Genomic DNA, 112,044 nt, shown 5'->3' with positions numbered 1-112,044 from the left:
CCGGTGCTCGTCCCCGAAGAGGAGACGCCGGGAACGGATGCCGCGCCGTCGCACCCGTCCACCGGTGCCTCCGACGTCGATCCGCCCCAGCGCTAGGTCCCATCTCCCTCAGCGCTTCCTGACGTGCCGGCGAGAATCGGCGCGTCTTCGTCGCGCCCGAGCTTCGCCTCGTCGCCCGCGTCGTAAGGGCCGCCCCGGTCCGATTCTTCGCATCGCCGACAGATTTCGCCCTCTCGTACGTCGTCATTAGGGGGGCATCCGTACATCCGGGGCCCCGTCGTGCGCGTTCACGCGCAGAGGGAGCAGGGAGAACTGATGTCGAGCGAGAGCGTTTCGTCCACCGCCACCAGAGGGCGCCGTCGATCGGCGCGCGCATGGGGGGCCGCGCTTCTCGCGTTCGTGGTGACCGCCGGCTCGTTCGTCGTGGCCGCCGCACCTGCCGCCGCCGCCGTGCCCGCACCGACGTCGACGACATCCGTGATCACCGTGAAGGTGGGGGGAGACCGTATCGGACAGGGCGTGACCGACAGCGGCGCCACGATCGCCACGCCGTTGCCGGGGGTGCAGCTGGGGCTGTACACGTCGCTGACCTCGACCAGCCCGATCAATACCACCTGGGCCCGGTGCACGTCGGATGCCGAGGGTGATTGCTCCTTCATCGTGCCGAACACGCAGGTCGGCGGCGTCAATCGCGACCAGCGCTACTACGTCCGCGAGGTCTCCGTGCCCGCGGGGTGGTACAGCAACCCGACCCTCCGCACGGGGACAGCGAGCTTCCCGCCGTCGACGGCATCCGTCTACGGGTTCCAGACGGGCGTCCAGCTGCGTGCCAACACGACCTATCGTTCCTCTGCCGACTTCATGTTCGTCTCCCAGACCGCGTCGACATCGAACGTGCTGGCTTCCGGCGGTGTCTGGACGCCCTCGCGTAACAACCCGCCGCTCGCGCAGTCGTGCGGCCTCGACGTCGCGCTCATCCTCGACCTCTCGACTTCGATGACGCTGACGCCGGGGGGAGCCGTTCGCGACCGCGAACGCGATCGTCGACGCCTTCGTGGGCACGCCGACGCGCATGGCCGTCTTCAGCTACGGTCAGGGCTCGCCGGCCACCAACGGCGCCAACCATCCGAACCTCCTGCCCGTCTCCACCGTCGCGGGGGCGACGGCGTTCAAGAATCAGTGGTCGAACTGGGGGGTCTTCGGCGGAACGAACTGGGACGCCGGCCTCTACCAGACGGCCGCCGCCGCGCCGCACTATGACCTCGCGATCCACATCACCGATGGACAGCCGAGCCTCTACGGATCGCCTCTTCCGACGCCGAACAACTCCTCCTGGAACCGCATCAAGGACACGGAGTACGCCATCCTGTCGGCGAACCTTCTCAAGTCGGAGGGCACGAGGATTCTCGGTGTGGGCGCCGGCGCCAGCTTCGCCAACAGCGGCTCCCTCAACCTCCGAGCGACGAGCGGCCCCGTCGGCTTCAACGGGAGCAACGCCGCATCGGCCGACTACATCGCCGCAGCTGACTTCGCGGCGGCGATCACTGCTGCAAAGCAGATCGCGCAGGCCCGTTGCGTCGGCACGATCAGCGTCGTGAAGCAGATCGTGCCGTCGACGAACACCGGCGAGAACGTCACGGGCTCCACGGTCGCCCCCGCGGGCTGGCAGTTCGACGCCACCACCGCGACCGCCGGGATCGGCGGCCTGCCGGCCACGAAGACCACGATCTCCGACGGCACCGGCGCCGTGAACTTCCCGCTGACGTTCACGGGCGGCACGACCTCGGGAGCCATCACGGTCGCCGAGACCCAGCAGACCGGGTACGAACTCGTCACGCAGGGCGGCAAGAACGCGGTGTGCGTCGACACCGTCACCGGCGCGCCCGTCTCGGTCACCAACGCCGGCAACCCGGCCAATCCCGGGTTCACCCTGACGGCGACTGCGCCGGCGGCCATCTCGTGCACGGTGTACAACCGCGAGGTGCCCGAGTTGCCGGCCGATGTGACGGTCGAGAAGGTCTGGGAGGTCGACGGGCAGACCTTCGACGAGGGCGACCAGCCGGCGGGGCTCGACGCACAGCTGCAGCTCACCGGACCGGGTGCCGCGGGCGCCACCGACCAGGACTGGGGCGCGACGCGCACGGGCTACGTCCGCGACGACGTGGCTACCGTGACCGAAGACGCCACGCTGAGCGGCGACTACGCGCACTGCACGGTCGAGGGAGAGGTCACCGACATCAACGGCGATCCCCAGTCGACCGCGCTGGATGCCAACGGCGTCGATGTCACCCTGACCCAAGAGCACAACACGGTGGAGATCACCAACACGGTCACGTGCGAGCAGACGCTCTCCCTCGTCAAGGAGGTGGGTTACGGCGACGAGCCCACATCGTCGTGGACCCTGTCCGCTTCCGGCCCGGGCTCAGCCCTTCCCGGCCCCTCGGGAACCTATACGGCGACCACGCCGGTGTCGGCCCCGGTAACGGGCGGGGCGACCTACGGGCTCGAGGAGACCGGCGGTCCGCTGACGTACGTCGGCGCCGGTTGGGAGTGCGTCCTGGATGAAGACGGCACGGCCGTCACGGTGACCGACGAGTACATGACCATGCCGCGTGGTCAAGACGTCACGTGCACGATCGTCAACTCCACGGCATCCCTCACGATCCTCAAGCACGTGATCGACCCGCAGCCGGGGTTCGAGGCGGACGCGTGGGAGCTGACCGCCACACCCGACTCCCTTGCGGATGGCCCCCTGCCGACGGCCACGCTCACCGGCGCCGAGACCGATGTGGCGGGTGCCAACACGGTCGAGGTGCGTCCCGGGCACGGCTACACGCTCACGGAGGAGTCGACCTCCGACACGCTCGCCTACCGACAGGTCGCGCTGCAACGTCTCGAGGGGTCCACGTGGGTAGACGTCGACTCGGCGGAGATCGTCGCGCCCGGCCCCGGCGACACCGCGGTGTACCGCTTCGTCAACGAGCGGATCCCCAGCGTCGCGCTGCCGCTCACGGGCGGGGCGAGCGCCGACGCGTTCCTCATCGGGGGCAGTGCGACCATCGCGCTCGCCGTGTTCGCCGGCCTCTGGCTGATGGTTCGCCGGCGTCGCGTGGCGTGAGTCGCTCAGCTCGCCGGTAGCGCGGTGAACCGGTCCCAGGCCGCGGAGCACGCCTCGCACCCACCCAGGTGTTCGAACCCGGGTGCGGTGCGGGCGTGTCCGCGGTCGAGGGGGAAGATGTCGGGAAGCGCGTCGGCGAACGCTCGGCACTCCGGTGACCGCTCGCCCTCACCGAGCAGCTGGCGGAGGACGGCCCGACGCAGCCCCAGCTTCGCCCGGTAGACGAGCGAAGAGATCGACGACGCGGGCCGCGCGAACTCGGCGACGAGGTCGCGCGGCCTCTCCTCGTTGACCACGACGAGCATCAGTGCCCGCTGCTGCTCGAGCGGAAGACTGTGCAGCGCCCGCCGGATCAGTGCGCGCTCACGGAACAGGTCCGCCGAGCGGAACGCCTCCTCATCGGCGCACACGTCGTCCTCCACGAGCGCGATGACTCGCGAGCGCGGCGAACGCCGCTCGTCGTGGACGCGATTGCGCATCGTCGTGAACAGATAGGCGCCGACCGCCGCGATCCGCTGCCCGCGCGCGATCTGGGCGACAGCGGATGCCACGGCATCCGCAACGAGATCCTGCGGGTCGATGACGCCACCGGCGATCTTGCGAGCGAACGACAGCAGCATCGCGCGGTTCTCGGCGAAGTAGACCGTGAGCTCCTCGTGCGAGTCGCGCGATGCGCGCGCCGCCGGCGCCTCGGCCAAAACAGTGACGACGGACATGGCGACACCCCCCAGCGGCTGATCGACGATGACGATCAGCGCGCCGACGAGCCGGTGCCCGTCGGGTGCCGCTCAGCGCTGGCGTCCCCCGTGGGGAGACCGTAGGGAGGGTGAGCGTCGATTCTGCAGCGTTCGGGGCGAAATCCCGCGGAGATGAGGGACGTGGGCGACGGGCGCCGCCGACGTCAGCCCTCAGTGGTGAGGGGTCGCTCGTATCAGCCGAGTTCGTCCACGAGACGGTCGGCGAGGCCCGTGTACGTGGCCGGCGTGAGCGCCAGCAGGCGCTCCTTCGCGGCGTCGCCCACATCGAGGCCGCGCACGAACTCCGCCAGCTCCGTCCCGCCGACGCGGCGGCCCCGGGTGAGCTCCTTCAGGAGCGCGTAGGGGTCGGTGATCTCCGAACGGCCGGCGACGATCTCAGCGCGAACGACCGTCTGGATCGCCTCGGCGAGCACTTCCCAGTTGGCGTCGAGGTCGGCCAGCAGGACATCGCGCGACAGCGAGATCTCGGTGAGGCCGCGCTGCAGGTTGTCGAGCGCGAGCAGCGAGTGGCCGAACGCGACGCCGATGTTGCGCTGGGTCGTCGAGTCGGTGAGGTCGCGCTGCATGCGAGAGGTCACGAGGGTCGAGGCGAGCGTGGTGAACAGTCCTCCCGCGATCTCGAGGTTCGCCTCCGCGTTCTCGAAGCGGATCGGGTTGATCTTGTGCGGCATCGTCGACGATCCCGTGGCGCCGGCGACGGGGATCTGGGCGAAGAAGCCCATCGCGATGTAGGTCCAGATGTCGGTGGCGAGGTTGTGCAGGATGCCGCCCGCGTGCCGCACCCGGTCGTACAGCTCGACCTGCCAGTCGTGCGACTCGATCTGCGTCGTCAGCACGTTGAAGTCGATCCCGAGGCTCTCGATGAACGCTCGCGACACCTCGGGCCAGTCCGCGTCGGGCGCGGCGGCGAGGTGGGCCGACCATGTGCCGGTCGCGCCGGAGAACTTCGCGAGGTACTCGCCCCCCTCGATCTGCCGCGCGACGCGCTCGAGGCGCCACGCGAACACGGCCAGCTCCTTGCCCATCGTCGACGGGGTGGCCGGCTGGCCGTGCGTGCGCGAGAGCATCGCGGCATCCCGGTGCTCGCGTGCGAGGTCGCCGATCGCGGAGATGACGGCACGCAGCTTCGGCAGCCACACGAGCTCGACGGCCCGCTTGACCGTCAGCGCGTACGACGCCGAGTTGATGTCCTCGCTCGTGCACGCGAAGTGGGCGAGTTCGGCGACGGCATCCAGCCCGAGGGATGCCAGGCGGTCGCGCACGAGGTACTCGACGGCCTTCACGTCGTGCCGGGTGACGGCCTCCTTCTCGGCGAGCCAGTCGATCTCCGCCTGGCCGAAGTCGCGGTAGAGGCCGCGGAGGCTCTCGCGCTGGTCGTCCGTCAACGGTGCGGAGCCGAACAGCGAGCGGTCGGAGAGAGCGAGGATCCACTCCACCTCGACCTCGACGCGGGCGCGGTTGAGCCCCGCCTCGGACAGGTAGTCGCTCAGGCCGGCCACGGCGGTGCGATACCGGCCGTCGAGCGGGCTCAGGGGCTGGGGCGGGAGGGCGGACGCAGAAGTCACAGGAGGGGCTCCGATCGGGGAGGATCGGGCGCTCAGGACGTCGGGCGGATAGCGGGCTCGAGCTGCCGGAAGAGCGCCCGGCTCGCACTCTCGATCATACCGAGCACCTCGTCGAACATCGCCGGGCCTGCGTAGTACGGGTCGGGGACGTCGAGGTTGCCGTCCGCGGCCGGGTCGAACGCGAGCAGGAGCGCGAGCTTGTCGGTGTCGGCAGGGGTGCGCGCCCAGCCCGCGAGGATGCGTTCGTGCGAGCGGTCGAGCGCGACGATCAGGTCGTGACGGTCGAAGTCGGCGACGGTGAACTGACGCGCGCGATGGCGTGAGCCGTCGTAGCCTCGGCCGGTGAGAGCGTCGAGCGTGCGGGCGTCGGCGCGTTCGCCCACGTGCCAGTCGCCCGTGCCGGCGCTCGCCGACCTCACGCGGTCGCCCAGTCCCGCCTGGTCGGCGAACCACCGGAACACGACCTCGGCCATCGGCGAGCGACAGATGTTGCCGGTGCAGACGAACACCACCCGGAAGGGGTCGTCTCGTGTAGCCACGCCCCCCATTGTGCGGGATTCGGCGCGTCCTGCACAGGTTGTCGTATCGGAACGCCTCTCGAACTCACTCGCCGTTGTAGATGAGCGTGTTGCCGCTGCCCGTGTCGGAGCCGCCCTGCGCGCCGGAATCCCAGTTCACCGTGTTGTCGTCGCCGGAGACAGCCAGCGTCTCGATGAGAGTGGCGATCACGGTGCCGCGCGTCCCGTCGAGGTTGACGGATCCCATCTCCGATCCGTTCACGTTGTTCCCCTCCCCGTTCATGGTCAGCGTGTCCACGCGGCGGTTGGCGATGACGGTCACGTCATTCCCGTCGATGACGAGTGACGTCGCGGCGTCGAGGTTGATCGTCACGTCGTCGGCATCGATGACGACGTCGCCGCACTCTCCGTCGAGTGCGAGCTGCGCGCCGTCCTCGGACACGGTGAAGGACCGTCCGGAGCAGGGGCCGTTGGTGACTTCGAGCGACCCGGTCCCCGGGGCGGAGCCGACGCAGCCGGCAAGAGAGAGGGCGACGCCGAGCATGACCGCCGCGAGAGCGGTCCGCCGGGCCGACGACGGAGTGCGGTGCGCAAGAGCCATGGTTCGACCGTAGAGGACAGCCCCGACACGGTGTCTCCTTCACAGTGCTCTCTCCACAGGGAGGCCGTCGCAGATGTTGGTCACGGATCGCGATGCGCGCGCTGGCGGACGGTTCGCGGGGCGGGATGCTCGCAGTGCGGGGAAGGGAAAGGGGGACAAGGCATGGCGGACGAGAGCGCGCTCGCCGAGGCGCGGGAGCTGCTGGTGCGCGCGCACGGCGCCCTCGCGACGCTGCACGCCCGCGCACCCGCCGTGGCGGCCGCGGTGAGCTGGCGGTCGCCGTCGGCCGCGGAGTTCGCCGACGCGTTCGCCGAGTGGGTCGCGCTGCTCGCACGTATCGACGAGGAGGTCACGCGGTGGGATGCCGTGCTCGCGGCGCGAGCGGGAGCGGCACCGTGACCGACGACGATGCCCTCGACATCCGGTCGGGAGGTCTGATCGCGGTCGACACCGAGTCGTTGCGGCACGCGGCGGGGCTCCTCGATCGCCTCGCCGACGAGTGCGACGACGTCGGTGCGATCCTCCGGCACGCCGATCTCGCCTCGCGAAGAGCTGGCCTGTGGGAACCGCTGCCGGCCGGGCGGGCGGATGAGGCGCGCGACCGTGCGACCGACATCGCCCTCGCACTCCGGCACCGGGCCGAGGTGTACGAGCTGATCGAGTCGCACGCGATCGCTGTCTCGCGCGGGCTCGAACTCGCCACGGGTGGCGACGTGGACACCCCGGCCGGCACCACGGGCGAAGCGATGCGCATGTGGGAGCACTGGCGAGGAGGGCGCCAGCAGGTGATCGATGCGCAGCTCAGCGGCGCGGCAGGGCCGTGGATCACGGCGGCATTCGTGCTCGGGTCGGCGACGGCTGCGATACGCGCGGTCGGTGCCGGCACGCTCCCTCCCGATGCCCCGCCGCTGCGTCCGGTGACGCGTCCCGCCGTCGTCCACGAGGTGTCGCGCGCCGAGGTGGCGCCGCCGCGCACACTCGAAGAGATCGCCGCACGGATGCCGGGCGGCGGCGAGGGCAGAGTCCGCGTCGAGTCGTATGCGACGGCCGCCGGAGAGCGCGAGTACGTCGTCTACATCGCCGGAACGCAGAATCTCGGGGCACCCTACGCGGAGCCGTGGGACATGGCATCCAACCTCGAGCTCTATCTCGGACAGGGGTCGTCGTCGTACGACGCGACACGACGAGCGCTCGCCGCGGCGGGGGCGGAGTCGGGCGACCGCGTGCACATCGCGGGGCACTCGCAAGGGGGGATGATCGGAGTGCGGCTCGCGCGCGAGGGCGGCTACGACGTCGGCACTGTGGTCACCTTCGCCACTCCCGTCGAGGCCGATCTCGACGACGACGTGCTGGTCGTCACCGTCCGTCACCCCGACGATCCGATCGTCGCGTTGACAGGGGGCGGGCTTCCGACGAGCGCGGGCTCGCCCGAGAGCTTCGTCGCGGAGCGGGTCGTCGATCCGTCGATCCGGTGGGGCGATGTGGGCATCGGCGTGCACCAGATGGACGAGTATCGCGAGACGGCCGCGCTCGTCGATCGGTCCGACGATCCCCGCGTGAAGGCTCTGCACGTCCAGCTGGCGACACTCGGCACCGCCGTCGGGACGGCCGTCGTCTACGGCGCTCGACGAGACTTCGGTGCCCGAGATCCCGGTGCGCGCGGTCCGGGGGCAACGGGGCGGGGCGCGGAGGTGCCGCCGCGGCGTGGGTGAGTCAGCGTCGCTTCAGCTGCGGGCGCAGGATGATGCCGAAGATCCAGTTGATCAGCGAGATCACGAGAGCGGCCAGCACGCCGAGCCAGAAGTCCTCGACCCGCAGACCCCACGACCACCAGTGGGTGGCCCACGCCGTGATCCACAGCAGGAGCCCATTGACGATGAGGGAGATCAGGCCCAGCGTCAGGATGTAGAGGGGGAACGCCACGATCTTGATGAGCGTGCCGATGACCGTGTTGACGATGGCGAACACCGCCGCCACCGCGAGGAGCGTCAGGACGAGCTGCAGCGTCTCGCCGGGCGCGAAGGCGATGACATCGACTTCGAGCGGCTGAATCAGGGTGACGACCCAGATGGCGAACGCATTCACGATGACGCGGATGAGGAATCTCATGGTGCCGTCATTGTGCCACGGACCGCCCACGCGGGGCAGCAGCGATCTGCGCCGATACGCACGCGCTCCGTAGACTCGACGGGTGACCGACCTGCCCGTCCGCCTCCGCCCCGAGATCGCCGCGCTCCCCGCCTACCGGCAGGGCAAGCAGGCCGGCGCCGACGCGTTCAAGCTCTCCAGCAATGAGAACCCGTTCGAGCCGCTGCCATCGGTGGTCGAGGCGATCCGATCCGCGACGGGGATCAACCGGTACCCCGACGCGTCGGCATCGCGGTTGCGCGCGCGGCTCGCGGAGCGGTTCGACGTGGCATCCGATCGGGTCCATGTCGCGGCCGGGTCGGTCTCGATCCTCTACCAGCTGACGCAGGCCACGAGCGGGCATGGCGACGAGGTGCTGTTCTCGTGGCGGTCGTTCGAGGCGTACCCGGGGCTGGCGGTCGTGGCGGGAGCGACGGCGGTGACGGTGCCGAACACGGCCGACGGCCGGCACGACCTCGCGGCGATGGCGGCAGCCGTGACCGACCGTACCCGCATCGCCATCGTGTGCAGCCCGAACAACCCGACGGGTCCCGTCGTCACGCAGGCCGAGTTCGACGCGTTCCTCGGCGCCGTGCCGAGCGACCTCCTGGTGGTGCTCGACGAGGCGTACGCCGAGTTCGTCACCGACCCGGATGCCGTCGACGGCCGCCGCGTGCTGGCATCCGGCCGCGAGAACGTCGTCGTGCTGCGCACCTTCTCCAAGGCCTACGGCCTGGCGGGGCTTCGCGTGGGCTACGCGATCGGTCACCCGCGCATCCTCGACGCGGCGCGCGCCACCGGCATCCCGCTGTCGGTCACGGCGGCCGCCGAGGCGGCCGCGCTGGCGAGCCTCGACGCGGAGGAGGAGCTGCTCGACCGCGTGCGGACGATCACCGCCCGCCGTGACGACCTCGTCGCCCGGCTGCGCGAGACCGGGTGGGACGTCCCGCAGGCGCAGGGCAACTTCGTGTGGCTGCCGGCCGGTGAGCGGACCGTGGAGATCGCGGCGGCGTTCGAGGCGGCGGGGCTGATCGTGCGCGCTTTCGCCGGCGACGGCATCCGCATCTCCGTCGGCGAAGCGGAGTCGATCGACCGCGTCGTGGCCGTCGCGTCCGACTTCGCCTGACCCCGCCGTCGCCTGAGCCCGCGTCGCCTGACCCCGCGCCGTCGCCTGACCCCGCGCCTGAACCCTCGGCCACGGCCCCGGAAGCCTCCGGCAATTTGACCGGCAGTTTCCTCGACTGCTCTTGTGAACTGCGCATGCATGCCATACCGTTCCTGCACATCAGCGCGGCCCACCGGCCGTGGCGGATGGCGACCAGCAGACAGGAGAGCGCTGTGGCGGCGAGACGCAACGACGGATTCGAGACGGCAGGACTGAGCCTGCTCGTCGTGGGCGGGCTCATCTGGGCGGTAGCCCTCGTCTCCGCTATCACCGTCGGAGCCCCACCGCTGACGATCCTCGTCGCCGTGGCTCCCGTGCTCATCGGTGGGTTCGTGCTGCTCGCCGCCGACAGACTTCTCGCGCGATCGGACGACCGCTAGGTCGCGTCGCTCGGCCCGGTAGCGGCGACGCCGCACGACGCCGCGGCGCTCCCACCCTCCGGACGGGCCGCGGCTCCATCGGGTACGGTGACGCGGTGGAACCCATGCCCGCATCACCGTCGCTGCTCACCCTCCGCGATCGCCTCGACCGCGTCGTCCTGTACCAGGCCTACCCGCAGAGCTTCGCTGACGGCGACGGCGATGGCATGGGCGACCTCGACGGCGTCGCCGCTCGGCTGGACTACCTGGCCTGGCTGGGAGTGGATGCCGTCTGGCTCAATCCCTGCTTCGTCTCTCCGATGCGGGATGCCGGGTACGACGCCGCCGACTTCGACCACATCGACGCGCGCTACGGCGGCGATGCGGCCCTGGACCGGCTCGTCGCGGCGGCCGACGCGCGGGGGATCGCCGTCGTGCTCGATCTCGTCGCGGGACACACGTCCGACCGGCATCCCTGGTTCGTCGCCTCCGCAGACGTCCCCGGCGACTCGCGCTACGTGTGGAGCCCCACTCCGGCCGAGGGATTCGTCGCCGGACCGGGCTCGCGGGGCGAGTTCTACAAGCCGAACTTCTTCGACTTCCAGCCGGCGCTGAACTTCGGGTACGCCCGCCCCGACGATGCCGAGCCGTGGCGGCAGTCGGTCGACGCCGAGGGTCCCCGACGCAACCGCGACGCGCTCGTCGAGATCATCTCCCGCTGGTACGACCGCGGCGTGCAGGGCTTCCGCGTCGACATGGCGGCGTCGCTCGTGAAGGACGATCCGGGACACGTCGAGACGGGGCGCCTCTGGGCGGAGGTGCGCGCGCGTCTGGACGCCCGGCATCCGGGGAACATCCTCATCTCCGAGTGGGGAGACCCGGCACGGGCGGTGCCGGCCGGTTTCGATGTCGACTTCTTCCTCCAGTTCGGCGGCGACGACGACGGCGCCGCGCTGAAGTCGCTCTGGAACAACGGCGCGGGCACCGTGCATGAGGCGTGGGCGGAGCCGAACGCGTGGGCGGATGCCGCGGGCACCGGTGATGCCGCGTACTTCGTCGACGCATGGCGGCGGGCGGTCGACGCGATCGAGGCCGCGGGGGCCACCGGCATCCCGGGGCTCCCGACCGCCAACCACGACTTCACGCGCCTGGTCTCGGGAAGCCGGGATGCCGTGCAGGCGCGCAGTGCGCTACTGCTCGCGCTCACGTGGCCCGCCCTGCCGTCGATCTATTACGGCGACGAGATCGGCATGCGGTACGTGCCGGGCCTCGCGTCGCTGGAGGGGTCTTCCCTGGGACCGGCCTACGAGCGTGCCGGCTCGCGCACCCCGATGCAGTGGGGCGATCTCCCGCCGACGACCGCCGTCGGGGCGGCGCCGGCGTTCGAGTCGCGCTACCTTCCGCAAGACCCCGACCCCCTGCGGCCGACCGTGGCCGATCAGCTCGACGATCCGGGATCGCTGCTGCGGTTCGTGCGGGCGGCGATCGCGCTGCGCCGATCCGATGCGCGCCTCGGCGCGCGCGAACCGGTCGAGGTCGTGCAGACCGGCTATCCCTTCGTGTTCCGGCGCGGCAGTCTGCTCGTCGCCCTCAACCCCTCGGACAGCCCGCACGCGGTCGACCTGGGATCCTCGGGCGGAGCGGCGCCGGTGTTCGCGGTGTCGTTCCGCGCCGACCTCGCTGGCCGCAGCCTGCGCCTCGCGCCGTTCGGCTGCGCCGTCGTCGACCTCGCGGGTACCCCGACAAAGCTGCCTCCCGGGGCCTAGTCGTCCCCCGATGGCGGCTCCCGCCGGTCGAGGGTGTCGCGATCGAGCCACGCGGCACCGAGATAGAGCAGGATGGCGAGCAGCAACACGCCGACGAGCGCGATTAGCCACTCAGGAATGAACGGCCCTGCCCACCATGCTGCGAGCGCATAGGCGACCAGCGCTCCGCACACCGTCAGCCTGCGGGGCGTCGTGGCGGACAGCGCGCGCCATGCATGCCGATTGACGTACCGTCTCATCTGAATCCCTACTTGCAGTACTTGTCTTTGTACTCGACACCGCCGAGAACGCCAGGTCCTATGAGACGTGGGAGATCGATTGGGTACTCGTATCGCGCGGGAGCGTCGGGTCCTGCGATCGTCGTGAGGAGCTGCAAACCCGCTTCCGATGCGATCACCGAATTGCTGAAGTCCTTGCTCGGATACGTGACGGTCCCGTCATCGAGGCTGACGCCGCGGGCCGCGTTGCTGGCGCCGGGGAGATCAATCGTCAAGCCGATGCCTGCGCTCTCAACGTTCAGTCCGTTCGCGGAAACCGAAGGAATCTCGACGGTTCCGTGACCGAGGTCGACTGTGCCGACGCGTGCGGCAGCCGCTGGAGCGAGCAGGAGGTCACGGTCAACGCCCGCCAGCGCCGATATCGTGTCGCCTGCCGACACATAGTCACCTTCTTCTACCGCGTACGCCGCGACGCCGCCGTTGGTCGCACACAGCAGGGATAGCTCCCGCAAGTATGGCTCGCATATGTTCTCCTCCGTCTAGGTGTAGTTCCCTGGGACATTGTGAACGCTCGTGAGGAGCGATTCTTGAGCGTCGTGTCACACTTCGTGGAGTGCCGGGCATTCCCTCTGTGACAGCGGAAGTGCCGCGGTCGTAGACGGATTGGGTAGCCGTGAGCAAGCGCACTGTTGATGAGGTCCTGTCGGGCAGCAGCCCAACTTTCGTTCCTTCGGTCGCGACCGAGGCGGCGCTTGACGCGCTTGTTCTGGAGTCGCGGAACGCGGGGGCAGATCGAGGACAGAGGCATCGGAAGCGCCTTCTGTGGCTGGTGCCGGGAGCGGTCGTCGCGGTGGGTGCTCTTACGGCCGGCGCTGTCGTGGCCGACCAGATGACACGGCTGGATGTCCCCATTGCGGTCGAGTACACGACCGACACAGGTGTGACGGTCTCGTGCACCGCGCACATTGCGAGCTCCCTCTTCTCGCCGCGCCTGGCGGAAGTCACCGAGTACTACAAGACGCACGAGTTCGCCGCCGACGGGATCGGTCAGCGAATCTACAACTACGCACTCGTCCTCACCGGCGAGAGGACGGGCACACCCGCGGACCTCCCTAACTCTGTCGGATGGCTCCCCGGCGACGGGAGCAGTCCCGAATGGGAGCCCCAGTCGGCCCGTAGCGCGCTCACGGAGTCGATGCTCGACTTCATCGTGCTCGACGTCGAGAACGAGCTCGGTCTTGCCGCGGGTCGCGGTGGGGCGGCCGAGATGCAGACTGACTGCACGGGACAACTGCATTGACCGTCGCAGTGACACGGTCCACTCCCGCGCCCGCGAGCGCGGATCTGGCTGATGCGTTCCGGCGCGAGGCGGGCGGGTTGCTTGGCTTCTTCGTAAAGCGTGACGTTCCCGTCGAGGACGCCGCCGACCTGGTGAGCGACACATTCCTCGCAGCCTGGCAATCCAGCCGGACGAGCAAGGTCGAGCCGGATCTGCTTCGAGCCTGGCTGTTCGGCATCGCCCGCAAGATGTTGTCGCGATATCGTCGCGGACGCAGCCGCCGATCCGCATTGAGCGACAGGCTTCGGGTGACACTCGCCGCAGATATCGTCACCCAGCAGACCGCAGCCGCGGGCGATGACGAACTAGACGAGCACGTCCGCTCCCTCATCGCCTGCCTCCCCGAAATCGACCAGGAGATCGTGCGCCTGGTCTACTGGGACGGGTTCACCCAGGAAGAAGTCGCAACGATTCTCGGCAAGCCAGCTACCGCGGTCCGCGCCCGACTGTCCCGCGCGCGAAAGGTGTTGCGAGATCAGCTGGCGGAAAGCGGTGACGTCGAGTGACGCACCCCAACGCGCCGTTGACACCTGAAGGTCGACGGCGCGTTGCGTCGTTGATCGTCGACGGCGGATGGAGCGTCCGGCGGGCAGCTGAGCGCTTCCAGTGCGCGCCGTCGACGGCATCAAAGTGGGCACGCCGATACCGGAACGGTCAACCACTCACGGATCGCAGTTCCCGGCCGCTCTCTTCCCCGTCGCGGGTCCCGCGTCGCCTCGAGCACCGCATCGTCGCTTTGCGGTTCACCCGTCAATGGGGACCGCACCGGATCAGCTATCACCTCGGCATCCCACGATCCACTGTTGGCCGTGTGCTCGACCGTTACCGGATGCCGCGACTGGCGCACCTCGACCGCAGCACCGGACTACCCATCCGCGCCTCGAAGCCGAGCAGGTACGAAGCGGAACGCCCCGGCGACCTCGTGCACGTCGACATCAAGAAACTCGGACGAATCCCCAACGGCGGCGGCCACCGAGTGCTGGGGCGGCAGGCAGGCGCGCGCAACAAGAAGAGCAAGGGCCGCGGCTACGCCTATCTGCACCACGCGGTAGACGACCACTCACGCATCGCCTACTCCGAGATCCTTAACGACGAGCGAAAGGAGACCGCCGCAGCGTTCTGGCAACGCGCGGAAGCCTTCTTCGCCGGCAGCGGAATACAGGTGTCGGCCGTCATGACCGACAACGGCTCCTGCTACCGCTCACACGTTTTCGCAACTGCTCTGAACGGGGTCAAGCACCGACGAACCAGGCCCTACCGGCCGCAGACCAACGGCAAGGTCGAGCGCTTCAACCGAACCCTCGCCGCGGAATGGGCATACGCGACCTCATACGAGACCGATGAAGCGCGCGCCGATGACTACCCACGCTGGCTACACCACTACAACCACCACCGCCCGCACTCCGGCATCAACGGTGCTGTTCCCGCCTCACGTGTTCGCAACCTCCCGGGGAAGTACATCTAGGTTGAACGTCGACGAGGGCCGGACGACCGTCTCTCGGGGGGAAGTTGATTGGCAGTCGGCAGGGCGGCTGCGCCGACCGGCGTCCCGCGACAGGAGCGAGCCTCGCGAGATGAATTGGCCCTCGCAGATGGCGCCCGTCAGTGCAAGCGGTCAGGCGAGTCTGCCAAAGCTCATGCGAGCCGTCAGACTGCTGCGTGGCTCTTGCGAACGACAAGTCGCGGTTACTACCTGCAGGAAAGCTGGCGGATGACTGGCCAGCTGCCTGACGACCTTCGATGTTCGCCGACACGCGATACCCACAGAATCGCGGGAGAAGGTTGAGGCGTGAGCAGCGATCGCTGCCGGCGTCGTCGGCTGGGTTAAGTGGGCGGGAGTCAAGCGAATCTTCCCTGGGTGGGGGGTCGACGTTGCTAGCGTGAGGTGACCTCAGTCATGCGAGAAGTTCCGCCCAGATTGCCGGCCGCGTTGCCGCTCGGCCCGCGCTGCCTCAGCCGTCACGCTGTCAGCGCTCTCGGTCGTGCGACGCTGAACACACACCGGGGCATCGACCGATTTGTTCCGGCCGGGTTGTCCGGCGCGCACCGCGGATCGCGGCATCCATTGTCGAACTCATGCAGTCCTCCGCATGCGGGGAGCGTTAGCGTGGGTACATGACCCCGCCTGACGATCCGGCACTCGTGCGCGTTCTGGCGGCGGACGGGACGTTCGCCCCCACCCCCGAAGCCGAGCGCTATCTGCCGCTCATCGACGCTCTCCCCGACACCGACCTCGAGACGTTCTACCGCGACATGGTCACGGTGCGCGCGTTCGACCGGCAGGCGACGAACCTGCAGCGCCAGGGCCAATTGGCGCTCTGGCCGCCGTCGTTCGGGCAGGAGGCGGCGCAGGTCGGCTCGGCCCGCGCGGCCCGCCCCCAGGACCACCTCTTCCCGTCGTACCGCGAGCACGTGGTCTGCACGATCCGCGGGGTCGACCCGATCGACATCATCCGGCTCATGCGCGGTCTCACGCACGGCGGATGGGATCCGACCGATCCCAAGAACGGCAACACGCGCATCTACACGCTCGTGCTCGGCTCCCAGACGCTGCACTCGGCGGGCTTCGGCATGGGACTCGTGTTCGACGGTCGCACCGGCACGGGCGACCCCGAGAAGGACGAAGCGGTCATCGTCTACTACGGCGACGGCTCGTCGAGCCAGGGCGACGTGCACGAGGCGATGGTCTTCGCCGCGAGCTACCGCACCCCGCAGGTCTTCTTCCTACAGAACAACCACTGGGCGATCTCGGTGCCCGTGAGTACCCAGTCGCGCACGCCGCTCTTCCAGCGCGCCGCCGGGTACGGGATGCCGTCGATCCAGGTCGACGGCAACGACGTGCTCGCCAGCTACGCCGTCACGAAGACCGCCCTCGACGAGGCTCGCGCCGGTGAGGGCCCGCGCGCCATCGAAGCGCTCACCTACCGCATGGGCGCCCACACGACGAGCGACGACCCGACGAAGTACCGCACGTCGGAAGAGGAGCAGTCGTGGGCGCGGCGCGACCCGATCGCCCGCATGCGCGCGTACCTCCAGGGCCGCGGTGCCTCCGACGCGTTCTTCGAGGGCGTGGATGCCGAGGCCGCCGCCTACGCCGACGACGTGCGGGTCCGCACGAACGCGCTGGGCGACCTCGACCGCGAAGTGATGTTCGGCCACGTCTACAGCGAACCCCACCCGCTCGTCGACGAGCAGCGCCGCTGGCTCGCCGACTACGAGGCGTCGTTCGCGTCGACCGAGGGAGGCCACGCATGAGCGTCGTGGAGCAGGGGACGGATGCCGTGGCATCCTCTGTCGTGACGATGCCGTTCGCGAAAGCCGTCAACGCGGGACTGCGCGCCGCGCTCGCCGCCGACGACCACGTGCTGCTGATGGGGGAGGACATCGGTCCCCTCGGCGGAGTGTTCCGCGTCACCGAAGGACTGCAGGCCGAGTTCGGCGACAAGCGCGTGCTCGACACGCCGCTGGCCGAATCGGGCATCGTCGGCACCGCGATCGGACTCGCGATGGCCGGCTTCCGGCCCGTGTGCGAGATCCAGTTCGACGGTTTCGTCTTCCCCGCCTTCGACCAGATCACCTCGCAGCTGGCCAAGCTCACCAACCGTCACGAGGGCGTACTGCCGTTCCCCGTCGTCATCCGCATTCCGTACGGCGGTCACATCGGGGCTGTCGAACACCACCAGGAGAGCCCCGAGGCGTACTTCGCGCACACTCCCGGGCTGAGGGTCGTATCGCCCTCGACGCCGAACGACGCGTACTGGATGATCCAGGATGCGATCGCCTCGAACGATCCGGTGATCTTCCTCGAGCCCAAGGCGAAGTACTGGATGAAGGGCGAGGTCGACACCGCCGCCCGTGCGCTGCCGCTCCACGCGTCGCGCGTCGTCCGCCGCGGCACCGACGTGACCCTCGTCGGCCACGGCGCCATGGTCACGACGATGCTGCAGGCCGCCGCGCTCGCCGAGGGCGAGGGTACGTCGTGCGAGGTCATCGACCTGCGGTCGCTCTCGCCGATCGACTACGGCCCCATCCTCGACTCGGTGCGCCGCACCGGCCGCATGGTCTACGCGCAGGAGGCGTCGGGGTTCACGTCCGTGGGCTCGGAGGTCGCCGCGACGGTCATGGAGAAGGCGTTCTTCGCGCTCGAGGCTCCCGTGCTGCGCGTCTCGGGGTTCGACGTCCCCTTCCCGCCGGCCAAGCTCGAGGGACTGTTCCTCCCCGACGCCGACCGCATCCTCGAGGCCGTCGACCGCGCCCTCGCCTACTGACATGTCGTACTCTCGGTCCACGACCGAGGCCTGACGAAGGAGCCGCCATGAGCACCCAGACCTTCCACCTGCCGGACGTCGGCGAAGGCCTCACCGAAGCCGAGATCGTCCAGTGGCGTGTCGGCCCGGGCGACACGATCGCCGTCAACGACGTGATCGTCGAGATCGAGACCGCCAAGTCGCTCGTCGAGCTGCCGTCGCCCTTCGAGGGCGTGATCGGCGAGCTCCTCGCGGCCGAAGGCGACACCGTGACCGTCGGCGCCCCGATCATCACGATCGCCGGCGGCGAGGTCGACGCCTCGGCCGGGCTCAGCGAACACGGCGAGAAGCCGGCCGAAGCGGATGCCGGTGGCGCCGTGCTCGTCGGGTACGGCACCGGTGGTGCCGTGACCTCGCGTCGGAGCAAGCCGGCCCCCCGCGACGAGGCCGTCCGCGCGTCGGCGGGCGTCGTGGCCAAGCCGCCGGTGCGCAAGCTCGCCCGCGACCTCGGCGTGGACCTCGCGCAGGTCACGGCATCCGGACCTGCCGGCGAAGTGACGCGCGACGACGTCGTCCGGCACGCCGACCAGGCGTCGGTGTTCCGCAACATCGCCACCCCCGATCGTCCCGCCGAGCGGGAGCAGACCATCCCCGTGCCGGTGGCCGCGGCATCCGTCACTGCGCCGGCGCTCGTCGAGGGTCGCGAGGAGGCGATCCCCGTCAAGGGCGTGCGCAAGGCGACGTCGTCGGCCATGGTGCGCTCGGCCTACACCGCCCCGCACGTCTCGGTGTGGACCGACGTCGACGCGACGCGGACCATGGAACTCGTCAAGCGGTTGAAGGCATCCCCCGACTTCGCGGACATCAAGGTGTCGCCGCTGCTGATCATGGCGCGCGCCGTCATCTGGGCCGTGCGTCGCACGCCTCTCGTGGGTGCCGCATGGATCGACCGCGAGGACGGCACGGCCGAGATCCGCGTACGCAACTACGTGAACCTCGGGATCGCGGCCGCCACGCCCCGCGGCCTGCTCGTGCCCAACATCAAGGACGCGCAGGACATGAACATGCGCGAGCTCGCGAAGGCGCTCGAGAAGCTGACTCTCACCGCCCGCGACGGGAAGACGAGCCCCGCCGACCAGCAGGGCGGCACGATCACCATCACGAACATCGGCGTGTTCGGGATGGATGCCGGAACGCCCATCATCAACCCGGGCGAGTCGGGCATCGTCGCGATGGGGACGATCCGTCAGAAGCCGTGGGTCGTGGACGGCGAGGTGCGCCCCCGCTTCGTGACGACCGTGTCGGGCTCGTTCGACCACCGCGTCATCGACGGCGACGGCATGAGCCGCTTCATCGCCGACATCGCCTCGATCCTCGAGGAGCCCGCGCTGCTGCTCGACTGAGCCACGGCATCCGGGGTTCGCTTCGCCAGTACTCGGGACCGGCCTCGGCTCGGCCCCGACGTGCTGCCTCGACGAGACGACTCAGGACAGGATGCCGCGGGCGCGGAAGCTGGTCACCTCGACCCCGGCATCCTCGAGGAGCCGGCGCGCGACCGGAGACGTGACGAGCTCGAGGTCGCGCGCGCGGATGATCGAGTAGCTGCTGAGCTCGAGAATCTCGGCATCCACGTACCCGGGGTGCACGATCAGAAGGCTCACCTCGTGCGCGAGGATCTCGGGGAGCAGCCGCTCGATGGCGCCGACGGCATCCGCTCGCACCTGATCCTCCAGCGGGAAGGGCTTGGCGTACCAGTCGTTGGGCAGGAGCGGCAGACCGCCCGTGCGGTAGAGGTCGTCGACGAACGGCGCTCCGATCTCCGCGGCGGCCTGCCGCAAGACCTCGTCGCTCACCGGGGAGACGAGCGAGTGGTGGTGCACGTAGTCCGGGGCGCGACCCATCAGCTCGATGAAGCGCTGTATCTGCGCGTGCGCCTCGGCCATCGTCTGCTCTGCGTCGAAAGGATCGGTCTCGAACCGGGTGTAGACCATGTCGCCACCGGTCGCGGGGTAGTCGGCGCGGATCTCGCCCGACGAACGGAACCGCCCGCCGTCGGTGACCAGCCCCGGTACTTCGCGGGGCGGCAACACGGGCGAACCGGTGACGAAGTTGAGATCTATGCCGACGTCGACGCCCGGCAGGTCCCGCAGTCGCGCGGCGGCGAACTCCGCGTCGGGACAGTTGGTGAACATACCGGTCGCACGGACGATCCCGGAGGAGATGGCGTCGAGGATGCCGAGGGTGGTGCCGTGGGTGATGGCGATGTCGTCGGCCTGCACGATGAGGGCGCTCATGACGGGTGGGATCCTTCGGTCGAATCGTTCGAGGGGGCGGTGGGGTCTGACGCACGCTCACGGCGCTGCTCGTCGCGCAGCGTAATGAGGTGCAGGAGGAGGTAGATCTTCTCCTCGTCGGTCACTCCGGCATCGAACGACGCGTCGAGGTAGGTGCCGATGCGTTCGGCGCACGCGTACAGGTCGGCGTTCTCGGCGATGAGGGCCGTGTAGTACTCGTCTGCGGCGCCGTGATGCACCCGGTGGCGGGTGAGGCGCTGCACGACGAACTTGATGTGGGTGAGGAAGCGGGCGCTCGCCGTGGTGGAGCCGTCGACGTCGATGCCGAGGTCGTCCCGGACGATCTCGATGATCGAGCGGATGGTGGTGCCGAGGGTCATCGCCCGTCCCGGGTCGCCGACCAGGCCCGCGTTGACGAGGTGGAGCGTGATGAATCCCGCTTCGTCGAGGGGGAGTTTGCGGCCGAGTTCGGCGTGGATGACGTCGAGCGCGTGCAGGGCGATGGCGAACTCGCTGGGGTACGTCATCTTCGTCTCCCACAGCATCGAGTTGTACAGCGGGATGCCGTCGTCCATCCGCCGGATCGACTGCGCGAGATGGTCGGCCAGCCCCACTTCGACGTTGGAGGGCAGCTGGATGCCGTAGGTCCTCGCGAGCAGCTCCGAGACTCTCGACGTCGCCCGCAGCACCGGGTAGGGCACTTCGAGCAGCACGCGGAACGCGCCGCTCTTGCCGACCCCGGTGAGGTGGAACTCCCGCTCCACCCGCGACTCGTCGACCGGCCTGCCCTTACTGGTGAGGTACCCGACGCCGGCGCCGACGAGGATGACGTCTTCGCCGTCGGCATCCACGGCGTTGACGATGTTGTTGTTGAAGATCTTGGTGATGGTGCGCATGGGGACTCCCGTTCCCGGGTGAGGCGGGGCGGCCGCAGGGCCGGGGTGGCCCTCGAGCGAGACCCGGTGGGCCGCCCCGCCTCGCCGGCAGGTCAGCCGGTCGGGTGGATGGTGAAGAGGGGTTCGCCCTCGGCGACGGGGCCGTCGGCGTGCAGGTCGACGCGCTGGTCGCCGCCGAGGTTGGTGACCACGACCGGCGTCACGAGCGAGTATCCCGCCGCAGCGATCGCGTCGGCGTCGAACTCCACGAGGAGGTCGCCCGCCGACACGCGCTGCCCTTGGGCCACGCGGGTCGTGAAGTGCCGACCGTCGAGGCGGACGGTGTCGATGCCGACGTGGATGAGGAGTTCCACACCGTCGTCCGTGCGCACCCCCACCGCGTGCCCGGTCGCGGGAGCCGCGACGACCGTCCCGTCGACGGGGGCCACGACGCGGCCGCTGGTCGGTTCGATCGCGACGCCGGGCCCGATCAGCCCGCCCGAGAAGATCGGGTCGGGAGTCTGCCCCAGCGGCACGACGGTGCCCGCGAGCGGCGAACGGACAGCGACGGTGGCGGTGCGGGCGGCGCCGTCGACGAGGCCGCGGAAACCGGCCGAGGTGCCGGTCGACGAGGGCGATGCCACGGCATCGCCGTCATCCGTCTCGGCCTCGGCGCCCTTCTTCTGGTAGCCCCAGACCTGGAGCAGCACGATGGGCACGGCCAGGCCGACGATGAGGGCGATGACCGCGCCGACGACCGGCTCGAGCAGGGGGAGCGCGAGCAGGGGCGCGGGGCTGAAGCCGATGCCGTAGACACCGAAGAGGCCGAGGACGAGGCCCGACGCCGCCGCCGAGATCATCTGAATGACGAGCACCCGACGGTACGGCAGCACGAGACCGTAGAGCGTCGGTTCGGTGATCCCGCCGATGCCGACGGAGATGGTCGCGGCCGTCGCCGTGTCGCGGAGCTTGCGATTGCGATCGCGAGCGGTGCGGATCAGCATCCCCAGCGCGACGCCGAAGATCGCGTACTGGTAGCCGAAGGCGGCGCCGATGATGACACTGCTGCCGCTGGCGAGCTCCACGAGCGCGATGGAGATGAGCGCCCAGTGGATGCCCATGGCGACGAGGAAGATCCAGAGCGCGGCGACGACGACGTAGAACACGAGGGGGGCACTGGTGCTGAGCCACGAGAGCCCTTCGCCGATGCCCTGTCCGACGACGACGCCGACCGGGCCGAACACGAGTGCCGTCAGCGGCACGAGCAGGAGGAGCTCGAGCGTCGGCACGAACACCTGCTGCAGTGCTCGGGGCAGCACGCGCTTGAGCAGGCGGTCGAGGCCCGCGAGTGCCAGCGCCATGAGGAGCGCCGGGAACATGGAGCTCGCGTACGAGTACACGAACAGCGGCAGACCGAACGCCTGCGACACCGAGCCCTGCTCGCCGATGGCCGTGAAGGCGGGGTGCAGGAGGGCGGCGGCGATCGAGGCGCCGACGAAGGGGTTGGCTCCGAGCTTGCGCGACGCCGTGAATCCGACGAAGACGGGCAGGAAGAAGAACACCGCGTTGCCGGTGGCCGTGAGGACGGCCGCGGTGGGGCTGTCGGCGGGCAGGACGTTGAACTGCGTCAGCAGCAGCGCGAGCACCTGGACGAGGGCGGCGCCGGTGATCGCGGGGATGAGCGGCTGGAAGGTCGCCCCGAGGAAGTCGAAGACGGCATCCATGGGTCGGCGTTTGCCGCCCGCGGCGGCGCTGTCGTCGAGGCGACCCCAGCCGGGGAGCCCGACGAGTCGATCGCGTACACGGTCGACGTGCGTGCCGATGACGACCTGCACTTGTCCGCCGGCGCGTACGGCCTGCAGCACCCCGGGGGTGTCGTTGAGTCGGTCGAAGTCGACTTTGCTGTCGTCGCGTACGACGAAGCGCAGGCGCGTCGTGCAGTTGTGTACCGATGCGACGTTCTCGGGACCGCCGACGAGTCCGCCGATCGTACGCGCGAGATTCACATCCGTGTCCGTGGTGACCACGGTTCCTCCTTCATTGGATGGGCTGCGGAAGTCTCGCCTGCGGGCAAGAAAAAAGACCTCCCATCACGAATGATCGCGATGGAGGTCTCGCCTGCCGAGCAGTAGCAATCCTCACAGGGACGGTTCGTCCCGAGGAGCATTATCCCCAGGCGCGGAGGGCGCGTCAAGCCGCGGCGCGCGCAGAGCCGAAGGCGGCGCCGGCGCGGTCAGGCGATCGAGGAGCGGATGACGGCGGGCATCTCGATCAGCGTTTCGCCGTGCGACTCGGACGACAGCAGGATCTCCACGGCGCGGCGACCCATGGCCTCGTGCGGCAGGGCGACGGTGGTGAGTCCCGGCCGGAGGTAGGCGGCGAGCTCGTCGTTGTCGAACGAGACGAGGGAGATGTCGTCGGGGATCGACCGGCCCGATTCGAGGATGGCCTGGTACGCGCCGAAGGCGAGTCGGTCGTTCATGCACAGGATGGCGCCGATGTCGGGATGCCGGGCGAGCAGCTCGACGGTCGCGTGGTACCCCTCGTCGGGTTCCCACAGCCAGATGGACACCTCGTCCACGAACGACAACCCGCGTGCGGCCATCCCCTCGCGGATACCGGCCACGCGCCGGGCGACGGTGGCGGAGCGGAAGAGGTCGCGCTCGACGTCGTCGTTCTGGCCGAGGAGTGCGATCGAGCGGTGCCCGCGGTCGGCGAGCAGGTCGACGGCGCGCCGGCCGCCGCCGTGCTCGTCGGGGAGGACGGCGGCGGGGTGCTTGGTGTTTGTCGCGTTGAGCATCACGACCCCGGTCGACGGCGGCAGGTCGGGGACGAAGAACTCCCGTGCGCGCATGCTGGCGAAGATGATGCCGTCGACCTGCCGGTCGAGCACGGCCTCGACGGCCTCGCTCTCTCGCCCGGGGTCTCCGCCGGTCTCCAGCACCAGCATCACGTGGTTGGCCTGCTCGGCCGCGGCGAGGGCACCGCGGATGAGGCCGCTCGCGAACCGCGTGGTCGCGACGACGTCGGAGATGAACGCGATCGTCAGCGTCTTGTCGGTGCGCAGGCCCCGCGCCGCGACGTTGGGACGGTAGCCGAGCGCCTGGGCGGCGGCGAAGACGCGGTCATGGGCGTCTTGCGAGAGGCGCGTGCCGGGACGGCCGTTGAGGATCATGGATGCCGACGTCGGCGACAGTCCGGCCAGACGAGCCACGTCGGCGAGCGTCGCGCGCTTGCTGGACATCGACTCTCTCCTCACGGCGCACGGCGGACCGGTGTCGCTTGACATCCGGCGCAGCGCGCGGAACCATTCTAGCTAAACCCATTTAGCGGGAACTGTCGAGACTGCCGACGATGGCAGCCGCACCCGCGACTCTACGGGGTGACGGCGTGCGACGCTCATTCCGTCGCCGGTCAGGATCGACACGATGACGTTCGCACGAGAAGACCACTGGGTGTGGGACTTCTGGATCGCCGACGACGGCGACCGCTACCACCTGTTCTATCTGCACGCCCCGACCTCGCTCGGCGACGAACGGCTCCGCCACCGGAACGCCCGCATCGGACACGCCGTCTCGCGCGACCTGCGCGAATGGGTCGATCTGGGAACGGTGCTCGTGCCCGGCCGGCCCGGCGAGTTCGACGCGACCGCGGTGTGGACCGGCTGTGTCGTCCGGGGCGGCGACGGGTTGTGGCGCATGTTCTACACCGGCTCGCGGTTCCTCGGCGAGGAGTCGATCGCGAACATCGAGTCGGTCGGCGTGGCCACCTCGCGCAACCTGCACACGTGGGAGCCGTCGCGGCATCCCGTGGTCACCGCCGACCCGCGCTGGTACGAGACCCTCGCCGACGGCACGTGGCGGGAGGAGGCCTGGCGCGACCCGTGGGTCTTCCCCGACCCCGACGGCGACGGCTGGCACATGCTCGTGACGGCTCGCGCGGGAAGCCGCCACGCAGGCGACGACGACCTGGGCGACGACCGCGGCGTCATCGGCCATGCCGTCTCCGCCGATCTGGAGCACTGGGAGGTTCAACCTCCCCTGAGTGCACCGGGGGCGGGCTTCACGCACCTCGAGGTGCCGCAGCTCGTGCGGGTGAGCGGGGTCGACGTCCTGCTCTTCTCGTGCGACGCGCGGGCTCTCGCCGGAGCCCGCTCCGGAGGGCGCGGCGGAGTGTGGCAGCTGCCCGTCGAGGCGGTCACCGGACCGTTCGATCCGTCGCGCTCCCGGCTGCTCGTCGACGACGGACTGTACGCCGGTCGCATCGTCCACGATCGCGCGGGCGATCCCGTCCTGCTCGCGTTCGAGAACGGGAGCGGGTCGGATTTCGTCGGACGCATCAGCGATCCCGTCCCGCTGCGCTGGGATGCCGAGCGGGGCTGCGTCGCGGTCGCCGCGGAGTCACGCGCATGAGCGCCGTGATCCAGGGAACCGTGGATGCCGGCTACGAGCCGGTGGCGGATGCCTTCCGCGACGTGTTCGACGATCCCTCGAGCACGGGAGCCGCACTGGCGATCGTCCACGAGGGCCGGCTCGTCGTCGACGTCTGGGGTGGAGTCGCGGATGCGCGGACCGGTCGCCCCTGGGATCGCGACACCTTGAGCGTCGTGTTCTCGTGCACCAAGGGGCTCATGTCCATCCTCGCGGCGCGGCTCGTGCAGGAGGGGCTGCTCGACTACGAGGCGCCCGTGACGGCGCACTGGCCGGAGTTCGAGGCGGAGGGCAAGGGCGAGACGACGGTGGGCGACCTGCTTGCGCATCGCGCGGGGCTCCCCGCGCCGCGGGCGCCGATCCCGCGGGAGATGCTCTCGGACGGCGAACTGATCGCCGATCGGCTGGCGTGGCAGGCGCCGCTGTGGACACCCGGTAAGGCGCACGCGTATCACCCGATCACGCACGGCTGGCTCATCGGCGAAGTGATCCGCCGGATCACGGGCGTGAGCCCCGGGGCGGCCTTCCGGCGGTACGTGGCGGACCCCGTGGATGCCGAGTGCTGGATCGGCTTGCCCGAAGAGCACCTGCCGCGGGTCGCTCACATGTCGGTGGGCTCGTCGCTGGCGGCGCTGACGGCGCAGCAGGAGGCCGACGCCCGCGCGGCGGGCGGCACTGACTGGCCCGGCGTTGCGATGACGCTGGGCGGCGCGTTGCCGCGCGAGCTCGTGGGCGACGACCCCGCGGCGCCCGCGGGCGAGGGCTTCAACGATCCCGTCGTGCAGCGCGCCGAGATCCCCGGGGCCGGAGGCATCGCCACGGCACGCGCCCTCGCGTCGGTGTGGGCGGCGACCCTCCCCACGGCGAACGGCGACGGACTGCTCGCACCGGAGACCCTCGGCATCGCGACGGCGCTCCGGTCGGCCGGCGAACCGTTCTTCCCCGCGCCACCGCCGTGGCCGCGGTGGGGCGCAGGCTTCCAGCTCGACAGCGGCGCGCGACGGTACCTGACCCGGCGCGGCTTCGGCCACGACGGCGCGGGCGGGCAGGTCGCGTTCGCCGATCCCGACGCGTCGGTGGGTTTCGCGTTCCTCACGAACCGGATGGAGGCGGGGGAGGATGTTCGCGCCACCCGCATCGTCGACGCGCTTCGCGAGATCGTCGTCGGAACCGTTGACAGCGGCGACGGCATCCCTCATGATGAGGGTGCTAAGTCGATTTAGCACCGCGGATTGCACTCCCCGCGGACCCGAGTCCTTTTGACGAAGGGAGACATTGGTGTCTCAATCACGTTCCCACAGGTCCATTCCGGCAGCAGGGGCTTTGCTCGCCGTGGCCGCGCTCGGCCTCACCGCCTGCGCCCCTCCCGGCTCCGGCACCCCGGCGCCGACGTCCTCGGCGCCCGCCGCGGGTGCGGAGGCGACGTGCGGCACGGACGACGTCGTGCTGAGCGCCTACATCGAGACGGGCTTCCCCCTCCCGAAGGCGCTGTTCGACGAGTTCACGGCCCAGTACCCCAACGTCACCTTCGACGTGCGGGAGGACCAGTTCGCCGTCCTCACGCAGAACGCTCCGCGCGTGCTGCAGGACAACCCGCCCGACCTCATGCGCTTGCCGCAGATGTCCGAGCTCGCCTCGGGCGGTCTTCTGCTCGACCTCGACCCGTACGCCGAGCAGTTCGGCTGGACCGAGTGGCCGGAGTCGCAGCTCGCCCAGCTGCGCGTCGACGACGAGGGCCGCCGAGGCAACGGCCCGCTGTACGCCATGGGACTCAACTTCTCGATGACGGGCGTCTTCTACAACAAGGACCTCGCCGCCGAGATCGGCATGAGCGAGGCCCCCAAGACGATCGATGAGCTCGACGCCGCGCTCGAGGCCGCCAAGCAGGCCGGGATCACGCCGATCGCGCAGTTCAACGGCGGCGCGACCGGCGGACTCATGTTCCCGCTGCAGGCGCTCATGGCCTCCTACGGACCGACCCAGCCGCTCAACGACTGGATCTTCCACACCGAGGGCGCCACGATCGACACCCCCGAGAACCTGGCCGCCGCGGAGCACCTGCAGAAGTGGGTCGAAGCGGGCTACTTCGCCGACGACGTCAACTCGATGGACTACTCGCAGATGATGAGCCGCTTCATCGGCGGCGACAGCCTGTTCATCTTCAACGGCGACTGGGAGTCGGGCAACCTCGACACCCAGATGGCCGGCAAGGCGGGCTTCTTCCTCATGCCGCCGCTCGAGGAGGGCGGCACGCAGTTCGGCGCCATGTCCGCACCGCTCACCTACGGCATCGCAGCGGGCGCGAAGAACCCCGACTGCGCGGCGTTCTTCCTCGATTGGGTCGCCACCGACGAGAAGGCGCGCACGATCACCGTCGAGGTGGGTGGTTCGCACCCGATGGGTCCGGCCGACGCGTTCATGCCCGAGGTCGACGCCGACTCGGTGACGGCCGCGACGCTCGCCGCCGGCACGCAGGTCAACGAGGTGAACGGTGCGATGGACTTCCTGGCGAACGCCACCGGATCGATCTACGCCCAGAGCTGGACGCCCAACATCCAGCAGCTGGTCGCCGGCAAGCAGGATGCCGCGGGCCTGCTGAGCGCGGTCGAGGCGGACTACCAGGCAGAGGTCGGCGGCTGACCCGATGAGCCGTCTGCCCGAGGGTGCTGCGCCGGTGAAGGCCGGCGCAGCACCCTCACCTTCCTCCCCCCGCCCGGCGGCGGCCCGGCGCTCGCCGCGCCGCCGCCGGTTGCTCCGGTCGCTGCCGGTGTACCTCCTGGTGCTGCCCGCCGCGCTCTTCTACGGCGTCTTCGTGCTGCGACCGATCGTCCTGACGGCGCAGTACTCGCTCTACGACTGGAACGGCATCCAGCCCGCGACATGGGCCGGCCTCGCCAACTATGTCGAGGTGTTCACGAACCCGAAGCTCGTCGGCTCGATCCTCAATGCGTTCGAGCTGATCATCTACTTCAGCATCGTCCCCGTGATCCTGGCCCTCTTCGCGGCCAACGTGATCCGAGGGATCGCGACGAGCCGGCTCTCGGGCATCGCGCGCACGGTGCTCTTCCTTCCTCAGGTGATCCCGTTGGTCGCCGCGGGCATCATGTGGAGCTGGCAGTTCTCCAGCAACGGCATGGTCAACGAGGTCTTGCGCGCGGTGGGCCTCGGCGCGTTCGCGCGGGCGTGGCTCGGCGACTTCGACACGGCGCTCCCGGCCGTCGGCGTGATCGGCGCCTGGGTGGCGGTGGGCCTGTGCCTCATCCTGCTGCTGGCCGGAATGTCGAAGATCGACCAGAGCCTCTACGAGGCCGCGCGCATCGACGGCGCCGGGCCCATCCGCGAGTTCGTGTCGATCACGCTGCCCGGCGTGCGGCAGGAGCTGGCCGTGTGCGTCATCATCACGGTGATCGCGGCGCTCGCGAGCTTCGACATCATCTACATCTCCACGCAGGGAGGCCCCGGCAACAGCACGCTGGTGCCGGGTCTGCAGGTCTACTACCTCGCGTTCTTCGACCGCGAGATCGGCACGGCATCCGCGCTGGCCCTCACTCTGATGGCGCTCGTCCTGCTGGTCGTGCTGCCGCTGCAGCGCCTGCTGCGGGGGAAGGAATCATGATCGTCGCGGCGAGGGAACGCTGGCTGGGAGTGGTCCTGCTCATCATCCTGATGGCGGTGACGATCGTCCCCTTCGTGAGCCTGTTCATCACGGCGCTTCACCCGCAGGGCACGTATCCGCCGGGACTGACCTGGCCGGAGACGCCGCACTGGGAGAACTTCGCGCTGGCGTTCCAGTCGGCCGACATGCTGAAGCTGCTCTGGTCGAGTGTGCTGATCGAGCTGGCGGTGGTGCCGGTGGCGATCCTCATCGCGACGCTCGCGGGCTTCGCGCTCGGACACCTGCGGCCCGTGGGCGGACGCGCGGTGTTCATCGTGTTCCTGCTTGGCCTGACGCTGCCGCTCGAGGGCATCATCGTGCCGCTGTACTACCAGATCCGCGACATGGGGCTCCTCAACACCCGGTGGGCGCTCATCCTGCCGCTCATCGGTCTGTTCATGCCGTTCGCGGTCGTGTGGATGCGGGCGCACTTCATCAACATGCCGACCGAGCTCTCGGAGGCGGCGCGGGTCGACGGCGCGACGACGTGGCAGCTCTTCTGGCGCATCCACGTACCGCTGTCGAGGCCCGCGATCAGCTCGCTCGCGATCCTGCTCTTCCTGTGGACGTGGAACCAGTTCCTGCTCGCGGTGGTGCTGGTGAGCGACCCGACCCAGCGCACGATGGCTGGCGCGCTCGGGGCGTTCCAGGGGCAGTGGGGCACCGACATCCCGCTCCTGTGCGCCGGATCGCTGCTCATCCTCACCCCGACGCTCATCGTCTTCCTCGTGTTCCAGCGCCAGTTCGTCTCCGCTCTGCTGCAGGGGTCGCTGAAGGGCTGAGGCGGACGGATGCCACCCGGCATCCGCTTGCTCGGGATTTGAGAATGATTATCAGTAGTGCATAGGATCGGGGCATGGCCCGGAAGATCCACACCCCCTCGAAGACCCTCACCCTGCGGAAGACGCTCATTCCCGGCGCGCTGCTCGGCGGGGCCGCCCTCGTCCTCGCCGGCTGCGCGTCGACGCCGACCGACGCGTCGGATGACGGGGCCGTGCAGGTCGTCGCCTCGACGAGCGTCTACGGCGACATCGTGCGCGCGATCGCGGGGGATGCCGTCGAGGTGACGTCGATCATCAGCTCGACGAGCCAGGACCCGCACTCGTACGAGGCATCCGCGAGCGACCAGCTCACCGTCTCCCGCGCCGACCTCATCATCGAGAACGGCGGCGGCTACGACGCCTTCATCGACGGTCTCATCGATGCGTCCGGCTCGACCGCGCACGTCATCACCGCCGCCGAGTACTCGCACGACTGGCCCGAGAACGAAGGCCACGACCACGCCGAGGGCGACGACCACGGCGACGACCACGACGACACGGCGACCGACGACACGGCGACCGAGGATGCCGCGACCGACGACCACGCCGAGGGCGACGATCACGCGGGCCACGACCACGTCGAGGGCTTCAACGAGCACGTCTGGTACGACCCGCACACCATCGAGCACGTCGCGGAGGCCATCGCGGAGGAGCTCACCGAGCTGGTCCCGGGCGAGAAGGCGACGTTCGACAGCGGCCTGGCGGACTTCGTCGCGGGCATCGGCGACCTGGAGACGTCGCTCGCCGACGTCGCCGCCGCCCACGAGGGCGACAAGATCTTCGTGACCGAACCGGTGCCCCTCTACCTGACGGCCGCCGCCGGACTCGAGAACGTGACGCCGGAAGCCTTCAGCGAGGCGGTCGAAGAAGGCCAGGACGTTCCGCCCGCGACGCTCCTCGAGGCCACGCGGCTGATCGACGCCGGCGACGTGCGCGCCGTCATCGTGAACGCGCAGACCGGTGGCGCCGAGACGACGCAGGTGATCCAGACGGCGGAGGCCGCCGGCATCCCCGTCGTGGAGTTCTCGGAGATCCTCCCCGACGGGCAGTCCTACCTCACGTGGATGGCGCAGAACATCGACGATCTCGAGGCGGCGCTGGCGTCCTGATCGGGGTCGGCCTCCTGATCGGGGTCGGCCTCCTGATCGGGGTCGGCCTCCTGATCAGGAGCGCAGAGACGCTCAGTCGGCCGGCGCGGCAGGATCGCGCCGGCCGTTCAGCGCGCGCTGGAGCGCGTCCTGCGTGGCGGCGGGCGACTGCACGGCGGCCCGGTTCTCGGACTCGACGGCCGCGACGATCTCGGCGCGCTGGATGCGGGTCTCGCGCGGAGCCTGGATGCCGAGCCGCACGCTGTCGCCCTTGATCTCGACGATCGTGAGCTCGATGTCGTCGCCGATGAGCACGCGCTCACCGATCCGCCTCGTCAGAACCAGCACTCGTTCACACTACTTTCTTCAGCCCGCTTCGATCGCGTGCGGTTCGGAGACGGTGTCGCGGACGACGCCGATCGTGTCGATCGCGAGGCCGCCGGCGGTCGCCTCGGTGTACGACAGGACGGGCAGTCCGTCGGTCTGCGTCGAGACCAGGCGCCGCACCGCGGTCCGCAGCGACGGCGCGCACACGAGCACGGGTTCGGGTCCCGGCCCCGAGGCGGCCACCGCGGCCTTCGTCGAGGCGATGACCGCCTCCAGCCGTCGCGGATCGAGCGCGAGGTGCACGCCGTCCTCGCTCGTGCGCAGCGACTCGAGCATCGACTGTTCCAGAAGCGGATCGATCATGACGATCCGCAGGCGTCCGTTCTCGGCGAAGCGGGATGCCACGGCCGGCCCGAGCGCGTGGCGCGCCGCCTCGATGAGACCCTCGGGGTCGGCGGAGGTCTTCGCACGCAGCGCCAGCGCCTCGTAGATGCGCACGAGGTCGTTGATCGCGACCCGCTCGGCGAGAAGGCCCTGCAGCACCCGCTGGATCTCGGCGAGAGAGAGGAGCGCGGGAGTGAGCTCCTCGACGGCGGACGGACTGATCTGTCGCAGTCCCTCCGTGAGCTGGCGCACGTCTTCGCGGCTGAGCAGCCGCGACGCGTGCGCCTGGATGACGCTGGACAGGTGCGTGATGATGACGCTCGCGCGATCGACGACGGTGGCGCCGGCCAGCTCCGCGCTGTGCCGCAGCTGCGACGGCACCCACTTGCCGTCGATCCCGAACACCGGGTCGGGCGCCGACGTGCCCGGGAGGGCGTCGAGTCCCGTGCCGAGGGCCAGCATCGAGCCCCGGGGGGCGACGCCCCGGCCCGCCTCGACCCCGGCGACGCGGATGACATACGTCGACGTCGGCAACTCGATGCTGTCGCGGGTGCGCACCGGCGGCACGATAAGCCCCATCTCGAGCGCCGTCTTCCGCCGGAGCGACTTCACCCGTCCGAGCAGGTCGTCGGGTCCGCCCGTGACGAGGTCGACGATGTCCGGCGCGAGCAGGATCTCGAGCGTGTGCACCCGCATGCGCTCCGCGAGCTCCTCCGGGGCGTCGGTGGGACGTTCGTCGACGGCGGGGGCGTCGTCGACGGCCTTCGCCTCGGCCGCTCCCACGCGCTGGGCGATGAGGAGGAGGAGGCCGCCGATCGCGAGGAAGGCGAGCATCGGCATCCCGGGGATGAACGACATCGCGATCGCGGCCCCGCCGGCGATGAGGAGCGCCGTGCGCGACTGGGTCAGCTGGCCCGTCGCCGAGGTGCCCATGTCCGCGTCCGCATTGGAGCGGGTGACGATCATGCCCGTCGCGACGGCCATCAGCAGGGCGGGGATCTGAGTGACGAGGCCGTCGCCGATCGTGAGGATCGCGTAGGTGCTGAGCGCCTCGTCGATCTCCATGCCGTGAGACATCAGCCCGATCGCGATGCCGCCCACCAGGTTGATGACGATGATGACGAGGCCCGCGATCGCGTCGCCCTTCACGAACTTCGAGGCGCCGTCCATCGCCCCGTAGAAGTCGGCCTCGGCGGCGATCTCCGCCCGGCGGGAGCGGGCCTCGGCATCCGTGATGAGTCCCGCGTTCAGGTCGGCGTCGATCGCCATCTGCTTGCCGGGCATCGCGTCGAGGGTGAACCGGGCGCCGACCTCGGCGACGCGCTCGGCACCCTTCGTCACGACGACGAACTGGATGACGATGAGGATGAGGAAGACGACGATGCCGATGACGAGCGAACCGCCCACGGCGATCGCGCCGAACGCGTCGATCACCTGCCCCGCGTGCGCCTCGCCCAGCACGAGCTTCGTCGAGGCGACGTTGAGCCCGAGGCGGAAGAGGGTCGCGACGAGCAGCAGCGACGGGAACACGGAGAAGTCCAGCGGTTTTCGCACGAACATCGTCGTCAGGAGGATGAGCAGCGCGAACAGGATGTTCGTGATGATGAGCACGTCGAGCAGCGCGGGCGGCACCGGCACGATGAGCAGCAGGATGATGCCGACGACCGCGACCGGGATGGCGGACTTCTTCAGCAGGCCGTTCAGGCCGGTGGTGCGGTTCATGGCCGGGGGGCCTTCCTCTCGGGGACGGTGTGCACGCCGCGGGCGGAGCCGCGCCGCTTGAGACCGTCGACGAACACGAGCACGCGGGCGACCGCGGTGTACAGGTCGGCCGGGATCTCCTGGCCGAGGTCGCACGCGCCGTGCAGGGCGCGGGCGAGCGGGATATCGCGCACGAGGGGGACACCCGCCTCCGCGGCGCGCTCCCGGATGCGTTCGGCGACGACGCCCTTGCCCTTCGCGACCACGCGGGGGGCGGACTTGCCGGGCTCGTAGCGGAGCGCGACCGCGACGTGCGTCGGGTTGACGAGCACCACGTCGGCGTCGCCGACGGCGGCGATCATCCGGTTGCGGCTCATCGCCATCTGGCGCGCGCGCCGCTGGCTGCGGATGAGCGGGTCGCCCTCGGAGTTCTTGTGCTCGTCGCGCGCCTGCTTCTTGGTCATACGGGTGTGCTTGCGGTTGCGGCGGGCGACGACGAGGACGTCGGCGAGCGCGAGGGCGACGCCCACCGCCACGGCCGTGGCCAGCAGACTCGCGATGCCCGACGACGCCACCTCGAGGAGCCGCTGCACGGGCGACGCGCCGCTCGTGATGAGGAGCGGCATGAGCCCCGCGACGACGACGTACAGGGCCAGGCCGATCGCCGCGGTCTTCAGCAGCGCCTTCGCGCCCTCCCACAGCGCCTGGAGGCCGAAGAGGCGACGCACGCCGGAGACGAGGTTGAACTGCTCGAAGCGCGCGGGAACCCCGCGCAGGTGCACCCCGCCCTGCACGACCGAGATGATCAGCACGACGACCGACACCGTCACGAGCGTCGTGCCCATGATCGACGGGATGTCGGCCAGCGCGGTCGACAGCGCGGTGAGAGCGCCGTCGACGTCGGGATGCCGGATGACGGAGACGATGCCGACGAACTGCTCGGTGCCGGCGTTCGCCCCGGCGCCGATGAGGGTCGGCAGCATGACGCAGAAGGCTCCGATCGCGACCCACGCGGACATGTCCTGACTGCGAGTGATGCGGCCCTTGCGGTAGGCCTCGCGGAGCTGGCGCCGCGAGGCCATCTCGGTGCGCTCGCCGGAGTCGGCATCGCTCATCGCACACCCCCGATCAGCAGCTCGACGGCATCCTGGGTCAGCGCGCCCACGACGCTCGGGAGCGCGAGCACGACGGTGCCGGCGAGGACGAGGGTCAGCATGATCTTCACGGGGAAGCCCATCGCGAACGCGTTGAGGGCCGGGGCGACACGACTCACGAGCCCGAGACCGATGTCGGCGAGGAACAGCACGAGCAGCAGCGGCCCGGCGATCTGCACGGCGGAGAGCATGAGCTGCCCGGCTATATCGACGAGGAGCTCCACGGGACGGTCGAGTGCGATCATCCCGTCGACGGGGACGGCGGAGAAGCTGCGCGCGAGGCCCGCGAGGATGAGCGCGTACCCGTTGGAGGAGATGAGGAGGGCGAGCGCCGTCATCTGGAACAGCCGGGTGAACTGCGCGCCGTTGACGTTCATCTGCGGATCGAAGGCCTGGGCCAGTTGGAAGCCCCCGAAGAGGTCGACGAGGCTTCCCGCCGACTGCACCGCCGAGAAGCACACCGTCACGAGGAATCCGAGGAGCGCGCCCGTCACGAGCTGCGCGAGGAGCGCGAGGAAGAAGGCGCCCGTGGCGAGCGGTTCGTAGCCGGGGGCGACGGCGCCACTCAACGCGATGGCGATCCCCACGCCCAGCGCCGCCTTGATGCGCGACGGGAACCCGCGGTAGGAGAACGGGGGCGCGAGGAACAGGAACGCGGTCGTGCGTACGGCCGCGAGCCCCGTGGCCTCCAGCCAGGCGAAGTCGATCGGGATGTTCACGGCATCCGCCCCATCGCCGTCCTCAGCCGCCGCTCAACAGCTGGGGGATGCGGTCGAACAGCGCGTGGGTGAAGGTGACCGCCTCGGTGATCATCCAGTTGCCGCAGACGACGAGCGCGACGCCGACGGCGATCGCCTTCGGCACGAACGAGAGGGTGACCTCCTGGATCTGGGTGATCGACTGCAGGAGCGAGATGGCGAAGCCGACGACGAGTGCGGTCACCAGGAGCGGCGCGGCGAGCTTCGCGGTGATGAGCACGCCTTCGAGGGCGATGTCGAGGACCGATTCCGGGTTCATCCCGACCCCGCGTAACTCTGCACGAGCGTGCGGAGGATGAGCCCCCACCCGTCGACGAGCAGGAAGAGAAGGATCTTGAACGGCAGGGAGATCATGACGGGAGGGAGCATCATCATGCCCATCGACATGAGGGCGGCCGCGACGACGAGGTCGATCACGAGGAACGGCACGAAGATGACGAACCCGATGATGAACGCGGCGCGCAGCTCCGAGATCATGAACGCGGGGATGAGCGTGATGAGCGGTGTGCTGGCGGGGTCGTCGGGGTTGTCGGCGCCGGAGAACCGCGTCATGAGCGCGAGATCCTCCTCCCGGGTGAACTGCAGCATCCAGGTGCGGAGGGGGTCGGACGCCGCGCCCACGGCATCCGTGAAGGTCAGGCCGCCGTCGGTATAGGGCTGGACGGCGACCGTGTGGATCTCGGTGAGCACCGGCCACATGATGAACAGCGTCAGGAACAGCGACAGGCCCGCCAGCACCTGGTTCGGGGGGATCGTCGGCAGCGACAGCGCGTTTCTGGTCATCGCGAGCACGACGAAGATCTTCGTGAACGACGACATCATGAGCAGGAGCGCGGGGGCGACCGACAGCAGCGTGATCCCGATGAGGGTCAGGATGGATGCCGAGGGCGTTCCATCGATGCCGTTGATGTCGACCGTCACGCCGCTCGGCGGCGGCGTCGCGGGAAGCGTCGGGTCGACCGTGTCGGCGAAGGCCGGAGTCGCGGAGAGCACGTGCACCGCGAGGAGGATGCCGAGGACGATGACGGTCCGCAGCGCCCGGCGCGGGGTGCGGCGCGGCGGCTCGATGTTGCGCGGGGACGCTGTGTTACGCGGCGGCGCGGTGTTGTTGCGCGGCGGCGCGGTGCGATCCGTCACGAGGGTGCTCCGTCAGGCGCCGATGGCGCGGCGCAGGGCCTGGGAGGCCTCGCGGGAGAGCGCCGCCCCGAAGGTCGGGCGGGCCTCGCGCTGGGCTTCCCGGTGGGCTTCCCGGTGGGCTTCTCGGTGGGCGCGACGCAGCGGCAACGAGCCGGCGGTGGCGGTGGATGCGGCGGTGGCGGTGGTGACGTCGGATGTGGCGGTCGTCCCGGGGATCGGCACGGCGGTCGTCTCGGGGGTGGTGGCGGTCGCGGCGCTCGGCATCGCGGTCGGCAGAGCGCTCCGCAGCGCATGCACGGGCGCGAGGCGCGGGGCGGATGCCGGCACGTCGGGGGCGGCCGTGCCGTCGGTCGGGCGGCTGTCGATCACCGACACCCCGCCTTCGCCGACGCCGAGCACGTAGCGCACGTCGTCGATCTCGACGACGACGAGCTGCGTCTTGGGGGCGAGGCTCCGCTTGGCGACGACGGTGACGGCGTCGCGGGCGCGGTCCTTCTTCGACTTCTTCGAGACGCCGCCGCGGGCGAGACGTCGCTGCAGCAGCCAGACGACGCCGAGGACGGCGGCGAGCGAGACGACGACGCGGGCGGCGAGGAGCAGATCGTCCAGGTCAGACCTCCGCGTTCTCGATGATGCGCGTGATGCGCACCGCGTAGTCCTGGTCGACGACGACGATCTCGCCGTGGGCGATGAGGCGACCGTTGAGTTTGACGTCGGCGGGCGCGCCGGCGGACCGGTCGAGTTCGATGATGCGGCCCGGTTCCAGGTCGAGCACGTCGCGCACCGTCATCCGGGTGCGGCCGACCTCGACCGTGAGGTCCATCTCGACACCGGCGATGCGCTGCAGTCGCCGGGGCGAGGCGGCGCGCGTCTGCGAGATGCGCACGGCGAGGCGGCCGATGGTGCGGCCGGTCTCGTCGGCGAGTTCGAAGACCTGCGCGTTCGGGTGCGAGAACAGGGCGGAGGCGTCGCCGATCGTCGGCTCGCCGAGCACGCTCGGTCCGAACGCGGCGGCCGCGGCATCCAGGGCGTCGCGCAGCCGGTCGGCGAGCGGCGTCTCCGCGTCGCCGAGGAGCGCGGACTCGTCGAAGATGACGACGGCCAGCGCCGCGCTGGTGTCTCCCACCGACGAGACCATCACGGCGTCGCCGGTCTCGCCCGACCCGCTCGCGGGGTGGGCGGTGGTGCGAGTGGCGGTGGGGAGCCGGTCGGCGAAGGCTGCGGCGGCGGCGGCTTCGTGGGTCATGGTGCTAGTCATGCGGTCTCCTCGGCGAGGGTGCGGGGAAGGTCGGACGAGGTGACGACGCACGCGAGCCGCGCGCCGTTGGCTCCCACGGCGGCGGATGCCACGACGTGCTCGCCGACCGCGAGGTCGAGCGGACGGTCTTCGCCGTGGGGGAGCGAGAGGATGTCGCCGACGGCGAGATCGAGCACTTCGTCGGGGCGCATGCTGCGCGTCGCGAGGCGCAGCACGAGTTCGACGGGCGTCTCCTCGACGTGGCGGCGGACGACATCCGGGTCGGGTGCGGCGTGCGGAGTCGACGTGGTGTCGGTGAGCCGTTCGAGGAGCACGGCGGCGGGCAGCGCGATGCTCGCCGCCTCCGTGCGGTCGCCGAGGCGCATCGAGAAGCGGGCGACGACGACGAGATCCTGCGCCGAGACGATCTGCGCGAACGCCGCGTTGTACTGGACGGCGCTGACGCCCAGTTTCTCGGAGAGGAGACCGCCGAGCGATCCGCGCAGGTGACCGAGGGTCTCGTCCATGAGCGACCGCAGCAGCGCGAACTCGATCGGGGTGAGCGCGCGGGTGTCGAGCGTGTGGGCGGCGTCGCCGCCGAGCATCCGCACGATCCACTGCAGGGCGGTCGACACGGGGAACTCGATGATGGCGCGGTCCTCGGAGCCGTCGTCGGTGCAGAGGATGAGGGTCGTCGTGGTGGGCACCGTCGACACGTACTCGTCGTAGGTCTCGAGGGTGACGCGGTCGACCGTGATGTGCGACCGCAGCCGAGCCTTCGAGGTCAGCTGCATCGCCCAGAGGCGCGCGAAAGCGTCGAACGCGGCGGCGAGGGCGCGCGTGTGCTCGCGGGACAGCGCGGCCGGACGACCGAAGTCGTGGCGCTCGGGCGCCGTCGGGGACGCTGCGGCGTCGCCGACCCGCACGGTGTCCTCGATCTGCACGGCATCCCTCGCTCTGTGCAGGGTCTTCGACCTGCACGGGCGGGACTATCGGACGCGTGCGCGGGGCCGTTAGTCGCGCGTGGATGGGGGATGCCGCGGTGCGGTTCGTGCGGCGCGGTCACGCGTGCGGTGTGGTGCGGTTCGGTCAGGGGCCTCCCGCAGCGAGCGCGTCGAGGCGGGGGAGCTCGGCGCGTACGTCGTCCTCGGCCGCCGACAGCACGACGATGTCGACGCGGCGGTTCTGGGCGAGTGCGGCGGCGCTCGTCCCTTCGGCGAGGGGCCGGGAGGATCCGTAGCCGACGGAGCTGATCCGGTCGTGCGCCACATCGCCCTCGTTCGCGAGGTAGCGCAGCACGCCGGTCGCGCGGGCGGAGGACAGTTCCCAGTTGTCGCGGAACGGCGGCGAGGGGCGACGGAAGTCGGCATGCCCCTCGACGGAGATGTCGTGGGTGTCGTCGGCGAGGACGGTGGCGGCCGCGTCGAGCACGGCGCGCGCCTTCGCGCTGAGGGCGGTGCTGTTGGTCGCGAAGAAGGTCTCGGCGCTCTTGAGGCCCATGGTGAGGCCGCGCTCGTCGATCGTGAAGGTCGCCGCCTCTTCGAGCCCCTCCTCCTCGAGCGCCTGCTCGAGCCGCTCGCGCAGCAGCGCGAACGAGTCGTACTCCTCTTCCGCGGCGTTCGGGGGCAGCTGGGGCAGTTCGAAGAACGACTCGCCCTCGTCGTCGACGAGATCGGGCGGGACGACGACGCCGGTCGAGACGTCGATGGCATCCGTCTGCTCCGCACCGAAGCCCGTGGCCAGCGATGCGCGGAGCGCCTCGAACTTCTCCTGGTCGACGTTGGACATCGCGAACATCACGATGAACATGCACATGAGCACGGTGATCATGTCGAGGTAGGACGCCATCCACCGTTCGTCGGGACCGTGCCCGGCGTCGGCGTGGGCGGGGATGCGGCGGCGACGGGAGACGCTCATGCGGACTCCTCCGCGGGTTCGGTGGCGGCCTTGTCGCCTGGCTTCTCGCGGCGACGTTTGCCGCCGGCGTCGGGCGCGAGAGCGCGCAGGCGCTCCTCGACGAGGTGGTGAGGGCTTCCGGCCTGGACGGCGAGCATGCCCTCCGTGAGGAGCGTCATCCGGTCGACTTCGATCTCGGCGAGCCGCTGCAGGCGTGCGCCGATCGGCAGCCAGATGAAGTTCGCCGACAGGAGGCCCCAGAGGGTGGCGACGAACGCGGCGGCGATGAGCGGGCCCAGCGTCGAGGGCTCGTCGAGCTTCTCGAGCACGTGCGTGAGGGAGACGACCGTGCCGACGATGCCGACGGTCGGGGCGTATCCGCCGAGGGTCGTGTAGAAGCGCGCGGCCGTGCGACGGACCGACGCCGTGGTGGCGACCTGGTCTTCCATCAGGATGCGGAGGTCTTCCGCGTCGGTGCCGTCGGCGATGTTCTGCAGGGCCTGTCGCAGGAACGGGTCCTTCTCCTCGGCGACGGCGTCCTCCAGCGCGAGCAGCCCCTCGGACCGGGCCTTCTCGGCGTAGCCGACGACCGTGACGATGAGATCTTCCGAGGAGCCCTTGAGCCCTCGGAGCGCGCGGGGCAGTGCGCGGACGGCTTCCTTCGCGTCGCGCACGGTGCCGCCCGCAAGACCGATGGCGATCGTCGCGCCGAACACGAGGATCATCGGTGCCGGGAGCAGGAGCGCTTCGACGTGCGCGCCTTCGAGCGTGATCATCGCGTACAGGCCGGCGAAGGCGATCAGGATGCCGATGATGAGCATCAGTCGTCACCGCCTTCGGTGGCGGTGGTGGCGTCGGTGGTGGCGTCGGCGGCGTCGGCGGTGGCGTCGGCGGCGGTGGTGGCGGCGGCGTGCGTGTCGGCGACGGGTGCGGGGGTGTCGGTGACCGGCGCGTGGGTGTCGGCGGGTGTCGCGGCCGTGGCGGCGGAGGTCGTGTGGTCGCCGTGGAGGGCGGAGGTCAGCACGCGGGAGCGGAATGCGACGACGGCGTCGATGACGGCATCCATCGTTTCGGCGACGACGAACGTCGCGCCATCGACCATGACGAGCGTCGTGTCAGGGGTCGCCTGGATGCGCTCGATGAGGTCGGGATTCACCGCGAAACGGGTGCGGTTCAGTCGCGTGAGGACGATCACGAGCACCCCTTCCCTGGTTGATGGTCGGCGAACGCTGGGCGACGCCGGCGGGCCTGCGACATCGTGTCTTCGGCTCGTGGGGGGACTGTCGGCCGGCGCGGGTGATCCGTTAGTTCGGTCGTGATCGCGAGGTGGTCGTGGTCGTCGCGGTGGTGAACACGAGGGTGCGGGCGGGGTGGTCGGGGTAGGTGCGTCCGGTGGGGCTGGTCCAGTGGAGGATGCCGTCGGGTGTCTGCCGGACTCGCCAGGCGGAGTGGTGTTTCAACGTGTGGTGACGTCGGCAGAGGTGGGCGAGGTTCGTCAGTTCGGTCGCGCCGTCGTGTTCGCGGGCGATGGTGTGGTCGATGTCGGACCGGCCGGTGGGGGTGCGGCAGCCGGGGAAGCGGCAGTGTTCGTCTCTGACGCGGAGGGTGCGTTTGAGGTGGTCGTTGGGTCGGTACCGGTCGGTGGCGAGGACGGTGCCGGTGGCGGGGTGGGTGAGGACCCGGTCCCATCCGGTGGCGGTTCCGGCGAGGCGGAGGGCGGTGGCCGTGTCGATGGGGCCTTTCCCGATGAGTTCGGCGGGCGCGTCGTCGTGTCCGACCGCGGTGAGCACCGGGACGGTGACCTGCACGCGGGCGATGATCGCCTCCCCGGCGGGGATCGCGTCGTTGGTGGTCTCGGGGGTGGCGTGTCCGGTGAGGACGAGGTCGGCGAACACGTCAGCACGGACCTCGCTGACCCGACGCGTGTCGGCGGGGCGGGTGTCGGTGGGCTGGGTGTCGATGGGCTGGGTGTCGGTGGGGCGGGTGGTGTCGGGGTGGGGAAGGAGTGCACCGTCGGCGGTCGCGTCAGGCGCAGGGGCCGCGCTTGCGCCCCCACTCCGCGCTTCGACGACCCGTCTTGCGTACTGATCGACGCGGTCGCGGATGCCGTGGGCGATCGCCGCGGGGAGGATCGCGATCAACTCCGCCATGCCGTCGTCGAGGTCACGCACCCACACCTCTCGCTTGGCTGCGGCCACGGTGTGCCGCTCCTGCAAGGGGACCGGGTGCAATCGTGCGGCAAGGATCCGCGCGGCGGGCTTGAGCCGTCCCGGTGTCTCCCGCCGCGCGACCTCCAACGCCGCGTCTTCGTAGACGGCCCGCGCCGCGTCGTCCTCGAGCGCAGCCCCGGCATCGACCACCACTCGCACATGCCCGTGTGACACGTCCCCGGCAGCCCACGCGGCGAACGTCGCGGGGAACTTCTCCACCAAGACCACGGCATCGGACATGTGCTTCTGCAACGTCCGGTCCGAAACGCGCGCGGCGGCGCCGATCTGCGCGGCGAGGGAACGGATCGGGATGTCGGCGACGGACGTGGGCTCACCGGCATCCTGTGCCATCGCCTGCGCGATCTCGACTGCCTCGGCCAGCAGCGCGGCCTCGCGGGCTTGGGCTGCGGCGGCGTCGCGCCGGGCGTCGGCGAGCGCGTGCAGCAGCGTTTCGATGCGCTGTTGCCATGCGGTGCCGGTGTTGCCTGTCATGCTCCGATTCTTCTCGGGGGCACCGACATTCCCGGCGACAAAACCCAGATCAAAGGTGCTTACTGTGGACAACTTCCGACACGCCGGGGGTGTGGAGGAGGGGGCGGCGTTTCGTCTCGCTGCGCTCGCTCAACGACCGGGGGTGACGCGATGATCCGGTCGTTGAGCGAGGAGCGCAGCGACGAGACGAAACGTCGATACAGGCGGGTGCCGCGTTTCGTCTCGCTGCGCTCGCTCAACGACCGGGGGAACGACCGCTCGAGCGGCGCCGTTTCGTCTCGCTGTGCTCGCTCAACGACCGGGGCCGACGATCGTGCCGGCGTTCTCGCCGATCCACGCCATGAGCGGCATCATCCGCTCCATCAGCTCGTCGCCGAGCGGAGTCAGGGCGTACTCGACGCGGGGCGGCACCTCGGGGTGCGCCGTGCGTGCGACGAGGCCGTCCTTCTCGAGCGTGCGGAGCGTCGACGCGAGCATCTTCTCGCTGATGCCCTCGACCGTGCGTCGCAGCTCGCCCCAGCGGATCGTGCCGTCGGTGAGGGCGAGCAGCACGAGCACGCCCCACTTGCTCATGACATGATCGAGGACGACGCGCGAGGGGCACGCCTCTTCGTACACGCCCGGCAGTTCGGCCCGGATCTCCGCAAGACTCACCATCATGTGTGTACCTTACCAAAAGGTGGGTACCCCCTCCGGGGAATGTGAACAACGCGCCCCCGCGTTCGTTCGGGTGAGCGCGGATGCCGTGCTCCTCCCGTGAAAGGACACCCCATGACCATTCTCGTCACCGCCGCCGGCGGCCAGCTCGGACACCTCGTCGTCGATGCGCTCCTGCGCCGCGGCGTCGCCCCGGAGCAGATCGTCGCCGGCGCCCGCACCGTCTCGAAGGTCGTCGACCTCGCCGACCGCGGCGTGCGCGTCGTGCCCCTCGACTACGACGTCCCCGAGTCGATCGTGGCCGCCCTCGACGGCGTCGACTCCGTGCTGTTGATCTCCGGTTCGGAGGCGGGCGCCCGCTTCGAGGGTCACCGCCGCGTCATCGAGGCGGCGAAGGAGGCGGGCACCGCGAAGCTCGTCTACACGAGCCTCGCGCACGCCGACACGATCGACTTCGTGCTCGCGCCCGAGCACGAGCAGACCGAGGAGGTGCTCGCCGCCAGCGGTGTGCCTGCCGTGGTCCTGCGCAACAACTGGTACGCCGAGAACTACGTCGCCGACGTTCTCCGTGCCGCCGACACCGGCGTGATCGCCGCGTCCGTCGGTGAGGCGACCGTCGCTGCCGCTAGCCGCGCGGACTACGCGGAGGCTGCCGCCGTCGTGCTCATCGAAGACGGTCACCTCGGCCACACCTACGAGCTCTCCGGCGACCACGCCGTGTCGTACGCCGACATCGCCGCCGCCGCGACCACCGTGCTCGGTCGCGACGTGGCCTACGTCCCGCTCACGAGCGACCAGCTGCAGGCCGGGCTCGCGGACGCGGGACTGGATGCCGGCACGATCGGCTTCGTCTCGGCGATGGAGGACGGCATCGCCCGCGGCGTGCTCTCGCCCGTGCACGAGGACCTCGCCCGCCTGATCGGCCGCCCGACGACGCCCCTCGTCGACGCGCTCGGCGAGGCCGTCAGCGCGGCGCGCGTCGCCGGCTGACGCAGGCGGAGACCCGTCGCGGCCGGCCGACGCCCATGGCATCCGTCTGCGCCCGACGGCGTCGGCACCGCCGACCCCCTCCGACGGATGAGAATGGCGAGCCGACACGATCGCTCCGACGTGGTCGTGTCGGTTCGCGGCGTGTCGGCTCGCGGGGATCCCCCTGCAGGATCTGGGGGAGATCCGAGGGATCCGGCCGGGACCTGGGGGGATCCCGGGATCGATCGCCATGCCGCGGGCTGCGGCTTCATGGCACGTTTCCGGGCCGCGCATCTCGCCCACGGGGGGTGAGGGAAGCGAGGCTCGAGGGCGACTATCGGCAGGTCGGCCCCACGCGTTAGGCGGCCGCGTGCACGAGTTCGCGGCGGAGACTACGCGGTGGCGAGCAGGGCCGACACGCGCAGGAGCGAGCCCGGGACGAGGCGGTAGTACGCCCAGGTGCCGCGCTTGGAGCGAGAGAGGAAGCCGGCCTCGGTGAGCACCTTCAGGTGGTGGGAGACGGTCGGCTGGGAGAGGCCGATCGGCTCGATCAGATCGCAAACGCACGCCTCCTCGCCCTCGGATGACGCAACGATCGAGAGGAGCCGGAGGCGGGCGGGATCCGCGAGCGCCTTGAGGGTCGCGGCGAGGTGCTCGGCATCGGACTGGCCGAGGGGCTCCTGCACCAGCGGGGCGCAGCACGCCGGGGCAGGGGTGGCGTCCGTGAGCTCGAGCATCGTGACCATACATCGACCATAGTCGATATTGACAGTCATCGATACATATGGCGATACTGAACATCGACGACCGTCGATCTTTCGAAGGGTCCTCATGACGCTGCTCGACCTCACCCCTCGCCCCGTGACCACCGATCGCCTCGCCGCGCTGCCGGTGCTGATCATCGGCGCCGGTCCGGTCGGACTCGCCGCCGCCGCGCACCTCGTGGAGCGGGGCATCCAGTTCACCGTGCTCGAAGCCGGTGACGCCGTGGCATCCTCCGTCCGCCGCTGGGGGCACACGCGGCTGTTCTCGCCGTGGCGGCACCTCATCGATCCCGCCTCCCGTCGCCTGCTCGAGAGGGCGGGTTGGACCGCGCCGACCGACGAGGGTGCGCCGCCCACGGGCGGGGGGCTCGTCGACGACTACCTCGCTCCGCTCGCAGCTCTGCCCGAGATCGCCTCTCGCATCCGGTTCGGCGTGCGCGTCGTCGCCGTGAGCCGCGAGGGAATGGACCGCACCCGCTCCGCCGGTCGTGTCGCGACGCCGTTCCTGTTGCGCCTCCACACCGCCGACGGCGACGTCGAGGAGATCACCGGACGCGCGGTGATCGACGCGTCCGGCACGTACACGACGCCCAACCCGCTCGGCTCGACCGGCCTGGACCCGCTCGGTGTGGATGCCGTGAGCGCGCGGGTCATGCACGCGCTGCCCGACGTCCGGGGCGTCGACCGGGCGCGCTTCGAGGGAGCGCACACGGTCGTGGTGGGCGCCGGCCACTCGGCGGCGAACACGCTGATCGCGCTCGCCGAACTCGCGGCGGACAGCCCGGCGACGCGAGTGACGTGGCTGATCCGGCATCCGTCCGCCGTCCGGGTGTCGTCGTCGGCCGACGACGAACTCTCCGATCGCGCCGAGCTCGGCTCGCGCGTGGACCGGCTCGTCCGCTCCGGCCGGGTGGAGCTCGTGGACTCGTTCGAGATCTCCCGTCTGAGCCTCCACGATGAGGCGGTGCGCATCATCGGAAAGCGGCGCGGAGAGGACGCGTTCCTCGACGCGGACGTCATCGTCAACGCCACCGGCTTCCGGCCCGACCTGTCGATGCTCCGCGAGATGCGGCTCGAGCTGGAAGAGGTCGTCGAGGCGCCGAAGCGCCTGGCGCCGCTGATCGACCCGAATCTGCACTCCTGCGGCACCGTCGCCCCTCACGGGTTCACGGAGCTGCGGCATCCCGAGGAGGGCTTCTTCGTCGTCGGGATGAAGTCCTACGGGCGCGCGCCGACGTTCCTGCTGGCCACCGGCTACGAGCAGGTGCGTTCCGTCACGGCGTGGCTCGCCGACGATCTCGCCGCCGCCACGCAGGTGCAGCTCACACTCCCCGCCACGGGCGTCTGCTCGACCGACGTCGGCGGCTCGGGCGCGTGCTGCGCATGACCGCTGTGCGCGCCATGACCCCCGCGGACTGGCCGCAGGTCGAGGTCATCTTCGCGGCGGGCATCGCCGGAGGTGAAGCCACGTTCGAGACCGCGACGCCCGCGTGGGAAGCGTTCGACGCCGGCAAGCTCGCGCAGTCGCGGCTCGTGGCCGTCGGCGACGACGGAGCGGTGCGGGGGTGGGTCGCGGCGTCGCGCGTGTCGACGCGGGAGGCCTACCACGGGGTGATCGAACACTCCGTGTACGTGCACCCCGATCATCGCGGTGAGGGCATCGGACGGCTCCTGCTCGACGCGTTCATCGCTGCCTCCGAGGATGCCGGGGTGTGGACGATCCAGTCGAGCGTCTTCCCCGAGAACACAGCCAGCCTGCGACTGCACGAGGCGGCCGGATTCCGTGTCGTCGGGCGCCGAGAGCGCATCGCCCGCAGCGCGCTGGGGCCGCACGCCGGATCGTGGCGCGACACGGTCCTGATCGAGCGCCGCTCGGCCCGCAACGGCGGCTGAGCGGCCCGCGTCCGCGGCTGAGCGACCCGCGCCACCCGATCCACCCGCCGATAGACTGCCGTCTATGAATACGGTGGGGGACGCTCCGGCGCTGGCGGTGCTCGCCGACCCCACACGCGCCCGCATCGTCCGGCTCATCCGCGAGGCCGACGGCGGCCGGGCGATGGTCAGCCGGCTCGCCGAGCAGCTCGGCCTGCGCCAGCCCACCGTGAGTCATCACATGGCCGCGCTGCACGCGGAGGGCCTCGTGGTTCGCGAACCCGAGGGGCGCCGCGTCTGGTACTCGATCCACCCCGACGAAGCCGAACGCGTCGCCGCGCTCCTCGGCACGCCCGCGGCCTCGGCGGAGGAGCCGGATTGGGAGCGGATGGTCGACGATCTCGCCGCCCGCTATCGGGGTGTGTTCAGTCGCGAGACCGTCGCGGGATGCCTCGACGACTCGCGCGCCCTGCTCGCTGCCCGCGGTCACGCGCCGCTGTTCGCCTCGCGCGTGGCGGCGTTCACGGCATCCCGCCTGGACGACCTGCACCGCATCGAGGAGCACGGGGCCGGGCAGCACGGGGTCGAGCCGGGCGGCGAGGAAACCGGGGCCGAGCCGCGTGGCGAGAGCACGAGGTCGGCCGAGAGCCCGACGGTGCTGTTCGTGTGCGTGCAGAACGCCGGACGGTCGCAGCTCGCCGCCGGCATCCTGCGCCAACTCGCCGGGGACAGGGTCGTCGTCCGCACCGCGGGGTCGGCCCCCGCCGCCGAGGTGCGCTCCGCGATCGTGACGGCGCTGGACGAGATCGGTGTGCCGCTGGGCGGCGAGTTCCCCAAGCCCCTCACCGACGAGGCCGTTCGGGCGGCCGACGTCGTCGTGACGATGGGATGCGGCGACGCGTGCCCCGTCTATCCCGGGCGTCGCTACCTCGACTGGGATCTCGCCGATCCGGTCGGCCAGCCCCTCGGGACGGTCCGCGCGATCCGCGACGACATCGCGGGGCGCGTCCGCGCGCTGCTGGCCGAGATTCTTCCCGCCCCGACTTCCTAATCCATAGATAGCGGTCTATGCTTTCCCGTGAGAGAGAGAGCGAGACCTGCCATGACCGGGAAGCCCACCGTCCTTTTCGTCTGCGTCCACAACGCCGGCCGTTCGCAGATGGCCGCCGGCTACCTGCAGCACCTCGCTGGCGATCGCGTCGAGGTGCTGTCAGCGGGTTCGGCGCCCAAAGACCAGATCAATCCGGTCGCCGTCGACGCGATGGCCGAAGAAGGGATCGACATCGCGGGGGGCACGCCGAAGCTCCTCACCGTCGACGCCGTCAAGGAGTCCGACGTCGTCATCACGATGGGGTGCGGCGACGCGTGCCCGATCTTCCCCGGGAAGCGCTACGAGGACTGGCAGCTCGACGACCCGGCGGGCCAGGGGATCGATGCCGTCCGTCCCATCCGCGACGAGATCCGCTCCCGCATCGAAGGCCTCATCGCCGAGCTGCTCCCCGCGGGCGACGCGGCATGAGCACCCGACGCGGCCAGGACGGACTGCTGTCCGCTGATTCGGTGCTCCACCGCGCGACCGACCGGCTCGCACAGCAGTTCGCCGGAATGGTCGGCGAGGAGACCGTCGAGCGCGTCGTGTTCGAGTCGTATGCAGCGCTCGCACGCACCGCATCCGTGACCACACACCTGCCGACCGTGGCAGAGAGGTTCGCTCGCGATCGGCTGACCGCCCTCGCACAGTCGCGTGGACTGATCGCCAAGCCGGTGCCGGAGATCCTCTACGTGTGCGTGCAGAACTCGGGACGATCCCAGATGGCGGCCGCGATCACCCGGCACCTCGCCGGCGACCGTGTCCACGTCCGGTCCGCCGGCTCCCAGCCGGCCGAAGGCCTCCTTCCCGGTGTGGTCACCGTGCTCGCGGAAGCCGGGATCGACGTCGCGGAGGAGTTCCCAAAGCCTCTCACCGACGACGTCGTCCGCGCGGCGGACGCCGTCATCACGATGGGCTGCGGGGATGCCTGCCCGCTGTACCCGGGGAAGCGCTACCTCGACTGGGTGCTGGACGACCCCGCCGACCTCGACCTCGACGGCATCCGCGCCGTCCGCGACGAGATCCGCTCCCGCATCGAAGGCCTCATCGCCGAGCTGCTCCCCGCGGGCGACGCGGCACACCGATCGTGACGCCGCTTCCGCTCTGGCGGCGCGGCATCGCCGAGTTCGTGGGCACCGGACTGCTGGTGGCCGTCGTCGTCGGCTCGGGTATCGCCGCGCAGCGGCTCTCCACCGACGTCGGCCTGCAGCTGCTCGAGAACTCCCTCGCCACCGCCCTGGGCCTCGGGGTGCTCATCGTCCTGCTCGCCCCCGTCTCGGGTGCGCACTTCAACCCCATCGTCTCCCTCGCCGACGTCGTGCTGCGTCGCCGCGACGGACTGCCCGCGCGTGAGCTCGCGGTCTATCTCCCCGCGCAGATCGTCGGCGGTATCGGCGGTGCGGTGCTGGCGGGCGCGATGTTCGCCGCGCCGATCACGATCTCGCGCACCGACCGCGCCGACGCGGCGACCTTCCTCGCGGAGGTCGTCGCGACGGCGGGACTCGTCCTGCTCATCATGGGACTCGTCCGCGCCGGTCGGTCCGCCGCCGTGATCGCGTGCGCCGTCGGTGCGTACATCGGGGCGGCCTACTGGTTCACGAGCTCGACGTCGTTCGCGAACCCGGCCGTGACGATCGCCCGGATCTTCACCGACACGTTCGCCGGCATCGCCCCGGCATCCGTGCTCCCCTTCCTCGCTGCACAGCTGCTGGGCGCCGCGGTCGGGGTGCTGCTGACGGTCGTGCTCTTCCCGCGCACCGCACCGGCGGATCCGTCGACGCCGGCGCCCTGAGCCACGCGCGCGGGATGCCGTGGCATCCGTCTCGCGGGCTGGGGTGACCGAATTGCGGAGATGTGCAGGACCGCGGATGCCGTGGGGCCACCTGCTCCGAAATCGTGCACATCTCCGCAATCCTGCACGCGAGAGCGGCCGCAGGAGCACACGCACCCCCCGCGCTACCTCTTCAGGTTGGTGAGCTCCTGCAGCACCTCGTCGCTCGTGGTGATGATGCGCGCGTTCGCCTGGAAACCGCGCTGGGCGACGATGAGGTTGGTGAACTCCTGCGACAGGTCGACGTTCGACATCTCCAGCGCGCCGCTGACGAGTTCGCCGAGCCCGTCGCTGCCGGCGACTCCCACCTGGGCCGCGCCGGAGTTGGCGCCCACGCGGTACTGCGACGAGCCCGCCTTCTCGAGGCCCTCCGGGTTGTCGAAGGATGCGAGGGCGATCTGCGCGAGCACCTGACTCGCCCCGTTGCTGAACGAGCCGACGAGGCTGCCGTCGGCGGTGAGCGTGTACGACACGAGGGCACCGGAGGCGCGTCCGTCCTGATCGGTGAGGGCGACGGTGCGGAGGTTCGCGAAGCCGGTCACGCCGGACAGGTCGACCGTCACCCCGCCGGAGACGAGGGATGCCGGTCCCGTGAGGGCGCCGTCGGTGAACGCGAGCGGAGTGGTGGCGGTGCCGTCGCTGGCATCCCATCCGGTGGCCGTGCGCGTGAAGGTGAGCGTGAGCTGACGGGCGGTGCCCTCGCCGTCGTAGACCGTGATGTCGCGGACGATCTCGGTGCCGACGGCGGCATCGGCGGGAAGGTTGCCGGTGACGGTGGCGCCTTCCGTGGCCACGGCGGGGGAGGTCGCTCCGACGGGGAGTTCGACGGTGCCGATGGGGGTGCCGGTGGCGATGACGCCGTTGGCGGCGGTCCACCCCTGCACGAGGGCGCCGTCGGCGGTCGTGAGGCGACCCGCGGCGTCGAACGAGAAGCCGCCGTTGCGGGTGTAGAGCGTCTCGGCGCCCTTGCGCACGACGAAGAAGCCGTCGCCGGCGACCATGAGGTCGGTGGGCACGCCGGTGGTCTGCGCGGAGCCCTGCGCGAAGTTCGTGCGGATCGCGGCGATCTGCGTACCGAGGCCGACCTGGGCGGCGTTCGAGCCGCCGGCGCCGTCCTGCGCGGCGCGGGAGTTCTGGACGATCTGCGACAGCGTGTCCTGGAACTGCACCGAGCCGGCCTTGAAGCCGATGGTGTTGACGTTGGCGATGTTGTTGCCGGTGACATCGAGCATCGTCTGGTGGGAGCGGAGGCCGGAGATGCCGGCGTAGAGCGAACGGAGCATGGTGGGGGTGCCCTTCTGGTGGGGGTCAGGAAGCGGAGATGCCCGACACGGCGTCGAGCGGGACGGTGGCGTCGCCGATGGTGACGAGGGGAACGCTGTTCTCGAAGGAGACCTTCGTGACGAGGCCCGTGCGGGTGACGCCGTCGGCGTCGACATAGGAGGCCTGCGTGCCGACGAGACCGGCGGCGGTCTGGCGCATGCTGAGCGCGAAGCTCTCGGTGAACGTGTCGGCCAGGGCGGTGAGCTGCTCCATCATGGCGAGCTGCGTGGTCTGCGCCATCATCTCGTTCGTGTCGAGCGGGGAGCTGGGGTCCTGGTTCTTCATCTGTGCGACGAGCAGCTGCAGGAACACCTCCGCGTCGAGCGCCTTCTTCGGTGGCGTGGCAGGGGTGGTCGCGCCCGTACCGGCGGTGGCGGTGGGGGCGGAGACGGCGGCGACGGGCGGCATGGGGGTCCTCTCGGGTCAGGCGTACAGGTCGACGCCGGTGCCGGCGGTCGAGGTCGGGTCGGGTGTGGCGGAGACGGATGCCGCGAGAGCGACGGGCGCCTCGGCATCCCTCGAGGTGGTGCGGTCGGAGCCGCTGTGGCCGGATCCGCTCTGACCGGACCCGTTCTGGCCGGGACCGCTCTGACCGGGACCGGGGCCGGTGCTCCCGCCGCCCGCGCCCGCGAGGGTGCCGGATGCGGCGCCGAGCGTGCCGCTCAGCGAGGTACCGTCGCGGCCGGCATCCGCGGCCGTCACGGCGATCGAGGAGTGCGGCACGAGAACGGCGAGGTCGCGGCGGAGGTCGACGAGCAGCGCCCGGATGGCGTCGCGGCCGGCGGCGGTGCCCGAAGCGAGTTCGACTGAGATGCTGCCTCCCGAGATGCGGGCCTTCACGGTCACGGGCCCGAGATCGTCGGGGGAGACACGGAGCGTCAGGGTGTGCTGGCCGTCACCGCCGCGGACGAGGGATGCCACGGGCGCCGCGAGCTGCTGCGTGAGCGGGGGCGCGGGGGCGGCCGGAGCGGCGGCCGCGGCCGGCGCCGACACCGTCGCGGCGGCGGAGGGAGCGGCCGTTCCGGCGAGGGCCGGGTTCGTGAGGCCCGGGAGGAGGTCGGCGCCGCCCGTGCCGGTGGTGCCGAGCTCGCGCAGCGCGACGGCGGCAAGCGAGGCGACGCCCGCCGCGGCACCGCCGGTACCGGCACCGCCCGAGCCGCCGCCGGAGGTGAGGAGCGGAGCGACCGACGCGAGCAGCTGCGACGCGGCCGCCTGCGTGACCGATCCCGACGACGAGCCGGAGGCCGCGGCGACAGCGGAGAGCGTCGCGGCGAGCGTCGGGGCACCGGAGGGTGTGACCGCCGCTGCTACCGCCTGGATGCTCGCCGCCTGCCCGCTCGCCGACTGCCCGCTCACCGACTGCCCGGGCGGCGGCACGACGCGACGGATGGTGGCGAGGTCGGCATCCTTCAGCCAGTTGTTGCGATACTCGACGACCTTGCCCGGGCTCGGCGCGTGGATGACCATGCCGTCGCCCGCGTAGATGACGATGTGTCCCTCGCCCTTCGTGACGAGGAGGTCGCCGGGCTGGGCGTCGGCCAGCGACGGCACTTCGACGCCGATGTCGGCCTGGTCCTGCACGACGCGCGGCGCGTCGATCCCGAGATCGGCGAGCACGCGCTGCACGAGCCCCGAGCAGTCCATGCCCGAGCGGTCCTCGCCGCCGAAGACGTACGGCACCCCCAGGTACGACTTCGCCTGCGCGACGATGTCGCCGCCGTCGACAGGTCCCGAGGGGAGGGTCGGCACGTCGCCGACGGCTCCGGCATCCTTCACCGCCGTGGCGAACGCGGCGGCCGTCGGGCTCGTCGCGCTCGCCGCCTCGCCGGCCGTCGCCGGCGCGGCCGCGTCGACGGAGAGCGTGCGGATGCGCTGCTGGATGTCGTCGATGCGACCCAGCGCAGACGCGAGGGTGGGGGCGACGGGAGTCATGCGTGCTCCTCCGGGGACGGTGCGGCGGATGCGGGTCGGCCCACCGCGATCTCATCGAGCGCGGCCTGTTCCGCGCGCAGCGTGCGCTGCTGCTCACGGCGGTCGTGCGCCTCGGCGAGGCGTTCGAGGCCGTGCTCGTCGATGCGGGCGGCGGCGTGCGCGGCGCGGGCGGTCTCGACTTCGGCCGCCTGTGCGTCGCGCAGCACATGCAGGTCGGAGAGCAGACTGCGGGCGGCGACACGACTGGCGGCCAACGCCGCCAGTGTGCGGACGTCTTCGGGCGCGTCGACGTCGGTCGTCAGCGACGCCCGCAGATGCCGGTCGCGCGCTTCCGTGTGCGCGTGCTCCAAGGCCGCGCGCGACAGACGCTCGGCGGCGGCGCGCTCCTGCACGCCGCGCACGCGGAGCAGACCGGCGAGGGGGAAGCCGCGGCTCATGAGAGGTCTCCGAACGAGGCGACGAGGTCGTCGAGTCGGCGCCAGGACTGCTCCGGGGTCGACCGCTCGTCGAGGGACTGGGTGAGGAACGCCGTGATGTCGCGTTCGTGGGCGATCGCCGCGTCGACCCGCGGGTCGGCCCCCGCCCGGTAGGCGCCGATACCGATGAGGTCGCGGGCGTCCTGACGTGCGGCGAGGACCGTGCGCAGGCGCGCGGCGAGGGCGCGCTGGTGCGGGGCGGCGACCTTGCCCTCCAGGCGCGAGACCGAGCCCAGCACGTCGATCGCGGGGTGGTGGCCCGTCACAGCGAGGGATCGGTCGAGCACGACGTGGCCGTCGAGGATCGAGCGGACCGTGTCCGCCACGGGCTCGTTGTGGTCGTCACCCTCCACGAGCACCGTGTACACGCCCGTGATCGACCCCTGCCGGTCGGTGCCGGCCCGCTCCAGGAGCCGCGCGAGCACCGGGAACGTGGACGGCGGATAGCCGCGCGTCGCGGGGGGTTCGCCCGCCGCCAGGCCGATCTCGCGCTGCGCCATCGCCACCCGTGTGAGCGAATCCATCATCAGCATGACGTGGCCCCCGGCATCCCGGAACGCCTCCGCGATGCGCGTAGCGGTCGACGCGGCGCGCAGCCGTGCGAGCGCCGGCTGATCCGAGGTCGACACCACGACGACCGACCGAGCCAGGCCCTCGGGGCCGAGGTCGTCCTCGATGAACTCGCGCACCTCGCGGCCGCGCTCGCCGACCAGGGCGATCACGTTCGCGTCGGCGCCCGACCCGCGGGCGATCATCGACAGCAGCGACGACTTGCCCACGCCGGAACCGGCGAACAGCCCCATGCGCTGGCCGCGGCCGATCGGGGTGAGCGTGTCGATCGCACGCACGCCCGTCGCGAGCGGCTCGGCGATCCGCACCCGCTCCATGACGGGTGGCGGCTCGTGGTCCAGCCCCACGCGCGGCGCCGTGAGGGGCCCGAGGTCGTCGATCGGTCGACCCAGGCCGTCGATGATGCGGCCGAGCACGCCCGCGCCCACGGGCACACGCACCCGGCCCGCCTGCGATCGTGCGCGCTCGCCGACCCGGATGCCGTCGCTCACCGTCAGCGGCATGCACCGCAGCGCTCCCCGCTCGGCGGCGACCACCTCGGCTGTCACGTCGTCGCCGATCGTGACGAGGTCGCCGACGGCGCCCGTGAGGCCGCGCACCTCGACGCCCAGCCCGACGACGCGCGATACAGTGCCCGTCCGCTCGGGGCGGGCGGCGTCGAGGATCGCACCCCAGCCGCTCACGTCGTCTCCTCCGCCAGGGCGGCCCGTGCCCGGGCGAGCGCCTCCGCGACGCGCAGGTCGATGTCGCCGTCCGACACGCGCACGACCGCGTCGCCCGACGCGAGCGCGGGCGAGGATTCGATCGCGACGCCCTCGGGCACCTCGCCGAGTCGCTCCAGGGTGGCGAGGTCGTCCGCGCTGAGCACGACGACGGCATCCGCGGATTCGCCGACCGCACGCTCGGCGCGGGACACCGCGACGCGGGCGGCGTGCACAGGGTGCGACAGCTCCCGCGCGAGGATCGCCTCGGCCACGTCGAGCGCGAGGGTCCAGATCTTCTCCTCGGCGAGCCCGGCGATCATGTCGAGTCGATCGCGGAGGGATGCCGCGGCCTTCTCGAGCCCGGCCCGTGCCTCGGCGGCGGCCGCCGCGTCGGTCGCCCGCGCGCTGCGGCGTTCGGCATCCGCGCGCTCCGCCGCCTCGGCGGCTTCGGCGGTGGCGATCCGCAGACCCTCCGCGTACCCGAGGGCGTGTCCCTGCGCGCGGGCGCGTTCGCGTTCCCGGTCGCTGCCGGCGGGGGTCAGTCGGGGGATCTCCCGACGCACGAAGGGGATCGGGGCGGCGGGTTCAGGCGACATACTCGTCCTCGTCGCCGCGTCGCACGCGGATGTCGCCGTCGGCGGCGAGGCTGCGGATGGTGCGGACGATCTCGGCCCGCGCCTCCTCCACCTGCGACACCCGCACCGAACCGAGCACGCGCGACTCCTCGTCGAGCGTCTCGCGGTTGCGTTCGGTCATGTTCCGACGGATGACGGCGGCGACCTCCTGCGGGGCGCCCTTCAGCGCGAGCGCCAGCACACGGATCTCGATGCCGCGGAGCACCCGCTGCGCGTCACGGTCGTCGAGCACGACGAGGTCGGCGAACGTGAACATGCGGGAGCGGATGTCTTCGGCCAGGCTGCTGTCGCGCGCCTCGAGGTTGGACAGCAGCGCTTTCTCCACCGTCGCATCGGAGCGGTTGATGATGTCCACGAGCGGCTGCACCCCGCCGAGCGTCTCGCGGGAGTCGCGCGTCGCGAACACCCCCGACCGGGCACGGAGGGCACCCGCGACGATCGACACGGCATCCTGTGACGCCGTGCCCATCGTCGCGATCGCGTGGGCGACGTCGGTGCGCGCCGGGTCGGACAGCTCCGCGAGCACAGCGGCGGCGCGGTCGACCGGCAGGTGGGCGAGCACGAGGGCGATCGTCTGCGGCAGTTCGCTCTCGACGACCGAGGCGATCTGGGCCGGCTCGATCGCCGTGAGGAAGTCGAACGACGAGCCGGTCATCGCCGACGACACCTTCGTCAGCACGCCGGCCGCCCGCTCCGAGCCGAACGACGCCTCCAGCAGTCCCGTAGCGAGATCGCGACCGCCCCGTGCCGGCGGGAGGTGGCCCTGTGCGACGCGGTGGAAGTCGGTGAGGGCCGCATTGGTCGTCTCGGCGTCGAGATCGCGCAGGCGGATGATCTCCGCCGCGATCGCCTCGGCCTCGTCGTCGCCGAGATGCTTCATGACCTCGACGGCGAGACTGCGGTCGAGGTTCATCATCACGACCGCGGCCGTCTGGGCTCCCGTCAGTGCACTCATGCGTCCTGCCGATCGCGGACGAGCTGGCGGAGCAGGTCGGCGGCCTTCGCCGGGTCGCGGCGCGCAAAGTCGCCGATCTCGGCGCGGCGGCGATCGAGGGTCACCTGGCTGAGCTCCGGCTCCGGGTCGGGCTCGAGGGCGGCCGTCGCGAGGAGATCGGGCGTGATCGGGTCGAGCTGCGGCGTCGGCAGCCCCTGCGTCATGGCGTCGAATGCGTCGAGCGGTTCGCTGACCGGCGTGAGCGTCAGCACGCGCGACTCCGCCGCCCGGCGGCGCCGGCGGTTCACCACGACGAGCGTGACGATGCCCACGACGACCGCGAACAGCACCGCCCCGGCGATGACCGCGATGCGGGTCGTCTCGGCCGCGCGCTCGGCGGCCTCCGCCTCGCGTGCCGCCTCCAGCGCCGCCTGCGCGTCGGTGGCGGCCGCCGCGCTGAACGGCACGACCTCGACGGTCACGGCATCCCCGCGGTCGGGATCGATGCCGGCGGCGGTGGTGACCAGCGCAGTCAGCTGGTCGACGTCGAGGCCTTCCGCGGCGGCCGCATCGACGGCGACCGCGACGGTCTGGCGGGTGAGCGCCCCGGCGGGCGTCGTCGTGCTCTCGACCGACTTGTTGATGACGTTCGTGCGGGTCGCTTGCGTGGACTCGTAGGTTCCGCCGTCGCCGGCCCCCGCCGCGACCTCCGCGCCCAGCACGCCGGGGTCGGCTCCGGTGCCCGTGTAGGTCTCGGACGAGGTCTCCTCGGTGGCGGGCGGGGCGCCTTCGACGGGCACGTAGGTCTCGTCGATGCGTTCGCTCGTCGCGTGCTCCATGACGGCCGAGACCGAGACGGTCGCGTGGCCCGCGCCGACGACCGTGTCGAGCAGGTCCTGCACGTTCGCCGCCGTGCGCACCTCGTAGGCGCCCGCCTGCTGATCCGTCCCGCGGGTGAGGTCGCCCCCGACGGCGGACAGTGTGCGTCCCGTGCTGTCGATGACGGCGACGTCTTCGGGCTTCATGCCGCTGACCGCGGCCGACGTCAGGTGCACGATCGCCTCGACCTGCTCGGTCGACAGCGTCGTGCTGTTCGCGGTCTCGATGAACACGGATGCCGTCGGGTCGACCTTCTCGGAGACGAACACGCTCTCCTCGGGGATCGCGAGCTGCACCGACGCCGTCGTGACGTTGTCGAGCGCCCCGATCGTGCGCGCCAACTCGCCCTCGATCGCCCGCTTGTACGTGACCGACTGCTGGAACTCGGAGCTCGTCACCCCCATCGTGTCGAACAGGGAGTACCCATCGGTGCGGGCGCGGGGCAGCCCCGACGCCGCGGCCGCGAGCCGCTGCTCGTACACGTCGGCCTCGGCGACGAGCACCGTCGAGCCGCCGTCGGCGAGCTCGTAGGGCACGGATGCCGCGCGCAGCTGCTCGACGACGGCGCTCGCGTCTTCCGCGCCGAGGCCGGAGAAGAGGGGCGACATCGCGGGGCGCGACAGCCAGCTGGACAACGCGACAGCGCCCATCACGAGTACGGCGATCCCGATGATCGCGATGGTGCGCTGGGCGAGGGAGAAAGAGGAGACGGCGGCGCGCAGGCGGCCGAAGGCGGACGTGACGGCGGCGGGCATCAGGCTTGCATCCGCATGATCTCGTTGAACGCCTCGACGCCCTTGTTGCGCACGGCCGCGACCAGCTCGAGGGTGACCGACGCCCGGGTCGACGCGATCATCGCGGAATGGATGTCGTCGAGGTCACCGGTGACGGCTGCGACGCTCAGTGCGTTCGACGTGGACTGGAGGCTGCGCAGATCGTCGATCGCACCCGTGATGCTCTCGCCGAAGGAGGCGTCCGCGTCGGTGGGCGAGGACGTGAGCGAGGGGAGGGGCAGCGACGATGCGTCGATCCCCGAGATCCCGGACAGCGGCGGCATCAGCGCCTCCCGATCTGCAGCGCTGCCTCGTACGAGGTCTTGGCGCGGTCGACGACGGCGGCGTTGGCCTGGTAGCCGCGCTGGGCGAGGATGAGATAGCTCATCTGCTCGCCCAGATCGATGTCGGGGTAGCGCACGTACCCGGCCTCGTTGGCGAGCGGGTTGGTCGGTTCGTAGACGAGGCGGCCCTCGCCGCTGCCCCAGACGACTCCCGCGACGTCGACACCGCCACGCGCATCGTCGGCCTGCACGGCGACGTACCGCTGACGGAACGCCTCCTCGTCGCCGGAGACGGCCGTGTTCATGTTGGAGATGTTGTCGCTGAGGGCGTCCAGCCACACGCGATGCGCGGTCATGCCGGAGCCCGCGATGCCGATGGCGTCGAACGTCATGATGTCCTCAGCGCCGTCTGCACCGACGAGAACGCCCCGCCGACCGCCTGCGAGGCGAACTGGAACCGCAGCACGGTGTCGATGTTGGCGAGGGTCTCGGTGTCCAGCTCGACGTTGTTGCCGTTGAGCCTGGTCGCGGCCGTCGACTCCGACACGGACGCGGCGACGTGGCCGTCACCCCGTGCGACGGATGCCGCGAGCTCCCGCTCGAACGACACGATCTTCGCGTGGTAGCCGGCGGTGTTGACGTTGGCGATGTTGTCGGCGATGGCGCGTTGGCGCTGCGACAGCCCGTCGAGTGCGCTCGTGAGCGCGGCGGTGGTCACTGATTCGAGCACGAAACTGCTTTCGTCTTCGGATGAGTGGCCGATCCGTGGCCGGGGACGAGCGATCCGTGCTCATCACCCTCTATCGGCCGCGCCGCGGCGTGCGTTAGCCGACGGCATCCGTTCGACTTCTTGCGGGGCGGCCGCGCGTCAGCCGTCGCGTTCGACGTAGGCGGCGGCGTCGGTGCGGCGACCGGGGATGAGGCGCGCGGCGTCCAACTGTGCACGGGTGGAGGCGAGCTCGCCGCGCAACTGCGCCGTGCGCTCCAACTGGCGCGCCGCGATGCTGCGTGCCCGGTCGAGCAGGTGGGCGGGGAGCGGACCGAGCGTGGGGTCGGGATGCCACGGCGTCGCGTCCGGGCACTCCAGATCGCGTTCGAACCGGTCGAGCTGCGCGGTCCAGGCGTCGGTGTTCACACGACCGCCAGGGCATCCGCGGCCGCATGCCACGCGTCGCGCAGCGGCAGGAGGAGCTCGAGGCACTCACGCGTGCGGACGGCATCCCGCCCGATGTTCGCGCCGATGAGGGTGCGGGTGAGGTAGCCGTAGACGGCGCGGAGGTCGGCGCTGCCCGCCCAGTCGTCCGACAGTGAGCCCGCCAGTTCGACGACGATCTGCTGCGCGTGCTGCAGCTCGGTGTTGGCCGTGTCCCAGTCGCCGCGCAGCTGCGCCGCCTCACCGCGTTCGACGTCGAGCACCAGCCGGTCGTAGAGCATCGTGAGCAGTCGCTGCGGGCTCGCCGACAGGATGGCCTCCTCGCGGTAGCGCTGCTGCGCCCGCAGGGCCGGGTTCACGAGTCGCTCCCGGAGGAGAGGCCGTCGATCTGCGACGTGAGGTACGACGACTGCGACTGCAGCCGCGAGAGCATCGTCTCCATCGCGGCGTACGTGCGCTCCAGCGTCGCGCGACGCTGTTCGAGGCGCACGTCCCACCGGTCGAGCTGCTCGGTGATCCGCTTCACCTCGTCCTGCTGCCCCGTGATGCGGGCGGTGAGCAGCCCGTCGTACTTGTCGGAGTACTGCTCGGTCACCTCCTGTACGCGGGTCGCGATGCCGGAGAACACCGCCTCGACGGCGGCCGGGTCTTTCGCCAGTGCGTCGGCGAAGGCGTCGGCGTCGAAGGTGAGCGTTCCCGTCCGGTCGATCGAGATGCCGATCGTCGACGGCGACTGGCCGTCCACCGGATACTGCACGGCGTTGGCGAGCGCCTGCCGCAGGGCCCGCACCGTGCTGTCGCCCGTGAAGACGCCCAGCGTCGTGTTCTCGCCCGCGGTCGTGGCGGGAGTCGCGCTCGACCCCTTCGCGATCGTCGCGAGCACGGCCGCGATCTGCGTCACGAACGCGGAGGCTGCTTTCGTGCGCGCCTCCGGGTCGGCGCTGACGGTGATCGTGACGGGCGACGCGGTCACGGTCGACACCGACACGTCGATCCCCGGGAAGAGGTCGGTGAAGGTGTTGCTCGCCGACGTCACGGTCTGCTCGGCCGCCGTCCCCGCCCACAGGCGCACCTGCGCGTCGGCACCGGCGGTGACGACGGCGGCGCCCGGCTGCTCGGCCAGGTCGACGGCGGTGCCGCCCGCGACGGCCGCGGCATCCCCGAGGTGCACGCGGAACGCGCCCGCCGCACCGGTCGTGGTCGCCGTCAGCTGCAGCCGGAAGAGCGGGTTCCCGTCGCCGTCGGTGCCGGCGGCGACCGCGGATGCCGTCACCCCGGCGCCGGCGGCGGTCAACGCGCGGGCGACATCGGCGGGCGACCCCGACGTCGGGTGCACCTCCACGAGCTCCCCGTCGGAGGTCTCGATCGTGAGGACGGGCGGACTCCCCGGGATGCCGGTGACGGCAGCGCTCACGACGCTGTGCGCCGTGGCGACCCGGTCGACGACGAGCTGGGTCGAGAGGGAGGCGACGCCGGCGCTGGGCGTCACGGTCACCGAGGTGTCGGACGACGTCGCCGACACCTGCGCGAGCGCCGTCGCACCGGCGGCGGCCTTCGCGCGCGTGAAAAGGTCTTGCAGCGAGGTGTTGAGCGACTGCAGGTGGGAGATGACGACCTTGCGGTCGTCGGACTTCGCGCTCAGCAGGGTGCGCGGGATCTTCTCGACGTCCATGAGGGCGTTGATGATCGCCGTCGTGTCCAGTTTCGACGCGAGGCCGTCCAGCGAGATGGCCACCGACACCCCCGAACGTCCGGATGCCGAGGGCTCTCCCCGGCATCCCGACCTATCGGCCGGGTCGGCGCTCGCGTTAGAGATTCACAACTCCGGAGATCCGGCGGGTCGAAACCGTGGATCGGCTCGATCGGCCGGATGCCGTGGCAGATTTCCGGAGTTGTGAACGCGGCGCAGCGCGCAGCGGGCGGGGTGTCAGGCGGTCGCGGCGGTCGCCGACGGGGTGTTGAGGGAGCGGCGGCGCGGATCGAGGGCGTCGATGCGGGCGAAGTAGGCGTCGCGCGCGTCGAGGGACACGCGGGAGACGGGCGTCATGTCGGCGCCCTCGGTGTCGCGCTCGAGGGCGTCGTGGAGCAGTCGCACCGCTTCGGCACGCTGCTGCGAGACGGCGGAGTGGGAGACACCGAGCTCTTCGGCGATCTCCTTCACGGGTCGTTCGTCGACGTAGACGGCGTGGACGATGCGCCGCATCCGCTCGGGCAGGGCCTGGACGGCGCGGGCCAGGGCCTCGCGCCGCTCCTTCACGACGACCGATTCGTCGGGGAGGATCATGCCGGCCGGCACCTCGTGGACGGTCGAGTCGTCAAGGCTCGTCACGGTGCGGGCCGCGTCGTCGAGCGCCTCGACGACCGTCTCCCGGGGGAGTCCCATCGTCGCGGCGATCTCGTCGGCCGTGGCGGCGCGGCCGAGGCTCGCCGTGAGCGTGTCGCGCACCGCGGTGGTCTCCTTGATGCGCTTCCGGATGCCGCGGGAGGCCCAGTCCATCGAGCGCATCTCGTCGGCGAACGCGCCGAGGATGCGCCGGCGTGCGTACGCGCCGAAGGGCACGCCGAGGCTCGGGTCGAAGGCGTCGGCGGCCGTCACGAGAGCGAGCGCGCCGACGGAGGCGAGGTCCTCGAGCGGCACGTGGGTGGCGCGCGAGTGGAGTTCTCGAGCGAGATATCCCACGAGCGGGAGGTTCTCTTCGATCAGGGAATTGCGTTGGGTACTGCCAGGCATCGGGGGATGTCTGCCTTTCGTCCATCGAGCAGGGGGGTACTCGGACTTCGGCCTGGCGGGGGGATCCGGGCCGATGCACATCAGACTATGAGAAAACTCTCATAAAACTGAAGTACTTCCGGTTTCTAGCTCGTTACGTATCGTCGAATCGAGCCGATAGACAGGCATGAGCCCCGCTCCGGGTGCTGCGCGAATTGGGGTCGCGCAGTCCGGAGCACATCGGGGAACCACTGGGGAGGAAGAACTATGGGAGCCAACGAGTTGTCGATGCAGCTGTGGCGAGAGCGCGAGTTGCTGGAGATGCTCATCTTCAAACTCGAGGAACAGCGACTGCTGCTCGAGTCGGGTGGGATGAGGTGGATCCACTTCTCGACGCGCGAGATCGAGCAGGTGCTCGAGCGCCTGCGCGAGTCCGGGCTCGGCCGCGACGTCGAGGTCGCCGCGCTCGCCCGGGAGTGGGGGGTCGCCGAACCGGCCACCCTCAACCAGCTGCTGGATGCCGCGCCCACCGAGTCGTGGCGGGAGATCTTCAGCGACCACCGCGTCGCACTCACCTCGCTCATGAGCGAGGTCGCGCAGCTCAAGGGATCGAACGAGGTGCACCTGCGCGCCGCCGGTCGCGTCGTCGAGGAGACGCTCGCGGGACTGGACTCGAGTGCGGGCGTGTACGACACGCACGGCGGACGGGCGCGCGAGGACCAGGCGCGCATCGTGGACAGAGAGATGTGAGGAACCGATGTCGACATTCAGCGGACTGAGCACGGCCGCGAGCGCCCTCACGGCGGCTCGCCGCGGGATGGACCTCGTCGGTCAGAACATCGCGAACCAGACGACGGCGGGATACACGCGCCAGCGGCTGGAGACGTCGTCGGTCGCGGCGGTCGCCGTGTCGGGGCGCTTCTCCACCGGAGCGCAACCGGGAGGAGGCGTCTCGATCGACGGGATCGCGCGCCTCGGGGATGCCGTGCTCGACGCCCGCGTGCGCGACACCCTCGCCGCCTCCGGCTACTGGTCGACGCGGGCCACGGCATCCTCGGCTGCCGAGGTGAGCCTCCGGGAGCCGACCGCCGACGGGATCGCCCACCAGCTCACCGAGTTCTGGGCGTCGTGGCAGGACCTCGCCAACTCGCCCGACTCGACCGCCGCCGCCGCCACCGTCCTCACGCACGCGCAGACCCTCGCCGCCCGCATCGCCGACGGATACCGCACGGTCGCCGGCCAGTGGGCCGACGCCCGCTCCTCGGCCGACATGACGGTGTCGCGGATCAACGCCGCCGCCACCGAGATCGCCGACCTGAACGCCACCATCCGCGACGCCGTCGCCGCCGGCGGCGCACCCAACGAGCTCATCGACCGGCGGAACCTCCTCGCCCAGAACGTCGCCCGTCTGTCGGGGGCCACGGCATCCGTCGAGTCCGACGGCACGCTCACGATGCGCATCGACGGGAACGCGCTCGTCTCGGGTGCGCACGCTCGGGCTCTCACGCTGTCCGGTCCGCCGTCGATCGAGTCGACCGACCCGCTGACGCTCTCGTGGGTGTCCGACGGCGACCTCGTCGTATCCTCCGCCGGGGGCGAGCTCGGCGGACTCCTCTCGGTGCTCGCGCCCGCCGGCGAGGGCGGCGTCCTCGCCGGTCTCGCGGACGACATCAACGCGCTCGCGACCGCCCTCGCGGATGCCGTCAACACGCAGCACCGGGCAGGCGTCACCGCCACGGGCGTGCCCGGTGGCGACTTCTTCTCGCTCGCCGCCGGCATCCCCGCGGCCCTGGGCCTCGGCGTCATCCCCACCGGGCGCGCCGACCTCGCCCTCGCCGCGCCGGGGGCGGGGCCGCTGGACGGATCGAACGCCGACGCGCTCTCCGGAGTCGGCGGACTGGCGGGCGGACCCGACGACCTGTGGGGCGACGTCGTCGCCCGCCTCGCCGTGGGCACGGCCGCTGACGCGGGTCGCGCCGGACGGGCCGACGCGGCTGCGACTGCCGCCGTCATCGCGCAGCAGTCGGTCGCCGGGGTCGACAACGACGAGGAGACGGTGAGCCTCCTCACGTTCCAGACCGCGTACCAGGCCGCCGCGCGCGTGCTGACGGCCGTCGACGAAGCGCTCGACGTGCTCATCAACCGCACGGGACTCGTCGGCCGCTGACCGCCGCCGCGACGCCGCCGCCGACCACCGACCCGCCGACCACCGACCTCCAGGGAGCGCCATGATCACCCGAGTCACCACGCAGGCGATGACGCAGACCGCCCTGCGCAACCTGCAGTCCGGGCTCGACACGCTGTCGCGGCTGCAGGACCAGGCGACCTCGCAGCGGGCATTCGCGGTGCCGTCCGACGATCCCGCCGCCGCAGCCCGCACCCTCGACCTCCATGCCGCCCAGCGCCGCACCGCGCAGTACACGCGCAACATCGACGACGGCCTCGCCTGGCTCACCACCGTCGACAATGTGCTGACGGCATCCACGGGTCTCCTCTCGCGGGCGCGCGACCTCACGGCGCAGGGCGCGAACTCGGGAGCCCTGGATGCCACGGCTCTCGAAGCGATCGCCGTTGAGCTGGAGGGCATCCGCGCGGAACTGCTCGCCCAGGCCAACACGAAGGTGCTGGGCCGTTCGGTGTTCGCCGGCACCGCCGACGGACCCGCCTTCGCGGCCGACTACTCCTTCTCGGGCGTCGCCGGCGGCGAAGTGCACCGTCGCATCTCCGACGGCGAGACGGTCCGTGTCGACGCGAACGGGGCGGAGGCGTTCGGCGAGGGCGCCGACTCGGTGTTCGCCGTCATCGACGCGGTCGTCGCCGACCTCCGCTCGGGCCAGAACGTGGGCGCCCGCCTCGCCGAGATCGACGCCCACCGGAACACTATGCTCGGGGTGCAGGGCACCGTCGGCGCCCGTCAGAACCAGGTGCTGCGAGCGAAGGAGGCCGTCATGGATGCCACCGTGTCGCTCGAAGCGCAACGCGCCGCCGTCGAGGACGTCGACACCGTCGAGGTGCTCGTGCAGCTGCGTGCGCAGGAGCTGGTGTATCAATCCGCGCTGTCGGTGACGGCCCGCGTGCTGCAGCCGACCCTGCTGGACTTCCTCGCATGAGTCCGCTCTCCTTCCTCGCCCCGCCGCCCGGACTCGCCCCGCACGTGGCGTTCGCGCTCGAGCCCGTCGAGGCCGCCGAGGGTCTATTCACGCTCACGGCCGTCGCCGACCCGGAGGTGCGGCTGTTCGCGGTCGACCCGGCCACGGTGATGCCCGACTACGCACCCGTGCTGAGCGACGAGCAGGCCGAGAGCCTCGCGCTGGAGTCGCCCGACGATGCGACGCTCTTCGTGGTGGCCCAGCTCACCGACGAGGGCATCGGCGTGAACCTGCTCGCCCCGGTTGTGGTCAATCACCGCACGGGGAGCGCCGCGCAGGTCATCCTCGAAGGTCAGGACCTCCCGGTCCGCGCCCTGCTGCGCTGAGCGTTCGCTTCCGCTTCGGCTCCCGGTTCCGGTTCCGCTTCCGGTTCCGCTTCCGGTTCCGCTTCCCCGGGCGGTGCGCCCTGGAGCATGTCCCAATTTGTGCTGGTTTGGTGCGCCCGGAGCGACCGAAAGTGGGACATGCCCGACCAGATGTGGGACATGCCCGGCGGCGCGTGGCCTCTGGGGCGGTGCGCCCGGGAGCATGTCCCAATTTGTGCTGGTTTGGTGCGCCCGGAGCGACCGAAAGTGGGACATGCCCGACCAGATGTGGGACATGCCCGGCGGCGCGTGGCCTCTGGGGCGGTGCGCCCGGGAGCATGTCCCAATTTGTGCTGGTTCGGGGTACCTGCAACGACCGAGAGTGGGACATGCCCCGACCGAAAGTGGGACATCCCCCGACCGAAAGTGGGACATGCCCCATCGAACCCACCGGATGCCGCGCCGCAGGGGCGCGTCGGCCGACTCAGGCGGCGACGGGCTCCAGCGCGGACCCGACCGACCCGCCCGACCCGCCCGACCCAACCGACCCGACCGACCCGACCGACCCGCCCGCGAGCGGAGCGGCGGCGGTGATCGCGGCGAGATAGCGGTCACGATGACCGGTGCGGATGCCGGTGGCGCTCGGCTTGTTCTCGTAGACCCCCGCAGCCCAGTTGCCCTCGACGAGCACGGGCCCGTCGGGCGTGACGGCGACGTCCCAGCCCACGTAGCGCACCTCGGGGACGACGCGCGCCGCCCGGTCCACCAGGTCGATCACCTCGTCGAACATCGGCAGCCGGAAGTCGGCGATCCGCACCGCGGTCTCGGGGTGGGCGATGTGCACACTGCCGCACGAGTCGTAGCCGGCCCCGGTGGCCCGTCCCTGCTCGTCGAGCATCGCGTAGAAGCCCCCGAACGCGTTCTGGTCGCTCACGGCGCCGCGGCCGAACTTCTGGGCGACGGCGAGGATGTGGGTGCGCTGGCCGTCGAAGAACGCGGTGACGCGCGTCGTGTTGACGGTGCCGGCGCAGAGGGCCGACAACTCGTCGTGCTGGCGGATGACCTCTTCCACGAGCGTCTCGCCGCGGGCCAGCAGACCGCGGTGGAAGGCGGTCCAGTCGATGACGTCGGCCGCGTGGTAGCGGTGCACGCCGAGGCCGGCGCGGCCCAGCGGCTCCTTCGTGATGATCGTCCCGTGACGCTCTGCGAACGCGCGCACCTCGTCGGCGTTGCCCTCCGCCACGACCATCCACTCTCGCCGCAGGAACGCATCGAACGTGCCGTTGAAGGCGATCTTGTCGTGGAACAGGTGCCGGTAGGCGGGATCGTCGAACTGCATCGCGAGGCGGTCCGACAGCGGGCTCGTCATGTACGTGGCGCGTTCGGCGGCCGTGAGGATGGCGAAGTCGTAATCGATGTAGTCCTGGAAACCCACCGCGCGGAAGGCGGCCTGCCACAGCATGTCCACGACGACGGCCGGCGTCCACCGGCCGTGACGCCGCGCCGCCTGGCGTGCGCGGGCGACGAGGGCCGAGGCGTCGAAACGGCGAAAACGCCGCGCGAGGTAGCGAAGGCGCGGCGTGATGACGGTGGCGGATGACATCGTGCTCCTGGCGGTTCTCGGGGGAATGGGCGGAGCGTCCCCGAATCGACGGTGAGTCCCGTAGCCGGATGCCACGGGACCCACCGTCCAGTTGGTCATGCAGGAGCTGTGCGTCAGCGCAGCAGCTGCAGGACGCCCTGGTTCGACTGGTTGGCCTGCGCGAGCATGGCGGTGCCCGCCTGCGACAGGATGTTGGACGCGGTGTACTTGACCATCTCGGAGGCCATGTCGGTGTCGCGGATGCGGCTGTTGGCCGCCGACAGGTTCTCCGCCGACACGTTGAGGCTGTTGATGGTCGATTCGAAGCGGTTCTGGAGCGCACCGTAGCTGGCGCGTGCCGTGGAGACCGCCGTGATCTGCGTGTCGATCGCCGTGATGGTGGTCAGCGCGTTCGCCGACGTGTCGACCGTGAGCGCGCCCACGGTCGCGCCGAGGGTGGCGAAGTCGGTGAGGGAGATCGCGATCTGGTCCTCCGCGGCGGTGGCGCCGGCGCCGACCTGGAAGGTCAGCGTGGAGCCGCCCGACAGCAGCTTGATGCCGTTGAAGTTCGTGCTCGAGGCGAGACGCGTGAGCTCGGAGCCCAGCGCGTCGATCTCGGTCTTGATGGCGGAGCGCGAGTCGGCGTTGTTGGAGTCGTTGCCGGCCTGGACCGCGAGGTCGCGCACGCGCTGCAGGATCGAGTGCACCTCGGTCAGGGCGCCTTCCGCGGTCTGGATGACCGAGATGCCGTCCTGGGCGTTGCGGGCGGCGACGTTCAGTCCACCGATCTGGGACTTGAGTCCCTCGGAGATCGCGAGACCGGCGGCGTCGTCCGCGGCGCGGTTGATCCGCAGGCCGCTCGAGAGCTTCTCGAGCGACTTCGACAGGTCGTTCTGCGTGTTCGACAGGTTGCGGTAGGCGTTGAGCGCCGACACGTTGGTGTTGATCTGCATACCCATGGTGTGTTCCTCCGTGACTGGGGTCAGCGGGAGCCCTTCCTGGACTCCGGGAGTCCATCCGTGGACTCCGTGATGTGCCTTATCGGCGCACCCGGCGATCGCGTTAGGCCCGCAGTCGGATTCGGTCGCAGGCGCCGCTCCCGCCGGCTCGCGCGCCGATAGTCTGGAGCGGTGAGCGTGCTCGAGATCCGCGGCGCCGCCCTGCGTCGGGGGGAGCGCGAGCTGTGGAGCGGCCTCGACCTCGACGTCGAACCCGGCGAGCTGGTCGCCGTGCTCGGCCCCTCGGGCTCCGGCAAGACGACGCTCCTGCGGGCGATCCTCGGTCTGGAGCCCCTCAGCGAGGGAACCATCACGGCCCTCGGCGAGCGCGTGCAGCACCGCGGCAACCGCCGCATCGGCTACCTGCCGCAAGCCCGTCCGCTGAGTGAGACGACCCTGCGCGGGCGCGACCTCGTCGCCCTCGGCGTCGACGGCCACCGTTTCGGCCTGCCGTTCCCGCGCCGCGGCGACCGCGCGCGCATCGACGCCCTCATCGAGTCCGTCGGGGCCTCCGCGTTCGCCGACGAGCCGGTCGGCGTGCTGTCCGGCGGAGAGCAGCAGCGCCTCCGCGTGGGTCAGGCACTCGCCGACGACCCGCGCCTCCTCCTCTGCGACGAACCCCTCACGAGCCTCGATCTCGCCAATCAGCAGGCGGTCGTGCGACTCATCGACGACCACCGCAAGACGGGTGCGGCGGTGCTCCTCGTCACCCACGACGTCAACCCGATCCTCGGCAAGGTCGACCGCATCCTCTACATCGCCCACGGCCGCTTCACGCTCGGCAAGCCGCAGGAGGTCCTCACCTCGCCCGTGCTCACCGATCTGTACGGCGCCCCCGTCTTCGTGCTGCGCGCGGGCGACCGGCTCGTCGTGGTCGGCGCACCCGACGCCGAGGAGTCGCACCACCATCACGAGGGGGACCACGCGTGAACTGGTCCGACATCGGGGATGCCATGTTCGGCGGTCTCGCCGACTACGGTGCGATCCTCGCCCTCGTGTCGAACTCGCTGTGGGCGGGGGCGATCCTCGGCCTCGTCGGCGGCCTGATCGGGGTCTTCGTGATGCAGCGCGACATGGCGTTCGCCGTGCACGGCATCAGCGAGCTGTCCTTCGCCGGCGCCGCCGCCGCGCTCCTCATCGGCGTCGACGTCGTCTCGGGCTCGGTCGTCGGGTCGCTCATCGCCGCCGGTCTGATCGGTTGGCTCGGAGCCCGCGCCCGCGACCGCAACTCGATCATCGGTGTGCTCATGCCGTTCGGCCTCGGCCTCGGCATCCTGTTCCTGTCGCTCTACGACGGCCGTAGCGCCAACCGCTTCAGCCTGCTCACGGGGCAGATCGTGTCGGTGCAGAACGCGCAGCTGGGCTGGCTCGTCGCGATCTCGGCGTTCGTGCTGATCGCCCTGCTGCTGATGTGGCGGCCGCTGCGCTTCGACTCCCTCGACCCGCAGTCCGCTGCCGCTCGCGGCGTGCCGACGACGATCGTGTCACTGGGCTTCATGCTGCTGCTCGGTCTCGTCGTGGCCGTCGCGGTGCACATCATCGGCGCGCTCCTGGTCATGGCGCTCCTCGTCACGCCGGCGGCGGCGGCGATGCGCGTCGCCAGCGGACCGGTCGCGGTGCCCGTACTGTCGGCCGTGTTCGGCGTGGCGGCGGCGGTCGGCGGCATCCTTCTCGCGGTCATGGGCACGCTCCCCGTGAGCCCCTACATCACGACGATCTCGTTCCTCATCTACCTCGTCTGCCGCCTCGTCGGCTCCCGCCGGGGCCGCGTCGTCCGCGCCCGCGCCGCCTGATCGCCCGCGGCGGCCGCGGCTAACTCCTCCAGATCGGGCGACGCACCCGCCGCAACCGGCCGGGAGGAGGCTCCACGCGACGGATCGAAGGAGTTACCCACGCCTGGCCCGGGGCCCCGCCTCCCAGCCGCCTCTGAAACGGCGGCGGTAGACTCGCCGGCATGGCCCAGCGCAACACCTGGCAGCGCGACCGCGTCCGCGCGGCGCTCTCCGACACCCAGGGGTTCGTGAGCGCACAGGACCTCCACGCGGCGCTCCGCGACGACAACACGGGTATCGGCCTGGCGACGGTCTACCGGGCCCTCGCGACGCTCGCCGCCAGCGGCGAAGCCGACCAGCTGCAAAGTCCCGAGGGCGAAGCCATCTATCGCGCCTGCTCGAGCGACGGCCACCATCACCACCTGATCTGCCGCAACTGCGGCACGACGGTCGAGATCCAGGCCACCGACGTCGAGGAATGGGCGCAGCGCACGGCTGCCGCGAACGGCTTCACCCGCGCGGAGCACGTCGTCGACATCTTCGGACTCTGCGCCGACTGCACCGCCGCGGCGGGACGTGACCGCTGACACCCGCACCGCGCCGCTGCGCACAGCGGGCGCGGTCGCCGTGGGGGTGGGGGTCGTCGGGGCGATCCTGGCGCTCGCGCTCCTCGCGCCCGGCCCGGAGCTGCCCACGCGGGCGCAGGACGGGCTGACCCTCGCCCTCAGCGTGCTCATCGAGTCGCTGCCGTTCGTCGTGCTCGGCGTCATGCTGTCGATCGTCGTGCAGGTGTGGGTACCGCCGGGGGCGATAGAACGATGGATGCCACGCAACCCCTGGGGACGCCGCGCCGTCCTGTCGCTGCTGGGCATGCTCGTCCCGGTGTGCGAATGCGGCAACGTGCCGTTCGCGCGCGGCCTTCTGATGCGCGGCTTCACGGTGCCCGAGTCACTCACCTTCCTCATCGCCGCACCCATCGTCAACCCGATCGTCATCATCACGACGCACCAGGCGTTCGGGTTCGACGACGGCATCCTCATCGCGCGGCTCGTCGGCGGGTATGTCGTCGCCAACCTCATCGGCTGGCTCTACAGCCGCCACCCCGACCCCGACGGGCTGCTCACCGACCGCTTCCGTGCGACGTGCGAGATCGCCGAGACCGAGAGCGGCGGGCGCGGACGTCGCAGCCTCGCGCAGTTCGTCGTGGAGCTCCGCGCCGTCATGCCGGCGCTCGTCATCGGTTCGGCGCTCGCCGGTGCGGTGCAGGTGATCGTGCCGCGCGAGGCGCTGCTGGCGATCGGTTCGAACCCCGTGCTGTCGATCGTCGCGATGATCGCGCTCGCGATGATCGTCTCGATCTGCTCGAACGTCGACTCCTTCGTGGCGCTGTCGTTCGCCTCGACGTTCACTCCCGGGTCGATCGTCGCGTTCCTGCTGGTCGGCCCGCTCATCGATGTGAAGATGCTGGCGCTGCTGCGCACGACCTTCCGCACGAAGGTGCTCGCCGGGCTCGTGGTCGTCATCGTGCTCTTCGCGATCGCCGTCGGAGGGGTGGTGAACCTCCTTGTCTGAGTTCCTCGGCCGCTTCGGCACCCGCCTGCTCGGCGTCGGTTTGGCGTCGGGCCTCGCCGCCGTGACGATCGCGCTCGCCGTCACCGACCAGCTCGCGCTCTACATCAACCCGTCGTCGAACTGGTTCGCGGTGTCGATGTCGGTGCTCGTGCTGCTGGGGTCGGTCGTGAGCTTCGCCCTGCCGCTGGGCGCCGAGGCCGACCACGGCCACGACCACGGCGATGCGGGCGCCCACGCCCACCACACGCACGACACCCACGACACCGACCACGGCTACGCCCACGACGGTCACGCGCACGACACCCGCCGACCGCTCCGCCCCGCGGCGGTGCTCGGCGGCGCGGCGATCGGCGCGGGCGGCGTGCTCGCGACGGGCATCGTCGCCGCCATCGTGCTCGTCCCGCCCGCGACGCTGTCGGCCGAGCTCGCCATGTCGCGCGACACGGGAGCCCCGCCCCTCTTCCAGGGCGCCGACACCGTCGCCCTCGCCGCGACCGGAGACACGGCGTCGTTCGGGGTCGGCGAATGGGCGAGCGTGTTCGCGACGGCCACCAACCCCGAAGCCTTCGACGGCGACGAAGTCACCCTCACGGGCTTCGTCACCCCCTCCGACGCCGGGTTCGGGCTCACCCGTCTCGTCATCACGCACTGCGTGATCGACGCCCAGCCGGCGAGCGTGCCGATCACGGACGCCGCGGCATCCGCTGCGCCCGCCGATCTCCCGACGGGGCAGTGGGTGACCGTGACGGGGACCATCCGCGACATCGACGGCCGGCTGCAGGTGCAGGCGACCTCCGTCGACACGATCGACGAGCCCCGCGACCCCTACGAGTACTGACCGTGACGACCGACGCCCGTCCGCGCACCCCCGACGCCACCCGCCGCGCCCGCACCCGCCGTCGCCGCGGGCGGGCGTTCGCGGTCGCGTTCGCGGTGGTCGTCGGCATCCTCGCGGCGGTGGCGCTGGGCGGGGCGGCGCTGACGACGGCGCAGGGGCCGCGGGTCACGTCGGTCGAGTTCGATCCGACCGCAGCGGTCACGGCATCCGGTTCGCGCGTCATCTTCACGACGAGTCAGTCGCTCGAGGAGATCGACCCGTCGCAGGTCACCGTCACCCCGGCGGCGGACTTCACCGTCGACACGTCCGGCCGCAGCGTCGGACTGCGTTTCGCTCTGCCGCTGTGGGACGACACCGAGTACACCGTGCGCATCGACGGCGTCACGGGCCTCGGCGGCGGCCCTGTCGTGACGATCGAGGAGACTCTCTCGACGCCGCCGCTGCAGGTGTACATCCTGCAGCGGGCCGAGAGCGGCGATACGGTCTTCCGCACCGACCTCGCCGGCGACGCCGCCGTGCCCGTCTTCACCGACCCCCACATCGAGGACTTCCGCGCGACCGCGGGGCACCTCGTCATGTCCACCGTCGACGACGCGGGTCTGTCCCACCTCGTCGTCACCGACCTCGAGGGCGAGGGGCGGCGCGAGCTCCCCCTGCCCGGCGACGGCACCGTCACCGACCTGCAGAGCGCCGACCGCGGCAACCTCATCGGCTACCTGTTCACGGATGCCGGTATCGATGCGGAGTCGGGGCGGGAGGCGGCGCTCTTCACGGCATCCCTGTCGGCGTCGCGCGGCGACGAGGCCCCCACGCTCGTGGAGCGCGAGGGGGGCGACTCGCGCGTGGACGACTGGCGGTTCGTGCCCGGCACCGACAGCCTCCTCATGCTCACGTTCGACGGCGCGCTGACCCTCGTCACCCCGGGCGGCGCGCCCGTGTCGTTCGGCAATGCGATCGCGATCGACGGCATCGCGCGCGGCTCGGCGACGGCCATCGTGGAGCGGGTCGACGGCCTCGTCGCGATCGACCTCGCGACGGCGGAGGAGCGGGACCTCCCGCCCACCGATCCCGCCCTCGGCCAGGCGTGGTCGGTGATCGGACTCCCGGACGGGTCGGGCGGTACCGTGCGCGTGCTGTCGAAGCTCGACGACGCGGGGATCAGCGTCGAGTCCACCTCGGTCGCCGTCGTGAACGCCGACGGTGAGGCCCGCACGGTCTTCGACGTCGCCGCCGACGCGACGCTCATGCAGGCGTGCGTTTCGCCGAGCGGGCGGTACGCCGCCTTCCTGGTGGCACCGGAGATCGTGGACAACCCGTACGACGGCTACCAGCTGCCGCTGCCCGAGCGGCTGCAGACGCACGTCGTCTCGCTCGCCGACGGAAAGGAGGTCGTCGCCCTGCGCGGCTTCGACGTCTCCTGGTGCCAGTCGGCCCCGCGTCCATGACCACCGCACTCGTGCCCGCGACGCGGGAGGCGCTCCAGGGGCTTCCGCTCGAGGTGGCGCCTCGGCTGCTCGGCGGACTCCTGCGGACGACCGTCGACGGTGCGACCGTCGCGGTGCGGATCACGGAGGTCGAGGCGTATCACGGCCAGGGCACCGGCCCCGTGGCCGATCCCGGTTCTCACGCCCGCATGGGCCCGACCGCCCGCAACGCCACGATGTGGGGCGAGCCCGGCCACCTGTACGTCTACCTCAGCCACGGCATCCATTCCTGCGTCAACGTCGTGAGTGGTCCCGAGGGCGTCGCGGGCGGAATCCTGCTGCGCGGCGGCGAGGTCGTCGAGGGACAGGATGCCGCGGCGGTGCGGCGTCCGGCGGCGCGTGCGCCCCGTGACCTCGCGCGCGGGCCGGGGCGGCTGGGCGACGCCGTCGGCCTCCGGCATCCACGTCACGACGGCATCGACGCCGTCACGGGCGCACCGCAGGACGGAGCGGTCGCCAGGTTGCACCTCCCGTCGGCTCCCCTCGCCGACATCTCCACGGGACCTCGCGTGGGAGTGGCCGGGATCGCCGGCACGGATGCCTTCCCCTGGCGGTTCTGGATCCCGGGGGATGCCACGGTGTCCGCGTTCCGGTGGGGGCGCGGTGCCGCCCCCGGTCGTTGAGCGAGCGTCCCCCCCGGTCGTTGAGCGAGCGGACCCCCCGGTCGTTGAGCGAGCGGAGCGAGACGAAACGGGCGACACTGTCCCCCCGGTCGTTGGGCGAGCGGACCCCCCGGTCGTTGAGCGAGCGGAGCGAGACGAAACGGCCGACACGCCCCCCGTGCTAGACTGACTCTTCGTCTGCGCGCACTCCAGCACGCAGTTCGCGTTTCGACTCGCTTCTCGCTCAACGACCGGTACATCCGGGCGGGGTTCGGCTGCGTGCGAAATGCAGACAAGGGATCTTGGGTGGGGCCGTCCGGCCTCACGGTACTAAGGAGACATCACTATGGCAGCAGTGTGCCAGGTGACTGGAGCAGTTCCCGGCTTCGGTCACAACATCTCGCACTCGCACCGCCGGACGAAGCGCCGCTTCGACCCGAACGTGCAGAAGAAGACCTATTACGTTCCTTCGCTTGGTCGCAACATCAAGCTGAACGTCTCGGCTAAGGGCATCAAGGTCATCGACGCCCGCGGCATCGAGTCGGTCGTGAAGGACCTCCTCGCGAAGGGTGTGAAGCTCTAATGGCGAAGAAGGCTCAGGACGTCCGTCCGATCATCAAGCTGCGTTCGACCGCCGGCACGGGGTACACCTACGTGACGCGCAAGAACCGCCGCAACAACCCCGACCGCATCGTGCTGAAGAAGTACGACCCGGTGATCCGCAAGCACGTCGAATTCCGAGAGGAGCGCTGATCTCATGGCCAAGAAGAGCAAGATCGCGCGCAACAACCAGCGCGAGGAGGTCGTCGCCCGTTACGCCGAGAAGCGTGCCGAGCTGAAGAAGACCCTCGTCGACCCGAACGCGACCGACGAGGCCCGCGAGGCGGCCCGTGTCGGCCTGCAGAAGCTGCCGCGCAACGCGTCGCCGGTGCGTCTTCGCAACCGCGACGCCATCGACGGTCGCCCCCGTGGCCACCTCTCGAAGTTCGGCATCTCGCGTGTCCGCTTCCGCGACATGGCGCACCGTGGCGAGCTGCCCGGCGTGACCAAGTCCAGCTGGTAAGCACCCGCACAGCACACGAAGGCCGGAACCCTCTCGGGGGTTCCGGCCTTCGGCGTTCCCGCCGGCTAGGGTCTCGACGCGGGGGACGTGACGGATGCCGTCAGGCGGCGGCGTGGGTGGTCGCCCACTCGAGCGCGAAGTCGGCGACCTCTTCCCAGCCGTCCTGGCTGACGATGCGGTGGCTGCGTCCGGGGTATTCGCGGTAGTCGACCACGGCGGGGCTGCCGGTCGCACGATACTTCTTCACGATCGCCCGGGCGATGGCGGGCGGCACGACGTGGTCGATCTCGCCCGCGATGACGAGCAGAGGGGCCCGGTCGGTGCGGCCGTAGTCGACGTGCGAGACGCCGCCCTTCTCGTTGAAGGCGCCGGCGACGCCCTCGAAGAACACACGGTTGTACGAGTTGACCGCGAACTCCTCCCACAGGGCGTCGGAGGCGGCGCGGTCGAGGTCGTTGCCGAACGTGAAGTGGAAGTGCCGCTTCGAGAGCGGCTTGGCGCCGTTCTTGTCGAAGGGGTTGGAGAGGATCGGCGTGCCCGTCCACAGGGTCGACAAGGGGAGCGTCGTGATGCCGGCGGGCTGGCCGGGGGTGACGCCCACGTAGGCGACGCCGAGGCCGCGGTCGGCGAGCATTTGGGTGAAGAGGCCGCCGAAGGAGTGGCCCATGATGATGGGCTTCTCGGGCAGGGCGCGGATGATGCGCTCGTAGTGGTCGACGATGTCGCGGATGCCGATGCCCTTCAGGGCGTCGGGGTGGCGGCGGATGTCGTCGACGGTGCGGTCGTCGATGCCGGGCCATCCGGGGACGATGACGTCGTGACCGGCGGCGCGGAAGCGGTCGGCCCAGGTGTCCCAGCTCTTCGGGGTCATCCAGAGGCCGTGGATGAGGACGATGGGGGTCTTGGTCGAGGTGGTCATGTCGTGCTCCTTGGTCGAGTGGTGCGTGTCGGTGTGGTGCGGGGAGCCGGTCGTTCCCGGCTGATGTATCCTGATGGTAGACCGAACGTTCTATCTACGCAAGGATATTCCCCAGATGACCGAGAATGTGACGATGAGCTCCGCACCCGTCGCCGTCGGCGACATCGCCGCCTCCGGCCTGCCCGCCCGCGAGCGGCTCCTCGCGGCCGCGACCGCGCTCTTCTACCGGGAGGGCATCCACTCCGTCGGCGTCGACCGCGTGATCGAGGTCGCCGGGGTCACGCGCGCGACCCTGTACAAGCAGTTCTCCGGCAAAGAGAACCTCGTGCTGGCCTATCTCGAGGGAGAGGATGCCGGGCTGCGCGCCCTCTTCGCCGAAGCCGCCGCCTCGGGCGCCGCGCCCGACGGGCTGCTCGATCTCGTCGTCGCCGGCATCCAGGCCGACATCGCCCACCGGCACACGCGCGGCTGCCCGTTCATCAACGCGGCGGCCGAGTACCCCGACGACGGACCCGTGCGCTCGCTCATCGCGACCCATCGCGACTGGTTCCGCACGACCCTGCGCGACCTCGCCGCCGCGGCGGACCTCCGCGACCCGGAAGAGGTCGCGGGCGCGCTCGTGCTGCTGCGCGACGCCGCGCTCGTCGGGGGCTATCTCGACGGCACCGACGTCGTCGCGCCGGTCTTCGCGCAGTCGGCACGCACGGTGATCGACGCGCACCGCCGCTGACGGCATCCCCTCCCACGGGCGTCGAAAGCTTCGCAAATCGTCACTTTCGGCCCGAATCGGGGCGACACGCCGCCCAAACTGCCGGTTCAGGGGCGGAAATCCGCGGAATCACGCGCATCGTAGGTATATTCGGGGGCGGTCCAACCGACCAGCCGACGGCGCAAGCCGCTCGGTCCGAAGTAACTGAAGGCGGCCCCTCGCCGTCTGGAGGACAACCCCATGGCCATCACCAAGACCGAGCTCGTCGCCAGCATCGCTTCCGCGACGGGCCAGAGCCAGTCCGCCGTCTCGGGCGTGCTCGACGCGCTGTTCTCGACCGTCTCCGAGGCCGTCGCCAAGGGTGACAAGGTCACCATCCCCGGCTGGATCGCGTTCGAGCAGGTCGAGACCTCGGCTCGCACGGGCCGCAACCCGCAGACCGGTGCGGAGATCAAGATCCCCGCGGGCAAGCGCGTCAAGGTGACCGCGGGCTCGAAGCTCAAGGCTGCCGTCAAGTAAGACTGCTGCCGCTGCAGGAAACCTGCACAGAAGGGGGATGCCATCCGGCATCCCCCTTCGTCGTTCCCGCGCGAGGTGAGCGGGGTGAGCGGTCGGGGGGCCGCCCGCACCGAACTACGCTGGACGAGTGAACTCCCGCGCGCTCCGGCTGGCCGGGCCGGTGATCCTGGCCGCGGCGGCGCTCGTGACCCTGCTGCTCGGGCTGGCGTACGGCGGCGGGGCCGCGCCGCTCGTCGTGGGAGATCCCGGGCCCATCGTGCGGTGGGGGCTTCCCGCCGTCAAGCTGGTCGTGAACCTGACGGCGGCCGGGATGATCGGCTCGCTCGTCCTCGCGCTGTTCGCCCTTCGCGCGGGGGAGCGCCCCTTCGACGCGGCGCTCGACACGGCATCCGTCTCCGCCGCGGGCTTCACGATCGGTGCGGCGATCACGGCCTTCCTCACGTTCCTGAGCGTCTACAACCAGGCCCCCAGCGCCGACGCGCAGTTCGGGCAGCAGCTGGGACGCTTCCTCGTCGACACGGAACTCGGCCGTGCCTGGCTGTTGACGACGATCGCCGGCGCGGTGCTCACCGTGCTCACGTTCGCCGTGCGCGGCTGGACGACCACGCTGATCGTCGGCGTCCTCGCCGTGGCCGCCCTCATCCCTATGGCCTCGCAGGGCCACTCGGGCGAAGAGGCGAACCACAACACCGCCGTCATGGCGCTCGCGCTGCACGTCATCGGCGCCGCCGTCTGGCTCGGGGGGCTGCTGCTGCTCATCGTCGTACGTCCCCTCCTCGACCGTCGCGGCGTTGCGGCGGTGCTCGGTCGCTACTCCAGCATCGCCCTCGCGGCGTTCGTCGTCGTCGCGGTGTCGGGTACCCTCCGCGCGGTGGCCGGCGGCGTGGGGATCGCGCAGCTCGCCACCCCGTACGGGGCACTGCTGCTCGTGAAGATCGTGGCCCTGCTGTCGATCGGCGTGCTCGGCGCCTGGTACCGGCGACGGCTGATCGCTCGCATCGCGGAGGATGCCGCATCCCGCGTGTTCTGGGGTCTCATCGCGCTGGAGCTGGCGTTCATGGGCATCGCGAGCGGCGCCGCGGCCGCCTTGGCCCGCACGCCGCCCGCCGTGGACACCTCGCTGCCCGACGTGCAGACGCCCGCCGAGGTGCTAACGGGGGCTCCGCTGCCTCCGGAGCTCACGATCGACCGCTGGTTCACGTCGTGGGATGTCGATCCCCTGTGGGCGTTCGCCGTCGGGTTCGGGCTGTTCTTCTACCTGGCGGGCGTGTGGCGCCTGCAGCGCCGCGGCGACCGGTGGCCCCTGCACCGCACGGTGCTGTGGATCGTCGGGCTCCTGCTGCTGGGCTGGGTCACGTGCGGGCCGATCAACGCCTATCAGGACTACCTGTTCAGCATGCACATGGTGGGTCACATGCTGCTGTCCATGGCGATCCCGATGTGTCTCGTCTTCGGCGCTCCCGTCACCCTCCTTGCTCGCGCCGTGCGCAAGCGCGACGACGGCACGCGCGGAGCGCGCGAGTGGGTGCTGTGGGCCGTGCATACCCCGTTCGCCCGTGTCGTGACGCACCCGCTGTTCGCCGCCGCGATGTTCATCGGATCGCTCTGGGTGTTCTACTACAGCGAGCTCTTCCGCTGGTCGCTGTACGACCACCTCGGCCACGAGTGGATGATCGCCCACTTCCTCATCTCGGGCTACCTGTTCGTGCAGTCGCTCGTCGGCATCGACCCGGTGCCGTACCGCCTGCCCCACGCGTTCCGGTTGGTGCTCCTGATCGGCGTCATGGCGATGCACGCGTTCTTCGGCATCGCGATCATGATGGCATCCGGCCTCTTCGTCGCCGAGTGGTTCGGTGCGATGGGTCGCACGTGGGGCGCGTCGCCCCTGGCCGACCAGTACACCGGCGGCGGCATCGCGTGGTCGGTCGGGGAGATCCCGACGCTCATCCTCGCGATCGTGGTGGCGGTGCAGTGGAGCCGATCCGACGAGAGGGCGCAGCGCAGCGCGGACCGTCAGGCCGAGCGCACGGGCGATGCCGAGCTGGAGGACTACAACCGGCGGCTCGCGGAGCTCGCCGAGCGCGACGCCCGCCGCTGAGCGCCGGCCGTCGGGGTGATCGGGCCGGAGGGCGCGGGCCAGGTCAGTCCGTCGCGTCGTCGCCCGTCACGCGACGCCGGTAGGCTCCCACGACGCGCGTGAGGTAGTCGGTGATGACCTGCTGCTCGTCGTCGGTGAAGTGGTCGATCTCGGCGTCGATCGCGAGGATCATCGGCATCAGGAGCGACATCGCCTCGCGGCGGGAGTCCTCGGTGGGCACGACGAGCACGCGACGCCGATCCGTGGGATGGGGTTCGCGGGTGACGTGCCCGAGCGCTTCGAGGCGATCGATCGCCGTCGTCATGGATGCCGTGGAGATCGCGAGTCGCTCGGACAGCTCCGACGGGGGCAGCGGCCCCGAGGCGATCAGGTTCTCCATCATTTCGAGGTCTGTCGCGTTGACCTTCAGCTCTCGCCTCATGATGCGTTCGAACGCTTCGCTGACCTCCAGGAAGTCGCGCAGGAGCATCGTCGCCGGCCGGAGGGGGAATCCCCCCGGCTGGGTGATCCGCTCCGAATCGTCGTCAGAGGGACGCGGTCGAAATTCCGCCATCTTTTGATTGTAGGGATCGATACGCTAGCTTGTCATGTAGCTAGAGAATCTAGCGAGATTCGTTCACCGCGAAAGAGTGCTCATGTCGTCTTTCCTCCGCCTCATCACGTCCGCGCGCACGTCGTGGATCATCCTCGTCCTGGCTGTCGCAGCCGTCGGCGCCCTCTTCGCCTGGGGCTCCGCCGAGGAGGCCGAGACCGCCCCCGCCGTCGGGCTGCCCGACTCGGCGGAGTCCGTCCAGGTGGAGAAGCTGCTGGAGGACTTCCCCGGCGCCGACAGCACGTCCGCTCTCGTCGTGTTCGCGGCCGACGACGGTCCGCTCAGCGATGACCAGCGCGCCGCGATCGACGCGAAGGCTTTCGGTGATCTCGTCGACCTCACTCCCGACGGGTTCATCCCGCCCGCACAGGTCTCCGACAACGGCGAGGTCGCCTTGCTGGTCGTACCGCTGGACCCCGAGCCCGACGTCGAGAAGCAGGCCGAGCGCGCGCAGGAGATCCGCGATCTCGCCGCCGACGACCTCGACGGCGTGCAGGTCTACCTCACCGGTGCCGAAGGCTTCGAGGTCGACGTCGCCGCCGTGTTCGCGGGAGCCGACTTCACGCTCCTCCTCACGACTGTCATCGTCGTGGCCATCCTCCTTCTCATCACCTATCGGAGCCCCTGGCTGTGGCTCGTTCCGCTCGTCGTGATCGGCGTCGCGGACGCCTCGGCGGGCATCGTCGCGCGTCGCGTCGCCGCCGCTGCCGGTGTGCAGCTCGACGCGTCGGTCACCGGCATCCTCTCGGTGCTGGTCTTCGGCGCCGGCACCAACTACGCCCTCCTCCTCATCGCGCGCTACCGCGACGAACTGCGGCTCCACGAGGATCGACGCGAGGCCATGCGCCGCGCGGTGCGGGGAGCCGGTCCCGCGATCCTCGCCAGCGGCTCGACCGTCGCCCTGGCCCTCGCGACCCTGCTCCTCGGCGAGCTCGCCGGCAACCGCGCGCTGGGACTCGCGTGCGCCGTGGGGATCATCGTGGCGATGGCGTTCGCGCTCATCGTGCTCCCCGCCGCCCTCGTCCTCTTCGGGCGTGGCCTGTTCTGGCCCTATGTCCCGCGGTTCGGCTCCCCGGATGCCATCTCGCGCAGCCCGTGGGGCAAGCTCGGCGTCGCGGTCTCGCGCCGCCCGGGCTGGGTCGCCGCCGCCGGCTTCGTCGTGCTCGCGGCCCTCGCCAGTGGCATGTTCTTCGTGCAGACCGGACTCTCGCAGAACGACCGGTTCCTGCAGAAGCCGGAAGCGGTGCGCGGCCAGGAGATCCTGGCGGAGGCGTTCTCCGCGGGGACGACCTCGCCGGCCGTCGTCGTGGCCCCCCGTGAGGAGGCGGCCGAGACCGTCGACGCGCTGCAGGGACTCACCGGGGTCGACACCGCCGTCGCCGGCGACGAGTCCGGTGACCTCGTGCGCATCGACGTGACGCTCAACGCCGACGCCGAGACCGCCGAGGCCTTCGACGCCGTGCGGGAGATGCGCTCTCAGCTCGACGACGTCGGCTCGGGGACGGCGCTGGTCGGCGGGCTCGACGCGCGCGCCCTGGACGTCGCCGACGCGCAGGCCCGGGATCAGGCGCTCATCATCCCGCTGATCCTCGTGCTCGTGCTCGTCGTCCTCATCGTGCTCCTGCGCGCACTCGTCGCCCCGCTCCTGCTGCTCCTGGCCGTCGTGGCGAGCTTCTTCTCGGCGGTGGGTGCCAGCTGGTGGCTGTTCCAGACGCCGCTGTTCGGGTTCCCCGCCATCGACGTCAACGTGCTGCTGTTCAGCTTCCTCTTCCTCGTGGCGCTGGGCGTGGACTACAGCATCTTCCTCGTCACCCGAGCGCAGGAGGAGTCCCGAACGCTCGGCACGACGCGCGGCATGATCCGGGCGCTGGCTGCGACCGGTGCCGTCATCACGAGTGCCGGCATCCTGCTCGCCGCGGTGTTCGCCGTGCTCGGGGTGCTGCCCCTCATCACCCTGACGCAGATCGGCATCATCGTCTGCATCGGTGTGCTGATCGACACGCTGCTCGTGCGGACGGTCATCGTCCCGGCGCTCGCGTTCCTCACCGGCGACCGCTTCTGGTGGCCCCGGCGACCGCTCGTCAGCGACGCCGACGCGGCGGCATCCGCTCCCGCACCGGTGTCGACGTCAGTCGGTTGACGAGACGGTGATGGATGCCGTGCCGTCCGGCAGCACGGTGATGTCACCCTCGAGGAAGAAGGGCACGTCCTCGTCGACGCGACGCACGGAGCCGTCGAAGATCGACTGGATGTCCACCTCGATGTGGGCGACGGCCTGCGTCCGGGTGATCTTCCAGTCCGCGCCGTCGGGCTCGATCGACACGACGGGCTGCTCGGCGATCGACCACGTCGGCACGTCGACGATGCGGTTGCGCACCGTGAATCCGAACGGGCATCCGGTCGGCTGGAGCACCTCCTGGGTCGCGCACTGTTCGAGGAACGACTCGACCTCCTTCTGCACGACGTCCGTGAACTTCTCCGTCGCCTCCGTCTGCAGGTCGACGGGGATCTCCGCCCGCGGCTTGTCCGACAGCACGGCGACCCCGGGGCTCGTCGACAGCGGGGTGTCGACGGCGATCGAGTAGAGGCCGGGCGAGAACACGAGCAGCGGCACCGGCTCCAGCGGGTCGGCGTCGACGCCCGCCTCGAGCACCTGGCGCTTGTCGATCTCGAAACCGTTGACCGAGAACTGCATCGCGCCGCGCACCGTGAGGTCGATGACGGCCAGGGGCGTCTTGGCGAAGCGCCACGAGGGTGCCACCCCGATCATGCCGGCCTGCTCGACGGTGAACGACGTCCGCGCCCGGTGCGGTCCGGCGTCGTATTCGACCGTGACCGTCGACACGCCGTCCTTCTCGGTGGTCGAGACGATGTCGATGGCATCCAGGGGGGCCAGGGCGGCGCCCCGGAGCAGCGCGTCGGCGGCATCCGTCGGAAGGCCGGCGGCCTCCAGCTGCGAGGACTCCACGCGCACTCCGGGGACGGCGAGGGCGTCGGCGGCCCGCCCCTGCGCCAGGAGATCGAGGTAGCGGCTGACGAAGGCGGCGGGGCTGTAGAGCTGCTGGTACACGACCGCCCCGGCGGCCGCGAGGGCGCCGACAAGGAGCACGCCGACGACGGCGAGGGCGGTCAGATCGAACGCGAGGGGACGGCGACGCGCACGCCGGCGGGTCGGGACCACGGGGGTCTCCGCCGCGGCATCCGGCCCGCTCGTCGCATCCTGCATCGTGTCAGTCTAGGAAATCCCGGCTGACAACTAGCATGGACCCGGTGAGCATCCCCGCCCTGTCCGCCGAGCAGGAGGAGCTCTTCCGCCTGATCGAGGACACGCGCGAGCACGTGTTCGTCACGGGCCGGGCGGGCACCGGAAAATCCACGCTCCTGCAGCACCTCGCGTGGAACACGCACAAGCAGATCGCCGTCTGCGCGCCCACGGGCGTCGCGGCCCTCAACGTCGAGGGGCAGACGATCCACTCGCTCTTCCGTCTGCCGATCGGCCTCATCGCCGACAGCGAGCTGGAGCAGTCCGAACCCGCGCGGAAGATCATGAACGCGATCGACACGCTCGTCATCGACGAGGTGTCGATGGTGAACGCCGACCTCATGGATGCCATCGACCGCTCGCTCCGGCAGGCGCGTCGTCGGCGGGCCGAACCGTTCGGCGGGGTGCAGATCGTCATGTTCGGCGATCCGTACCAGCTGTCGCCCGTGCCGCCGCGCGGCGACGAGCTCAAGTACATCAACGACCACTACCGGTCGTTCTGGTTCTTCGACGCGCAGGTGTGGGCGGGGCCGCGCGCCGATGCCGGCGCCATCCGCTCGGACGGTCTGCTCGATCTCGGACGCGTCGGCGCGCCCCTCCACATCAAGGAGCTGCGGGAGATCCACCGGCAATCCGACGACGGGTTCAAGGCGATGCTCAACGCCGTGCGGCACGGCGTGGTGACGGCGGAGATCGCGGGGATGCTGAACGCGGCGGGGGCGCGTCCCGTGCCGGAGCCCGTCGACGGCGAGCCGCCGATCATCACCCTCGCGACGCGCAACGACATCGTGAACCGCATCAATCAGCGCCACCTCGACGCCCTGACGGGGCCCGTGCAGACGGCGCGCGCCGACGTGAGCGGCGACTTCGGCCGGGGCGAGGCGTATCCCGCCGACGTCGAGCTGCAGCTGAAGGTGGGGGCGCAGGTGATGTTCCTGCGCAACGACCTCGGCGGGAAAGAGGGGCCGCGCTGGGTCAACGGCTCGATCGGCACGGTCACGCGCATCGCGGGCGGCACCGTCCGCGTCGAGATCGACGGCGAGGAGCATGACGTCGAGCCGACCGTCTGGGAACGCTTCCGCTACGCGTATGATCCCGGCAGCCGCAAGCTATCCCGCGACATCGTGGCCGAGTTCACCCAGTTCCCGCTGCGGCTGGCGTGGGCCGTCACCATCCACAAGTCCCAGGGCAAGACGTACGATCGCGCGGTCATCGACCTCGGCTCGGGGGCGTTCGCGCCGGGGCAGACGTACGTCGCGCTCTCCCGGCTCACGAGTCTCGACGGCCTGTACCTCAGCCGTCCGCTGCGCCCGAGCGACATCCTCGTCGACGCCGACGTGCGGCGGTTCATGGCCGGCGTGCGCGCCGCCGAGCGCGCCGGTTGACGAGCGCGCCGGCTGACGCAGGCGCCGAGCGGTGACGCGCCGTCAGGCCGTGGCGGCTGCCGACTTCGCCGCGGCGAGGTCGGTGAAGAGGTCGGTGTTGAACTGGTACGCGACGAGGACCTCGTCGATCACGCGCTCCTGCTCGGCCGCGTCCCACGGGGCGGCGTCGAGCTGCTCGCGGTACACCTCTTTGAACGCCTTGGGGTCGGCGATGTCGGCGAACAGGTAGAAGCCGATGCCGTTCGTGTCGAAGCCGAACTGTCGCGCCATCAGCCGGCCGATGAACTGCCCGCCGGAGAGGTCGCCGAGATAGCGGGTGTAGTGGTGGGCCACGAAGCCCCCGGCCCACGTGGCGGCGACCTGACGGATGCGCTCGACGTAGCGACGGGTGGTCGGCAGCGGCTCGACGCGATCGCGCCAGTCGGCGCCGATCAGGAACTCGAGGTCGGCCTCGAGCGCGGGGAGGCGGGTGAGCTTGTCGCTGATGAACGTCGCGGCGACCGGGTCGGCCTTCATGCGCTCGGCGGCCGCTTCGAGCGCTTCGTAGATGAACCAGTGCTGCACGACGAGGGCGACGTAGTCGTCGCGCGTGCCCTGGCCGCGCATGAGGTCGGCCATGAATCCGGCATGCTCGCTACCGGCGTGGGCGGAGGACGAGCGCTCGCGGAGCGCCGTGGAGAACGGGATCAGCTCGGGCATGGCACGAGCATAGCGGAAGTTAGGTACAGCTAACCTGAAGGTTTCTGCGGAGGTCCTGTCACTCGTGAGGGCGCGGCGTGACGCCGAGGCGCGCGCACGCGAGGTCGTAGAGGGCGACGATCTCGCGCCGCACCTCGTGACGCTCCGAGATGGCCCCGCCCGGCCACGGAATGCGCACGGTGTCGTCGGTCCCGGATGCCGTCACGACCCGCCACTGGCCGCCGTCGCCGTCGAACCCGGTCATCTCGGCCGCCACGACATCGGGCACCGTCGAGAACGCGCGCGCGATGAGCACGTTGTCGTCGATGTGGTCGTTGTTCATGTGGCCGAGCACACCGCGCAGCGCGGCGTCGTCGAAGACGTGGGTCATGGGGACACTGTCGCACATCCTCGGCATCCGATTCGGGCGGGCGGCCCCTCGCGGGGTGCCGACCCGGGGCCGTCCGAAGCCATGACGTAGGCTGGAATCCGACACGAATCGGGGGGTCACGGATGCCGAGCAGTCATCGTCGACATCGTCTGCTCGCAGCGCTGACCGTCGCCGTTCTGGGCCTCACGGCCTGCGCGCCGGGCGCCTCGGTCGAACGCGAACCGATCGCTCAGGTGGAGGGCGACCTTCCCGGCGACATGCAGGAGCGGCTGCAGGCGGCCGTGGAGACGGCGATGGCCGCGACGGGATCGACCGGCGCGATCGTCGAGGTGCGCGCGCCCTGGTCGGGAGTGTGGACGAAGGCGCTCGGGACGACCACTCCCGAGGGGCCGGCGGTGACCACCGACATGAAGTTCCGCATCGGCCCGGTCACCCGGACGATGACGTGCGACGTGCTGTACGGGATGGCCGATCGCGGCATCGTCTCGATCGACGACGCCCTGGGTGATTGGCTCAGCGGGTTCCCCTCGCTCGCAGAGGTCACCCTCGGCGAGCTCTGCGACAGCTCGAGCGGCCTGAGCACCTACGCCAACGAGGTCGCCAGCCGCTGGTACGCCAACCCCACGCGCACGTGGAGCGCGAAGGAGCTCGTGGCCTACGGCGTGGCGAAGGGGCTGGACGGCGAGCCTGGCGCCGCGTACAAGGACTCCGACACCGGCTACCTGCTGCTCGCGCTCGCTCTCGAGCGCGCCTCGCACCAGACCGCCGCCGAGCTCTTCGAGGAGTACGTCTTCGCGCCCCTGGAGATGGACGGCAGCAGCCTCCCGCAGACGACGAGGGGCTCCGACGGCTGGCTCAACGGCCTGCGCTCGGGCACCACGAAGAGCGCCACGAACTGCGCCGCCCCCACCGACCTGACGTCGATGTCGCCGACGACCGGCTTCACCGCCGGCGGTGCGGTGTCCGACATCGACGAGCTGAGCGACTACATCCAGGCGGTGGCGCTCGGGGTCCGCTCCTACGACACCGAGGAGCGCTTCGCCGACCCCCTGCCGATCTCGGGGAGCGCGCCGTCGTGGTTCACCGCGAAGGGCGGTGCGTTCCAGGCGGGTTCGCTCGTGGGCAACTCCGGCTCCGTGCCGGGGTACCTGACGGCCGCCTACGCCGACACCGAGACCGGGCTGTCGGTCGCCGTCGTGCTGAACAACTCGCGCGCGAGCGGCACCGTCGCCCGGCAGCTCGCGTGGCAGCTCGCCGCCGTGGCATCCAAGGCTCCCGCCGCATCGGGAGAGACCGCGCCGGAGGCCGGCGGACTCCCGTGGGAGGCCGCGACGTTCGGCGAGGCGATCGTCGACAGCGCCATCTGCCCCCTGCCGTGAACGCGAGGGCGACCTCCGCGGTCGCGTTCGTCGTCGTCGGGCTCGCGTGCCAGGAGGTGGGCGCCGCCCTCGCCTTCCAGCTGTTCCCCGAGGCGGGTCCGCTCGGGATGGTGATGCTGCGGCTCGTCTTCTCGGCCGCGATCCTGCTGGTCATCGCGCGCCCGGGGTGGCGCGGGTACGCGCGCGCCGACTGGTGGGCGGTGCTGCGGTTCGGCGCCGTGCTCGCCGTCATGAACGCCTGCTTCTACCTCGCGCTCCAGCGCCTCGACCTGGGCGTCGCGGTGACGATCGAGGTGCTGGGGCCGCTCGTGCTCTCGGTGATCGCGAGCCGCCGCGCCTCCGCGTGGCTGTGGGCAGCCTTGGCGCTCGCGGGCGTCGTGGCCCTCGGCGGAGGCGGCTGGGACCGGCTCGACCTCCTCGGCGTCGTGTTCGCGCTCGGGGCGGCGGTCAGCTGGGCGCTGTACATCCTGGCATCCGCGCGGGTCGGCGCTGCGTTCCCGCGGCTCGACGGGCTCGCGTTCGCGATGACCGTCGGCGCGGTGCTGTCGCTGCCGTTCGGAATCGTGAACGCGGGGGAGGCGCTCCTTCGCCTCGACCTCCTCGCGATCGGCGCCGCCGTCGCGGTCCTGAGTTCGACGATCCCGTACGCGCTCGAGCTGCTCGCGCTGCGGCGCCTCCCGGCGTCGGCCTTCGCGATCCTCATGAGCCTCGCGCCCGCGACGGCCGCGGTCGCCGGCTTCGTCCTGCTCGGACAGCGCCTCACCCTCCTCGAGATCGTCGGGATGGGGCTCGTGATCGCGGCATCCGTCGGCGCGGTGCGAGCGGCGGGACGGCGGGCGAGGGAGACCGCCGAGCCCCTCGGATGACACCGGCATCCGACTTATTCTTTGGGCTTGACAAAGTCGAAGAATAAGCGCCACACTGACCGTGGGCACCGAGCCCGCACAGCGTGTACGTCGGCATCGCCGCAGACGTACGAACCTTCTGGGAAGGAAACCTCAATGAAGAGCACCCGCATCACGGCGCCCGCGTTGCTCGCGGTCGGCGCCCTCGTCCTCGCCGGCTGCACCACCACGCCCACCGCCGAAGAGAGCGCCGCCCCCGGCGATCTGACGGTGTGGATCATGGGCGACAGCTCCGCGAACTTCGACGCCCTCGTCGCCCCCTTCGAGGAGGAGACCGGCATCGCCGTCGAGACCGTCGCCGTGCCGTGGGACGCGATCGACCAGAAGTTCACGACCGCCGTCGCCAGCGGCGACGGACCCGACATCATCCAGATCGGTGTCTCCAAGCTCCGCACCTTCGCCGACAGCGGCGCGCTCCTCGAGCTCGACGCCGACACGCTCGCCGACCACCCCCACCTCGCGGCGGAGAACTTCATCGACGGCGTGGCCGGGGATGCCACGGCGATCGGCGGCAGCATCGTCTCGCTCCCGTGGGTGTCCGACACCCGCGTGCTGTTCACCCGCACCGACATCCTCAGCGAGGCGGGCATCGACGCGCCGCCCGCGACGTGGGACGAGCTCCGTGCTGACGCGAAGACGCTCGCCGGTCGCGGCGACGGCCAGTACGGCTACTACATCCCCCAGTGGGACAGTGCGCTGCCGGTCGTCATGACGTGGGACCAGGGCGGCGAGATCGTCGACGCCGACGGCATGATCGACTTCGACACCCCCGAGTTCCAGCGGGCGGTCGACCTCTACACCGGCCTGTACGCCGACGGCAGTGTGCCCACCAACAGCGACTTCGACCAGACGCAGGGCTTCGTCTCGGGGGTGGCTCCGATGCTCGTGAGCGGGCCGTACCTCGCGGGAGCCATCGCGGATGCCGCACCCGAACTCGACGGCAAGTGGACCGTCACCACCCTCCCGACCGGTGCGGCCGGCACGTCGCTCCTGGCCGGATCGAACCTCGGCGTGTGGGGATCGAGTGACAACACCGACGGCGCGCTCGACCTGCTCGACTTCCTCTCCACGCCCGAGACCCAGGTGGCCTGGTTCGAGAGCGACGGTCAGCTCCCGACGGTCAAGGACGCCCTCACCGACCCGGCGCTCGCCGCCGACCCGATGGTCGAGGTGTACACGCAGCAGCTCGCCGACGCGCGCCTGCTGCCGCTCGTTCCGAACTGGGACGGCGAGACGGGTAAGGCGCTCCTGGACGCCCTCAACAGCATCGTGCTGACGGGCGCCGACCGCGACCAGACGCTCGACGCCCTGTTCCAGACGACGTCCGGCACCTCGGTCAACTGACCCACCGCCCGACGGGGCGCGGCCACCGGGTCGCGCCCCGTCTTCCCGGGAGAACGATGAGACCACGACTGACCGGCTACGCCTTCATCACGCCGGCGATGCTGCTGCTGATCACCTTCGGCGTGCTGCCCATCGCCGTCGCGATGATCGTCAGCCTCACCGACATGAACCTCGCCGGGCTCGGCGACTGGAGCCGCATCCGCTTCATCGGCACCGACAACTACGCCGCGCTCTTCGCCGATCGTGCCTTCTGGCAGGCGATGGGCAACACGGCCCTCTTCGCGATCGTCGGAGTGCCGAGCGTCGTCGGGCTGTCGCTGCTCATCGCGCTCGGCCTCAACAGCTCCCAGAGCCGGTTCTTCCGGGCGCTCCGCTCGTTCTACTTCGTCCCGGCGATCACGGCGATCGTCGCGGTCGCCCTCGTGTGGGGATATCTCTTCAACACGCAGTTCGGCCTCTTCAACCACCTGCTCTCGCTCGTGGGCCTGCCGCCCGTCCCGTGGCTCTCCGACCCGGTCGTCGTGAAGTTCTCCGTCGTCTGGGTCGCGGTGTGGCGCGGCATCGGACTGAACGTCATCATCCTTCTCGCGGCCCTCCAGGGCGTGCCGCGGGAGTACCTCGAGGCGGCATCCATCGACGGAGCATCCCGGCTGCGGCAGACCGTGTCGATCGTGCTTCCGCTCCTGCGCTTCGCCCTCTTCTTCGTGACGATCACGACGATCATCGCGTGGCTGCAGTTCTTCGACGAGCCCTTCGTGCTGACCAAGGGCGGACCGCTCGGCGCCTCCACCTCCATCTCGCTGTTCCTCTACCAGAAGGGATTCTCGGCGAGTCAGTTCGGGTACGCCTCGGCAGGGTCCGTCGTGCTGTTCGTCGTCATCGCGGTCATCACGGTCGTGCAGCTGCGCGCGAGGAGGGCCGATGTCGACTACTGAGATCCGTCGCCGCCGGCGCGTCCGCCCGGGCGTGATCGTCATCGGCGCCGTGCTCGCCGTGGGGGCCGTCCTGACCGCCTTCCCGTTCCTGTGGATGATCTTCGGCTCGGTGAAGCCGCGGAGCGAATCGGTCGCCTACCCGCCGCAGCTGCTCCCGCAGGAGCCGACCTTCGAGTACTTCGTCGAGCTGTTCGTGAAGCTCGACTTCGGCCGCTACCTCGTCAACACGCTGCTCATCGTCGCGATCTGCATGGTCGGCCTGCTGCTGATGGCGGCAGCCGGGTACGGGTTCGCGAAGTTCGCGTTCCCGGGGCGCGACGCGCTCTTCTTCCTGGTGCTCGTGACCATGATGATCCCCGGGCAGGTGACGATGATCCCGAGCTACCTGATCCTCAACGGGCTCGACCTCACGAACACCCTCATCGGCATCGCCCTGCCGATGCTCGTGTCGGGTTTCAGCGTGTTCCTCTTCCGCCAGTTCATGACCACTATCCCGGACGAGGTCATCGAGGCGGCCCGCATGGACGGCGCCGGGGAGTGGCGCATCTTCCTGCGGATCGTGCTGCCGATGTCGGGGCCCATCCTCGCCGTCCAGGTGGTGCTCACCTTCATCGCCGGGTGGAACAGCTTCCTGTGGCCGCTCATCATCGCCAACGATCAGCGGCTGTACACCCTGTCGGTCGGTCTCTCGCTCCTCAACCAGCAGATCGCGACGAACCCGGCGCTGCAGATGGCGGCGTCGACGCTGATGGTCGTGCCGATCCTCGTCGTCTTCGTCGTCTTCCAGCGCTACATCGTGCAGGGATTCGCCCTCTCCGGACTCAAGTGAAGGACACCGAACTGATGAGCACGACCCGCTCCGGATTCGTCCGCGCCGACGGCGTGCGCCTGGTCGACGACCAGGGTCCGCTCCTGCTGCGGGGCGTGGGACTCGGCAACTGGCTGTTGCCCGAGGGCTACATGTGGCGCTTCGGCGACGGCCTCGCCTCGCCCCGGCAGATCGAGGCACGGTTCGCGTCGCTCGTCGGCGCCGAGCGCGCCGCGGAGTTCTGGCGCCGGTTCCAGGCTCGCTTCGTCGCCGAGCACGATTTCGCGCTCATCGCGGGACAGGGGTTCGACCACGTGCGGTTGCCGCTGAACGCGCGAGTGCTGCAGGACGAGGGGGGCCGCTTCCTCGAAGACGGGTTCGCACTCGTCGACCGGGCGATCGCCGCCGGGCGCCGCCACGGCCTGCGGGTGCTCCTCGACCTGCACGGCGCTCCGGGCGGACAGACCGGCACCAACATCGACGATTCGCCCCGGGGGATGCCGGAGCTCTTCATGCACGCGGGCTACCGCGAGCTGACGATCGCGCTGTGGGAGGAGCTGGCCCGTCGCTACCGCGACGAGGAGACGGTGCTCGGCTACGACCTCCTGAACGAGCCGCTGCCCCACGAGTGGCAGCACCGGTACGGCGACGATCTCGTCGTGCTGTACCGCGATCTGACGGATGCCATCCGCGCGATCGACGATCGGCACCTCCTCATGTACGAGGGGAGTCACTGGGCGACGAACTGGGAGCCGCTGGCGGAACGTTTCGACGCGAATCAGGCGCTGCAATTCCACCGCTATTGGTGCCCGCCCGACCGCACGAGCATCGCCCCGTACCTCGAGGCGCGCGATGCCCTCGCGACTCCGATCTACATGGGTGAGGGCGGCGAGAACACCCCCGCCTGGGTGTATGCCGCGACGCGACTGTACGAACGGCACGGCATCGGCTGGAACTTCTGGCCCTGGAAGAAGCTCGACACCCGGACGTCGCCGCTGTCGGCATCCGTGCCCGACGGATGGTCGTCGATCGCCGACCTCACCGCCGACGTCGAACCGCATGCCGCGTGGCGCATACTGGAGGACTACCTCGACGCCGTGGGTGCGGAGCGCTGCGCCGTCCGCACTCCCGTGCTCGACGCGCTGTTCGCCCGCCCCGCGCTCGCCCTCCCCGGCTGGGCCGGTGCGCGCGCCGACGAGCGCCCCATCGCCGAGACCTCCGCCGAGCCGATCCCGGATGCCGTGTGGGATCGCCCCTCGGGTGCCGACTACGCTGCGGACGAGGTCGTCGGCAGCATCCTCGACCCCGGCGAGGTCATGCGCTTCGTGCTCGCCGCGGAGCCGTCGTCGTGGACGGTGGATGCCGACGACCCCGCCGCCCTGACCGTGCGGTGGGACGGGGAGGCCCTCGTCCTGACGGCATCCGCGCGGATCGTCGTGCATACCGTGACCGTGCGCCCGTGACCGGATACCTTCGGAGGATGAGCGCACCCGGAGGCCGGCACCTCGCGGCGGCGGAGTCGCTGACGGTCACCGACCTGCGTCACCGCAACCGCTCGGCGGCGCTGCAGTTCATCATCCGCGAGCGTGAGACGACGCGCGCCGACGTGGCGCGCCACTGCGGACTGTCGACGGCCGCCGTGGCCAACATCGTCACGGAACTCATGGCGGCCGGGCTCGTCGCCGAGAACGGGAGCCGGGCTTCGCGCGGCGGCCGCCCGATCGCGATCATCGGTCCGCGCCGCGACGGCGCGTACGCCGTCGGCGCCGACGTCGGCGAGCGGGGTGTCGCGGTCGAGCTCTTCGATCTGGGCCTGAACCTCGTGGACCGGGAGTTCCGCGGCGGCGCCCACCAGGAGACCCCCGAGGACATCCACCGCGACCTGCGAGAAGCGGTCGCAGCCCTCCGCGAACGCAACGCCGACCGCTGGCCCCGCGTACTGGGCATCGGCCTCGGACTGCCGGGCGTCGTCGAGACGTCCCCCGACGGCACGCAGACGCTCTTCGCGCAGTCGCTGGGGTGGGAGCCGCACGGCATCCCCACCGACCTCGCGGGCGATCTCCCGGTGTTCGCGGAGAACGGTGCGAAGACGCAGGCGCGGGCGGAACTGTGGTTCGGCGCCGCGCGGGGGACGGCGCACGCGCTCGTGGCGCTCCTCGGCCGCGGCGTCGGTCTCGGCGTCGTCAACGACGGTGAGCTCGCGCACGGTGCCTTCAGCAGCGCGACCGAGTGGGGGCACACGAAGATCCGCTTCGACGGCGACCCGTGCCGCTGCGGTGACCGCGGCTGCGTCGAGGCCTATGTCGGCGCCGATGCGATCCTCGGTGCGTGGCGGGCCGCGGGCGGTGTGTTCGAGGGGAGTGGCTGGACCGCACTCGGCGCGCTGCTCGACGCTGCCGACGGGGGCGACCCCGTGGCATCCCGCGTCGTCGACGACGCGATCGACGCGCTCGGCGCGGCCCTGGGGAGCATGGTGAATCTCGTCAACCCGCAGCGCATCGTCGTCGGCGGCTGGGTGGGGCTGCGGCTCATGGAGCGCCGGGCGGATGCCGTGCTCGCCGCGGCGCGCGCACGGAGCCTGCGCCGATTGGCCGATCAGTTCGACCTGGTGCCCGCGACGTTCGGGGGAGACACCGTCGCCCTCGGTTCGGCGCTGATGCCGATCGAGCAGCTCATCGCGCAGGGACGCGCGGTGGATGAGGCGATCGACGCCCGCACCGTCGGATGACCCGCGGCGTGCGCCGCGGAAGACGGCGTCTCTCGCCGTGCCGGGTCGAGCTCGCGCGAGACCCGCGCGGACACCTTTACGCATTCGATTGCGCACTTGTCGGAATATGCCGTTGACCGATCTTCTGGCAACTTCTATAGTGATGCTTCAAGCGGTAGTGAAATCGATTGTGCAAAAGAGTCTGCTCGTTGTCCGATCGCACTGCGCCCCTGACGCGTCGTACCCGTGACGCGACGACGCCAGAGTTCAGCAACTCTCAATGAAGAGAAGGAAGACACAGTGTTCACACGACGCAAGACACTCACCATCGCCGGGGTGGCCGCGGCCGCGCTGGTGATCGGCCTCGCGGGGTGCTCCTCGGAGCCCGCAGCCGAAGAGGGGCCCGTCGAGATCCGCTTCACCTGGTGGGGCGGCGACGCCCGCCACGAGCTGACCAACGCAGCCCTCGACGCGTTCGAAGCGGCCAACGACGACATCACCGTCGTCCGCGACTTCGGCGGCTTCGACGGCTACCTCGACAAGATCACCACGCAGTACGCCGGCGGCAACTCGCCCGACGTCATCCAGCTGTACAACGAGGTGCTCGTCGAGTTCGCCGACCGCGGCCAGCTCTACGACCTGAACAAGGCCGTCGACGAAGACCTGTTGAGCCTCGAGGGATGGCCGCAGGACGTGGTCGACATGACCACCGTCGGCGGAGAGCTGTCCGCCCTCACGTTCGGATCGACGACCCACGCCTACTTCTTCGACGAGACGAAGTCGGCCGAGTTCGGTGTGGAGACCCCCGCCGAGGGCTACACGTGGGACGACCTCGGCGCCTACTCGGCGGCGATCGCGAAGGCCAGCGACGGCAAGGTGTGGGGCACGACCGATCTCTCGCACAGCTACCAGATCTTCGAGGTGTGGGCCAAGCAGCACGGCGAGGAGTTCCTCACCGCCGACGGCATCGGCTTCACTCAGGAGACGCTCGAGTCGTTCTGGCAGTACTGGGCCGACCTCCGCGACGCCGGCGCGGTGCCGAGCCCCGACGTGTCGACCGAGTACCTCGGCACGCCCTACGACGCCGTCGTGCAGGGAGTCGTGACCTCGACCTTCCTGTTCACGAACCAGTTCCAGTCCGTCGCCGACAGCACCCCGTCGGAGCTGTCGATCTCGCGGATGCCGGGCGAGAGCCCCGACCCGGGCCAGTACCTGCGTTCGGCGATGAACCTCACCGTGTCGAGCCAGTCGAAGCATCCCGAGGCGGCCGCCCGTCTCGTGGACTTCCTCCTCAACAGCGAGGAGGCCAACGAGATCCTCGGCACCGACCGCGGATTCCCGTCCAACGCCAACGTGTTCGGTCCCGCGACGACCGGCCTGGAGGGCCCGTCGGCTGAGGCCGCCGACATCTTCGAAGCGGTGCGCGCCGACGGCTCGCCCGCGCCGGTGCCCGCACCGATCGGATCGGCCGCGGTCAACACGCTGTTCAGCGAGTACGCCCAGCAGGTGCAGTTCGGCCAGTTGAGCGTCAGCGAGGCCGCGACGCAGTTCCTCGCGGCCGCCGAGTCGGAGCTCGGCTGACCACGATGAAGAGCAACGCCACTACCTCGGAGCGCGCGACGTCCGCCGGCGACGGCGGAGCGCGCCCGGGGAGGGGCCGGGTGCGGGCCTCCTCGAGGCCCGCACCCGCTCGCTCGGTCTCGCTGCGTCGGGCCGTCCGACGCAATAAGATCGCCCCCTACCTCTTCCTCCTGCCGTGGCTGATCGGCTTCTTCGTCATCACGCTCGGCCCGATGCTGTACTCGTTCTACCTGTCCTTCACCGACTTCAATCTGCTCGGATCGGCGGAGTGGGTAGGGATCGACAACTACATCGAGTTGTTCACCTCCGACCCGAAGTACCTCGAGTCGGTGCGCGTCACCCTCGTGTACGTGTTCGTGTCGGTGCCGCTGCAGCTCGCCTTCGCGCTGCTGCTCGCGGTCCTGCTCAACCGCGGCCTGCGGGGTCTCGCGATCTACCGCTCGATCTACTACCTGCCGTCCCTCATCGGCGCGAGCGTCGCGATCGCCGTGCTGTGGCGCCAGATGTTCGGCCGCAACGGCCTCGTGAATCAGGTGCTGGACTGGTTCGGCATCGTCGGGGAGAGCTGGATCGGCAACCCCGACACCGCACTCGGCACGCTCATCATCCTCAACGTCTGGACGTTCGGCTCGCCGATGGTGATCTTCCTCGCGGCGTTGCGGCAGGTGCCCGAGTACCTGTACGAGGCGGCCGCGGTCGACGGTGTCTCGAAGTGGAGGGCGTTCTGGCACATCACCCTGCCCATGCTGACGCCCGTCGTGCTGTTCAACCTCGTGCTCCAGCTGATCGGGGCGTTCCAGGCCTTCACCCCCGCGTACGTCGTCTCCGGCGGCACGGGCGGGCCGGTCAACTCGACGCTGTTCTACACGCTGTACCTGTACCAGAAGGGCTTCGCGAACTTCGAGATGGGGTACGCGAGCGCCATGGCCTGGGTCCTGTTCTTCTTCATCGCGATCGTGACGGCCGTGAACTTCTGGCTGTCCAAGTACTGGGTGCACTATGACGACTGAGACCGCCGCTCTGATCACCGCCACCGGACGGCGACGTCGCTCCGGCACGGGACGCGCTCGCCGCAACGCCGACGGCAGCATCCGTCCGCCGCGCCCGCGGCCGCTCGCCCACCTCATGCTCGTCGGGTTCGGTCTGCTCATGCTCTACCCGCTGATCTGGATGCTCGGCGCGTCGTTCAAGGAGAGCGAGTTCATCTTCTCGGAGGTGAACCCGTTCCCGAACCCGGTGACGTTCGACAACTATCGGCAGGGATGGCAGGGATCGGGTGTCGGCTTCGGCACCTACTTCCTGAACTCCACGATCGTGTCGGGGCTCTCGGTCGTCGGCAACATGTTCGCGTGCTCGCTGGCCGGCTACGCCTTCGCCCGCCTGGAGTTCCGCGGCCGCAAGTTCTTCTTCGCCGCGATGCTCGCGACGCTCATGCTGCCCACCCACGTGCTCCTCGTGCCGCAGTACATCCTCTTCTCGAACCTCGGCTGGGTGAACTCGTTCCTCCCGCTCGTCGTTCCGAAGTTCCTCGCCGTCGACGCCTTCTTCATCTTCCTGATGGTCCAGTTCCTGCGCGGGCTGCCGCGTGAGCTCGACCAGGCCGCGATGATCGACGGTGCCGGCCCGTGGCAGACGTACTGGCGCATCATCCTGCCGCTCACGCTGCCGGCGCTCGCCACGACCGCCATCTTCACCTTCATCTGGACCTGGAACGACTTCCTCACCCCGCTGCTGTACCTGCAGGACCCGCGGATGTACACCGTTCCGCTCGGGCTCAACGCGTTCCTGGATGCCAGCGGGGAGAGCGCATGGGGACCGATGTTCGCCATGGCGGTCCTCTCCCTGGGCCCCCTGTTCGGTTTCTTCCTGGCCGGGCAGAAGTACCTCACCTCCGGAATCGCGACCACAGGTCTGAAAGGCTGATCCTTCGCATGTCCCCTCATTCCCTCGCCCGTATCGCCGTCGTCGGCGCCGGCGGCATCGGAGCGGCAGCCCACCTGCCGGCGGTCGTCTCGCTGTCCGAGGACGCCGAGCTCGTCGCCATCGTCGACCTCGACGAGACTCGCCGTGCGGAGGCGGGCGAGCGATTCGGATGCCGCAACCTCTACGGCGACATGGCCGTCATGCAAGCAGAGCAGCGCCCCGACATCGTGATCGTCGCGACGCCGCCGCACCTGCACGAGCCCCTGTCGATCCAGGCGATGCGCGCCGGCGCGTGGGTGTACTGCGAGAAGCCGTTGACCGGGTCGCTCGCCAGCGCCGACCGCATCATCGCCGCCGAGCGCGAGACGGGACAGTGGACGGTCAGCGTCTCGCAGTTCCGGTACGCGGGCGGGTCGCAGCAGGCGCGCGCCGCGCTCGCCGACGGCCGATGGGGTCGCCCCCTCATCGGCGTGGCGCACACCACGTGGTACCGGGGGCCGGAGTACTGGGACATCCCGTGGCGGGGCAAGTTCGCCACCGAGTTCGCCGGAGCCACCACGACGCAGGCCTACCACGCGGTCGACCTGCTCCTGTGGCTCATGGGAGGCGACTGGCGCACCGTGTCCGGCATCGCCGACACCCTCGCCCGCCCGATCGAGGTCGAGGATGCCTCGGCGGCCGTCGTGCGCTTCGACTCCGGCGCGATCGCGACGCTGCTGTCGACCGTGCTGAGCAGCAAGCAGGAGACACGCCTGCAGGTGATCGCCGAGCGCGCCACCCTGGATCTCGACACGCTCTACCTTCCCCAGGTCGACGAGTGGTCGCTGCGCCGCGTCGACGAGGAGGGCCAGACGGTGGTCTCCTCGGAGTGGCCAGAACCGGAGCCTCCGCTGGAGGTCAATGCTCACCGCTCCCAGTTGCGCGCGATGATCGCGGCGTGGCGGGAGGGGCGGGTGCCGGAGGTCACCGCCGCCGACGCGCGGGGTACGCTCGAGTTCTTGACCGCGCTCTACAAGAGTTCGGCGGTGGGGATGCCGATCGCCCGCGGCGACATCGCCGCCGGGGATCCGTTCTACGAGGCATTGGATGCCGCCGGGCCGTCGCGGGCGGGGGTGAACGCGCATGTCTGAGATCCGTATCGCGCACGACGGCGACGACCGCGTGCTGAGCTACGACGACCGCGAGATCGCGCGCTACCGGGTGGCCGACCCCGGCATCCCGGCTCTGAACACCCCCAAGCCGTATCTGCATCCCGTGCGCACGCTGGCGGGTGTCGTGGTGACGGGCTTCGCCCCGGACGATCACCCCTGGCATCACGGGCTCTCCTTCGCCTTCCCGCGGGTCGGCGCGCACAACCTCTGGGGCGGGGGCACGTACTTCGGTCCGGAGAGAGGCTACGAGGTCGTCGAAGACCAGGGCCGGATCGCGCACGACGAATGGCGGGATGCCGACGAGGCGAACGGCGAGTTCGCGCACCGGCTGGAATGGCATGGTCACGACGGCGAACTCCTCCTGATCGAGGAGCGCCGCCACCGCATGACCCCGGTGACCGTGGACGCGACGACCGGGTGGATGCTGCAGCTCGACACGGTGCTCCACAATCCGGGCGACGCCGATCTGCCCCTGGAGACGCCCGCCCAGCGCGGCCGTGTCGACGGCGGTTACGGTGGCTGGTTCCTGCGTTTCGCCGAAGGATTCACGGCTGCGGAACTGACCGCCGACGGGCATCCCGTGACGGCGTCCGGCGCCGCCGGGTCGACGTTCGTGATCGACGGACGCACCGCGTCGGGCGAGGCGGTGACCGTCGGGATGCACTACGGACCGGGACCGAGCGCCGGTGAGCAGCGGTGGCTGTACCGGTTCGACCCGTTCTCGCTCGCGGGCTTCGCGGTCGCCTACGACGAAGGGCTGACGGCACCCGCCGGCGGCGAGCTCGCCTTCTCGCATCGGATCGCGGTGTTCGACGGTTCGATCGACGCCGACCGGCTGGCGGGCGTGCTGGCCGGCTGACCCGTTCGAGGCTGCGGGAGCGCGGCGGCCCCCGAGCGCGTCACACCGCTGTCGGGCTCATGCTCCCGTGGCGCTCATGCTGCCGGCGCGGCCGTCGACTCGCGCGCGATCAGCTCGGGGGCGGGGTCGGAGACCATCTCGTCCGACAGCGGCTCGCCGCCCAGGTGATCGAGCAGCATCGTGGCTGCGCGCGCTCCCGCCTGGAGCATCGGCATCGCCACCGCGGTGAGGGTGGGGACGGTGTACTGCGCCATCCAGGCATCCTGAATCGTGACGATGCTGAGCTCCGACGGCACCGACACGCCGGCGTCGTGCGCGGCCCGCAGCGCGCCGATGGCGGCGTTGAGGCTCGCGGTCACCAGCGCCGTCGGACGGTCGGGGCGCGAGAGCACCGTGGTCGTGGCGGTCGCACCGGCGGGAGCCTCCCAGCCGGCCGGGACGATCCATTCCTCGTGGACGGCGAGGTCGGCGGCGGTCATCGCGTGCCGGAAGCCCTCGAGGCGTCGGAGCGCCGCATCGTGCCGGGGCGCGCCGGCGATGAAGCCGATCCGCTCGTGACCGAGTTCTCGGAGGTGGGAGATCGCGATGGCGACCGCACGCCGGTCGTCGAGAGCGACCGAGCCCAGATGCCCCTCGAGTCGCGTGTTGAAGAGGACGACGGGCACATCGAGGCGCGTCGCGGCCAGGAGATCGTCGTCGGTGAGGTGCTCGTTGCGCTGCAGGATCACCCCGTCGACGCGTCCGTTGCCCACGACCGCCGCCAGCGCGTGGGCGTCGGCCGACTCGCCGTCGAGCTGGGCGAGGAAGACGGACGAGTTCCGGGCGTGCACAACGCCCTGCACGCCCTGGTGGAGGCTCGAGAAGATCGCGTTGTTGACTTCCGGCACGATGAGCGCGATGGCGCCGGCGCGGGAAAGGCGGAGAGCGCGCGCGCGATGGTCGGGGACGTACTGCAGCTCGGCGGCAGCGGCGAGGACCCGTTCCCGCGTCTGCGGATTGATGCGGGCCTCCGCGTCGTTGTTGAGCACGCGAGAGGCGACGCTCACCGACACCTGCGCGCGCGCAGCGACGTCTCTGAGCCGGGCCATGCCGCCGATCCTATCGATTGCGCACCCCGCTGACCGTCATATCGTGCTCCCCGAGGCGCGGAGGTCGGCGGCCACGCTCTCGCCGGCGATGTCCCGGTACGCGACACCGTCGCGCAACGATCGCAGCGTCGCCCACGCGGCCGCATTGCCGTACTCGAAGCACTGCGCCGTCACCCGTGCCGAGGCGAGCGCGCGGTGCTCCGCGCCGAGGCAGCGCCCCGCGACGATGACGTTCTCACCGGCGCGGGGGACGAGGCTCAGATAGGGCACGTCGTACCAGTCGTCGATCAGCCAGTGCAGCGTCGGTTTCGCGCCGTCGTGCAACTCGATCGGCCACGGCGAGCGCACGATGCCGTCGGGACGCTTGCGGCACGCCACGACGTCGTCGTCGCGGAGCATCACGACCGCCTCGATCGATCGGGTCTGACGGATGCCGGCTTCGACGCCCGTGTCGACGACGTACGCGTCGGCGCATCCGGCGACGTGGTCGCGGAGGAACGCGGCGTAGGAGCGCACCTGACGGCGGCCGCGGATCTCGGCGATCGTGAAGTCCTCGGGGTCGACCACGTTGAGCATGCGGCCGTCCGCGGCCTCCAGCCGCGTCGCGTTCACCATGAGCTCGCCCGGTCGGGTGGTGGCGAACACCCAGATCTTCTCGCGCGGCAGGTCGGCCCCGTCCGCGCGGGCGTGCAGGAGGGCTTCGCTCACGTGCGGCGGACTGATCGTGTCGTCGCCGAAGTCGCGCCAGAACGCCGCCGTGTCCACACCGCCGAGGCGGAAGAACATGGTCGGGTTCTGGATGCGGCCGCCGTCGCCGTAGCGGTACGCGCCACCGGCGCGGGCGACGACCGCGGCATCCCCTGACGCATCGATCGTGCGGCGGGCGTGGATCGCGGTGCGTCCCGCCTTCGAGGTCACCACGACGCCGCGGTGCTCGTCGTCGTCGAGGATCACGCCGATGACGGAGGCGTGGTAGATCACGCGCACGCCTGCCGTGGTGAGCAGGTCGTCGGCCGTTTCTCGCCACATCAGGGGGTCGTGCGCACTGGCCCAGGTGCGTCCGTATCGTTGCGGGGCGGTGAGGCCGCCGCGGTCGTGGAGGGCGCGTCGGAACCGTTCCGTGAAGCCGTGCACCACCTGCTGCGGGGCGGCGTGGTCGCCCGCCAGGTACATGCCGCAGATCGTGCCGCTCATGCCCGCGACGGCGGCGCCCCCGGCAAAGCCGTACTGCTCCAGCAGCACCACGTCGAGACCCTGCTCGGCGCACACGGTCGCCGCAGCGACGCCGGCGGCGCCCCCGCCGACCACGACGACGTCGACGTCGGCGAGCACGGGGATTCCGTGATCGAGCCCGAAGACGTTGCGCTCCTGCCAGGCCTCCGCGTGACGGTGGCCGTCGGTCGACGTCGCGGCGGCGTTCATCGTCCCTCGAACCGCGCGGCGCGCTTCTCGACGAACGCGCGGACGCCCTCGCGCCCGTCGGCGCTGGCGAACAGCGCCAGCAGCGACCGCGTCTCCTCGTCGCTGCCCGCGGAGCGTCCGGCATCCTCGTACGACGCACCGATCGCCCGCTTGGCGGCGGCGAGCGCCAGGGGGGCGCGCTGTCCGAGATCGGCCACGACGTCGTCGACGAGGCCGGGCAAGAGCTCGGGCGAGGTGAGTCCGTTGAGCAGACCCGCCCGGTCCATCTCCTCGGCGGAGAACACGCGCGCGCGGAGGATCGCCTCCTTGGCTCGGGTGGGGCCGAGGTGACGAACGAGCCGCTGCGTGCCCTCCCATCCGGGGATGAGTCCGAGGGTGATCTCGGGCAGCCCGAAGCGAGCCCGATCGCTCGCGTAGACGAGGTCGGCGGCGAGCACGAGCTCGAACCCGCCGCCCATCGCGATCCCGTCGACCGCCGCGACGACGATCGTCGGGCTCGCGCTGAGACGGTGCATGAGCGACTTGGCCCGGGCGCCGAAGTCGGCCAGGGCGTCGAGGTCGTCGATCGCCTCGACGTAGGTGGCGATGTCGGCTCCCGCGCAGAACGCCGCGCCCGCCGCCGAGATCACCATCACGGGGATGCCGTCGGCTTCGGCCCGGTCGAGAGCGGTGTGCAGGTCGTCGAGCATCTCCCTCGTGAGCGCGTTGCGCTTCTCCGGGCGGTCGAGCCGCACGCGCAGCACCGCATCGTTCCGCTCGACGTGGACGTTGCTCATGACCGCACCGCCCCGGCTTCGTGCAGCGCCTCGACGTCCTCTTCCGAGTAGCCGAGGCCGTGGAGCACGTCGCGGGTGTGCTCCCCCAGTTCCGGTGGCGCGGTGCGCACTCCCGGGCGCACACCGTCGTAGCTCACGGGGTGCTTGAGCACGCGGACGTTCCCTGCCACCGGATGCTCGTACTGGTCGAAGCTGTCGTTGTGCTGCACCTGGGGGTCGGCGATGACCTCGTCGTGTCCGTTGACAGGCGCCCACCACATCCGTGCCGCGCTGAACACGTCCGCCCACTCGGCGGTGGTGCGCGTGGCGACGTGCGCCGCGATGCGTCCGTTCACGTCCTCGCGGTGAGCGAAGGCCTCTCCGGTGGGGAGATCGTCGAAGCCGGCGTCGGCGAACACCTCGCGCAGGGTGGCGGGGCTCGTCAGCGACAGACAGATCCAGCCGTCGGCCGTCGCGAAGACGCCGTAGGGCGCCGTGTAGAAGGGGCTCGAGATGCCGCTGGCCGAACGCGCGCCCGTGAACCCGTTGAGGGCATACGTGAGCGGCTCGATCTGCAGGTCGAGGGCGGCGTTGAGGAGATTGCTCTCGACCTTCACCCCCGTCCCCGTGCGCTCCCGGCCGTGGAGGGCGGCGAGGATGCCGAACGCACCGAGCACCCCTGCATGCTGGTCGACGATGCAGGCGCCCGCCGGCTGGGGCGGTCCGTCGGCGCGACCGGTCGCCATCGCGATGCCCGACAGCGCCTGCACGAGCACGTCCTGTCCCGGCCGGTCGACGTAGGGGCCGTCGGAGCCGTAGCCCGAGAGCGACGCGTAGACCAGTCGCGGGTTGCGGGCGTGGACGGTCTCCCAGCCGAGCCCGAGGCGGTCGAGCGTGCCCGGGCGGAAGCTCTCGATGAGCACGTCGGCGGAGTCGATCAGGTCGAGGAGCGGTGCCATCGCCGCCGGGTTCTTCAGATCGACCACCATGCTGCGCACGTTCCGGTTGCCGAGGGCGAAGAACGGACTGTGGTCGCCCTCCAGGAACCAGCCCGGCGCGGTCCAGGTGCGCTCGAACGCGCCGGTCCGCGGCTCGATCTTGATGACGTCGGCTCCGAGGTCGGCCAGCAGCTGGCTGGCCGACGGGCCCTGGAGGAAGTGGGTGAAACTGATCACCCGGATGCCGGAGAGCATGGCGTTGTCTCGTTTCGCTAGGTGAGGGCCGGCGGTCGGCAGGTCGGGATCCATCGCTCAGAACACTCCCGTGCGCACCTGGAACTTGCTCGGCTTCCCGTACAGGGGCTGCTCCCGTTCGACCCAGTCGGCGACCCAGTCGATCATGCGGTCGACGCCGACGACGGGGTTGCCGAGGAGGCGCTGTGCACGCTCGCAGTTGACGTAGAGCACGCTGTCGCTCTCCTCGCCCTCGAAGACGGGGTCGATGCCGAAGCGGCGACCGAACGCCTCGGCCACGTGGCGGACGCTCACGCATTCCGGACCGCCGATGTTGATGGGCGAGGAGGGGGTCTCGCAGTGGCGCAGCAGACGCGCGAAGTGGTTGATCGCGTCGCCCTGCCATTGGATGTTGACGTTGCCGGTGGCCAGCGGGATCGGCGTGCCGGTCTTGACCCACTGGGCGATCTCCTGGAGCACGCCGTAGCGCATGTCGATCGCGTAGACGAAGCGCACGACGCGACCGGGGGTGCCGTGGAGGCGCGAGAAGTACTGGAAGGTGCGCTCCCGCCCGACCACCGAGTTGGCGTACTCGCCGGGTCGGGCCAGGGGCGGATCGTCCTCGTCGACGCCGCCGCGGCGCGGGTCGCTCCACGGGTAGACGTGGATCGTCGACAGCGCGACGATGCGGCTGTCGCGGAAGGCGTCGGCGACGTACCCGGGGACGAGGGTGTTCATCGCCCAGAGGAAGTCCTCGCGCCCGCGGAAGTCGAACTTCAGCCCGGCCATGTAGATGACGTTGGGCAGCCGCGGGAGGTCTTCGACGGCGCTCCGGTCGAGGAGGTCGGCGGTGATCGCCTCGACGCCGTGCTGCTCGAGGTACTCGCGCGAGCCCTCGTCGCTGAAGCGGGCCACGCCGACGACGCGCTTGTGCGGCGCCGCGCGCTTGATGAGGCGGGCCAGGCCCAGCCCCATCTTCCCCGCGACCCCCAGGATGATGACGTCGCCGTCGAGGGCGGCGAGGTCGGCGACGGTGGCCGAGGTGGGGCGGGACAGGAACTCGTCGAGCGCGTCGACGTCGTCGAAGCGCTCGGGGAGCGGGTCGACGTCGAGCAGGTGGGCGGGTTCGGTCATCGGGTGTTCCTCCAGGATCACGAGAGCCAGGCGTCTCGGTGCTCGGTGACGAAGTCGTCGTCGGTCAGGTGCGGGTAGGCGGCGATGACGCGAGTGATGTCCTCGTGCTGACCGGGGGAGAGCGTCTCGCTCTCGTCGAGGCACCAGACCCCCTCGAGCAGCCCCTGCCGGCGCAGCACCTCGTGCACGCCGGGGATGCACCCCGCGAAGTCGTTGACCGCGTCGTAGACGGCGCGGTTGGCATCCGTGACCTGGCTGTCGAGGGCGAGCAGCTCGCGGGGCACCGCGTCGGCGCTCGCCGTGGCGCGCAGCCGGTCGAAGAGCTGGACCGCCCGTCGGGTCCACACGCTCCAGTGCCCGAGCAGGCCGCCGACGATCTGCACGGTGACGTCCTCACCGTCCCGTCGGAGGGTGAACGGCTGCAGCAGGTCGAGGACGATGTGGTCATCGTTGCCCGTGTACAGCGCGATCCGCTTCTCGGCGCGGGCGTCGACCACGGCGCGGACGATATCGAGCGTGCGGTACCGGTTGAAGGGCGCCATCTTGATCGCGACGACGTTGTCGAGCTCGGCGAACCCCCGCCAGAAGTCGTAGCTCAAGTGCATCCCGCCCACTTCGGGGAGGAGCGCGAAGCCGATCACGGGGGTGACCTCGGCCACCGCCCGGCAGTGGGCGAGGATGTCGGCTTCGGGAGCGCCGCGCCACGCAGCGAGGTTCAGCAGCACGGCGTCGTAGCCGGCATCCCGGGCCGTCGTGGTCTCGTCGAGCGCCTGGGGGGTACGGCCGGTCACGCCCGCGATGAGGGCGACGGGCCGGTCGACCCACGTCGTCGCCTCCTCGGCGGCCAGCCGGAGCACGTCGGCGTACAGGCCTGCCGCACGGATGCCGAACTGGGTCGTGTGGACGCCCACGGCCAGCCCGCCCGCCCCCGCGTCGAGGTAGTAGCGGCTGAGGGCGCGCTGACGTCGTTCGTCGATCGTGCGGTCCGCCGTGAGCGCGAGAGGGTGGGCGGGAACGACGGCGCCCTGCGCGATGATGCGCAGCGCATCGGCGCGGGTCGCCTCGTCGGGGGAGGTCTCGTGATTGTGGAGCGGCACTGCTCGCCTTTCGTTCTGAGGGGAATCAAATCACAGCGGATACGCGTAGCGCAACCGTTTGTTCACGAGGATCGCACGCGCCTCGCCCCGTCGTGCACAATCCATTGCTCAGACGGCGGCGCGCGCGGTCTGCAGAGTCAGCAGCGGCAGCGCCGAGACGTCGAGCTCCGGGGCGAATCCGAACGGTGCCGCCAGCGCCGAGCCGAACTCCACCACACCCGCCGACACCCGCAGTCGGGCGTCGACGCGGGAGTCGGCGCGATACAGGTCGGGGTGACTGTCCCTCGCGAGTGCCCCGATGTCGGGCATGAGCGGGGCCAGCCGTCCGAAGTAGTGGTGGCCGTTGCGCTCGATGTGGGTGAGTCCGAGCGTCGCGGCCACCACGAGGTCCTGGGCGACGGTCAGGGGAGGGAGGGTGGAGAGGTCCTCCGCCGTCATGATCGTCGGGCGATCCGGTGTCGCGCGATGGCCGGCCAGCACGCCGTTCGCGAGCCCCCGGAACACGCCCTTGCACCCCTTGTACGTCCCGCCCGCGTAACCGAGGTCCAGCGCGCGCCGCACGGCATCGACGCCGTCGTCGGACTCGTCGATGATCACCGGCATCCCCTGGGCGGAGAGCTCGCGCAGCACCCCGCCGAGCTCGGGTGCGAACGCGGCATCCCGGTGCACGGGCTGTTCGACGGCGATGAGCGCGTCGCGCAGTCGCGGACCGATCTGCGCGTGGGACAGGAGCGCCCGCGCCCAGCGATCGAGGTGGTCGCCGTCCCGCATCGACTCGTTCGCGTCGACCGTCAGCCGGGGCTCCACACCGAGAGCGTCGCAGACCGCGAAGATGCGACCGAGTCGGGTGAGGTCGGCCGCGGCATCGCCGGCCGTCTTGATCTTCAGGTGATGCACGCCGTCACGTCGGATCACCTCGTCCAGGCTGACGGGCAGATCGTCGTCCGGCCGGTCGACGACCTCGTCCGCGGTGAGCGCGTCGGCGAAGCCCACGGTGTGGCGGACGGCGATGGTCGGGGCCGGCTCCGTCCGCAGGTGCGCGCGCCAGTCGATGCCGGCCAGCTCGGGGTGGAGCGAGCCGGGATCGAAGCCCAGCGCGCCGCTGTGGAGAGCGGTGACGAACGGCGTGCGGGCGGCCCGGCAGACCGCATCGATGACGGCGCGTTCCACGAGGGCGGTGCCGAGCCCCGCCAGGAGCCCCGGGATGCCGGTGTGCTCCGCCCACCGCATCTGGGCCTGGTCGAGGGCGCGCCAGAGCGCGAACGCCGACGCGGCGCGCAGCCCGGTGGCCGCCTCGACGGCGTGCTCGACGACGCCCACGAGCCCGATCAGGTCATCGGCGAACGAGCTGTCCGGATTCTTCGTGAACCACTTGGGCGGAAGGTGCTCGGACGCCCAGCCGCGGGAGGCCGTGCCGTCGGCCCTGCGCAGCGCGACCTCCACCACGACGTGCGGGGCCGCCGTCATCTCGGCGATCCCGTAGCGGAAGGGGAGCCGCGTCTGCACCGGCACGACCCGCGCGGTGACGCCCGTGACCTCGATCATCGCCGTGCTCCTTCCGGGGTGCGGGGCTGCCGCATCCATCGCACAGTAGCGAGCTGGAACGGGCGCAGCTCGATGTCGACCGCGCCGTCGGGGCCGTGTCCCCGCACGATCGCGGGCTCGCCGTCCCGTTCGAGCAGGTCGGTCTCGACGACGCCCGCGACGGGGAACCGCGGGGTGAGGGTGCCGCGCGTGCGCGTGCCCCACGCCTCGTAGAGACGCACGATGACGTCGCCGCTGCCGTCGTCGGCCGCCTTCACCGACTCGACCATCACCCCGGGGGCCGCGACGCTGAGGAGCGGAGCGAGCTCGGTCGTCTCGGCATCCGTGACGCGCCGCAGCGGCACGCCCAGCCGGTAACCCTCCTCGACCGCCTCGGCGACGCCGGCTCCGGGTCGCAGCGTGAAGCGCAAGGAGTGCCGGCCGCGATCGGACGTCGGGTCGGGATAGCGCGGCGCCCGGGCGAGTGAGATGCCGATCACCGCCACCGAGCGACCGCCGGCGCTCTCGCGGGTGGTGTCGTAGCCGTACGTCGCTTCGTTGGCGAGAGCGACGCCGTAGCCGGGTTCGCCCACGTGCAGCCAGCGGTGGGCGACGACCTCGAAGCGCGCTTCGTCCCACGACGTGTTCGTGTGGATCGCGCGACGGAGGTGGCCGTAGGCGACCTCCGCGGTGGCGTGGTCGGTGTGCAGGTCCAGGGGCAGCTGGAGCTTCAGGAGCTTCTGGTCCTCGTGCCAGTCGAGGTCGATGTCGATCTCCAGGCGCGGTGCTCCGCGCCGCAGGGTGTAGTCGAGGCGGACGCTCGACGCACCGAAGGAGCGGCTCACCCGCACCGTGACGACGTCGTCGGTGGGCGTGAGCGTCGTCACCTCCACCGTCCCGGCGATCTCCACCGGCCGCGCCCGGTAGTGCTCGTCGAGGTCCCAGGCATCCCACGTCGTCGGGGTGTCGTGGTGGAGGCGCAGCCGGCCGGTGCGCATCCCCGCGGGCACGAGGTCGCGCCCCGCGGGGCCGTCGATCAGCGACGAGATCTCACCGGCCGCGTCGACCGTGAGGCGAAGGATGCCGTTGTCGACGACCGTTCCCTCGGCCGTCTCCGCGACCGTCACGCCGGTCGCGGTCGCGGTGCTTTCCGCCGCCTCCGCCGACGCTGCTCCCGCCAGAGCGGCGATCCCGCTCTGGGACACCGGCGACGCGTTCACGGCGAGCTCGCGGTCGCCGGTGCCGACGAGTGCTCGCAGAGCGGTCGCGACGATCTCCTCGAGCTCGGCGTGGACCCGCTCGTACGCCTCGTGGGCCTCGCGATGCACCCACGTGATCGAGGACCCCGGGAGGATGTCGTGGAACTGCAGCAGCAGCACTTCTCGCCAGAGGGCGCGCAACCGCTCGCCGGGGTACGCAGCGCCGGCCTGCACCATCGCCGCGGTCGCCCACAGCTCGGCCTCGCGGAGCAGTCGCTCTGCGCGCCGGTTGCCGCGTTTGAGGGGGATCTGCGTCGTCGCGACCCCGCGGTGCCGCTCCAGGTACAGCTCCCCGACCCAGACGGGCGGGTCGGCGAGGTCGGCCGCAGCTTCGGTGAAGAAGCGCTCCGGCGACGACATGATCACCCGTGGGGCGCCCTCCAGGTCGGCGTAGCGGGCCGCCGAGGCGAGCATGTCCTCGGTCGGGCCGCCCCCGCCGTCGCCCCAGCCGAACGGGAGCAGCGACAAGTTGGTGGCGCCCTTGTCGGCGAACTGGCTCTCCGCGCGCCGCAGATCGGCCGCCGACACCTCGGCGTGGTACGTGTCGGCCGAGGGGAAGTGGGTGAAGATCCGCGTGCCGTCGATGCCCTCCCAGAGGAAGGAGTGGTGGGGGAAGGTGTTCGTCTCGTTCCACGAGATCTTCTGCGTCAGGAAGTAGCGGGCGCCGGCCGCCGCCGCGATCTGCGGGAGGCCCCCGCTGTAGCCGAACGAATCGGGGATCCACACGTCGTCGGTCTCGATCCCGAACTCCTCCAGGAAGAAGCGCTTGCCCTCGATCAGCTGGCGGGCGAGGGATTCGCCGCTGGGGAGATTGCAGTCCGGCTCCACCCACTGGCCGCCGGTCGGGATGAACCTGCCCTCGGCGACGCGCGCGGCCACCCGCGCGTACAGCTCGGGATAGTCCTCCTTCACCCACGCGTACTGCTGGGCGGAGGTCGCGGCGAAGACGAAGTCGTCGTAGCGGTCCATGAGGGCGAGGACGTTCGCGAAGGAGCGCGCGACCTTGCGCCGCGTCTCCCGCAGCGGCCAGAGCCAGGCACTGTCGATGTGGGCGTGGCCCACCGCGTGCAGCCGATGCGCCGACGCGGCGGCGGGACGGGCGAGCACCTCCGCCAGCTCGGCGCGAGCGGCCGGGGCGGAGCCGGCGACGTCGCCGGGATCGACCCGATTGAGGGCGGCCTCCAGGGCCGTGAGCACCTCTTCCCGGCGCGCATCGGGCTGCACCGACTCGCGGACGAGACCGGTGAGGGCGTCGAGATCGCGCAGGAGTTCGGTGGTCGGCACGTGGCGTCGTGCGAGCTCGATCCGACCCCACCGGTACAGCTCCGCCTCGCCCGCCGTCTGCGGATCGCCGAGGGTGGTCGGACGGAAGCTGAAGTGCTGCGCCACGTCGGGGTTCGCCGCGGCCTCGATGTAGTAGACGAACTCCTCGCCGGCATCCTCGGGCACCACGAAGTGCCGCTGGGCCGGCTCGATCCCCTTGAGGGCGCGGCCGTCGGCGCTCCACACGAGCGCCTCGCACTGGAAGCCCGGTCGCCAATCGAGGAAGCCGAGGTCGATGGCCAGCTCGTTGCGCGCATCCGGACTCGGATGCCAGTGCCGCGGCACCCTTCCGCTCACGCGTACCCACACCGTCCCCCACGGCCGACCCCAGGCGTCGCCGGTCGCGATCGGGGTGAACGGGGCTCCCACGGCGTCGGCGAAGGGCACCGGCTCGCCGGGCGCCGACCAGGCTGCCAGCGACACGGGCGCCGTCTCTGAATGGAGCGCGGGACGGACGTCGTCACGGATCGCGCGTGCGGTGCGGGCCAGGACGCGCTCTCGGCGGTCACGCATGGTCGGGGTTCCTCTCGGCGGCGCTCGCCGCGGTCTCAGGGTGGAGGGATGCGTCGCGCGGATCGTCGCCGACGGTGAGCAGGCCGAAGCACTCGAGGGCGACCGCCATGATTCCGAACTGCTCGGTGAGCTGGCCCTCGTAGCCGCACGGCGCACCGTCCCAGTAGCGCCAGTCGACGCCCGTCTGCGAGCCGCCGAAGGCGCTGCCGTCGGCGAGGGTCGTGCAGAGAGCCTCCAGCAGATCGTCCGCCTCCGCGGTCATGCCCACGCGGTAGAGCGCGGCGACGAAGTGACGCGACTGCGAGTGCGACAGGGCACCGTTGAGGTAGAAGCCGTGGGGGAAGCCCTGCATGGGCGCGGTGAGGTCGGCATCCGGGATCGGCCAGAGGTTGTTCGGCAGGCCCCAGTGCGGGTCGGGAGCACCCACGCGCAGGTATTCGCGCCACAGAGCGGCGATGATCGGCCGCTCCCGCTCGGGCGGCAGCACCCCGCTGTTCACGACGATCGCGTTGACGGCCAGGTAGGCGTGGTCGTGCAGGCGATCGTCGGCCGACCGCCACCCGGCGATCCAGCCGGAGTCGGGGTGCAGGAACGTGGGGACGAACGCGTCGGCGATACGGTCGGCCCACGGGGACAGGCCCGCGGCGAGGTCTCCCGCGCCCTGCGCCGGGAGCACCTTCGCCAGCAGGCGCAGCGCCCGGAACAGCAGGGCGTTGACGTACGCGTCCTTCCATCCGAACGACACCACGTCGTACCAGTTCGTGCTCCAGTCGTGCTCACCGCTCACACCGCGGCGGTGAGGGCTCTCGATCAGGCCGTCGCCGTCGAGGTCGCGGGCGGCGAGGCGAGCCAGCACGGCAGCGATGCGGGGGCGATAGCGGGCGAGCCACGCGGCATCCGGCACGGCCTCCAGGTACTCGGCGAGGCCGAGGAGCGTGCCCACACCCGAGATGAGGTACTCGTCCTCGGCGGGACGCAGCCGCCCGCCGTCGCGCATCGTCCCGCTCGCGTAGCCCGGACCCCCGTCGAGCCAGCGCTCGAGGGAGTCGCGCAGCATCGCCCGGGTGTCGATCCCGGCCACCGTGCCCCGGCGCACCGCGAGAGCCGACCAGGTGTCCATGCTCATGGGGCAGTGGATGGAGACGCTGTTGTTGCTGAACGTCCCCGTGTCGGCCCGATACGACAGCCCCGTGATCGCGGTGCGACGCAGGGCGCGGGCGACTCCCGCGGGGGTTCCCTCACGGGCGTCGACCCCGCCGTCGACCGGTCGCCAGGTGAGGCGCGCCCGGTGGATGCCGGAGCGCAGCACCGTGGTGCCGCGCTCGGTGGGCTCTTCGCCGAGACGCAGTTCGCCCAGCAGCCAGCCCCGGGCGCGGTCGGCGTCGGAGCGCCAGGTGGCCTCGTCGCTGTCGGAGGTGACGCTGAGCGACCCGTGCCCGGGGGCGTGGAGC

The 112,044-nt window shown here is 70.7% G+C and carries 115 protein-coding genes (2 of these 115 only partly in view); 58 read left to right on the top strand and 57 right to left on the bottom strand.

The genetic code is table 11. The features are described 5' to 3' along the window. From P0Y48_11685 to P0Y48_11675, 3 genes are all read left to right on the top strand, one after another. A protein-coding gene (locus P0Y48_11685; GenBank protein WEK13118.1) for a hypothetical protein crosses the window boundary here: on the top strand, window positions 1–96 show its end. The gene continues 279 nt to the left of window position 1, outside the view; only the last 96 of its 375 coding nucleotides appear in the window; its start codon lies off the left edge, out of view; it ends in the stop codon at window positions 94–96. Window positions 97–315: 219 nt separating this feature from the next. After that, entirely contained in the window at window positions 316–1,260 is a 945-nt protein-coding gene (locus P0Y48_11680; protein ID WEK13117.1) for a hypothetical protein, read from the top strand. Between the two features lie 151 nt (window positions 1,261–1,411). Then, entirely contained in the window at window positions 1,412–3,118 is a 1,707-nt protein-coding gene (locus P0Y48_11675) for an LPXTG cell wall anchor domain-containing protein (protein WEK15066.1), read from the top strand. A gap of 5 nt (window positions 3,119–3,123) precedes the next feature. On the opposite strand, the gene P0Y48_11670 is transcribed toward P0Y48_11675, so the two are convergent. The 4 genes from P0Y48_11670 to P0Y48_11655 all read right to left on the bottom strand — a co-directional run bounded on the left by P0Y48_11670 (window position 3,124) and on the right by P0Y48_11655 (window position 6,560). Further along, window positions 3,124–3,834, bottom strand: coding sequence for a sigma-70 family RNA polymerase sigma factor (locus P0Y48_11670; GenBank protein WEK13116.1), 711 nt, complete (start codon window positions 3,832–3,834; stop codon window positions 3,124–3,126). 215 nt (window positions 3,835–4,049) lie between these two features. Continuing rightward, the gene (purB, locus tag P0Y48_11665; protein WEK13115.1) at window positions 4,050–5,441 is read right to left on the bottom strand and encodes an adenylosuccinate lyase; all 1,392 of its coding nucleotides are present in this window, start codon (window positions 5,439–5,441) and stop codon (window positions 4,050–4,052) included. A gap of 32 nt (window positions 5,442–5,473) precedes the next feature. Next, complete coding sequence (locus P0Y48_11660) at window positions 5,474–5,914, bottom strand: low molecular weight phosphotyrosine protein phosphatase (protein WEK15065.1); 441 nt, start codon at window positions 5,912–5,914, stop codon at window positions 5,474–5,476. A gap of 130 nt (window positions 5,915–6,044) precedes the next feature. Then, entirely contained in the window at window positions 6,045–6,560 is a 516-nt protein-coding gene (locus P0Y48_11655) for a DUF3060 domain-containing protein (GenBank protein WEK13114.1), read from the bottom strand. 162 nt (window positions 6,561–6,722) lie between these two features. Here P0Y48_11655 and P0Y48_11650 point away from each other — a divergent pair, with 162 nt between their 5' ends. Together P0Y48_11650 and P0Y48_11645 are read left to right on the top strand one after the other, a co-directional pair. After that, window positions 6,723–6,959, top strand: a complete 237-nt coding sequence (locus P0Y48_11650) for a hypothetical protein (GenBank protein WEK13113.1) — start codon at window positions 6,723–6,725, stop codon at window positions 6,957–6,959. Beyond that, on the top strand, window positions 6,956–8,272 hold the full coding sequence (locus P0Y48_11645; GenBank protein WEK13112.1) for a hypothetical protein: 1,317 nt from the start codon (window positions 6,956–6,958) through the stop codon (window positions 8,270–8,272). Before P0Y48_11650 ends, P0Y48_11645 begins: the two co-directional genes overlap by 4 nt. Window position 8,273: 1 nt before the next feature. On the opposite strand, the gene P0Y48_11640 is transcribed toward P0Y48_11645, so the two are convergent. Next, window positions 8,274–8,669: a phage holin family protein gene (locus P0Y48_11640; GenBank protein WEK13111.1), complete on the bottom strand. Its 396-nt coding sequence runs from the start codon at window positions 8,667–8,669 to the stop codon at window positions 8,274–8,276. 82 nt (window positions 8,670–8,751) lie between these two features. Between P0Y48_11640 and P0Y48_11635 the strand changes: the two genes are divergently transcribed. The 3 genes from P0Y48_11635 to P0Y48_11625 all read left to right on the top strand — a co-directional run bounded on the left by P0Y48_11635 (window position 8,752) and on the right by P0Y48_11625 (window position 11,977). Then, a complete protein-coding gene (locus P0Y48_11635) occupies window positions 8,752–9,813 on the top strand; it encodes a histidinol-phosphate transaminase (protein ID WEK13110.1) in 1,062 nt (353 codons plus the stop codon). A 212-nt stretch (window positions 9,814–10,025) separates the two neighbouring features. Beyond that, window positions 10,026–10,232 carry a hypothetical protein gene (locus tag P0Y48_11630; protein ID WEK13109.1) on the top strand — a complete coding sequence of 69 codons (207 nt, stop codon included), beginning with the start codon at window positions 10,026–10,028 and terminating at the stop codon, window positions 10,230–10,232. Window positions 10,233–10,336: 104 nt separating this feature from the next. Next, complete coding sequence (locus tag P0Y48_11625; protein WEK13108.1) at window positions 10,337–11,977, top strand: alpha-amylase family glycosyl hydrolase; 1,641 nt, start codon at window positions 10,337–10,339, stop codon at window positions 11,975–11,977. Here the strand turns inward: P0Y48_11625 and P0Y48_11620 are convergent. Then, window positions 11,974–12,216 carry a hypothetical protein gene (locus P0Y48_11620; protein WEK13107.1) on the bottom strand — a complete coding sequence of 81 codons (243 nt, stop codon included), beginning with the start codon at window positions 12,214–12,216 and terminating at the stop codon, window positions 11,974–11,976. The two genes, P0Y48_11625 and P0Y48_11620, sit on opposite strands and share 4 nt — an antisense overlap. An 8-nt stretch (window positions 12,217–12,224) precedes the next feature. Beyond that, entirely contained in the window at window positions 12,225–12,635 is a 411-nt protein-coding gene (locus P0Y48_11615; GenBank protein ID WEK13106.1) for a hypothetical protein, read from the bottom strand. A gap of 410 nt (window positions 12,636–13,045) precedes the next feature. On the opposite strand from P0Y48_11615, the gene P0Y48_11610 reads away from it, so the two are divergent. From P0Y48_11610 to P0Y48_11585, 6 genes are all read left to right on the top strand, one after another. Beyond that, complete coding sequence (locus tag P0Y48_11610; GenBank protein ID WEK13105.1) at window positions 13,046–13,495, top strand: hypothetical protein; 450 nt, start codon at window positions 13,046–13,048, stop codon at window positions 13,493–13,495. After that, window positions 13,492–14,040, top strand: a complete 549-nt coding sequence (locus P0Y48_11605; protein ID WEK13104.1) for an RNA polymerase sigma factor — start codon at window positions 13,492–13,494, stop codon at window positions 14,038–14,040. Before P0Y48_11610 ends, P0Y48_11605 begins: the two co-directional genes overlap by 4 nt. Further along, window positions 14,037–14,999 carry an IS481 family transposase gene (locus tag P0Y48_11600; protein ID WEK13103.1) on the top strand — a complete coding sequence of 321 codons (963 nt, stop codon included), beginning with the start codon at window positions 14,037–14,039 and terminating at the stop codon, window positions 14,997–14,999. Before P0Y48_11605 ends, P0Y48_11600 begins: the two co-directional genes overlap by 4 nt. Before the next feature lie 650 nt (window positions 15,000–15,649). Further along, on the top strand, window positions 15,650–16,789 hold the full coding sequence (locus tag P0Y48_11595; GenBank protein ID WEK13102.1) for a thiamine pyrophosphate-dependent dehydrogenase E1 component subunit alpha: 1,140 nt from the start codon (window positions 15,650–15,652) through the stop codon (window positions 16,787–16,789). Beyond that, window positions 16,786–17,802: an alpha-ketoacid dehydrogenase subunit beta gene (locus P0Y48_11590; GenBank protein WEK13101.1), complete on the top strand. Its 1,017-nt coding sequence runs from the start codon at window positions 16,786–16,788 to the stop codon at window positions 17,800–17,802. Before P0Y48_11595 ends, P0Y48_11590 begins: the two co-directional genes overlap by 4 nt. A 47-nt stretch (window positions 17,803–17,849) precedes the next feature. Continuing rightward, window positions 17,850–19,184: a dihydrolipoamide acetyltransferase family protein gene (locus P0Y48_11585; GenBank protein ID WEK13100.1), complete on the top strand. Its 1,335-nt coding sequence runs from the start codon at window positions 17,850–17,852 to the stop codon at window positions 19,182–19,184. An 81-nt stretch (window positions 19,185–19,265) separates the two neighbouring features. Here the strand turns inward: P0Y48_11585 and P0Y48_11580 are convergent, their stop codons facing one another. From P0Y48_11580 to P0Y48_11565, 4 genes are all read right to left on the bottom strand, one after another. After that, window positions 19,266–20,075 carry a ChbG/HpnK family deacetylase gene (locus P0Y48_11580; GenBank protein WEK13099.1) on the bottom strand — a complete coding sequence of 270 codons (810 nt, stop codon included), beginning with the start codon at window positions 20,073–20,075 and terminating at the stop codon, window positions 19,266–19,268. Beyond that, window positions 20,072–20,971, bottom strand: coding sequence for a PRD domain-containing protein (locus P0Y48_11575; GenBank protein ID WEK13098.1), 900 nt, complete (start codon window positions 20,969–20,971; stop codon window positions 20,072–20,074). The genes P0Y48_11580 and P0Y48_11575 overlap by 4 nt, the downstream gene beginning before the upstream one ends. A 92-nt stretch (window positions 20,972–21,063) precedes the next feature. Then, window positions 21,064–22,977, bottom strand: coding sequence for a glucose PTS transporter subunit IIA (locus P0Y48_11570; GenBank protein WEK13097.1), 1,914 nt, complete (start codon window positions 22,975–22,977; stop codon window positions 21,064–21,066). Window positions 22,978–23,183: 206 nt separating this feature from the next. Next, the gene (locus tag P0Y48_11565) at window positions 23,184–24,194 is read right to left on the bottom strand and encodes a LacI family DNA-binding transcriptional regulator (protein WEK13096.1); all 1,011 of its coding nucleotides are present in this window, start codon (window positions 24,192–24,194) and stop codon (window positions 23,184–23,186) included. A gap of 184 nt (window positions 24,195–24,378) precedes the next feature. On the opposite strand from P0Y48_11565, the gene P0Y48_11560 reads away from it, so the two are divergent. The 6 genes from P0Y48_11560 (at window position 24,379) to P0Y48_11535 (ending at window position 30,965) form a co-directional block, all read left to right on the top strand. Beyond that, window positions 24,379–25,362: a glycoside hydrolase family 68 protein gene (locus P0Y48_11560; protein ID WEK13095.1), complete on the top strand. Its 984-nt coding sequence runs from the start codon at window positions 24,379–24,381 to the stop codon at window positions 25,360–25,362. Continuing rightward, window positions 25,359–26,603 carry a serine hydrolase gene (locus P0Y48_11555; GenBank protein ID WEK13094.1) on the top strand — a complete coding sequence of 415 codons (1,245 nt, stop codon included), beginning with the start codon at window positions 25,359–25,361 and terminating at the stop codon, window positions 26,601–26,603. Before P0Y48_11560 ends, P0Y48_11555 begins: the two co-directional genes overlap by 4 nt. A gap of 109 nt (window positions 26,604–26,712) precedes the next feature. After that, window positions 26,713–28,020 carry an extracellular solute-binding protein gene (locus P0Y48_11550; protein WEK13093.1) on the top strand — a complete coding sequence of 436 codons (1,308 nt, stop codon included), beginning with the start codon at window positions 26,713–26,715 and terminating at the stop codon, window positions 28,018–28,020. 4 nt (window positions 28,021–28,024) lie between these two features. Beyond that, a complete protein-coding gene (locus P0Y48_11545) occupies window positions 28,025–28,996 on the top strand; it encodes a sugar ABC transporter permease (protein ID WEK13092.1) in 972 nt (323 codons plus the stop codon). Then, on the top strand, window positions 28,993–29,817 hold the full coding sequence (locus P0Y48_11540) for a carbohydrate ABC transporter permease (protein ID WEK13091.1): 825 nt from the start codon (window positions 28,993–28,995) through the stop codon (window positions 29,815–29,817). Before P0Y48_11545 ends, P0Y48_11540 begins: the two co-directional genes overlap by 4 nt. Window positions 29,818–29,891: 74 nt before the next feature. Further along, window positions 29,892–30,965, top strand: coding sequence for a zinc ABC transporter substrate-binding protein (locus P0Y48_11535; protein ID WEK13090.1), 1,074 nt, complete (start codon window positions 29,892–29,894; stop codon window positions 30,963–30,965). 72 nt (window positions 30,966–31,037) lie between these two features. Here the strand turns inward: P0Y48_11535 and csrA are convergent, their stop codons facing one another. From csrA to P0Y48_11465, 14 genes are all read right to left on the bottom strand, one after another. Continuing rightward, the gene (gene csrA / locus P0Y48_11530) at window positions 31,038–31,292 is read right to left on the bottom strand and encodes a carbon storage regulator CsrA (protein WEK13089.1); all 255 of its coding nucleotides are present in this window, start codon (window positions 31,290–31,292) and stop codon (window positions 31,038–31,040) included. 18 nt (window positions 31,293–31,310) lie between these two features. Further along, a complete protein-coding gene (locus tag P0Y48_11525; protein WEK13088.1) occupies window positions 31,311–33,377 on the bottom strand; it encodes a flagellar biosynthesis protein FlhA in 2,067 nt (688 codons plus the stop codon). Further along, entirely contained in the window at window positions 33,374–34,471 is a 1,098-nt protein-coding gene (locus P0Y48_11520; GenBank protein WEK13087.1) for an EscU/YscU/HrcU family type III secretion system export apparatus switch protein, read from the bottom strand. The genes P0Y48_11525 and P0Y48_11520 overlap by 4 nt, the downstream gene beginning before the upstream one ends. Continuing rightward, window positions 34,468–35,229, bottom strand: a complete 762-nt coding sequence (locus tag P0Y48_11515; GenBank protein WEK13086.1) for a flagellar biosynthetic protein FliR — start codon at window positions 35,227–35,229, stop codon at window positions 34,468–34,470. The genes P0Y48_11520 and P0Y48_11515 overlap by 4 nt, the downstream gene beginning before the upstream one ends. Window positions 35,230–35,251: 22 nt before the next feature. After that, window positions 35,252–35,527, bottom strand: a complete 276-nt coding sequence (fliQ, locus tag P0Y48_11510) for a flagellar biosynthesis protein FliQ (GenBank protein ID WEK13085.1) — start codon at window positions 35,525–35,527, stop codon at window positions 35,252–35,254. Next, a complete protein-coding gene (gene fliP, locus P0Y48_11505; protein ID WEK15064.1) occupies window positions 35,524–36,336 on the bottom strand; it encodes a flagellar type III secretion system pore protein FliP in 813 nt (270 codons plus the stop codon). The genes fliQ and fliP overlap by 4 nt, the downstream gene beginning before the upstream one ends. Before the next feature lie 81 nt (window positions 36,337–36,417). Further along, on the bottom strand, window positions 36,418–36,945 hold the full coding sequence (locus tag P0Y48_11500; GenBank protein WEK15063.1) for a flagellar biosynthetic protein FliO: 528 nt from the start codon (window positions 36,943–36,945) through the stop codon (window positions 36,418–36,420). Window positions 36,946–37,015: 70 nt separating this feature from the next. Continuing rightward, on the bottom strand, window positions 37,016–37,663 hold the full coding sequence (gene fliN / locus P0Y48_11495; protein ID WEK13084.1) for a flagellar motor switch protein FliN: 648 nt from the start codon (window positions 37,661–37,663) through the stop codon (window positions 37,016–37,018). After that, window positions 37,660–38,586, bottom strand: coding sequence for a flagellar motor switch protein FliM (locus P0Y48_11490; GenBank protein WEK13083.1), 927 nt, complete (start codon window positions 38,584–38,586; stop codon window positions 37,660–37,662). The genes fliN and P0Y48_11490 overlap by 4 nt, the downstream gene beginning before the upstream one ends. Before the next feature lie 145 nt (window positions 38,587–38,731). Further along, window positions 38,732–39,559: a flagellar motor protein MotB gene (locus P0Y48_11485; GenBank protein WEK13082.1), complete on the bottom strand. Its 828-nt coding sequence runs from the start codon at window positions 39,557–39,559 to the stop codon at window positions 38,732–38,734. After that, on the bottom strand, window positions 39,556–40,359 hold the full coding sequence (locus P0Y48_11480; protein WEK13081.1) for a MotA/TolQ/ExbB proton channel family protein: 804 nt from the start codon (window positions 40,357–40,359) through the stop codon (window positions 39,556–39,558). The genes P0Y48_11485 and P0Y48_11480 overlap by 4 nt, the downstream gene beginning before the upstream one ends. Next, window positions 40,359–40,733, bottom strand: coding sequence for a flagellar FlbD family protein (locus tag P0Y48_11475; protein WEK13080.1), 375 nt, complete (start codon window positions 40,731–40,733; stop codon window positions 40,359–40,361). Before P0Y48_11475 ends, P0Y48_11480 begins: the two co-directional genes overlap by 1 nt. A gap of 109 nt (window positions 40,734–40,842) precedes the next feature. Further along, window positions 40,843–42,240, bottom strand: a complete 1,398-nt coding sequence (locus P0Y48_11470) for a DUF222 domain-containing protein (protein ID WEK13079.1) — start codon at window positions 42,238–42,240, stop codon at window positions 40,843–40,845. A 291-nt stretch (window positions 42,241–42,531) separates the two neighbouring features. Further along, complete coding sequence (locus P0Y48_11465) at window positions 42,532–42,900, bottom strand: helix-turn-helix domain-containing protein (GenBank protein WEK13078.1); 369 nt, start codon at window positions 42,898–42,900, stop codon at window positions 42,532–42,534. Window positions 42,901–43,011: 111 nt separating this feature from the next. Between P0Y48_11465 and P0Y48_11460 the strand changes: the two genes are divergently transcribed. Further along, on the top strand, window positions 43,012–43,887 hold the full coding sequence (locus tag P0Y48_11460) for an SDR family oxidoreductase (protein WEK13077.1): 876 nt from the start codon (window positions 43,012–43,014) through the stop codon (window positions 43,885–43,887). Window positions 43,888–44,258: 371 nt separating this feature from the next. Here P0Y48_11460 and P0Y48_11455 read toward each other — a convergent pair whose 3' ends face one another. After that, on the bottom strand, window positions 44,259–44,612 hold the full coding sequence (locus P0Y48_11455) for a metalloregulator ArsR/SmtB family transcription factor (GenBank protein WEK13076.1): 354 nt from the start codon (window positions 44,610–44,612) through the stop codon (window positions 44,259–44,261). 85 nt (window positions 44,613–44,697) lie between these two features. Here P0Y48_11455 and P0Y48_11450 point away from each other — a divergent pair, with 85 nt between their 5' ends. The 6 genes from P0Y48_11450 to P0Y48_11425 all read left to right on the top strand — a co-directional run bounded on the left by P0Y48_11450 (window position 44,698) and on the right by P0Y48_11425 (window position 49,384). Next, the gene (locus P0Y48_11450) at window positions 44,698–46,017 is read left to right on the top strand and encodes an FAD-dependent oxidoreductase (GenBank protein ID WEK13075.1); all 1,320 of its coding nucleotides are present in this window, start codon (window positions 44,698–44,700) and stop codon (window positions 46,015–46,017) included. Continuing rightward, window positions 46,014–46,523 (top strand): GNAT family N-acetyltransferase, encoded by a 510-nt coding sequence (locus tag P0Y48_11445; protein ID WEK13074.1) that lies wholly within the window; start codon window positions 46,014–46,016, stop codon window positions 46,521–46,523. Before P0Y48_11450 ends, P0Y48_11445 begins: the two co-directional genes overlap by 4 nt. A 64-nt stretch (window positions 46,524–46,587) precedes the next feature. Further along, window positions 46,588–47,553, top strand: a complete 966-nt coding sequence (locus tag P0Y48_11440; GenBank protein ID WEK13073.1) for a metalloregulator ArsR/SmtB family transcription factor — start codon at window positions 46,588–46,590, stop codon at window positions 47,551–47,553. Between the two features lie 51 nt (window positions 47,554–47,604). Beyond that, window positions 47,605–48,021, top strand: a complete 417-nt coding sequence (locus P0Y48_11435) for an arsenate reductase ArsC (GenBank protein ID WEK13072.1) — start codon at window positions 47,605–47,607, stop codon at window positions 48,019–48,021. Further along, on the top strand, window positions 48,018–48,683 hold the full coding sequence (locus tag P0Y48_11430; GenBank protein ID WEK13071.1) for an arsenate reductase ArsC: 666 nt from the start codon (window positions 48,018–48,020) through the stop codon (window positions 48,681–48,683). The genes P0Y48_11435 and P0Y48_11430 overlap by 4 nt, the downstream gene beginning before the upstream one ends. Continuing rightward, the gene (locus P0Y48_11425) at window positions 48,680–49,384 is read left to right on the top strand and encodes an aquaporin (GenBank protein ID WEK13070.1); all 705 of its coding nucleotides are present in this window, start codon (window positions 48,680–48,682) and stop codon (window positions 49,382–49,384) included. Before P0Y48_11430 ends, P0Y48_11425 begins: the two co-directional genes overlap by 4 nt. A gap of 164 nt (window positions 49,385–49,548) precedes the next feature. Here P0Y48_11425 and P0Y48_11420 read toward each other — a convergent pair whose 3' ends face one another. From P0Y48_11420 to P0Y48_11350, 15 genes are all read right to left on the bottom strand, one after another. After that, the gene (locus tag P0Y48_11420; protein WEK13069.1) at window positions 49,549–50,706 is read right to left on the bottom strand and encodes a flagellar hook protein FlgE; all 1,158 of its coding nucleotides are present in this window, start codon (window positions 50,704–50,706) and stop codon (window positions 49,549–49,551) included. A gap of 25 nt (window positions 50,707–50,731) precedes the next feature. Beyond that, window positions 50,732–51,154, bottom strand: coding sequence for a flagellar hook capping FlgD N-terminal domain-containing protein (locus P0Y48_11415; GenBank protein WEK13068.1), 423 nt, complete (start codon window positions 51,152–51,154; stop codon window positions 50,732–50,734). Between the two features lie 15 nt (window positions 51,155–51,169). Further along, a complete protein-coding gene (locus tag P0Y48_11410; protein ID WEK13067.1) occupies window positions 51,170–52,678 on the bottom strand; it encodes an NlpC/P60 family protein in 1,509 nt (502 codons plus the stop codon). Next, window positions 52,675–53,115, bottom strand: a complete 441-nt coding sequence (locus P0Y48_11405) for a hypothetical protein (protein WEK13066.1) — start codon at window positions 53,113–53,115, stop codon at window positions 52,675–52,677. Before P0Y48_11405 ends, P0Y48_11410 begins: the two co-directional genes overlap by 4 nt. Beyond that, entirely contained in the window at window positions 53,112–54,407 is a 1,296-nt protein-coding gene (locus P0Y48_11400; GenBank protein ID WEK13065.1) for a FliI/YscN family ATPase, read from the bottom strand. The genes P0Y48_11405 and P0Y48_11400 overlap by 4 nt, the downstream gene beginning before the upstream one ends. Beyond that, window positions 54,404–55,024 (bottom strand): FliH/SctL family protein, encoded by a 621-nt coding sequence (locus P0Y48_11395; protein ID WEK13064.1) that lies wholly within the window; start codon window positions 55,022–55,024, stop codon window positions 54,404–54,406. Before P0Y48_11395 ends, P0Y48_11400 begins: the two co-directional genes overlap by 4 nt. Beyond that, window positions 55,014–56,018 carry a flagellar motor switch protein FliG gene (gene fliG, locus P0Y48_11390; protein WEK13063.1) on the bottom strand — a complete coding sequence of 335 codons (1,005 nt, stop codon included), beginning with the start codon at window positions 56,016–56,018 and terminating at the stop codon, window positions 55,014–55,016. The genes P0Y48_11395 and fliG overlap by 11 nt, the downstream gene beginning before the upstream one ends. Next, window positions 56,015–57,631, bottom strand: a complete 1,617-nt coding sequence (gene fliF, locus P0Y48_11385) for a flagellar basal-body MS-ring/collar protein FliF (protein WEK13062.1) — start codon at window positions 57,629–57,631, stop codon at window positions 56,015–56,017. Before fliF ends, fliG begins: the two co-directional genes overlap by 4 nt. After that, window positions 57,631–57,933 (bottom strand): flagellar hook-basal body complex protein FliE, encoded by a 303-nt coding sequence (gene fliE, locus P0Y48_11380; GenBank protein ID WEK13061.1) that lies wholly within the window; start codon window positions 57,931–57,933, stop codon window positions 57,631–57,633. The genes fliF and fliE overlap by 1 nt, the downstream gene beginning before the upstream one ends. Further along, on the bottom strand, window positions 57,933–58,325 hold the full coding sequence (locus P0Y48_11375) for a flagellar basal body rod C-terminal domain-containing protein (GenBank protein WEK13060.1): 393 nt from the start codon (window positions 58,323–58,325) through the stop codon (window positions 57,933–57,935). Before P0Y48_11375 ends, fliE begins: the two co-directional genes overlap by 1 nt. Next, entirely contained in the window at window positions 58,322–58,663 is a 342-nt protein-coding gene (locus P0Y48_11370; GenBank protein ID WEK13059.1) for a flagellar basal body protein, read from the bottom strand. The genes P0Y48_11375 and P0Y48_11370 overlap by 4 nt, the downstream gene beginning before the upstream one ends. A gap of 138 nt (window positions 58,664–58,801) precedes the next feature. Continuing rightward, window positions 58,802–59,068 (bottom strand): hypothetical protein, encoded by a 267-nt coding sequence (locus P0Y48_11365; GenBank protein ID WEK13058.1) that lies wholly within the window; start codon window positions 59,066–59,068, stop codon window positions 58,802–58,804. After that, window positions 59,065–59,445, bottom strand: a complete 381-nt coding sequence (gene fliS / locus P0Y48_11360; protein WEK13057.1) for a flagellar export chaperone FliS — start codon at window positions 59,443–59,445, stop codon at window positions 59,065–59,067. The genes P0Y48_11365 and fliS overlap by 4 nt, the downstream gene beginning before the upstream one ends. After that, the gene (gene fliD, locus P0Y48_11355; GenBank protein ID WEK13056.1) at window positions 59,442–60,821 is read right to left on the bottom strand and encodes a flagellar filament capping protein FliD; all 1,380 of its coding nucleotides are present in this window, start codon (window positions 60,819–60,821) and stop codon (window positions 59,442–59,444) included. Before fliD ends, fliS begins: the two co-directional genes overlap by 4 nt. A 192-nt stretch (window positions 60,822–61,013) precedes the next feature. After that, the gene (locus P0Y48_11350) at window positions 61,014–61,817 is read right to left on the bottom strand and encodes a sigma-70 family RNA polymerase sigma factor (protein WEK13055.1); all 804 of its coding nucleotides are present in this window, start codon (window positions 61,815–61,817) and stop codon (window positions 61,014–61,016) included. A gap of 246 nt (window positions 61,818–62,063) precedes the next feature. On the opposite strand from P0Y48_11350, the gene flgN reads away from it, so the two are divergent. From flgN to P0Y48_11330, 4 genes are all read left to right on the top strand, one after another. Beyond that, the gene (gene flgN, locus P0Y48_11345; GenBank protein WEK13054.1) at window positions 62,064–62,546 is read left to right on the top strand and encodes a flagellar export chaperone FlgN; all 483 of its coding nucleotides are present in this window, start codon (window positions 62,064–62,066) and stop codon (window positions 62,544–62,546) included. 7 nt (window positions 62,547–62,553) lie between these two features. Then, on the top strand, window positions 62,554–63,963 hold the full coding sequence (gene flgK / locus P0Y48_11340; GenBank protein ID WEK13053.1) for a flagellar hook-associated protein FlgK: 1,410 nt from the start codon (window positions 62,554–62,556) through the stop codon (window positions 63,961–63,963). Between the two features lie 61 nt (window positions 63,964–64,024). Next, window positions 64,025–64,906, top strand: coding sequence for a flagellar hook-associated protein FlgL (gene flgL, locus P0Y48_11335; protein WEK13052.1), 882 nt, complete (start codon window positions 64,025–64,027; stop codon window positions 64,904–64,906). Next, a complete protein-coding gene (locus P0Y48_11330; GenBank protein WEK13051.1) occupies window positions 64,903–65,271 on the top strand; it encodes a flagellar assembly protein FliW in 369 nt (122 codons plus the stop codon). The genes flgL and P0Y48_11330 overlap by 4 nt, the downstream gene beginning before the upstream one ends. 463 nt (window positions 65,272–65,734) lie before the next feature. Here the strand turns inward: P0Y48_11330 and P0Y48_11325 are convergent, their stop codons facing one another. After that, window positions 65,735–66,853, bottom strand: a complete 1,119-nt coding sequence (locus P0Y48_11325) for a sugar-transfer associated ATP-grasp domain-containing protein (GenBank protein ID WEK13050.1) — start codon at window positions 66,851–66,853, stop codon at window positions 65,735–65,737. Window positions 66,854–66,966: 113 nt separating this feature from the next. Then, window positions 66,967–67,791 carry a flagellin gene (locus P0Y48_11320; protein ID WEK13049.1) on the bottom strand — a complete coding sequence of 275 codons (825 nt, stop codon included), beginning with the start codon at window positions 67,789–67,791 and terminating at the stop codon, window positions 66,967–66,969. Between the two features lie 171 nt (window positions 67,792–67,962). Here P0Y48_11320 and P0Y48_11315 point away from each other — a divergent pair, with 171 nt between their 5' ends. From P0Y48_11315 to rpsN, 10 genes are all read left to right on the top strand, one after another. Then, the gene (locus P0Y48_11315; protein WEK13048.1) at window positions 67,963–68,760 is read left to right on the top strand and encodes a metal ABC transporter ATP-binding protein; all 798 of its coding nucleotides are present in this window, start codon (window positions 67,963–67,965) and stop codon (window positions 68,758–68,760) included. Next, window positions 68,757–69,623, top strand: a complete 867-nt coding sequence (locus P0Y48_11310) for a metal ABC transporter permease (protein ID WEK13047.1) — start codon at window positions 68,757–68,759, stop codon at window positions 69,621–69,623. Before P0Y48_11315 ends, P0Y48_11310 begins: the two co-directional genes overlap by 4 nt. Before the next feature lie 161 nt (window positions 69,624–69,784). Further along, window positions 69,785–70,189, top strand: a complete 405-nt coding sequence (locus P0Y48_11305) for a transcriptional repressor (protein ID WEK13046.1) — start codon at window positions 69,785–69,787, stop codon at window positions 70,187–70,189. Next, window positions 70,179–71,174 carry a permease gene (locus P0Y48_11300; protein WEK13045.1) on the top strand — a complete coding sequence of 332 codons (996 nt, stop codon included), beginning with the start codon at window positions 70,179–70,181 and terminating at the stop codon, window positions 71,172–71,174. Before P0Y48_11305 ends, P0Y48_11300 begins: the two co-directional genes overlap by 11 nt. Beyond that, complete coding sequence (locus P0Y48_11295) at window positions 71,167–72,012, top strand: TIGR03943 family protein (protein WEK13044.1); 846 nt, start codon at window positions 71,167–71,169, stop codon at window positions 72,010–72,012. Before P0Y48_11300 ends, P0Y48_11295 begins: the two co-directional genes overlap by 8 nt. Before the next feature lie 2 nt (window positions 72,013–72,014). Beyond that, a complete protein-coding gene (locus P0Y48_11290) occupies window positions 72,015–73,457 on the top strand; it encodes a hypothetical protein (GenBank protein WEK13043.1) in 1,443 nt (480 codons plus the stop codon). Continuing rightward, window positions 73,454–74,119 (top strand): DNA-3-methyladenine glycosylase, encoded by a 666-nt coding sequence (locus P0Y48_11285; protein WEK13042.1) that lies wholly within the window; start codon window positions 73,454–73,456, stop codon window positions 74,117–74,119. Before P0Y48_11290 ends, P0Y48_11285 begins: the two co-directional genes overlap by 4 nt. Before the next feature lie 325 nt (window positions 74,120–74,444). Beyond that, entirely contained in the window at window positions 74,445–74,681 is a 237-nt protein-coding gene (gene rpmB, locus P0Y48_11280) for a 50S ribosomal protein L28 (GenBank protein WEK13041.1), read from the top strand. Next, window positions 74,681–74,851, top strand: coding sequence for a 50S ribosomal protein L33 (gene rpmG, locus P0Y48_11275; protein ID WEK13040.1), 171 nt, complete (start codon window positions 74,681–74,683; stop codon window positions 74,849–74,851). Before rpmB ends, rpmG begins: the two co-directional genes overlap by 1 nt. A gap of 4 nt (window positions 74,852–74,855) precedes the next feature. Continuing rightward, the gene (rpsN, locus tag P0Y48_11270) at window positions 74,856–75,161 is read left to right on the top strand and encodes a 30S ribosomal protein S14 (GenBank protein WEK13039.1); all 306 of its coding nucleotides are present in this window, start codon (window positions 74,856–74,858) and stop codon (window positions 75,159–75,161) included. A 100-nt stretch (window positions 75,162–75,261) separates the two neighbouring features. Here the strand turns inward: rpsN and P0Y48_11265 are convergent, their stop codons facing one another. After that, the gene (locus P0Y48_11265; GenBank protein WEK13038.1) at window positions 75,262–76,080 is read right to left on the bottom strand and encodes an alpha/beta hydrolase; all 819 of its coding nucleotides are present in this window, start codon (window positions 76,078–76,080) and stop codon (window positions 75,262–75,264) included. 133 nt (window positions 76,081–76,213) lie between these two features. Here P0Y48_11265 and P0Y48_11260 point away from each other — a divergent pair, with 133 nt between their 5' ends. The 3 genes from P0Y48_11260 to P0Y48_11250 all read left to right on the top strand — a co-directional run bounded on the left by P0Y48_11260 (window position 76,214) and on the right by P0Y48_11250 (window position 79,406). Beyond that, window positions 76,214–76,810, top strand: coding sequence for a TetR/AcrR family transcriptional regulator (locus P0Y48_11260; GenBank protein WEK13037.1), 597 nt, complete (start codon window positions 76,214–76,216; stop codon window positions 76,808–76,810). Window positions 76,811–77,029: 219 nt separating this feature from the next. After that, the gene (locus P0Y48_11255; protein WEK13036.1) at window positions 77,030–77,308 is read left to right on the top strand and encodes an HU family DNA-binding protein; all 279 of its coding nucleotides are present in this window, start codon (window positions 77,030–77,032) and stop codon (window positions 77,306–77,308) included. A gap of 127 nt (window positions 77,309–77,435) precedes the next feature. Then, window positions 77,436–79,406, top strand: a complete 1,971-nt coding sequence (locus P0Y48_11250) for a cytochrome c oxidase assembly protein (GenBank protein ID WEK13035.1) — start codon at window positions 77,436–77,438, stop codon at window positions 79,404–79,406. Between the two features lie 43 nt (window positions 79,407–79,449). On the opposite strand, the gene P0Y48_11245 is transcribed toward P0Y48_11250, so the two are convergent. Beyond that, window positions 79,450–79,959, bottom strand: coding sequence for a MarR family transcriptional regulator (locus tag P0Y48_11245; GenBank protein WEK13034.1), 510 nt, complete (start codon window positions 79,957–79,959; stop codon window positions 79,450–79,452). A gap of 82 nt (window positions 79,960–80,041) precedes the next feature. Between P0Y48_11245 and P0Y48_11240 the strand changes: the two genes are divergently transcribed. Further along, window positions 80,042–82,138 (top strand): MMPL family transporter, encoded by a 2,097-nt coding sequence (locus tag P0Y48_11240; GenBank protein ID WEK13033.1) that lies wholly within the window; start codon window positions 80,042–80,044, stop codon window positions 82,136–82,138. Here the strand turns inward: P0Y48_11240 and P0Y48_11235 are convergent. Then, window positions 82,127–83,224, bottom strand: coding sequence for a hypothetical protein (locus P0Y48_11235; protein WEK13032.1), 1,098 nt, complete (start codon window positions 83,222–83,224; stop codon window positions 82,127–82,129). The two genes, P0Y48_11240 and P0Y48_11235, sit on opposite strands and share 12 nt — an antisense overlap. A 44-nt stretch (window positions 83,225–83,268) precedes the next feature. Here P0Y48_11235 and P0Y48_11230 point away from each other — a divergent pair, with 44 nt between their 5' ends. Further along, complete coding sequence (locus tag P0Y48_11230) at window positions 83,269–84,645, top strand: AAA family ATPase (protein ID WEK13031.1); 1,377 nt, start codon at window positions 83,269–83,271, stop codon at window positions 84,643–84,645. Between the two features lie 42 nt (window positions 84,646–84,687). On the opposite strand, the gene P0Y48_11225 is transcribed toward P0Y48_11230, so the two are convergent. Together P0Y48_11225 and P0Y48_11220 are read right to left on the bottom strand one after the other, a co-directional pair. Continuing rightward, entirely contained in the window at window positions 84,688–85,344 is a 657-nt protein-coding gene (locus P0Y48_11225; protein WEK13030.1) for a biliverdin-producing heme oxygenase, read from the bottom strand. Window positions 85,345–85,402: 58 nt separating this feature from the next. Then, entirely contained in the window at window positions 85,403–85,714 is a 312-nt protein-coding gene (locus P0Y48_11220; protein ID WEK13029.1) for a DUF2470 domain-containing protein, read from the bottom strand. Between the two features lie 122 nt (window positions 85,715–85,836). Here P0Y48_11220 and P0Y48_11215 point away from each other — a divergent pair, with 122 nt between their 5' ends. From P0Y48_11215 to P0Y48_11160, 12 genes are all read left to right on the top strand, one after another. Next, window positions 85,837–87,093 (top strand): serine hydrolase, encoded by a 1,257-nt coding sequence (locus P0Y48_11215; GenBank protein WEK13028.1) that lies wholly within the window; start codon window positions 85,837–85,839, stop codon window positions 87,091–87,093. Beyond that, complete coding sequence (locus P0Y48_11210; GenBank protein ID WEK13027.1) at window positions 87,090–87,959, top strand: EamA family transporter; 870 nt, start codon at window positions 87,090–87,092, stop codon at window positions 87,957–87,959. The genes P0Y48_11215 and P0Y48_11210 overlap by 4 nt, the downstream gene beginning before the upstream one ends. A gap of 135 nt (window positions 87,960–88,094) precedes the next feature. Then, a complete protein-coding gene (locus P0Y48_11205) occupies window positions 88,095–89,342 on the top strand; it encodes an extracellular solute-binding protein (GenBank protein ID WEK13026.1) in 1,248 nt (415 codons plus the stop codon). Between the two features lie 56 nt (window positions 89,343–89,398). Next, window positions 89,399–90,277, top strand: coding sequence for a sugar ABC transporter permease (locus P0Y48_11200; protein ID WEK13025.1), 879 nt, complete (start codon window positions 89,399–89,401; stop codon window positions 90,275–90,277). After that, complete coding sequence (locus P0Y48_11195) at window positions 90,264–91,106, top strand: carbohydrate ABC transporter permease (GenBank protein ID WEK13024.1); 843 nt, start codon at window positions 90,264–90,266, stop codon at window positions 91,104–91,106. The genes P0Y48_11200 and P0Y48_11195 overlap by 14 nt, the downstream gene beginning before the upstream one ends. 14 nt (window positions 91,107–91,120) lie before the next feature. Next, window positions 91,121–92,548 (top strand): cellulase family glycosylhydrolase, encoded by a 1,428-nt coding sequence (locus P0Y48_11190; GenBank protein WEK13023.1) that lies wholly within the window; start codon window positions 91,121–91,123, stop codon window positions 92,546–92,548. A 17-nt stretch (window positions 92,549–92,565) separates the two neighbouring features. Beyond that, a complete protein-coding gene (locus P0Y48_11185) occupies window positions 92,566–93,813 on the top strand; it encodes an ROK family transcriptional regulator (GenBank protein WEK13022.1) in 1,248 nt (415 codons plus the stop codon). 279 nt (window positions 93,814–94,092) lie between these two features. Next, entirely contained in the window at window positions 94,093–95,373 is a 1,281-nt protein-coding gene (locus P0Y48_11180) for an ABC transporter substrate-binding protein (GenBank protein ID WEK13021.1), read from the top strand. A 5-nt stretch (window positions 95,374–95,378) separates the two neighbouring features. Further along, window positions 95,379–96,383 (top strand): sugar ABC transporter permease, encoded by a 1,005-nt coding sequence (locus P0Y48_11175; protein WEK13020.1) that lies wholly within the window; start codon window positions 95,379–95,381, stop codon window positions 96,381–96,383. Further along, window positions 96,373–97,296 carry a carbohydrate ABC transporter permease gene (locus P0Y48_11170; GenBank protein ID WEK13019.1) on the top strand — a complete coding sequence of 308 codons (924 nt, stop codon included), beginning with the start codon at window positions 96,373–96,375 and terminating at the stop codon, window positions 97,294–97,296. The genes P0Y48_11175 and P0Y48_11170 overlap by 11 nt, the downstream gene beginning before the upstream one ends. An 8-nt stretch (window positions 97,297–97,304) precedes the next feature. Next, window positions 97,305–98,426, top strand: coding sequence for a Gfo/Idh/MocA family oxidoreductase (locus P0Y48_11165; protein ID WEK13018.1), 1,122 nt, complete (start codon window positions 97,305–97,307; stop codon window positions 98,424–98,426). After that, entirely contained in the window at window positions 98,419–99,306 is an 888-nt protein-coding gene (locus tag P0Y48_11160; GenBank protein WEK13017.1) for a PmoA family protein, read from the top strand. Before P0Y48_11165 ends, P0Y48_11160 begins: the two co-directional genes overlap by 8 nt. 74 nt (window positions 99,307–99,380) lie before the next feature. Here the strand turns inward: P0Y48_11160 and P0Y48_11155 are convergent, their stop codons facing one another. The 9 genes from P0Y48_11155 to P0Y48_11115 all read right to left on the bottom strand — a co-directional run. After that, window positions 99,381–100,394 carry a LacI family DNA-binding transcriptional regulator gene (locus tag P0Y48_11155; protein ID WEK13016.1) on the bottom strand — a complete coding sequence of 338 codons (1,014 nt, stop codon included), beginning with the start codon at window positions 100,392–100,394 and terminating at the stop codon, window positions 99,381–99,383. Between the two features lie 36 nt (window positions 100,395–100,430). After that, complete coding sequence (locus tag P0Y48_11150) at window positions 100,431–101,816, bottom strand: FAD-dependent oxidoreductase (protein WEK13015.1); 1,386 nt, start codon at window positions 101,814–101,816, stop codon at window positions 100,431–100,433. Then, window positions 101,813–102,592, bottom strand: a complete 780-nt coding sequence (locus P0Y48_11145) for an enoyl-CoA hydratase/isomerase family protein (GenBank protein ID WEK13014.1) — start codon at window positions 102,590–102,592, stop codon at window positions 101,813–101,815. Before P0Y48_11145 ends, P0Y48_11150 begins: the two co-directional genes overlap by 4 nt. Further along, entirely contained in the window at window positions 102,589–103,764 is a 1,176-nt protein-coding gene (locus P0Y48_11140; protein ID WEK13013.1) for a CaiB/BaiF CoA-transferase family protein, read from the bottom strand. Before P0Y48_11140 ends, P0Y48_11145 begins: the two co-directional genes overlap by 4 nt. Window positions 103,765–103,821: 57 nt before the next feature. After that, the gene (locus tag P0Y48_11135; GenBank protein ID WEK13012.1) at window positions 103,822–104,877 is read right to left on the bottom strand and encodes an NAD(P)-dependent oxidoreductase; all 1,056 of its coding nucleotides are present in this window, start codon (window positions 104,875–104,877) and stop codon (window positions 103,822–103,824) included. Window positions 104,878–104,894: 17 nt separating this feature from the next. After that, window positions 104,895–105,974: a dihydrodipicolinate synthase family protein gene (locus P0Y48_11130; protein WEK13011.1), complete on the bottom strand. Its 1,080-nt coding sequence runs from the start codon at window positions 105,972–105,974 to the stop codon at window positions 104,895–104,897. 108 nt (window positions 105,975–106,082) lie between these two features. Continuing rightward, on the bottom strand, window positions 106,083–107,519 hold the full coding sequence (locus P0Y48_11125) for an enolase C-terminal domain-like protein (protein WEK13010.1): 1,437 nt from the start codon (window positions 107,517–107,519) through the stop codon (window positions 106,083–106,085). Continuing rightward, window positions 107,516–110,593, bottom strand: coding sequence for a glycoside hydrolase family 38 C-terminal domain-containing protein (locus P0Y48_11120; GenBank protein WEK13009.1), 3,078 nt, complete (start codon window positions 110,591–110,593; stop codon window positions 107,516–107,518). Before P0Y48_11120 ends, P0Y48_11125 begins: the two co-directional genes overlap by 4 nt. Beyond that, window positions 110,586–112,044, bottom strand: partial view of a hypothetical protein gene (locus P0Y48_11115; GenBank protein ID WEK13008.1) — the 3' portion only. Its footprint extends 1,034 nt past the window's final position; the window shows 1,459 of its 2,493 coding nt (coding positions 1,035–2,493); its start codon lies beyond the right edge, outside the window — the gene reads right to left on this strand; it ends in the stop codon at window positions 110,586–110,588. Before P0Y48_11115 ends, P0Y48_11120 begins: the two co-directional genes overlap by 8 nt.

It is taken from the genome of Candidatus Microbacterium phytovorans, assembly GCA_029202445.1.
GTDB lineage: Bacteria > Actinomycetota > Actinomycetes > Actinomycetales > Microbacteriaceae > Microbacterium > Microbacterium phytovorans.
The sequence above is the reverse complement of the archived record's forward strand: the minus strand, read 5'-3'. Positions and strand labels throughout refer to the sequence as shown.

Excerpts from the sequence above, each read along its gene's own strand:
- P0Y48_11680 (WEK13117.1), top strand. The coding sequence starts at position 316 with ATGTCGAGCGAGAGCGTTTCGTCCACCGCCACCAGAGGGCGCCGTCGA.
- P0Y48_11670 (WEK13116.1), bottom strand. The coding sequence starts at position 3,834 with ATGTCCGTCGTCACTGTTTTGGCCGAGGCGCCGGCGGCGCGCGCATCG.
- P0Y48_11660 (WEK15065.1), bottom strand. The coding sequence starts at position 5,914 with ATGGCCGAGGTCGTGTTCCGGTGGTTCGCCGACCAGGCGGGACTGGGC.
- P0Y48_11655 (WEK13114.1), bottom strand. The coding sequence starts at position 6,560 with ATGGCTCTTGCGCACCGCACTCCGTCGTCGGCCCGGCGGACCGCTCTC.
- P0Y48_11650 (WEK13113.1), top strand. The coding sequence starts at position 6,723 with ATGGCGGACGAGAGCGCGCTCGCCGAGGCGCGGGAGCTGCTGGTGCGC.
- P0Y48_11640 (WEK13111.1), bottom strand. The coding sequence starts at position 8,669 with ATGAGATTCCTCATCCGCGTCATCGTGAATGCGTTCGCCATCTGGGTC.
- P0Y48_11625 (WEK13108.1), top strand. The coding sequence starts at position 10,337 with ATGCCCGCATCACCGTCGCTGCTCACCCTCCGCGATCGCCTCGACCGC.
- P0Y48_11620 (WEK13107.1), bottom strand. The coding sequence starts at position 12,216 with ATGAGACGGTACGTCAATCGGCATGCATGGCGCGCGCTGTCCGCCACG.
- P0Y48_11595 (WEK13102.1), top strand. The coding sequence starts at position 15,650 with ATGACCCCGCCTGACGATCCGGCACTCGTGCGCGTTCTGGCGGCGGAC.
- P0Y48_11590 (WEK13101.1), top strand. The coding sequence starts at position 16,786 with ATGAGCGTCGTGGAGCAGGGGACGGATGCCGTGGCATCCTCTGTCGTG.
- P0Y48_11585 (WEK13100.1), top strand. The coding sequence starts at position 17,850 with ATGAGCACCCAGACCTTCCACCTGCCGGACGTCGGCGAAGGCCTCACC.
- P0Y48_11580 (WEK13099.1), bottom strand. The coding sequence starts at position 20,075 with ATGAGCGCCCTCATCGTGCAGGCCGACGACATCGCCATCACCCACGGC.
- P0Y48_11575 (WEK13098.1), bottom strand. The coding sequence starts at position 20,971 with ATGCGCACCATCACCAAGATCTTCAACAACAACATCGTCAACGCCGTG.
- P0Y48_11565 (WEK13096.1), bottom strand. The coding sequence starts at position 24,194 with ATGTCCAGCAAGCGCGCGACGCTCGCCGACGTGGCTCGTCTGGCCGGA.
- P0Y48_11560 (WEK13095.1), top strand. The coding sequence starts at position 24,379 with ATGACGTTCGCACGAGAAGACCACTGGGTGTGGGACTTCTGGATCGCC.
- P0Y48_11555 (WEK13094.1), top strand. The coding sequence starts at position 25,359 with ATGAGCGCCGTGATCCAGGGAACCGTGGATGCCGGCTACGAGCCGGTG.
- P0Y48_11545 (WEK13092.1), top strand. The coding sequence starts at position 28,025 with ATGAGCCGTCTGCCCGAGGGTGCTGCGCCGGTGAAGGCCGGCGCAGCA.
- P0Y48_11540 (WEK13091.1), top strand. The coding sequence starts at position 28,993 with ATGATCGTCGCGGCGAGGGAACGCTGGCTGGGAGTGGTCCTGCTCATC.
- P0Y48_11535 (WEK13090.1), top strand. The coding sequence starts at position 29,892 with ATGGCCCGGAAGATCCACACCCCCTCGAAGACCCTCACCCTGCGGAAG.
- P0Y48_11525 (WEK13088.1), bottom strand. The coding sequence starts at position 33,377 with ATGAACCGCACCACCGGCCTGAACGGCCTGCTGAAGAAGTCCGCCATC.
- P0Y48_11520 (WEK13087.1), bottom strand. The coding sequence starts at position 34,471 with ATGAGCGATGCCGACTCCGGCGAGCGCACCGAGATGGCCTCGCGGCGC.
- fliQ (WEK13085.1), bottom strand. The coding sequence starts at position 35,527 with ATGAACCCGGAATCGGTCCTCGACATCGCCCTCGAAGGCGTGCTCATC.
- fliN (WEK13084.1), bottom strand. The coding sequence starts at position 37,663 with ATGACTAGCACCATGACCCACGAAGCCGCCGCCGCCGCAGCCTTCGCC.
- P0Y48_11485 (WEK13082.1), bottom strand. The coding sequence starts at position 39,559 with ATGAGCGTCTCCCGTCGCCGCCGCATCCCCGCCCACGCCGACGCCGGG.
- P0Y48_11480 (WEK13081.1), bottom strand. The coding sequence starts at position 40,359 with ATGCTCATCATCGGCATCCTGATCGCCTTCGCCGGCCTGTACGCGATG.
- P0Y48_11470 (WEK13079.1), bottom strand. The coding sequence starts at position 42,240 with ATGACAGGCAACACCGGCACCGCATGGCAACAGCGCATCGAAACGCTG.
- P0Y48_11465 (WEK13078.1), bottom strand. The coding sequence starts at position 42,900 with ATGATGGTGAGTCTTGCGGAGATCCGGGCCGAACTGCCGGGCGTGTAC.
- P0Y48_11460 (WEK13077.1), top strand. The coding sequence starts at position 43,012 with ATGACCATTCTCGTCACCGCCGCCGGCGGCCAGCTCGGACACCTCGTC.
- P0Y48_11455 (WEK13076.1), bottom strand. The coding sequence starts at position 44,612 with ATGGTCACGATGCTCGAGCTCACGGACGCCACCCCTGCCCCGGCGTGC.
- P0Y48_11450 (WEK13075.1), top strand. The coding sequence starts at position 44,698 with ATGACGCTGCTCGACCTCACCCCTCGCCCCGTGACCACCGATCGCCTC.
- P0Y48_11445 (WEK13074.1), top strand. The coding sequence starts at position 46,014 with ATGACCGCTGTGCGCGCCATGACCCCCGCGGACTGGCCGCAGGTCGAG.
- P0Y48_11440 (WEK13073.1), top strand. The coding sequence starts at position 46,588 with ATGAATACGGTGGGGGACGCTCCGGCGCTGGCGGTGCTCGCCGACCCC.
- P0Y48_11435 (WEK13072.1), top strand. The coding sequence starts at position 47,605 with ATGACCGGGAAGCCCACCGTCCTTTTCGTCTGCGTCCACAACGCCGGC.
- P0Y48_11430 (WEK13071.1), top strand. The coding sequence starts at position 48,018 with ATGAGCACCCGACGCGGCCAGGACGGACTGCTGTCCGCTGATTCGGTG.
- P0Y48_11420 (WEK13069.1), bottom strand. The coding sequence starts at position 50,706 with ATGCTCCGTTCGCTCTACGCCGGCATCTCCGGCCTCCGCTCCCACCAG.
- P0Y48_11415 (WEK13068.1), bottom strand. The coding sequence starts at position 51,154 with ATGCCGCCCGTCGCCGCCGTCTCCGCCCCCACCGCCACCGCCGGTACG.
- P0Y48_11410 (WEK13067.1), bottom strand. The coding sequence starts at position 52,678 with ATGACTCCCGTCGCCCCCACCCTCGCGTCTGCGCTGGGTCGCATCGAC.
- P0Y48_11405 (WEK13066.1), bottom strand. The coding sequence starts at position 53,115 with ATGAGCCGCGGCTTCCCCCTCGCCGGTCTGCTCCGCGTGCGCGGCGTG.
- P0Y48_11395 (WEK13064.1), bottom strand. The coding sequence starts at position 55,024 with ATGTCGCCTGAACCCGCCGCCCCGATCCCCTTCGTGCGTCGGGAGATC.
- fliG (WEK13063.1), bottom strand. The coding sequence starts at position 56,018 with ATGAGTGCACTGACGGGAGCCCAGACGGCCGCGGTCGTGATGATGAAC.
- fliF (WEK13062.1), bottom strand. The coding sequence starts at position 57,631 with ATGCCCGCCGCCGTCACGTCCGCCTTCGGCCGCCTGCGCGCCGCCGTC.
- fliE (WEK13061.1), bottom strand. The coding sequence starts at position 57,933 with ATGCCGCCGCTGTCCGGGATCTCGGGGATCGACGCATCGTCGCTGCCC.
- P0Y48_11375 (WEK13060.1), bottom strand. The coding sequence starts at position 58,325 with ATGACGTTCGACGCCATCGGCATCGCGGGCTCCGGCATGACCGCGCAT.
- P0Y48_11350 (WEK13055.1), bottom strand. The coding sequence starts at position 61,817 with ATGCCTGGCAGTACCCAACGCAATTCCCTGATCGAAGAGAACCTCCCG.
- flgN (WEK13054.1), top strand. The coding sequence starts at position 62,064 with ATGGGAGCCAACGAGTTGTCGATGCAGCTGTGGCGAGAGCGCGAGTTG.
- flgK (WEK13053.1), top strand. The coding sequence starts at position 62,554 with ATGTCGACATTCAGCGGACTGAGCACGGCCGCGAGCGCCCTCACGGCG.
- flgL (WEK13052.1), top strand. The coding sequence starts at position 64,025 with ATGATCACCCGAGTCACCACGCAGGCGATGACGCAGACCGCCCTGCGC.
- P0Y48_11330 (WEK13051.1), top strand. The coding sequence starts at position 64,903 with ATGAGTCCGCTCTCCTTCCTCGCCCCGCCGCCCGGACTCGCCCCGCAC.
- P0Y48_11325 (WEK13050.1), bottom strand. The coding sequence starts at position 66,853 with ATGTCATCCGCCACCGTCATCACGCCGCGCCTTCGCTACCTCGCGCGG.
- P0Y48_11320 (WEK13049.1), bottom strand. The coding sequence starts at position 67,791 with ATGGGTATGCAGATCAACACCAACGTGTCGGCGCTCAACGCCTACCGC.
- P0Y48_11305 (WEK13046.1), top strand. The coding sequence starts at position 69,785 with ATGGCCCAGCGCAACACCTGGCAGCGCGACCGCGTCCGCGCGGCGCTC.
- P0Y48_11285 (WEK13042.1), top strand. The coding sequence starts at position 73,454 with ATGACCACCGCACTCGTGCCCGCGACGCGGGAGGCGCTCCAGGGGCTT.
- rpmB (WEK13041.1), top strand. The coding sequence starts at position 74,445 with ATGGCAGCAGTGTGCCAGGTGACTGGAGCAGTTCCCGGCTTCGGTCAC.
- rpmG (WEK13040.1), top strand. The coding sequence starts at position 74,681 with ATGGCGAAGAAGGCTCAGGACGTCCGTCCGATCATCAAGCTGCGTTCG.
- rpsN (WEK13039.1), top strand. The coding sequence starts at position 74,856 with ATGGCCAAGAAGAGCAAGATCGCGCGCAACAACCAGCGCGAGGAGGTC.
- P0Y48_11265 (WEK13038.1), bottom strand. The coding sequence starts at position 76,080 with ATGACCACCTCGACCAAGACCCCCATCGTCCTCATCCACGGCCTCTGG.
- P0Y48_11260 (WEK13037.1), top strand. The coding sequence starts at position 76,214 with ATGAGCTCCGCACCCGTCGCCGTCGGCGACATCGCCGCCTCCGGCCTG.
- P0Y48_11255 (WEK13036.1), top strand. The coding sequence starts at position 77,030 with ATGGCCATCACCAAGACCGAGCTCGTCGCCAGCATCGCTTCCGCGACG.
- P0Y48_11245 (WEK13034.1), bottom strand. The coding sequence starts at position 79,959 with ATGGCGGAATTTCGACCGCGTCCCTCTGACGACGATTCGGAGCGGATC.
- P0Y48_11240 (WEK13033.1), top strand. The coding sequence starts at position 80,042 with ATGTCGTCTTTCCTCCGCCTCATCACGTCCGCGCGCACGTCGTGGATC.
- P0Y48_11235 (WEK13032.1), bottom strand. The coding sequence starts at position 83,224 with ATGCAGGATGCGACGAGCGGGCCGGATGCCGCGGCGGAGACCCCCGTG.
- P0Y48_11225 (WEK13030.1), bottom strand. The coding sequence starts at position 85,344 with ATGCCCGAGCTGATCCCGTTCTCCACGGCGCTCCGCGAGCGCTCGTCC.
- P0Y48_11220 (WEK13029.1), bottom strand. The coding sequence starts at position 85,714 with ATGACCCACGTCTTCGACGACGCCGCGCTGCGCGGTGTGCTCGGCCAC.
- P0Y48_11215 (WEK13028.1), top strand. The coding sequence starts at position 85,837 with ATGCCGAGCAGTCATCGTCGACATCGTCTGCTCGCAGCGCTGACCGTC.
- P0Y48_11205 (WEK13026.1), top strand. The coding sequence starts at position 88,095 with ATGAAGAGCACCCGCATCACGGCGCCCGCGTTGCTCGCGGTCGGCGCC.
- P0Y48_11200 (WEK13025.1), top strand. The coding sequence starts at position 89,399 with ATGAGACCACGACTGACCGGCTACGCCTTCATCACGCCGGCGATGCTG.
- P0Y48_11195 (WEK13024.1), top strand. The coding sequence starts at position 90,264 with ATGTCGACTACTGAGATCCGTCGCCGCCGGCGCGTCCGCCCGGGCGTG.
- P0Y48_11190 (WEK13023.1), top strand. The coding sequence starts at position 91,121 with ATGAGCACGACCCGCTCCGGATTCGTCCGCGCCGACGGCGTGCGCCTG.
- P0Y48_11185 (WEK13022.1), top strand. The coding sequence starts at position 92,566 with ATGAGCGCACCCGGAGGCCGGCACCTCGCGGCGGCGGAGTCGCTGACG.
- P0Y48_11175 (WEK13020.1), top strand. The coding sequence starts at position 95,379 with ATGAAGAGCAACGCCACTACCTCGGAGCGCGCGACGTCCGCCGGCGAC.
- P0Y48_11170 (WEK13019.1), top strand. The coding sequence starts at position 96,373 with ATGACGACTGAGACCGCCGCTCTGATCACCGCCACCGGACGGCGACGT.
- P0Y48_11165 (WEK13018.1), top strand. The coding sequence starts at position 97,305 with ATGTCCCCTCATTCCCTCGCCCGTATCGCCGTCGTCGGCGCCGGCGGC.
- P0Y48_11160 (WEK13017.1), top strand. The coding sequence starts at position 98,419 with ATGTCTGAGATCCGTATCGCGCACGACGGCGACGACCGCGTGCTGAGC.
- P0Y48_11155 (WEK13016.1), bottom strand. The coding sequence starts at position 100,394 with ATGGCCCGGCTCAGAGACGTCGCTGCGCGCGCGCAGGTGTCGGTGAGC.
- P0Y48_11150 (WEK13015.1), bottom strand. The coding sequence starts at position 101,816 with ATGAACGCCGCCGCGACGTCGACCGACGGCCACCGTCACGCGGAGGCC.
- P0Y48_11145 (WEK13014.1), bottom strand. The coding sequence starts at position 102,592 with ATGAGCAACGTCCACGTCGAGCGGAACGATGCGGTGCTGCGCGTGCGG.
- P0Y48_11140 (WEK13013.1), bottom strand. The coding sequence starts at position 103,764 with ATGCTCTCCGGCATCCGGGTGATCAGTTTCACCCACTTCCTCCAGGGC.
- P0Y48_11135 (WEK13012.1), bottom strand. The coding sequence starts at position 104,877 with ATGACCGAACCCGCCCACCTGCTCGACGTCGACCCGCTCCCCGAGCGC.
- P0Y48_11125 (WEK13010.1), bottom strand. The coding sequence starts at position 107,519 with ATGATCGAGGTCACGGGCGTCACCGCGCGGGTCGTGCCGGTGCAGACG.
- P0Y48_11120 (WEK13009.1), bottom strand. The coding sequence starts at position 110,593 with ATGCGTGACCGCCGAGAGCGCGTCCTGGCCCGCACCGCACGCGCGATC.